We start from the raw sequence: 113519 nt of genomic DNA on the forward strand, positions 1-113519 counted from the left end.
TCGATCATGGAGGCCCTTGCCTGTTTCCGCAGCCCCCTCCCCGCATCACTCGTCTAGCGACGGCACCGAGGCCGCGCTGTCCGCCGTGTACGAGTAGTAGGAGCGCGGGTCGGCCACGGTGCCGCCGCTCTCGCAGGTGCCGGAGCGGACGAAGACGTTGCCCCGTTCGGCGAGGCGGCCGGGCCCCGAGTCGGCGTATCCGCTCACCGAGTGGCAGGGGAAGGCGACGTCCTCGAAGTAGTTCGCCTCCACCAGCACGCCCGCGTTCTCGGTGGATGCGACGCCGTACAGGCCGATGCCGCGGTAGTAGTTGTTGTAGACGTGGACCGGCTCGCCGAAGCGCACGCGGGGGTGGCGCTGGTTGGAGCCGTCGAAGTAGTTGTGGTGGTAGGTGACCTTCAGGTAGCCGATGTCGTCCGGGTACGAGTCGGAGTGGCCGACCAGCATGCTCTTGTCGGTGGCGTGGAAGTGGTTCCAGGAGACGGTCACGTAGCTCGACTGCCGCTTGACGTCGACCGAGCCGTCGAAGCCGGGGTAGAACTCGTTGTGGTCGATCCAGACGTGGTGCGATCCATTGTGGACGCTGATCGAGTCGTCCGACGCGTCGCGGAAGGTGATGTTGCGGATGATGACATTGTGGCCGGGGCGCGTGGTCGTACCGAGTTGGAGGCCGCCGCCCACGATCTCGGCGGTCGATCCGACGCCGATGATGCTCTTGTTGGCCACCACCGTGACCATGTCGTCGACCGCGATGCGGCCGGAGACCCGGATGACGTACGGCGTGTTCGCCCCCGCGTACTGGGCCAGCTCCGCCGCCGTGGTCACGGTGACGGTGGGGCCGCCCGCGCCGCCGGTGGTGCCGTTCTGGCCCAGCGCGTTGACGCTGGCGTGGCCGTCGGCCTGGCCCGGCACCGGCTGCGGCGGCGGTGAGGTGGTCACGCCCGGCGTGGGCGAGGTGGTGGTCGGTGTGGGGCCGGCGGAGTCGGTCACCAGGACGTCGTCGAAGGAGGCGCTGGCGTAGTAGGTGGTCAGCCCGACCCGGCCCGACGTGTACGTCCCGTCCGTGGCGGTCGCGACCAACTGCCCGTCGAGGAAGCCGCGCAGCGTGCTGCCGGACGCTTCGAGGCGCAGCTGGTACCACGTGTTGAGCGACACCGCCGCGGACGCCGACGCCAGCGCGGTGTGCCCGCCCGACCCGCGGCGGCCGAGCTGCACCTGGCCGGTGTTGGTGAGCGCGAGGTAGTAGTAGCCGCTGGTGCTCTGCGCGCGGGCGATGATCCCGGCGTGGCGCGCGCTGCCGTTGAAACCGGTCGGCTTCACCCGCGCCTCGACGGCGTAGTTGGTCCACGAGCTGGTGCCGGCGAGCGCGCGGGCGTCGCTGCCGGTGCCCGACTGGCGGTAGACGGCGGTGCCGTCCGTGACCACGGACCAGCTCCCGCCGGAGCGGGTCCAGCCGTTCGCGCCCGCCGAGAAGTCGGTGCTGTAGAGGGTGGCGGCGTGGGCCGAGTGCACGCCGACGAACACGAGCGCGGCGGCTACCGCGCCGGCGAGGGCCGCGGCGAGCAGCGCCCTCCGTCCTGTGTGGGGCATGGGCGCCTCTCCTAACGATCAGCGTTAACCGTTAGGAAACAACGCTAGGAAAGCCCTTTCCTGCGGTCAAGAGGATCGATGTGCAGGAATGTTGCAGAGATCGCCGTACGGCGGGCCACGGTGTTCGACCGGCGAGTGGGCACCGCCCCGGCCGGACGCTGACGCTCGGGGCCAACGCGGACAGTTGGGTCCTCCAGTCGTCGGCGTCGAGCGACTACGGGCAGGACTCGGTGGTGAAGGCCACCACCGGCACGGTGGCCACCACCACGTCCGGCTCCGGATACCGGGAATGGCCGGTGACCGCCCAGATCGGCGGCGCGTACGCCAACGGCAACTTCGGCGGCGCCGCGTCTAGAGATCGGTTGCGGTCGATGCTCGCGCTTCGCGTCGCGGTTCGATTCCGGTTTGGCAGAGGGGAGCTGCCGCGACGCCCGTCGTGCTCCGGGCCGCTGCTCCCGCAGCCGCACCCTCCGCGTCCCCACGATCCCGACCCGACCCAACGCGGGCGGCCCCGGTCCCGGGCACCATCCTGTGAATCTTGAATTCTCACTCACGGCAAGATGTTGTCCGCGACCAGCCCGGGGTTGCCCCGGGCGGCAGGTCGGGTCCGTGTTCAAGAAAGCTGTCGAGCTGGGCGCGCCAACGCGCCCAACTCGCGCCCAATCGCCGGCACACTCCCTCAGTTGCGCGATCGGTCGGGATAGTTCGTTGGACCGGCGGCCTGGTCCGCCCACCGGGCAGGGCAACCCCCTGGATCAAGACGAGTCACGGCTGCTATTGACGCCACAGGTCGTCTAGATCGGGCAGGCTCGCCGTGATCACTGGGGTGTGGGGCGTTGGCTCGCCGCGCCGGCGTGCGGCCTGATGGCCGGACCTCCACAGCGAAAGCCGCTCAGCGCGCTCGCGCGTGCCCACACCGACCGCTGTTGCCACGCCGCCGCCGGGCCTGGTCGCATCGCAAAAGGGGCTATGTCAGAGACGCAGACCCTCGCGGCCGGTTTGAAAGGACTATGTCCCCGACAACGCCCACGCACACCCCGCAGGATCCGGCGCGGCTGGCCCACCGGCATCCACACCACCAGCCCCAGCATCCGGCGCCCGTCCCAGGGTTGGGCGCACCGGCGCGCCCAGCTCGACAGCTCTCCCACACACGACACCAGGTCCGAGTTCCTGGAGATGGATCTCCTGGTCACTTCGACCGAGCACCAACCTCGTCAACGTTTACGTGAGCGCGCTCCGCAAGAAGCTCGGCGAGAACGTGATCGAGACGCTGCGTGGCTTCGGCTACCGCCTCCGTACATGAGAGTCCTCTCATCGTGGCCTCATCGCGTGATCACGCTGGTCCGTCAGGTTGGGGGCATGACCGAGCGCGGCGAGCGAACCATCGGGCACAGCGTGTCTGGAGCCTCATGCCCGCCCGCGGCGAAGCGAGGACGGACATGAGCGCGCAGAAGGTGGCGACGGGGATCGGGCTGACGGCGCTGGCCGCGCTCCTGACCGGCGTGGGCCTGCCGGCGCTGCTCCCACCCGGCCGGGTCCCGGCCATCGAGATCAAGGTGCCGGCCGCCAGCGAGATCGAAAACGGGCAGAATGAGACGGCACCGCCCAGTGCGGGCACCGTACCCAGGCCCGCCAGCGGAGACGACGACGATGACGATGCCGACGACCGGCCCGCCCGGTCATCAGCCCCCGGGGGCGGCAGCCGACCCGACGACGACGATGCCCCTGCCGGTTCCCCCGAAGACGAACCCGACGAGCCCGACGACGACGCCGAGCCCGACGACTCCGCCGACTCCGGCGATGGGGACGACGGCGATGGGGACGACAGCGACGACGACTGAGCGGCGCTGGCGGCCCCCGCTGGGGCTGCGGCTGCGGCTGCTCGGCTGGGCGCTCGCACTGCTCTCGATCGCCAGCCTCGCCTCCGTGGTGGTGATCCGCCAGGTGCTGCTCAACCAGCTGGAAAACCAGATCACGGCGGACATGCGGCAGGAGGTCACCGAGTTCCGTCGCCTGGTCGACGGGCGCAACCCCACCACCGGGCAGCCGTTCGGCACCGACCTGCGGGCCATCGCCGACACCTACCTGCTGCGCAACGAGCCGCAGCAGGGCGAGGCGGTGTTGATCTTCGTGGACGGGGCGTTCTACCGCGGCACCGAAAGCCCGCCGTACGACCTGGCCGCCGACGCCGCGCTGGTCGCCCGCTGGACCGCGCTCCGCGACAGCACGTACGGCGAGGTCGACGGCGGTCCGGCCGGCGCGGGGCGGTGGCTGGCCGTACCGGTGACCATCGACGGCGCCGTACGCGGGCACGTGGTGGTCGCCGAGTTCGGCGCCGAGCGGCGCGCCGAGATCGACCGGGCGGTGCAGACCATGGCCCTCGCCTGCCTGCTCGTGCTCGTGGTGGTGGCCGCCGGCGGCTACCTCGCGATGGGCCGCGCCCTGCGCCCGCTGCGGCAGGTCACCGAGACCGCCCGGGTCATCGAGGAGACCGACCTCTCCCGGCGGATCGCGGTGACCGCCACCGACGAGGTCGCCGACCTGGCCCACACGTTCAACGCGATGCTCGACCGGCTGGAGGGGGCGTTCGCGGCGCAGAAGGCGTTCGTCGCCGACGCGGGGCACGAGCTGCGTACCCCGATCACGATCGTCCGCGGCCACCTCGAGCTGATGGGCGACGACCCGGCCGAGCGGGCGGAGACGGTCGCGCTGGTCACCGACGAGCTCGACCGCATGAACCGGATGGTCGACGACCTGCTCATGCTGGCCCGCGCCGAGCAGCCGGACTTCCTCCAGCTCGACGGCGTGGACGTGGCGCCGATGATGCACGAGGTGTACGCCAAGGCGGTGGCCCTCGGCGACCGCGACTGGCAGCTCGACGAGGTGGCCGAGGTGACCATCTCGGCCGACCGGCAGCGGCTCACGCAGGCGCTGATGCAGCTCGCCCAGAACGCGGTGCAGTTCACCGCCGCCGGCGACCGGATCACGCTCTCCGCGCGGTCGGAGCACGGGCGGGTCCTGCTGGCCGTACAGGACACCGGGCCGGGCGTCGAGCCGGAAGACCGGGAGCGCATCTTCGCCCGCTTCGCCCGAGGGCGGGACGGGCGGGCGCGCGCCGAGGGCACCGGGCTCGGGCTGGCCATCGTCGCCGCCATCGCGCAGGCGCACCGGGGCACGGTCGCGGTCAACAGCATCCCCGGCGCGGGCGCGACGTTCACGCTGGTGCTGCCCTGGTCGCCGGAGGTGGCCCGGGCGGTGGTCCCGCGGCCCACGCTGCGCGAGCCGGGAGCGCCCCGATGAACCGCATCCTGATCGCGGAGGACGAGCCGCGGATCGCCTCGTTCCTCACCAAAGGGCTGCGCGCGGCCGGATACGTGACGACGGTGGTGGAGACCGGCGTCGACGCGGCCGCGTACGCCCGGAGTGCCGACTTCGACGCGCTCATCCTCGACCTGGGGCTGCCCGGGCAGGACGGGCTGTCGGTACTGGCCCAGATCCGGTCGCGGGGCGAGCGGCTCCCGGTGATCGTGCTGACCGCGCGGGACGCCGTACCTGACCGGGTGACCGGGCTCGACCAGGGCGCCGACGACTACATGACCAAGCCGTTCAGCTTCGAGGAGCTGCTCGCCCGGCTCCGGGCCAGGCTCCGCGACCGTGGCCGGGACACGCCTACCACGCTGCGGGCGGGCGCGGTGGTGATGGACCTCGTGCGGCGTACGGTCGCGGTCGAGGGGCGGCCGGTCGAGCTGACCGCACGGGAGTTTCTGCTCGCCGAGACGCTGATGCGCCATCCGGGGCAGGTGCTCAGCCGCGAGCAGCTGCTCGACCGCGTGTGGGGGCTGGCGCACGACCCCAGCTCCAACGTGGTCGACGTCTACATCGGATACCTGCGGCGCAAGCTCGGCCAGGAGCTGATCCACACCGTGCGGGGCGTGGGCTACCGGCTGCGCGAGCCCTAAGAGGACTCTCACGGTCGGCTCACCGTCCACTCACGACCATGGTGGAACGTGTACGTATGACACGGCTTCTCACCGGTCCGGACGCGGGCGACCTGCTCGGCGTGGCCGTACGCCCCGCCCGGCTCCTCTCCTGGCGGGCCCGCCAGGTGGACAACCAGCCGGGCAAGGGGTGCACGGCCGCGTACGAGGTGCGCGTCCGGTGGCCCGACGGGCGCGACACGCACGAGCGGATGGCGGCCTGCACGGGAGCCATCCCGGCGGGCGTCCCCGTGCTCGACGACGGCACCGAGCAGGTGGGCGTGTGGCGCTTCCCGTACGACCCCGAGCTGCCCGCGCTCGCCGCCGCGGCCGACGAGCACGCGGTCGCCGAGCTGCTCGACGGCTTCGGTTTCGGCGGCGGGCCGGTGCGGCTCACCGTGCGCGCCTACCGTCCCCGCCGGCGCGCGGTCATCGAGGCGGTGGGGGAGCGCGGTCGCCTCTTCCTCAAGGTGGTCCGCCCGGGCCGGGTACGCCGGCTGCACGAGCGGCACCGCATGCTTGTCGCCGCCGGCGTGCCCGCGCCGCCCAGCCTCGGCCACACGCCCGACGGGCTGCTGGTGCTCCAGGCGCTTCCCGGCCGTACCCTCCGGCAGGTCCTGCGCGCCGGCGACCCCGGCCTACCGTCGGGTCAGTCCATACCGGACCTGCTGGACCGGCTCCCCGCGGAGCTGGCGGTGGGCCGGCGACGGCGCACCTGGGCGGAGAAGGCGCCGCATTACGCGGCCGTCGTGGGCGGTGCGCTGCCCGAGGTGGCCGAGCGGGCGGCGGGCCTGGCGGGCGCGATCGCCGCGGCGAGCGGGCGGGGCGAGGTCGCGCCGGTGCACGGCGACCTCTACGAGGCGCAGCTACTCGTGGCCGGCGACCGGATCGCGGGGTTGCTCGACATCGACACGGCCGGGCCGGGCGAACGCCTGGACGACCTCGCCTGCGTGCTCGGCCACCTCTCCGTGCTCGCCGAGCTGTACCGTCCACAAGCGACAGCCATCAACCGGCTCGGCGCGCGGTACCTCGGCGTGTTCGAGCGCGCGGTCGACCCGGCCGCCCTGCGCTACCGCGTGGCCGCCGTGGTGCTGTCGCTGGCCACCGGCCCGCACCGCGTGCAGGAGCCCGGCTGGCCGGCCGCGACCCGCCGCCGTCTCGACCTGGCCGAGCGGTGGGTCGCGAGCGCCCGTACCATGAACGACTCCTCATCTCGCGGCCACGCTCCTCTCACCGGGGTCGCCGAGGCTGGAAGCCACACCGAGAAGGAGGACTGACAGATGCGCGTAAACCGACCGTGGCGGATCGCCGTCGCTGGCGCTGGCGCCGCCGCCATCCTGGCCGGCGTCGCGGGCGCGGCCGCCGCGAGCGACGGCATCCAGCTCAAGGACAAGGTCCAGCCCATCGAGATCGAGAGCAGGACCGACGGGGGTACCGCCGGCGGCGCTGACGACTCGCCGGAGTCGGCCGACAGCCCGGGCGAGTCGCCGTTCGACTCGGCCGGCTCCGCGGGCGACAGCCCCGGCGATCCGAAGTGGACGGACCCCTCGCCCGAATCCGCCGACAGCGCCGCCGAGTCGGCGAACGACTCGCCCGCCCCGGTACGCAAGCCGGCCAAGCCCGCCGCCGACTCGGCCGACTCCCCGGCCGTCCGCCACGGCGGTGGCGGCGACGACTCCGCCGACTCCCCGGCGCCCCGAAAGAAGGGCGGTGGGGGCGGCTCGGCCAACTCCGGTGACTCCGGCAACTCCGGTGACTCCCGCAACTCCGGCGACTCAGGTGGCTCCGCCGACTCCGGCGACTGAGCATTCCCGCCCCTTGCGCCGCGGCCCGACCAACCGGTCGGGCCGCGGCCTTTTGCGGCGCTGGCCTCGCGGAGATGGCTGGGCGGAGACGGATTGCCTGCCCGTTTCGTTGAACACATGCCGCCTGCCCGCCCGTATCAAACGTCAGGGAGTGTGAGCCTGTGACGATGACGAAGACGGTGTCCCCGCCCGTGCCGGCGGCGGCCGAGCCCGAGGTGGGCCGGTCCACGGTGCTGGGGCGGCACCGGCGATGGCTGTACCCGCTGGTCGTGGCGGCGATCCTCGGGCAGATGGCGGTCGCCATGGTCACCGCGGCGGTGCAGCAGACCCCCACGATCGACGAGCCGGTGTACGCCGGCGCGGCCGTGTGGCAGACGCAGGAGCACGACCTGCGGTACAACCCCGAGCACCCCCCGCTCGGCAAGCTGCTCATCGGCGCCGGGCTGGCCTTCTCGGGTGCGGAGGTTGACCCCGGCTTTCAGGGCGACCAGGGCGCGCTCGGCCGCCACCTGCTGTACGAGTCAGGTCACGACGCGTGGCGGCTGATGTTCCTCGCCCGGCTGCCGGTGATCGTGCTGACGCTGCTCTTCGGGCTGGTGGTGCTCGGCTTCGCGCGGGACGTGGCCGGACCGGCAGGCGGGCTCGCCGCCCTCGCCCTGTACGCCTTCTCGCCCGACGTCATCGCGCACGGTTCGCTGGCGACGCTCGACGTGCCGGTGGTCGGCTTCCTGCTCACCGGCGCGTGGATGGCGTGGCGGGCGCGGCAGCGCCCCCGGCTCTACGCGCCCCTCGCCGGGCTCGCCCTCGGTGCGGGACTGGCTACCAAAATGAGCGCCCTCCCGGCCGTACCAGTGCTGCTTCTGCTGGTCGTGCTCTCGGTGTGGGCGGCCGGCGGGCGGACCTGGCGCGCGGCGGCGTGGGGCCTGGGGGCAGCGGGCGGCGCGGCGGTGATCGCGGTGGCCGTGGTGTGGGCGAGCTACCTGGCGGTCGACCCCCGGCTGGCCTGGGTACCGCCGCCGGACGTGCCGGCCAGCGGGGGGCTGCGCGGGCTCGCCGCCGACCTGCTGCCGTTCCCGGAGGCGTACCGGGACGGGCTGCGCATCCAGTTCCGGTTCGAGGACTCGCGGTGGAGCGGCTTCCTCTTCGGCGAGCTGTACAGCGGCGGCCGGTGGTACTACCTGCCCGCCGCGCTGCTGGTGAAGTCGCCGCTCGGCGCGATCGCGCTGTGGCTGGCCGGCGCGGTGACGATGCTGGCGGCGCCGCGGCTGCGGGCGGCGGCGCCGTACGTGCTTGTGCCCGCCGCCGTGCTGCTCGGCGTCGCGATGACCGGCTCGCGCGACTTCGGCACGCGGTACGCGCTGGTGGTGCCGATCTTCCTCGCCGTGGCGGCCGCCGTGGTGTTGACGGTGCGCTGGCGGTGGGCCCGGATCGGCGCGGTGGTGCTGGTGCTGCTGGTGGCGGCCAGCTCGCTGCGCACGTTCCCGTACTACCTGCCCTACTCGAACGAGGCGTTCGGCGGGGCGGCGAGGACCCACGAAAATCTGCACGACTCCAATGTGGACTGGGGGCAGGACCTGGGGCGGCTGACCGACCGGCTGCGCGAGCGGTACGCGGGGGAGCGGGTCTGGCTGGTCTACAAGGGGAGCGGCGTGCCTTCGTGGTACGGCATCGAGGCGTCCGACCCGCTCGCCGTGCCCGCCGGCGAGGTGCGCGGGCTGCTGGTCGTCTCCAACAGCTCGGTCGCCAAGGCCACCGGCCCGCTCGCGGAGCTGATCCGCACGAGCGAGCCGATCGACTCGGTGGGGCACTCGATCACGCTTTACCGACGGTGAGCACGAACTTGCCCCGCGCGTGGTGCTCCTCGACGAACCGGATAGCGTCGGCCGTCTCGCTCAATGGGCAGGAGCGCTCGATCACCGGGTCGAGCGTGCCCGCCGCGACCATCGCGGCCAGCTCGTCCAGCTCGGCGGCGCGGGACGTGCTCACGAGGGGGCGCAGCCGCTGCGACACGAACGGGGCGGTCACCATCGTGCGCAGCAGCCGGGGCATCGGGCCGAGCGACCTGCCGCCGGTGCCGAAGGAGGGGATGTACGTCCCCTTCCGGATGAGGACCCGGCGCATCGCGGCGAGCGACCTGTCGCCGGCCAGGTCGAACACCACGTCGAAGCGGGCGTCGCCGGCCGTGACGTCGTCGGTGGTGTAGTCGACCACGCGGTCGGCGCCGATCGAGCGCACCAGCTCGGCGTTGCGGCCGCCGCAGGCCGCGGTGACGTCGGCGCCGAACGACTTGGCGAGTTGCACAGCGAACGTGCCGACCCCGCCGGAGGCGCCGTTGACCAGCAGCCGCGTGCCCGGCCCCACCTCGCCGAGGCGCAGCCCCTGAAGGGCCGCGACGCCGGAGATCGGCAGCGTGGCCGCCTGCTCGAAGGTGACCCCCTCGGGCTTGGCCGTGAGGTGCCTGGCCGGCGCCACCGCGTACTCCGCGAAGCCGCGCTGGTTGACCTCGGTGAGCACCGCGTCGCCGGGGCGGAACGCGGTCACGCCCGCCCCGACCGCCTCGACCGTGCCGGCGATGGCCCGGCCGAGGATGGTGGCCCGCGGCCGGCGCAGCCCCATCGCCAGCCGGATGGCGTGCGGCTCGCCGCGCAGGGCGGCCCGGTCGCCGAAGTTGAGCGCGGCGGCGTGCACCTTGACGAGCACCTGGCCGCGGCCGGCGGTGGGGCGCTCCACGTCCGCGTAGCGCAGGACGTCGGGGGAGCCGTACCGCTCGTAGACGATGGCCTTCATGACGTGCGCTCCTCTCAGCGCCGGCGGATCGCGCTGATACCGCCGAAGACGGCGTGCAGCAGCGTGCCGATCGAGATTGCGATGATGATGCCGTTGGTCCACCGGTCCGCCGCCGACCAGCCGGCCGCCTCGACAAACGCGGGGTTGAGCAGGTGGTCGTTGGCCGCGATCCAGATGAGCGTGAGCGCGGTGGCGATGTCGGCGAGCGCCCGCCCGACGACGAGCGGGACGGTCTGCCGCGCGTAGTACTTGGTGAAGGAGAGGCCGAGGCTGGCGATCAGCAGGCCGATGAAGACGTAGACCACGCCGGTGTCCCACAGCCAGGGGTCGAGGAAGCCGATCGGGTCGCCGGCGGCGTCGTGCTCGGTGCTGACCCTCGGGGAGATCAGGATCAGCGTCGAGAAGAGCACGGTCGCGACCGTCTCGATGATCAACTCGGCGTATCGCGTGCGCCGGCTGGGCTGCTCGGGAAGCGCCTCGGGCGTCCACTTCTGCACCGGCAGCGCGCGCGGCGTGGGAAACCGCTCGATCGCCGCGAAGAGCAGCGTGGTCCAGAAGGCGACGTGGAGGCCGGCGGTGAGCGCCGCCCCGATCGCCTCACCGGCCACGGCGGAGGCATCGCCGCCGTCGAGCGCCTGCACCAGCCCCACGATCGCGGCGACCGCGGGCACGACCGTGACCAGCAGGGCGCGGAGCAGCCGCGTGTACTCCAGATAGACCCCCGGGCCGATCAGCTGGAGCGGCCGGTCGGCGTAACCGGCGGCCAGCCGTGCCGGGTCGCCAAGGTCGGTGAGGACCGCCGCCTCGGCCTCCGCCGGGTCGGCGCCGGCTTCGAGCCGGTCGTCCACCGCGTCGGCGATCGAGGTACGCAGCTCGCGCTCGATGTCGGGCCGCTGCCGGCTGGGCACGCGGCTGAGGATGGCCTCGATGTAGCGGTCGGTGAGAGTGGTCGTGGTCGCGGTCATGACTCGCCCTTCAAGGTGTGGAACGCGGCGTGCAGCTCGTCCCAGTCGTGGCTCAGCGTGTCGGCGAGCTCTCCGCCCAGCTCGCTGGTGCGGTAGAACTTGCGCGGCCGGGACTCGTCGGTGTTCCAGTCGCTGGTGAGCAGGCCCTGCTTCTCCAGCCGGCGCAGCAGCGGATAGAGCGTGTTGGCGTCGACGGCGAAGCCGCTCCGCTCGAGCAGGTCGAGCAGCGCGTAGCCGTAGTTGGGCTTGCGCAGGATCAGCAGGCAGGCGAGCACAACGGTGCCGCGCCGCAGCTCCTGGAGGTGCGTGGCGAGCAGTTCATCGTCGAGCATGCATCACACGATACTGTGTGCTGCACACTATCGCAAGACGCACATCATTGGACGTGATCCGGTGTTGTGCGACGGGCGCGCTCTGGCGACGGATTTCGCCCTTGCATCCGGTACCGAGGTACGGGTCTACGGTCGGTGGATGACAGACCCTGCCTGGGCGCCGGCCGCGTGTACGCTCCCGACCGCCGACCGCCCCACGCGACTGGCCGAGTTCGACGCCCTCTTCACGACGGCCGTCCACGCGATGAGCCGCCCGTCCCCGACCCGGCTGAGCTTCACGCTCGACCCCACCACCGCCGGCCGCGCGGCCGACCTGGCGGTGCGGGAGAGCGCGTGCTGCTCGTTCTTCACGTTCACCGTCACGGTGGCCGGTGGCGAGGTGACGCTCGACGCCGCCGTGCCCGCGCGGCACCGGGATGTGCTGGACGCGTTGGCGGCACGCGCGGCAGCCGGCTCGGGCCGCGCTTCCGGCGACGCCGCGTGACGCCGGGCTGGCGCCGCCGCCGTATCCGCCGCGGTCTTGGCGGGTCAGTACGATCTTGTCCGTGAGCCTCGCCCGTTCGATCGGTCTGTTCGTGCTGGCCGCCCTCGCCGAGATCGGTGGTGCCTGGCTGATCTGGCAGGGGTGGCGGGAGCACCGCGGCGTGCTGTGGATCGCGGGCGGGATCATCGCGCTCGGGGCGTACGGTTTTGCCGCCAGCCTCCAGGAGGAGGCGCACTTCGGGCGGGTCCTCGCGGCGTACGGGGGGATCTTCGTCGCCGGCTCGCTGGCGTGGGCGATGGTGGTCGACCGCTTCCGCCCCGATCGGTGGGACTTCGCGGGCGCCGCGATCTGCCTGCTCGGCGTCGCCGTCATCATGTACGCCCCGCGCGGCTGAAGGCGTGCCTGCGGCTGAAGGCGTGCCTGCGGGGGAGAGCGCGCGGCTGAGAGACGCGTGCTCAGACGCGGAGGCGGGCCAGTTCGGTGCGCGCGTACTGGACGCGTGGGGTCTCCTGGCCGCCCGATTTCGCCAGCTCGTCGGCGAGGTCGTGGGCGGCCTCCAGCAGGTGTCCGCGGCGGCGGCGCTCGGTGTGGCCGTGCCCCGACCTGCGGTAGGCCTTGCGGGCCTTGCGGTCGCCGGCGAGCGTGTCCAGCTCCTCCCGCGTGATCGTGCCGTCGGCGACCTCGGGCGCCATGACCTCCCGCATGAACGCCCGCTCGCGCGGCACGCTCCACTTGAAGGCCCGGATCACCAGGAAGAACGCCAGCCCGGCCAGCAGGAGCCAGAACACGGGTACGAGCAGCCCGTACGGGCCCACGATGCCGCCGACGTTGTCCCACAGCCCGTGCAGCACCATCGCGCTCGCCATCAGCAGCAGGCCACGCCCGCGCTGGCGGGGCTCGGCGGGGCGGCCGAGGAAGTACACGAGACCGGTGCAGAAGACCGCGCTGTAGAGGATGTGCGCGGCGACCCCCAGCGTCATCCGCGCCACGATCGTGGTGATCGCGTTGCCGAGAGGGTTGGCGCCGAACTGGTCGCCGGCGCTGCTCAGCGCGTACTGGACGTCCTCCAGCAGCTGGAAGCCCAGCCCGATGAACGCGCCCAGCACGAACCCGTCGAAGGCCGTCGCCACCAGCCGAGGCGCCATCGCGATGAGCAGCAGGATGCCGAAGCCCTTGGACAGCTCCTCGGTGAACGGCGCGGTGAGCCCGGCGCCCCAGTCGATCGCCCAGGCCTGGCCGAACGCCTTGCCCCACAACGAGATGACGGACGCGTTGGCGTTGCCCGCCAGCGCCCACGGCGCCGCGAACGCGCCCCACAGAAACGCCACCACGATGAGCTTGCGGGACTGGTGCGCGTACCGGTCGATCCGCTGGGTGAACCACCAGAAGAGCGCGCCGTACAGTCCGAAGAGGACGGTGGCGACGATCAGCACCTCGCCGTACGCGTTGGCCTGGCCGGCGGCGTACCGGAACCAGATCACCGCGCCGGCCCCGACCAGCAGCAGGTAGACCCACATGGCGAGGTTGCGCGGCTGGAAGAAGACGAACCGCGTGCCCCAGCCCGACTCGCGCAGCGCCGCCTGGCGGGCGTCCAGCAGCCCACTCTCCGTGGTCATCGCGGCCCCTCCCGGTCGGCGCCGACGCTCGTGATCATGCTGGCGACGTCCTGCGTGGGCGCGGCGGGCGTCCCGGGCGGCCCGGTGGCCACGACCTCGACGCCGGTGCCGCCGATGACGAACGCGGCGAGGACCCCGGCCGCCGAGCTGCCCCGGTAGCGCGCGATCACGCCCTGGTCGCCGCCGCGCGTCTGGATCGCCGCCACGCCCCCGGTCACGTGCAGCCCGCGCTTGCCGTGCAGCTCGTCGGTGGTCTGCTTGATCTGGTCGAGCAGCGCGAGCGGCGTGCCGGTGAAGCTCCCGGTGCGTACCGACAGCGACATCGGCCCCCGTACCACGGCGGCGGTGGAGGGGGCGCCCGAGCGGGGCTCCTCGCCGCGCAGGATCCCGTCGGTCAGCTCCCAGCCCGTCGCCGGTATGAACTCGATGTCTCCCTGGAGCACCACGACGTCGCCGGGGCGCACCCGCTCGCCGGCGGAGATCGCGTGGTCGACCGTGGGTATCACCAGCGCCAGCACCACCGCCAGCGCGAGCACGACCAGCGCGGGGGCGATCGTGGTGCGGTCGAAGCCGAACCAGCGCCGCTCCACGGGTACCCACGTGTGCGGCGCCCCCGCGTCGAACATCGACCCTCCCATACGCTCGGCGAGCGTGCGAACACACTCCGTAATGGGATAATCCCACCGCTACCGCCTGGGCCACCGAGGAATGACGCGATGAGTACGCCCGGAGGGCCACCGCCGAGGCGCGGTGGCCCTCCTGTCCAGCCCCACGTCAGGCGGGCGCGTTCCACTTCTGGTTGGCCCGCCCGTTGATCACGCGGGAGACCGTGGCGATGGAGAGCCCGGTCTCGGCCGCGACGGCGCGCACGGTGACGCGGGCGCTTTTTGTTACACCGCCTTGTTTCATACTGGCGCAGCACACCGGTCATGTGCGTCGATGTACCCGGCTCACCGGCGGCGGGCTGTCCCGATCGGTACGACCGCGGTCCGCGCCGGCATCGGCACCGGGCGGAGCGTGCCCAGATCGACGCTCCGTTCCCGCCACCACACCGCCGACTCCAGCCGGCGCAGCAGTATCCCCTCGCGCAGCGCCCACGGGCAGACCATGACCCGCCGCAGGTCGAAGAGGTCCATCGCGGTGTGCGCCACCAGCGCGCCGGCCAGCGTCTGGCCCGCGCGCGCCGCCGAGATGCCGGGCAGCCGGGCCCGGTCGGCGGTGGGGAGCCGGGCCAGGTTGGGCAGTTGCCGGCCCAGTGCCTTGCGGTGGAGCAGCCGCTGCACGAACGGTCCGCGCCGCGGCGGCGGGGCGCCGCAGAGCCGGGCCAGCTGGTGGAACGTGCGGGAGGTGGCCACCGCCGTACGTGGCCGGGCCCACCGCAGCCGCTGCGCGAGCCCGCCGAACTCCTCCCGCAGGTACTCGCGGAGCGCCTTGACCTGTCCGGTGCTCGGCGGGTCGCCGGGCAGCCGCTCGCGGGTGAGCCGGCCGGCGCCGAGGGGGAGCGAGACCGCCAGCTCGGCGGTGACGTCCCGTCCGTACGCGACCTCCACCGAGCCGCCGCCGATGTCGAGTACCAGCAGCGGACCGGCCCGCCAGCCCATCCACCGCCGGGCGGCCAGGTAGGTCAGCTCCGCCTCCTCGATCCCGGAGAGCACACCGAGCGTCACGCCCGCGCGGTGGCGTACCGCGGAAAGGGCCTCCTGGCTGTTGGGGGCGTCGCGGATGGTGGCGGTGGCGTACCCGAAAAGCTCCTCGACCCCCATCTCTCGGGCCTGCGCGACGGCGAGTGACACGGCGTCCGACAGCCGCCCGATCGCGGCCTCGTCGAGCATCCCGTCGGGGCCGACCCGCTCGGCGAGGCGGAGCCGGGTCTTCGCCGTGCGTACGGGCAGCGGCATCCCGCCGCTCGTGTCGGCCACCAGCAGGTGGGCCGTGTTCGATCCGACGTCCAGTACCCCGATGCGCATGCGCGTGGTTACCCCTGGCGGAGGCGGCTTAACGCCGGCCCCGGACCTCCGCTGCGACCTGCGCAGACGCGGGGTACCGTGACGTGGCAGGCCGGCGACACCAGGGGGAAGGAGCGGCGCTCATGGGGCATCCCTTCGCCGCGGTGGCCGGGCTCCTCGTGCTGGAGGGCAGCCGGTGACCGCCTTCGACCACCTCGCCCTGCTCTACCGCGACGCCGGCGAGCTGCTGGCCGGCACGCTTTCGTTCGTCCGGGCCGGGCTGGCCGCCAGCGAGCCGGTCGCGGTGGCGGTGCCGGGGGCCAACCTCGACCGCATCCGCGACGGGTTGGGTGCCGACGCCGGGCGGGTGACCTTCCACGACATGACGCGGGCCGGTGGCAACCCCGGCCGCATCCTGCCCGCCGTGCTGCTCGCCTTCGCCAACGCACATCCCGACCGGCCGGTGCGGATTGTCGAGGAGCAGGTCTGGCCCGGCCGCACCCCGCTGGAGTACCCAGCCTGCGTGCAGCACGAGGCGCTGATCAACGCGGTCTTCGCCGGGCGGGCGGCGCGCATCCTGTGCCCGTACGACGTGGCCGGGCTCGCCCCGGAGGCGATCGACGACGCCCACCGCACGCACCCGGCGGTCATCACGCCGGAGGGTCGCGTGGCGAGCCCGCGATACGCCGACCCGGTCGCGCTGGCGGAGAGCTTCAACCTGCCGCTGCCCGACCCGCCGGCCGACGCCACCATGATCGCGGTCGATCTCACCGGGCTGGCGAAGGTGCGCGCCTTCGTGATCGACCTGGCCGAGGCGGCCGGGCTCGGGGCAGACCGCGCCGACGACCTCATGATCGCGGTCAACGAGCTGGCCACCAACACCGTCGCGCACACGCCCGGCCAGGGCACGCTCTCCGCCTGGACCGAGGGCGGCGACCTGGTGTGCCAGGTGCGCGACGGGGGACACATCGCCGACCCACTGGCCGGCCGGGTGCCGCCGCCGCTGACCAGCTCCACCGGCGGGCGCGGGCTGATCCTGGTCAACCAGCTCTGCGACCTGGTGCGCGTGCACAGCCGGCCGGGCGCGACCACGATCCGGCTGCACATGCGCCTCAGCGCACGGTGAGCACCGTCGCCTTCGCGTACACGCCGGTCGTCACGTCGAAGCGCGACTTGAGCATCCGCGCGGCGGCGGGGCTCACCTGACCGCGTCCCGCCAGCGCGTACCACACTCATCGAAATATTTGGTTAAGCCTATTTACTGTTAGGTTTGTTTACCTTATGTTGATGGCCATCAAACCGAGCGGATCCCCCCGAAACCGCCAGATGGGGAAGGACCGCCCACATGAAGTGAGGAGGACTTCATGCGAAGACGCATCACCCTCCCCCTGCTGACGGTCGCCGCCGTCCTGGCCTCGCTCTTCGTGGCCATCACGCCGGCGCAGGCCCACGGGTACATCTCCTCGCCCGCCAGCCGGCAGGCGATGTGTGCCCAGGGCCGGGTCGCCAACTGCGGCGACATCATCTACGAGCCGCAGAGCGTCGAGGCGCCGAAGGGCTCGATGCAGTGCAACGGCGGCGGAAGCCGGTTCGCGGTGCTCAACGACAACAGCCGCAACTGGCCGACGACGTCCGTCGGGCAGAACGTGACGTTCAACTGGGTGCTCACCGCCCGGCACGCCACCAGCACCTGGGAGTACTTCGTCGGTGGGACACGGATCGCCGTGTTCGACGACGGGGGACGCCAGCCGGCGGCGACCGTCTCGCACAACGTCAGCCTCGGCGGGCGCAGCGGCCGGCTGACCGTGCTGGCCCGGTGGAACGTCGCCGACACCGCGATGGCGTTCTACGCCTGCGTCGACCTCCAGGTCGGCGGGGGCGGCGGCAACCCGCCGCCGACGACCCAGCCGCCCGGCCCGGCGTGCGGCACGGCGTGGAGCGCTTCGGCCGTGTACAACGGCGGCGCGATCGTCTCGCACAACGGCCGCCGCTGGCAGGCGCAGTGGTGGACGCAGGGCGAGACGCCCGGCACGACCGGCGAGTGGGGCGTCTGGCGCGACCAGGGCGCCTGCGGCTGACCCGACCCGACCGATCCGGAGCCCGCGCCGCCCCGGGCGTGGCGCGGGCTCCGCACCGGACCACAGCACAAGGAGGTACGCGAGCATGCGACGCACCCTGGTCCTGGCGACCGCCGCGCTCCTCGCCGTGGCGGCGTGCGGCGGCCCGTCCGGCGACCCGCCCCGGAGTGCCGAGCCGACCGGTGCGGCACCCGCCGCGACCAGCGCCGCGGCACCGCTTCCGGACACAGTGGACAGTGAGCGCAACGCGACGGACGTGATGTACCTCCAGATGACGCTGGCGCACCACGAACCCACCGCCGCGCTGCTGGACCTGGGGCGCACCAAGGCGACCCGGGACGACGTACGGGGGCTGGCCGGCGACCTGGCCACCGCGATCGCCGCCGAGACCCGCACCATCACCGGATGGCTGGAGGGCTGGGGCGAGCCGCTCGTCTCCGACGCGCACCCCGACGCGCACGCGGCGCACGGCGGCCTGCCCGTGCTCGGTGACAAGGAGATCGCCGAGCTGGGGCGGATGGGCGCCGAGGGGTTCGACACCGCGTTCCTGAACATGCTGATCGGCCACCAGCACGGCGCCGCCGAACTCGCCCGCATGGAGGCGGCGAGCGGGCAGAACCCCCAGGTGAAGGCGCTGGCCGCCCGCACCGACGAGGCGGTGCGGGCGCAGATCCAGCAGTTGCTCAGGATGGTGGCCGGCTGAGGGTCACCACGTCGAGTTCGTCGCCCCGACGCCGAGGACGATCTGGTCGAACTGGTTGCCGTCGTTGTCGTCGGTGTACGCCACGCTCACCTCGGACCACGGCGAGACCGCGATCGCGATCTGTTCCTGGCGTCCCGCGGTGTCCCGGCTGAACACCTGCGCGTCGAGCCGCCCGGTGCCGGTGCCGTCCGGGTTGCGGCCGGCGATCCACACCTGCGGGTCGGCGCCGGTCACGCTCCAGGCCAGCGCCGTGTTGCCCTGGTCGTCGATGCCGATCCCGGGCGCCACCGCGCCCACGCCGGACGACACCTCCACCTCCTCGTGGCGAGGGCTGCCGGTCGCGGTGAACGAACGGGTCCACACGCCGCGCGTACCGGTGTGGTCGGACTCCCACGCCACGGCGAAGTCACCGCCGAAGTTCGCCGCCACCGCGGGCCGCTGCTGCTGCCCGTCACCGATGCCGTTGGCGAGGCGGCGGGAGAGCGTGACCGCCCCGTTCGCGCGGGCCAGCCGGGTGAGGCCGATGTTGTCGAAGCCGTTGCCGTCGGCGTCCTCCTCCCACACCACCAGCGCCTCGCCGGAGGGGAGCACCGCCACGTCCGGCCGGCGGTGGTCACCGGCGGTCTGGCTGGCCACCACCTCGTACGCCTTGGTGGTGTTGCCGGTGTAGCCGGCCGCCCGTACCGTCGCGGGGTCGGTCCCCTGGATGTCCTCCCACACGACGGTGAACGCGACCGCGGTGGTGCTGCCCGGCACGCCGTCCGGGTCGACCGAGACCTTCGGGAAGACCTGCTGCCCGGTGGCGCTGGCGTTGGCGCGGCCGGAGGCGAGCACCGAGCCGGTGGGGGAGACCACGCGGTACGGGATGTTGTAGTAGCCGTTGCCGTCCGGGTCGTCGGCCCACACCACCACGGCGTTGCCCCGGTCGTCGAGGCCCACGTCGGGAGTGATGTGCTTCCACGCCGTGCCGCTGGTGCCGCCGCCGGAGAGTTTGATCTCGTACACCGGCGTGCCGTTGCGGAACAGCCGCAGGAATATCTCCGAGCGCGTGTCGTCGGCGGGGTTGGTGGCGTCGCGGTCGTCCTCCCAGACGACGGCGACGTGGCCGCTGCGGTTGGCCGCGATGGCCGGCACGTCCTGGTCGCCGGTGGCGACGCTGTTGGCGGTCGACCAGGTCACGGCCTCCACGCCCAGCAGCACGAGAGAAAGCGCAGCCGAAACGATCGACATGTCACACCGCCTGCAATCCGGGCTGGCCGTCGAGGATCACGAACGAACGGAGCGTGGTGACCGGCGCGCCGTGCTCGGTCACGCTCGCCACAGTGCGGAAGTCGGCCCGCACCTGGGTACGGGAGATGGTCGTGCGCGTGTACCCCCGGCGGTCCGAGTAGAAGCGCAGGTGCGGGTTGTTGGCGACGTCCGGGATGGTGGTGCTGCCGGAGCCGTTGCCGCCCGAGCTGATCGACGTGCAGACGAGTTCGGTGCCGACCGTCGCCGAGTTGGGGTTGGCGTAGTCGGCCTTGAGGTCGTTGGCCCAGGCGCGGTGCACGTCGCCGGTGAGCACCAGCGGGTTGCGCACGCCGCGCTGTACCCAGCCCTGCTGGATCCGGTTGCGGGAGGCCCGGTAGCCGTCCCACGCGTCCATGCTGGCCGCTCCGGAGGCGTCGTACCGGCGGGCGAAGAAGACCTGCTGGCCGAGGACGTCCCAGGTGCCGGAGTGCTGCGCGAGCCCGTCCAGCAGCCAGGTCTCCTGCGCGCCGCCGGTGAGCGAGCGGGAGGCCAGGTCGGCGTCGGCGCACACCTTCCAGCCGTCGCCGCACGCCTGGTCCGAGCGGAACTGCCGCGTGTCGAGCATGTGGAAGGTCGCCAACTGTCCCCAGTGGACACGCCGGTAGAGCGGGATGCTGTTGCCGCTCGGAGCGGAGGAGGGGCGCAGCGGCATGTTCTCGTAGTATGCGCGGTACGCCGCCGTGCGCCGGGCCGTCCACTGTGCCGCGGTCAGCGCCGGGCTGTTGTCGGCGCGCGTGTTGGCGGCGTAGTTGTTCTCCACCTCGTGGTCGTCCGGCACCACCAGCCACGGCGCGGCCGCGTGTGCCGCCTGGAGGTCGGGGTCGGACTTGTACTGCGCGTACCGGCGGCGGTAGTCGGCCAGCGACACGATCTCGGCGCCCGCGTGCTCGCGCACCGAGCCGGCCGTGGCGGCGTCCTCGTAGAGGTAGTCGCCCAGGTGCAGCACCAGGCCGGGGGCGTCCTCGGCCAGCCGCCGGTACGCCGTGTAGTAGCCGGACTCGTAGTGCGCGCAGGAGGCGAACGCCATGACCAGGTCACGCCCGAACGTGCCGGCCGCCGGCGCGGTCCGCGTACGCCCGATCGGCGAGATGTGCCCCTGCGCGCGGAAGCGGTAGAAGTAGTCGGCGTCCGGGGCGAGCCCGCCGGCGACGACGTGCACCGAGTGCGCGTCGGCGTACCGCGCGGTCACCGAGCCGGACGCGACCAGCGACGTGAACCGGTCGGAGGTCGACACCTGCCATTCGACGACCACGTCGGCGTTGGCCATCCCGCCCTGCCCGTCGGCGTTGAGCGGGGAGGGGGCCAGCCGGGTCCACAGGACCACGCTGTCGGACGCCGGCTCACCGGAGGCCACGCCCAGCTTGAACGGGTACGGCACCGCGGCGGTCGCCGACCGTGAGGGGATGGCCGCGGCCCCGGCGACCGCGAGTCCACCGAGGACGAAGGTACGACGTGAGAGGTTACTCATGGCCAACAACTGTGAATGTCATGGATGAACGAAGCAAGGCCCGTCGATGAAAATTTTTGCCGGGATCGATGACTGGACGGCTTTGGGGACCGGCAGCCCGGCCGCAGCCCGGCGACCTGACCGGCTCCGGCCTACCGCTCGGGAAGCATCGGCCTCATGAAGGTGCGGTCGTAGCGCACCACGCAGCCGCTGCTGTCACGGATCTGGTCCGCGGCGACGAAGTCGGGATCCACGCCGAACAGCGAGCGGTAGCGCTCGTAGTCGGCCAGCGACGGAAACGAGAACAGCGCCAACGCCTGGTCGCTCGCGCCTTCCGCCGGCAGGAAGTAGCCGTGGTGGTTACCGCCGTTGCGGTCCACCAGCTTCATCCATGCCCGCCCGAACTCCTCGAACTCGGCGATCCTGCTGGGGTCGATGGTGTAGTGCACAACGCAGGTGATCACTCTTCGCAGGGTAGAACAGTCACGGCCCCCGGGAGGGTGCGGATGTACCCGGCCGCGGTCGGCGAGCCACCGGGCGGTGTCGCGTCGACCGAACGATCAGGTCAGCCCGTCCGACCGCCCGGCGACCGCCTGGGCCGTCCCACCAATTGACCAAGTCCTATCGGTTTACCTAGCATCGAGATCGAACTAAGTGATGAAGGAAGTGTTTGTGCTGCGGGGCGGCGCCGGAGTCCGCGACCTCGCCGCCGTGGGAGGCGAGGCGCCCGGCGTCATCCCCGGCCGACCTCGGCGTGCGGTGTCGGGCGCACCCCGGCCGCGAAGGCGAGCAGGTCGGCCTCGCTCAGCCCGACCGCCGGCGCCGCCTGGACCACCAGCGTGCGCCCGTCGCCGAGGTCGACGGAGAGCACCGACGCCGCCGCGCCGTCGGCGAGTCGTCCCGGGCGGCCGCCCACCGCCACCGGCCGTCCGGCGGGGGAGACCTCGTCGGTGTACGACAGCAGCACGGTGAGCTTGCCGGCGAAGTCGTGGCTCGGCCGGCTCCGCTCCGGGCGAAACGACACCGCCGTCGCGCCCACGATGTCCGGTACGGTGCCCGGCGGCAGGACGGCGAAGTCGAACGGGCGGCGCACCGGCACCGCGCCCGGCGCGAGCCCCTCCGCGTACCGGACGAGCGACTCGTGTGCCAGGTGGCGGTCGGCCTCCACGCGCAGCCACCGGCCGTCCGGCTCCTGCCAGGTGAGCGCGGTGCCGGTCCGGCCCGCCTCCAGCCGCGCCGTGCGTTCGTGGACCACCACGCTGTACGCCTTTACCGCCGGCGCCCACTCCAGGCGGGGCGGGGCGAGCGCGTTCACCGTGACCGTGAGCGTCCGCTCCCCGGCTCCCGCGTGCCGCAGCCACGGCAGGCCGGCGGAGATCTCCGCGACCGGCTCGCCGTATCCGGGCAGGCTCACGGTCGGCACGAAGGGGAACGGCGTCAGCGACAGCGGGCCGGTGTCCGCGGCCTCCACGGTGGAGGGTTGCCCCGGTGTCCACACGCGGCTCGTCACCGGCACCGCCATCAGCACCGCCGCGGCCGCCACCGCCACGCCCACCGCCCGCGCGCGGCGCCGTTCCCGCCGGGCCCGGCCGTGCGCGCGCCGTACCAGGTCGGTGGTGGGCCCGACGCCGGCGGCGCGGTCGGTGAGCGTCACCCGGACGAGGTGTTCGATGTCATCCACTGCGGGCCTCCGACGTGACGGTGGAGAGCGTGGCGCGGAGCGTGCCGAGTGCGCGGAAGGCGTGCACGCGTACGGTCGCCGGGGCGCAGCCGACCAGGTCGGCGATCTCCGCGTCCGGCAGGTCGAGGTAGTAGCGGAGCACGAGCACCGCCCGCTGCACGCGGGGGAGCGTGGCGAGCAGTGCCCACATCTCGTCGCGCGCCGCCACCTGCTCGGCCAGCACAGCGAGGTCGGCGCTCTCCGGTACGGCCGGCACGACCGCCTCGGTGCTCGACCGGCGGCGCCGCCAGGAGAGGTACTGGTGCAGGAGCGCCCGCCGCACGTACGCCTCCGGCGGCTCGGCGCGCGCGATCCGGCCCCACCTGCGGTACACCTTGGCCAGCACCTCCTGGAGGATGTCCTCGGCCAGGTGCCGGTCGCCGCACATGAGGTAGCCGAACCGCAGCAGCGCCGGGCCGCGTGCGGTCACGAACTCCTCGAACGAGATCATCGCCCTCCCCACCGGTACACGCGATGGGGCGCCCGATCCGTTTCGTTAGCCAGGTCACGGCCCCTCCGGGACCGGGTCGTCGTACGAGCCGGCGGGCCCCCGGTACTGGCGGCCGTCGCGCAGCGGCCAGCCGTACGCGACGCAGCCGTGCAGGCCCAGCGTCTGCTGCTGCATCACGGGCGCGGGGCGACCGGGGCCGGGGCACTTCTCGTGGCCACGGCCGAGCCGGTGCCCCACCTCGTGGTTGACCAGGTACTGGCGGTACTGCTCGAGCGGGGCGCCGTACCGGGGCACGCCGTGCGCCCACCGCGCCACGTTGAGCACGACCCGCTCCCCGTTGCGGCACGAGGTGTACCCGTCGTCGCCGGGGCAGAGGTCGTCGCGCGTACCGGGAGTGGTGAGGTAGACGGTCAGGTCGTACGGGGAGCCGTAGCCGACCCGCTGGAGCCGCCACCGCCCGTCGCCGGTCCAGCTCCGCGGGTCGGCGAGCGTGCGGGTCACCTCGGCGGCGAACGCGTCCGGCTCGATGCCGCCAATGCCCCGCTCCACCGCCACGCGGTACCGCATGAGCTGCCCGGACCGCCCGGCGACCGGACCGCCGCCGGCGGCGAACAGCCACGTCCCCGCGCCGCGCGCGGGATAGGTGATCCGGGGCGGAGGCGGTGACGTCGTCGGCGGGGGCGGCGCGGTGGTGGGGGAGGGCGGTGGCGGGGTGACCGGCGCGGCGGAGGGGACCGGCCGGTCCGCCAGCCCGGCGCGCGCGGCCACCAACCCCGCGAGCACCGCCCCGCACGCCACCGCCACCGCAACGATCCGCCGTCCCCGCATGCCATGATCACGCCGCGGGGGCGGCGTCGCGTTTCAGGTGGCCGCGCTGCTGTCCGTTCCGGCCAGGAAGCCCGTGACGGCATCGAGGAAGCGATCCGGATCGGTGCCGTGCACGTTGTGGCCGGCCGGGATCGTGACCATGCGGCCGCCGACGAGGCGCGCGGCGAACTCGGACAGCGTGCGGTTGGGCAGGTGGCTCGCCGGCCCGCCGGAGATGACCAGCGTGGGGATGGTGAACTCGTCGGCGCTCGTCCACCACCGGGGGTCGGGCTGGTTGAGCTGCTCGATGATCGCCGGCCGCACGTCCCAGTCGTAGGGCACCGGCCCCTGCGGTGGCGGCGGGACCGGCAGCCCGAGCGGCACCGGCGGCGGCATCTCCTCCAGCACCAGGCGGCTCACCCACTCGGGGTGATCGAGGGCGACCAGGTAGGCCACCACGGCGCCCATCGAATGACCGACCATCGACGCCCGCAGCACATGGAGCTCGTCCATCAGCGCGAGCACGTCTTCGCGCATCAGCTCCAGCGAGTATCGCCCGGGGCGCTCGCTGCTGCCGTGGCCGCGCAGGTCAGGCGCGTACACCGGCCAGCGCTTGGCCAGGACCGGCGCCACCTCGTCCCAGGTCGAGCTGTCGGTGGCGCCACCGTGCAGGAGGATCAGCGGCTCTTCGCTCTCCTCGACGTCGCTCGAAATCCAGGACCGGTAGTGCAACCGCACTGGCATCACGCTGCCCAACGTAGCCCAGACCGGCCCCCCGCCGGGGCCGCTCGCTGGCCGCCGGCTCCGCACGCCGTGGACCGCGTCCGCCCGGCGCATCCACGTCCAGGCGGCCGCCGAGGTCAGAACATCACGCACCACTCGCCGTCGCGGACGTCGAAGGGGTGCGGGATGAGCCGGCCGGCGCCCTCGAAGCCGATCTCGACGGTCGCCGGCCACTCGAACCGGGGACCGTTTATCTCGGCCGCCCCGGTCACGAGGACGTACTCGCTGCCGCCCGGAGTGCTGTTCTCCTCGCCGAACTCCTCCCAGAGCAGCCCGCCGCCGGAACGCTCGCAGGTGAGCGCGATGGCCGTCGCCTCCTCGCCGCTGTTGACCGCGTCCGCGTAGCGCTTGGCGGCCGCGAGCAGGTCCGCCTCGCTCGGCAGCGCGACATCCGTGGCGGGCTCGGTCGGTGCCGTCTCCTGCCTGGTCAGGACGTACGCGGCGACGCCGGCCGCGCCGAGTCCGAGGACCACGACCGCGACCACGGCGGCGACGATGCCGATGACCAGCCCGGTACGGCAACGCGGCCGTGGCTGTCGTGGTGGTGGCGGTACGGGGTGGTAGCGGGTCGGCTGCGGCGGCCCGTACGACATGCTGATGCTCCCGGTGACGACAGTGGACGCGGCCGAGTCAACCAGGTGGCGACTTCAACCCGGCTTCACCCGTTCTGCCGCCGTTCGTCGTGACCGGCGCGGCAACCTGGTAGTGGACCCCGCCCACCTAAGGAGACGAGATGCGAAGAAGCCTCATCGGGTCGGCGGCCGCGCTCTTCGCGACCCTCGCCTGCACCACTCCCGCGCCGCCGGTGACCGGCACGGCCGATCCCGGGTACCACGTGCTGGTCTTCTCCAAGACCGCCGGCTTCCGGCACGACTCGATCCCGGATGGGATCCAGGCCATCCGCGACCTCGGCGCGGCCGACGACTTCGGCGTGACCGCGACCGAGGACGCCGCCGCGTTCACCACGGACAACCTCGCGCGGTACGAGGCGGTCGTGTTCCTCTCCACCACCGGCGACGTGCTCGACGCCGCGCAGCAGACCGCCTTCGAGCGGTACATCGCGACCGGCAAGGGGTACGTCGGCGTGCACGCGGCCGCCGACACCGAGTACGACTGGCCGTTCTACGGCGACCTGATGGGCGCCTACTTCGCAGCCCATCCGGCGATCCAGCGGGCCGACATCCGCGTGGAGCACCACGATCACGCGGCGACCGGGCACCTGCCGCGGACCTGGACCCGCACCGACGAGTGGTACGACTTCCGCGCCAACCCCCGCTCGTCCGCGCGCGTGCTGGCCAGCCTCGACGAGTCCTCGTACTCCGGCGGGGGCATGGGCGCCGACCATCCGATCAGCTGGTGCAAGACCTTCGGCGGCGGGCGGTCGTTCTACACCGGGCTCGGGCACACGCGGGACACGTACGCGGAGGCCGACTTCCGGGCGCACCTGCTCGGCGGCATCCGGTACGCGGCCGGCCACGCACCGGCCGACTGCCAGCCGGAGACCGGCTAGACCACTCTCCTCGATGGATCGAGGGCGGCGGTTGGCCGTGCGTTCGCGTTCCGACGAGGCTTGCCCGCGCCTTTTAGGGTGTGGACCTATGCGGCGAGGCTTTCGGGCGGGTACGGCCGTGTTTCTGGCCGCGTCCCTGTTGAGTGGCTGTTCGTCGGCCCTGCCCGACCGGCCGCCCCCGAGCGCGCGGGCCGAGGCGCCGCTCCCGCAGGGGGTCGCCGACCCGGCCGTGCCGCCGAGCGCGGTGCCGCCCGAGCCCGCCTGCGACCCGCGGGCCAGCCTGCGCCCCGCCGGCGCGCTGCCGCCGCCCGGCCGGATGCCGTCGGGGTCCACAATGGACAAGATCCGGGCGCGGGGCATGCTGGTCGCCGGCGTCGACCAGAACAACTACCTCTTCGGCTTCCGTGACCCGTTCACCGGGCGGCTGGCGGGCTTCGACATCGACCTCGTACGCGAGGTGGCCCGGGCCATCTTCGGCGACCCGGAGCGGGTGAGGTACGTGGTGGTGACCCAGGCGCAGCGGCTCACCGCGGTCAACGGGCAGGTCGACCTGGTGGCCAACTCGATGACGATCACCTGCGCGCGGCGCGAGCTGGTCGAGTTCTCCACCAACTACCTCGACTCGGGGCAGCGCGTGCTCGTGCCGGAGACCTCCACCGTCACCGGCATCCACGATCTCGGTGGCAAGCGGGTCTGCGCGGCGGCCAACACCACGTCGATCCAGGCCATCATCGACGCGCCGGCCCGCCCGGTGCCGGTCTCGGTGGTCGACTGGACGGACTGCCTGGTGCTGCTCCAGCAGGGTCAGGTGGACGCCATCTCAACCACCGACAACGTGCTCGCCGGTCTCGCCGCGCAGGACCCGACCACGAAGATCGTCGGGCCGCGCTTCAGCGACGAGCCGCACGGGCTGGCGTTCGCCCGCGGCGCCACCGATTTCGTCCGCTTCGTCAACGCGGTCTTCGACCGGCTCCGCGCCGACGGCGGCTGGATGCGCATCTACAACCGCTGGCTGCGCCCCACGCTCGGCCCGGTCGCCGCGCCGCCCCCGGCCCGCTATCGGGGCTGACCGGGCACCTCTTCCCGATGGTTCCGCTCGCCCTCGCACTCCGGCAGGCATCCGGCCGAGCTGGTGGCGGAGCTGACCGCCTGAGACCCAAGGCCGGCGTTCGTCACCGGGCGACGCCGCCCGTAGGGGGAGCGAGTCGGGGCGAACACGGATGCTAGGGCATAGATCACCTTCATAGGCTGCACATAAGACATGTGGAGCGGATGGAGGAGATAGGTATGCGAGCTCTGGTGGGAGCGGTGCTCAGCGCCGTGCTTGTCGTGACACCGGCGAGCGGTGCCGCCGCGGGGGCGGCGTCGGGAGCCGGCGATCGGCGGGCGCTGCAGGATGCCGCCGACGACCTGCGTGACCTGGGCGTCACGGGCGTGCAGGCGCTGTCCAGCGAAGGGCGCCACCCCAGTGCCGCGCGCTCCGGTGTGGCCGACATCCGCACCGGCGCGCCCGTGCCGGACGACGGCTACTTCCGGATGGGCAGCAACACGAAGACCTTCGCCGCCGTGGTCGTACTCCAACTTGTGGCGGAGCGGCGGCTGTCGCTCGAGGACACCGTCGACCGCTGGCTGCCGGGAGTCGTCTCGGGCAACGGTCACGACGGGCGGCGGATCACCGTACGGCAGCTGTTGCAGCACACCAGCGGGATCTTCAACTACACCAACGACCTGCCGGGGCTGAACTCGGCGGAGGAGTACGAGCGGCTTCGCTTCGTGCACCGGGACCCGGCGGCGCTCGTGGCCATCGCCATGCGGCACGGGCCGGCCTTCGCGCCGGGTACGAGCTGGGACTACTCCAACACCAACTACATCCTCGCCGGCATGATCATCGAGCGGATCACCGGCAAGCGCTGGGCGACCGTGGTGCGGGAGCGGATCACGGGGCCGCTCGGCATGACGCGAACGTACTCGCCGGGCGACGTGCCCACGCTGCCCCGCCCGCACGCCAAGGGATACCAGCAGTTTGAGCCGGGCGGCCCGCTCGTGGACACGACGCTGCTCAACATGAGCATGGGCTGGGCCGCCGGTGACCTGGTCACCACCCCGACCGACCTGGCCCGCTTCTGGCGGGCGCTCCAGAGTGGACGCCTGCTGGCGCCGGCCCAGATGGCGCAGATGCACCGGACGGTGCCGGCGGTGACCTTCCAGGACCTGTGGCCGGGCGCCCGGTACGGCCTCGGGATCATGTGGACGCCGTCGAGCTGCGGCGGCTACTGGAGCCACGGCGGCGACGTGCCCGGCACGAGCACGGTCAACGGCGCGACCGGCGACGGCAGCCACGCGGTGGTCCTGGCGCTCACGACCCGGCTGGCCGGGGAGGAGGAAGCCCTCGCGGTGTACCGGCGCGCGGACCGGGCGGTGGCCGAGGTGCTCTGCTGAAGGGGGACAGCCCGGCCGTGACGACGAGCGATTCGTCCGAACGGTCGGGCTGTGTTACCTGAACGTGACTTGCCATCGATGGGTCCCATTGGGCTTAATTCGTTAAGCCAGATTACAAATTGCGGCGGTGGCCTCGGCGGGCCAGCTCCGCACCACGCCCGCACCGGTCTTCGGCGAGCCGATGCGAGGTCCCCGCTGTCCCATCCAGCGAAGGAGTTCCTTCGTGCCAGCAGTTCGCCGAAGCCGCGGGATGCGCGGCTCTGCCAGACGCACCCTCCTCCTCGCCGCCACCACCGTCCTCGCCGCGGCCTCGGCGCTGGTCGCGGGGGCGCCGCCGGCACAGGCCGCGCCGTTACCCCAGGCGCCCGCGGCGGCGGCCGAGCCGTACTCCGTCCTGGTGTTCTCCAAGACCGCGGGCTTCCGCCACGACTCGATCCCGGCCGGCATCGCGGCGATCGAGCGGCTCGGTGCCGACAACGGCTTCACGGTCGACGCGACCGAGGACGCCGGCGCGTTCACCGACGCCAACCTGGAGAAGTACGCGGCGGTGGTCTGGCTCTCCACGACCGGCGACGTGCTCGACGCCGACCAGCAGGCCGCCTTCGAGCGGTACATCCGGGCCGGCGGCGGCTACGCGGGCATCCACGCCGCGTCGGACACCGAGTACAGCTGGGCCTGGTACGGCGACCTGGTCGGCGCGTACTTCGCGTCGCATCCGGCCAACCAGACGGCCACCATCAAGGTCGAGGATCCGGCGCATCCCTCCACCGCGCCGCTGCCGGCCAAGTGGTCCCGCTTCGACGAGTGGTACAACTTCCAGACCAACCCGCGGGCCGACGTGCACGTGCTGGCCAGCCTGGACGAGCGCACGTACACGCCGGGCGCCGGTGCCATGGGCGCCGACCACCCCACCGCCTGGTGCCACGACTACGACGGCGGGCGCTCCTGGTACACGGGCAGCGGCCACACCATCGAGTCGTACTCGGAGCCGAACTTCCTGGCCCACCTGCTCGGCGGCATCCAGACCGCGGCCGGGGCTGTCGACGCCGACTGCGCCGCCTCGCAGACCGGCAGCTTCGAGAAGGTGACGCTGGACAGCAACACGCAGAACCCGATGGAGCTGGACGTCGCGCCGGACGGCCGGGTCTTCTACATCGAGCGGGACGGCCGCGTGCAGATCGTGAAGCCGGACACCGGCACCACGGTCACCGCGATCGACCTCGACGTCTTCACCGGCAACGAGGACGGCCTGATCGGCATCCGGCTCGACCCGGACTTCGCCACCAACGGCTGGGTCTACCTCTACTACGCGCCGAACGACGGCGTGGCCCGCAACCGGCTCGCCCGCTTCACCGTGCAGGGCGACTCGATCGCGCTGAGCAGCGAGGTGCCGGTCATCGAGGTGACCACGCAGCGCAACACCTGCTGCCACGCGGGCGGCAGCATGGTCTTCGACGGCGACGGCAACCTCTACCTGGCGACGGGCGACAACACCAACCCGTTCGAGTCGAACTCGTTCACACCGATCGACGAGCGGTCCGGCCGCCAGGACTTCGACGCGCAGCGTACCTCGGGCAACACCAACGACCTGCGCGGCAAGGTGCTCCGGATCCATCCCGAGGAGGACGGCTCGTACACGATCCCGGCCGGCAACCTCTTCCCGCAGGGCACCGCGCAGACCCGTCCCGAGATCTACGCGATGGGCTTCCGCAACCCGTTCCGGATCGGCATCGACAAGCAGACCGACACGCTGTACGTCGCGGACTACGGCCCCGACGCCGGCGCGGCCAACCCCGACCGCGGCCCGGAGGGCACCGTCGAGTGGAACGTGGTCACGCCCGGCAACTACGGCTGGCCGTACTGCCACGGCGCGAACTACGCGTACAACGACTACACGTTCCCGTCCGGCCCGAGCGGTCCCAAGTTCGACTGCGCGGCGCCGGTCAACAACTCGCCGAACAACACCGGTCTGACCAACCTGCCACCGGCGATCTCCGCCACCGTCGACTACGACTACAGCGGAAACCCGCTCTTCCCCGAGATCGGGGGCGGCGGCGCGCCGATGGGCGGCCCGGTCTACCGGTACGACGCGGCACTCGGCTCCGACCGCAAGTGGCCGGCGTACTTCGACGGCAAGGCGCTGTTCGGCGAGTGGAACCAGAACAAGATGTACACGTTCCAGCTCGACGACGACGCCAAGTCCCTTGTGGACATCAACCAGCTGCTGACCGGCATGACGTTCCTGCGCCCGATGGACTTCGAGTTCGGGCCGGACGGGGCGCTCTACATGATCGAGTGGGGCACCGGCTTCGGCGGCAACAACGACAACTCGGGCGTCTACCGGATCGACTACATCGCGGCCGACCGGGCCCCGATCGCCGTCGCCTCCGCGGTGCCGACCAGCGGCCAGCCGCCGCTCACCGTCCAGTTCTCCAGCGAGGGCTCGCGCGACCCGGACGGCGGCGCGCTCACGTACGCCTGGACGTTCGGCGACGGCGGCACCTCGGACCAGCCGAACCCCTCGCACCAGTACACCGGGGCCGGCAACTACACCGCGCAGCTGACCGTCACCAACCCCAAGGGCCGTACCGCCGTGGCGAACGTGCCGGTCACCGTCGGCAACACCGCGCCGGTCGTGACCATCGAGTTCCCGCCGCAGGGCGGCTTCTTCGACTGGGGCGACCAGGTCAACTACACCGTCAGCGTGACCGACCCCGAGGACGGCGAGATCGACTGCGACAAGGTGACGTTGCAGTACTACCTCGGGCACGACGAGCACGCCCATCCGTTGCAGTCGTACACCGGCTGTGAGGGCACCGTGCAGACCTCGCTCGCCGCCGGCCACGGCGCCGACGCCAACGTGTTCGCGGTCTTCGAGGCCTCGTACACCGACGGCGGCGGCTCCGGTGGGGCCAACCCGCTGACCGGCCGCTCGATCGAGCAGCTCCAGCCGAAGCGCAAGCAGGCCGAGTACTTCGCGCAGACCGGCAAGGCGCCGGACGGCCTGGGCACCGGCGACCCCGGCGTGGTGCGGGAGACCACCGGCGACACCGCGGGCGGCTTCCAGAACATCGGGTTCATCGAGGACGGCGACTGGTGGACGTTCGACCCGGCCAACCTCTCCGGCATCGACACGCTGCGCTTCCGGGTTGCCTCCGGCGGCAACGGCGGCACGATCCAGGTGCGTACCGGCGCGGTCGACGGCCCGCTGCTGCTCACCGCGACGGTGCCGGCGACCGGGGCGTGGCAGACGTACACCGACGTCTCCGTCGACCTGCCCGCGCCGAGCACGACAAGTGGAGCGCTGTACTTCGTCGCCCGCAACAACCCCGGTGACACCGGAGGGGGCGGCCTGTTCAACGTCAACTGGGTCGACTTCCTCGGCCGGGGCGTGACCGACAACGCGCCGCCGGTGGTGAGCGTGTCGGCGACCCCGACCACGGGCACCGCGCCGCTCACCGTCGAGTTCACCGGTACGGCCACCGACCCCGAGGGCGACACGCCGCTCACGTACGCGTGGGACTTCGGCGACGGCGGCACGGCGAACACGGCCAGCGCCACGCACACCTACACCGCACCGGGTACGTTCACCGCCACGCTGACGGTGACCGACGCCCGCGGCGCCAACGCGTACGCGACGGCCCAGATCCGGGTCGAGGCGCCGAACACGTCCTGCTTCGGGGCGCGCTCGGACGACTTCCTCGGCACGACGCTCGACAAGACCCGATGGTCCACAGTGGTCCGGGAAAACCAGCTCTACTCGGTCCAAGGCGGCTCGCTGGTGCTTCCGACCGCGGTCGGTGACCTCTACGGCTCGCGCAACGACGCCACCAACATCGTGCTCCAGCCGGCGCCGAGCGGTGCCTGGCAGGCCACGACGAAGTTGACGCTCGCGACGGCGGCCGACTACCAGCAGGCCGGCCTCATCGTGTACGGCGACGACGAGAACTACGCCAAGCTCGACGTGCTCCACTCGGGCAGCCGGCGGGTCGAGTTCATCCGGGAGACGGCCGGCACCCCGCGCAACGAGGGCGCCGACAGTGCCGCCGCACCGACCGGCTCGGACACCATCTACCTGAGGTTGACAAGTGACGGCACCAACCTGACCGCGGCCTTCTCCGCCGACGGCCAGACCTTCACGCCGGTGGGCCGGGCGGCCGCGCTGGCCGGCATCACCGAGCCGAAGGTGGGCGTCTTCGCGCTCAACGGCGGCACGGCCGCCCCGGTGGTCGACGCGGCGTTCGACTGGTTCCAGATCTCGCCGGACGAGCCGGGCGCCCCGGTGACCCCGTCCGACGAGTTCGACGGCACCAGCCTGGACAAGTGCCGGTGGGACGCGATTGTCCGCGAGGAGCCGACCGCGTACCGCGTGCAGGGCGGCTCGCTCCACGTCGACGTGCCCAACGGCGACATCTACACGACCAACAACACCGGTCCGACGAACTTCGTCCTCCAGCAGGCGCCCGCCGGCGACTGGACGCTGGAGACGAAGGTCGACGGAAGCCTGCTGAACGAGCAGTACCAGCAGGCCGGCCTGCTCGTGTACGCAGACGACGACAACTACCTTAAGCTCGACTACATCGTGGACAACACGGCCGGCCAGCCGGTGACGCGGCGGATCGAGTTCCGCAGTGAGATCGCCGGCGTGGTGCAGGACCCGCAGCCCCAGGTCACCAACCTCACCAACGCGGTGTGGTACCTGCGGCTGGCCAAGGTCGGCAACGCCTACACCGGGTCGTACTCGGCGGACGGGCAGACCTGGACCGCGTTCGAGCCGCTGACCAACGCGGCGGTGGGCGCGGAGCCCAAGGTGGGTCTCTTCTCGCTCGGCGCGGCGCAGACCGCCCGCAAGACGGTCTCGTTCGACTACTTCCGGCTCAGCACGGAGCAGGAGGACGACACCGCGCCGGTGACGGTGGCCACAGTGGACGGTACGGCGGTCGAGGGCTGGTACACCGGCCCCGCGACGGTCACGCTGGCCGCCACGGACGACGAGGGCGGCAGTGGGGTCGAGCGCACCGAGTACCAGCTCGACGGCGCCACGACCTGGACCGCCTACACCGAGCCGATCCTGGTGGCCGGCGACGGGACGCACGAGGTGCGCTTCCGTTCGGCGGACGAGGCCGGCAACGTGGAGGCGACCAAGTCCGTAGCCGTGCGGATCGACGCGACCGCGCCGGTGACCACGGCGACGTTCGCGCCGCCGTCGGACGGTGGTTGGCACGCCGGGGCGATCCCGGTGACGCTCTCCGCGACCGACGCCGGCTCGGGCGTGTCCACGGTGGAGTGGTCGCTCGACGGTGGCCCGTGGACGCCGTACACGCAGCCGGTCGACGTGACCGGCAACGGCGAGCACGAGCTGCTCTACCGCGCCACGGACAAGGCCGGCAACGCCGAGACGCTCAAGTCGGCGGTGCTGCGGATCGACGGTGACAAGCCGACGGTCCTCGTCTCCGGCCTCGCCGACGGCCAGCTCTACGGCGACAGCCAGGACGTGCGGGTCACGTTCCAGGCGGTCGACCCGACCTCCGGCATCCAGTCGCTGGTCGGCGAGCTGGACGGCAGGCCGTACCAGTCCGGCACGCTCCAGGTCATGTACGACCTCACGCTCGGCATGCACGAGCTGGTCGTGACGGCCACCGACAAGGCCGGCAACGAGACGACGGCGAACGTGCGGTTCTTCGTCACCACCTCGTTCCGGGACATGCAGAACCTGATCGACCGCTTCAAGGCGACCGGGCAGCTCTCCAACAAGGCGCACCGCCAGCTCAGCAACAAGCTGGAGGCGGCGCGGATCTCCGAGGCCACCGGCAACGACAAGCGGGCCGTCCAGCAGCTGCGGGCGTTCGTCGGACTGGCGTCGGACCCGGCGCTGGTCACCGACGCCGACGTGCGGAGCGTGCTGGCCCGCGACGCGGAAGCCATGATCGTCCGGTTGGGCGGCGAGGCGACGGCGGCCGGCAAGAAGGCCAACGGAAACAAGTCGCTGGCCGGCACCGGACGCGTCGACGGTGACGCGACCCGCGTGCCGGAGGGCGGCAAGCTCTGACCGCACGGTCGTGGGGCCGGCCGCCGCGCTGGCCGGCCCCACGGCCATCTCCTGGGGAGGCTTCCGGATGAGCAACAAGACGCGGGTACGGCCGGCGGCGCGCGGTGTCCAGCCGGCCCCGTCGCCCGCTCGCCGGATCGCCCCGCTGCTCATCGCGTTCGCGGTCGGGGCGCTGCTCGCCGGTCCGATCGGTGCGCTGGCGGCCGACTCCGGCGGTTCGTCCTCGTCCTCTTCGGACGATCGGGTCGCCGCGCTCCAGGCGGAGGAGGCGAAGCGGGACGCGGCGCAGATCGTGGAGCTGACCGGCAAGGCGCGGCAGATCCAGGGCAGCCTGGTGCCGGTGCTCGACGCGCTGGCGACCGCGGTGCCGGTGGGGAAGCCACCAGGTCCCGCAGCCAGCCCTTCCGACGTGGCCGGCTGGCAGTCGGTCACCGGCAAGGCGGTGGCGGACTTCGCCGACCCGCCCTCCGGTGGCACCGGCACCAACATCGCCCGGTCCGGGCTCGCCGCGGCCGTACGCACGCTGGACGCGGCCGTCGACACGTACGCGGCGGCACTGGCCCAACCGGAGGCGTCCCGCGCGGCGCTTCTCGAACTCGCCGGCCGCCAGCGGGACATCGCGGTCGCCACCTGGTCGACCGCCGCGACCCAGCTCGACGTGCTCAACGTCGACTCCGGCAACGGCCACGCCCACGTCTTCCTGCCGGCCGCGCCGGGGCAGGGGGCGCTGACCGCAGACGGCGTACCGGAAGGGAAGTGACATGCTCCGTAGGCTCCTGGCCGCGCTCGCGGCCGTACCTCTGCTGGCGCTCGTGCCGGCGGCGCCCGCCGCGGCGCACGGCGGGCCGGTGGCGCTGGAGGTGGCCGGCGACGGCGCGACCGGCGTGACCGTGCGGGCGACGTACGAACAGGACGGTCATCCGGTGGAGGACCGCGTGCTGCGGCTCGTGCTCACCGCCTCGGCCGAGGGCGGCCGGCAGGTCGGGCCGGTGCAGCTCGACCCGTCGAACGAGGGGCAGGGCTTCTACACCAGTGGCGCGGTGCTCACGCCGGGCCGATGGACGGTCGTGGTGACCGCCCCGGACCCGAACGGCGCCAGGGTCGAGACCACCGTGGAGGCGAAGGTCGCCCAGACCGCCCCGCCGCCGGTGGACGCCACCGCGGAGTCCGATGGCGAGGGCGGCGGCACGTGGCGCTGGTGGGTCGCGGGCGCCGCGCTCCTGGTGGCCGTGGTGCTGGGGCTCGCGCTCGCGACCCGCCGCCGTACCTCCGTCTCCTGACCGGACCCGGCGACCCCGACGGTGGAAAGCGCCCTGACCGGCGGCGCGTGGCTGCCATAGTGTGAGGATGTCCCGATCGCACCAGGCGGCGGTGCTGTACGCGGCGCTCGGCGCGGTCCACGTCGCCGGCGCGGTGGCGCACGGCGACCTGGTCGACGATCTCACCAAGCCGCTGCTGATGCCGTTGCTCGCGCTGTACGCGGTGGCCGCCCACCGGGAGCGCGGTGCGCGGGTCAGCCGGCGGCTGCTGCTCTCACTCGCCTTCGCCTGGGCCGGCGACGTCACGCTCCAGATCGGCGGCACGGTCGCGCTGATCGCCGGGATGCTGCTCTTCGCGGTGGCGTACGGCATCTACGCCGTCGAGTTCATCCGCACCGGCGCCTTCCGGCTCCGTCGCCGGTGGCTCCACCTGACCGGGTACGCGGCCGTGGCCGCCGGCGCGCTCGCCTGGCTGTGGCCCGGTCTGAGCGAGCGCGGGGTCGCCTGGCCGATGGCCGGGTACGCCGGGCTGATGGCGGTGATGGCGGCGAGCGCCACCTCGTGGGGCTGGCGGGTCGGCGCCGGCGGTGGCCTGCTCCTCGCCTCCGACGCGCTCATCGGTGTCGGCCTCGCCGAGACCGTCGACCTGCCGGGCCGGGCCGCGCTGGTGATGGCCACGTACCTCCTCGGCCAGGCCCTCGTCGTCGCCGGCTGGGCCGCCCGCGCCCCGCGCCGCGAGCCGGCCCGACCGGCGTCTCGCCCCGCCGACCTGGCGTCCGCGTAACGTAGGCGCGTGTTCGAGGGGTTGGTGGCACGCGCGGCGGCCTTGGCGGGCGACGAGCGCGCGGTTCTCGGGATCGCCGGCTGCCCGGCCGCCGGCAAGTCGACGCTGGCCGAGCTGCTGGTCAGTGGGCTCAACGCGGCGGGCACGCCGGCCGCGCTCGTGCCGATGGACGGCTTCCACCTGGCCGACGTGGCGCTCGAACGGCTCGGCCGCCGCGGTCGCAAGGGCGCGATCGACACGTTCGACGCCGACGGCTACCTCGCGCTGCTCCGCCGCCTCCGCACCGAGCGCCGCCGGACGGTGTGGGCGCCCGGCTTCGCCCGCGACCTGGAGCAGCCGATCGCCGGCAGCATCGGCGTCGACCCCGAGGTGTGCCTCGTGGTGACCGAGGGCAACTACCTGCTCGCCGACGCCGAGCCGTGGCCCGAGGTGCGCGCCGAGCTGACCGAGACCTGGTACGTCGACCTCGACGAGCCGGTCCGCCACGCCCGCCTGGTCGCCCGCCACGTGCTCTTCGGCAAGTCCGACGCGGAGGCCCGCCGCTGGATCTCCATAGTGGACGATCCCAACGCCGGGCTGATCGCGGCGACCCGCCACCGCGCCGACCTGGTGGTGGACATGTCGCTGATCGACGCCCGCCCCTCCTGAGCCCGGTTTGACGCCGGCGCCCCGCGGGGCGTTGTTTTGACGGCGGCAGGGGCGGTATGACGGTGGCGTGCCGTGGGGGCGTTGTTTGACGGTGGCCCGGCGCGTTGTTTGACGGTGGCCGCAGGTGCGGGGGCGCCGGCGGTGGGCGGCGCCCCCGCGTCTCGTTCAGGCGACCGCGACCGGGGCGTCGAAGTGCTCCGTGAACGTGTCGACCAGCAGCGTGCGTCCCTTGAGGTCGGCGACCGTCTCCGGCCCTATGACCCCCTCGACGCTGGGGTGCTGCCCGGCGCCGCCCTCCGGGCCGAGCGGCACCGCGATCATCGGGGGCGCGACCTGGTAAGTGCCCAGCTCGCCCTCGCCGGTGAGGAGCGCGGTGAGGTTGGCGGCGAGGAAGTCGGCCTGGAGGCCGGCCATGGCCGCCATGTCCCGCTCGGCGTCGGAGATGTCGCCGATGGCGAAGACGCGATCCTGGCCGTGTACCCGAAGCTGGTCGTCGACCCGCAGGTAGCCAGCCTCGTCGCGGGCCTCGGCGAGCGCGCCGCGCAGGTAGCCGGTCGCCGGCGTGACGCCGAAGCAGCGGAACCAGATGTCGGCCGCCAGCTCGTCGCCGGCCTCGGTGCTGACCGAGAAGGGGGAGGCGTGCCCGGCGCGACCTCGGGGAGGCCGCGCAGCGCGCTGCCGAGCACCAGCTCGACGTCGAGCTTTTCGAGCTGGCGCCGCAGTTCCTCGCGCAGGTCCTGGCCGAAGGGGCCGGCCAGCAGGTCCGGCGCGCGGTCGGCGACGGTCACCTTCTTCTCCGGAAACGCCGTCTTGATCTCGCCGGCCAGCTCCAGCCCGGCCGCCCCGGCGCCGACGACCAGCACGCGCGGGGCAGCGCGCAGCGCCTCGTGAGTGGCGCGCATGCCGGCGCGGACGGTCGCCGAGTCGGCTTCGCCCCACTTGGCCGGCGTGGGGTAGTACGAGCCGGTGGCCAGGACCAGGTAGTCGGGCTCCAGCGTGGTGCCGGACGCGAGCGTGACCCGGCGCCCGTCCACCTCGACCGCGCGGTCGCGCAGGAAGCGGCCGTGGTGCAGGAGGCGCTCGTATGGGAAGAAGATCCGGTCCAGCCACTCCGGCTCGACCAGCGCGCGCCAGGAGGCGACGTTGTGCAGGAACGCGTCGGACGGGTCGACGAGCGTCACGTCCGCGACGCCGTCGAGCGCCTTGGCGACCTTGAAGCCGCCGTAGCCGCCGCCGAGGACCACCACGCTGGGGCGGGAAGCCGTCTGCTGGGTCATGGGGGTTGCTCCCACTCGTTGTATCGATGCCACGCCTGCTGGCATAGCGACTTCGAAAAGACTAGCGCCAACGGCGAGGCTAGTATGGAGGAATGGCGGTGAGATCCCCGCAACACGTCGACCACGGCGCCTGCGCCCGTGGCGACGCGGCGCTGGGGCGCGCCTTCGAGCTGCTCGGCAAGCGCTGGACCGGCGTGGTGCTGGGCGGCCTCCGCGCCGGCCCGGCCGGCTTCCGCGAGCTGGCCCGCGCGACCGGCGGCGTGAGCGACTCCGTCCTCTCCGACCGGCTGGCCGAGCTCACCGAGTGCGGCCTGGTCTCCCGCACCGTCGACCCCGGGCCGCCGGTCACGGTCTCCTACGCGCTGACCGAGCGGGGCGAGGCGTTGATGCCCGCGCTCCAGGAGCTCGCCCGCTGGGCCGAGGAGCACCTCCCCGAAGCCGACTGACCCGGTCGGGGCCGGCTCCCGCCCCTCCAGATCAAGGGGCCGGGTCCGTGCGTGGCGAGAAGTTGACCCAATGGAGCCTGTCGCAAAATTGCTCGATCACAGTGAGTGTCGAGAAGAACACGGCTGTATCGGTCGCTGGCCGTCGAACGGCGGCCAGCGAGGGTTAGCGCGACCCTCGGTTCGCGCGAATCTGACGATTTTGCAACAGGCTCTTTGGGGTCAAGAAATCGCCACGGACGCACGGCGGCCGGAGCCGCGAGCGCGTCGCGGTCGGGCTTGACCGCTTCCGCATGGGAACGGCCCGGCGTCTGGACAGCGGACGCCCGAAGCAGGGCGAAGGCGACCGGACCACGGCGAGCATCGCGGCTGGCCACATATGTCCCCTTGGGACAGATCGTCTAGGTCGGGGGCGGGTCGGCGGCCGCGGCGGAACCTCCGGTTCCTCGATGCCGGAGGAAGTTTAGGCTGTTGCGGTGACTGTCGACCTCGACCGACATGTGTACGGCCCCGTTGACGCGCCCCTGACCGTGATCGAGTACGGCGACTTCGAGTGCCCGTACTGCGGCGCGGCGGCTCCCGTGCTGCGCAAGCTGATCGACGGGGCGGACGGTGCGGCGCGGATGATCTTCCGGCACTTCCCGGTCTTCTCGAAGCATCCGTTCGCGCTGACCGCCGCGCTCGCCGCCGAGGCGTCCGGCGAACGGTTCTGGGCGATGCACGACCTGCTCTTCACGAACCAGGACCGGCTCACCGACGCCGACCTGGCGGTGTACGCGGAGACCGCCGGCGTCGAAGGCGCGGTCACCGGCGACGCGGTGCAGGTGCACCGCGAGGCGGTCGAGGCCGACTACGACCAGGCCGTGATCGACGGGGTGCGCGGCACGCCGACGATCTTCGTCAACGGGCGGCTCTACCAGGGCCGCCTCGAACTCGGCACGCTGCGCGCCGCGCTCGGCCTCCGCCACTAGGTCTGCCTCGAGGGCATGGCCGGCCTGCGGCGGGCCCAGACGACGAGCCGCAGCACCGGACGAAAGGCCACTTTTTAGGCTGCCGCGATGCCCGTCGCGGTAGCCCGGATCCGCCCTGACCTGGATCCTCGCGCCCGCCCCCGGCGTGTGCGGCGGCGGGCCGCAGGCCCGTGAGCCTCCTACCGCAGCGTCGGGTCGCGCCACGGGCCGGTCGGGAGTGACGGCACGCCGCGCGCGTCGTCGAAGCTGCACAGCGGCAGCCGCTCGCCAAGGTAGCGCAGCAGCACCGAGCCGATGACGGCGGCCAGCAGCGAGCCGAAGAGCACGCCGATCTTCGCCTCGTCGCGCAGGACCGGGTCGTCGAACGCCAGGTCGGTGATGAAGAGCGAGATCGTGAAGCCGATGCCGGCGAGCATCCCGCCGCCGATTAGGTGGCCGTACCGCACGCGGCCGGGCAGGTCGCCGATGCGCATGCGGAGCGCGATCGCGCTGCCGGCCGCCACGCCGACCGTCTTGCCGATCAGCAGCGCCACGATGATGCCGATCGTGACCGGTGAGGTGGCCGCGCCGCGGAGCGTCTCCGTGTCGAGGCGTACGCCGGCGTTGGCGAGCCCGAAGATCGGCACGACCAGAAACGCGCTGATCGGGTGGAGGGCGTCCTGGAGCCGGTCGTTGGTGGGCACGGTCGCCCGGGTCGCGAGCACCGCCAGCCGGGCGCGCGTGGCGTCGGCCGCCTCGATCACCGCCCGGCCGTAGAAGCGGAGCCGCTCCTGCTGCGCCGGCTCGACCGGGGTGGCCGGCACGATCAGCCCGAGGATCACGCCGGCGAGTGTGGCGTGCACCCCGGACGCGAACACGGCGAGCCACAGGCCGAGCCCGGCCACGACGTACAGGCGGAGCTGCCAGACGCCGACCCAGCGCAGCGCGATGAGCACCGCGACGAAGAGGCCGGCCAGCACGAGCGCGGAGACCGAGACGTCGTCGGTGTAGAAGACCGCCATGATGGTGATCGCCCCGATGTCGTCGGCGATCGCCAGCGTGAGCAGGAAGAGGCGGAGCTGGTCGGGGCAGCGCGGGCCGAAGAGGGCCAGGATGCCGACCACGAACGCGGTGTCGGTGGAGACCGGGATGCCCCAGCCGGCGGCCGCCGGCCCGGACGGGTTGAAGGCGAAGTAGATCAGGGCGGGAAGCGCCAGGCCGCCGATCGCGCCCAGCACCGGTACGAAGACCGCGCGGGGGTTGCGCAGCTCGCCGACCGTGATCTCGCGGCTGATCTCCAGGCCGACCGCGAGGAAGAAGAGCGCCATGGCCGCGTCGTTGACCCAGTGCCGCAGGTCGAGGCTGATCGAGGCGTCGCCGACCTGCACCGAAGCCGAGGTGTGCCAGAACGACTCGTAGCTGTCACCGGGAAGGTTGGCCCAGACCAGCGCGGCGACCGCGGCGACGAGCAGCAGCATCGCGCCGCCCGCCTCGGTGGCGAGGAAGCGCTGAAGCGGCCGCGAGACGTGCGGTACGGGGATCGTGAGCCGCGGCCGGGGTCCGGGCCGCGGCGGCAGGGATGCGGTCGTCACCTCAGCGGAGCGGGCCGTCGCCTGGGCCGGGCACCGGCGTCCTCGATCTCGTCACCTGCCGGAGGTCACCCCGCGAGTCGTCCTGCGTCATGCCTCTCACCCTAAAGCGGGGAGGAGGTGTGAGCTGGCGCACCTCCCCACCGGGCGGGAATGCGTGGCCGCCCCGGCGGTTGGTCGCAGGTGTGATTCCCGGTGAAGTGATGACCCGGCGCGACCGGCTGCGGCTGGTGCTCGTGCTCGGCTCTCTGATCGCGATCGGCCCGCTGACCATCGACATGTACCTGCCCGCCCTCCCCGCCATCACGGGCGGACTGGAGACCACTGACACGGCGGTGCAGCTCACGCTCACCGGCACACTCATCGGGCTGGCGCTCGGCCAACTCGTGATCGGGCCGCTCTCCGACGCGTACGGCCGCCGCGTCCCGCTCATCGCCGGCCTCGCGCTGCACGTGGTCGCCTCGGTGCTCTGCGTCGTCGCGCCCAACATCGGCACGCTCGGCACGCTCCGCGTGCTCCAGGGCCTCGGCGTGGCGGCCTCCTCGGTGGTGGCGCTCGCCGTCGTGCGCGACCTCTTCACCGGTACGGCCTTCGCCAGCCTCCTGTCCCGCCTGATGCTCGTCATGGGCGCGGCGCCGATCCTCGCGCCCACACTCGGGGGAGCGGTGCTGCGGTGGACGGACTGGCGGGGCATCTTCGTGGCGCTCGCCGTCTTCGGCCTGCTGCTGATGGTGGTCGCCGCGCTGCGGCTGCCGGAGACGCTCCCGCGCGAGCGGCGCCGCCCCGCCGGCGTACGCGCCACGCTCCGCGACTACGGCACGCTCGTCCGGGACCGCCGCTTCGTCGGTCTGGTGTTCGTCGCCGGGCTGGCCATGGCCGCGCTCTTCGCGTACGTGGCCGGCTCGTCCTTCGTCTTCCAGGACGAGTACGGGCTGAGCGAGCAGGAGTTCGCGGTCGCGTTCGGCGCGGGGGCGGTCGGCCTGATCGCGGCAACCCAGCTCAACGTGCGGCTGCTGCGCCGGTACGCCCCGCAGCGGATCCTCGCCGCCGCGCTCACCACCGGTACGGCCGCGGGCCTGCTGCTGCTCGCGTTCGCGGCGACCGGCATCGGCGGGCTGGCCACGCTGATGGTCGCGCTGTGGCTGGTGCTCGCCTCGGCGGGCCTCGCGCTGCCCAACGCCCCAGCTTTGGCGATGAGCCGGCACGGCGAGGCGGCGGGTACGGCCGCGGCGCTGCTCGGCGCCATCCAGTTCGGCGTGTGCGCGGTGGCCGCGCCGATGGTCGGCGTACTCGGCAACGGCAGCGTGGGGATGGCGGTGGTGGTCCTCGCCGGCATGGTGGCGGCGCTCGCGGTGCTGTTCGTGGTGGTCCGCCCGGCCCGCGTCGAGGCGTCCGACGAGGTTGACGCGGTAGAGGCGGCGGCTGTGCCCGTAGCGGCCCACTGACCGTGTGCGCGCCGGTATGGTGCGCCCATGGGGGGGCCACGATGGGAGATCGCCGGCGAGGGGCCGGCGGCGGCGTACGAGCGAAACCTGGTGCCCGCGTTCTTCGCCGGCTGCGCTGAGCGGCTGCTGGATTTCGCCGAGGTGCGGCCGGGCGAGCGGATACTCGACGTGGCGTGCGGCACCGGCATCGTCGCCCGGCTGGCGGCCGGGCGGGTCGGCGCCGAGGGCACGGTCACCGGCACCGACGTCGACGAGGGCATGCTCGCGGTGGCGGCGGCCGCCGAGGCGCCCGGGCCGGTCGAGTGGCGGCGGGCCGACCTGACCGCGCTCCCGTTCGAGGACGGGAGCTACGACCTGGTCACCTGCCAGCAGGGCCTCCAGTTCGTCGCCGACCGTCCGGGCGCGCTCCGCGAGATGCGCCGCGTGCTCGTGCCGGACGGGCGGCTGGCGGTCGCGGTCTGGCGGGCGATCGACGTCAACCCGGCGTTCGTGGCCGTGGCCGACGTGCTCGACCGCTACGCGGGCACCGGCGCCGGCATGCGGATGCGCGAGCCCTTCGCCGGTCCCGACCGCGACGACCTGCACCGGCTCCTGACCGCGGCCGGCTGCGGCGGCGTGCGCGTGCGGATCGGCATTATCGAGGTGCGCTTCCCGTCGGCCCGGGAGTTTCTGCGCCGCGCGGTGGTGAGCACGCCGCTGGTCGAGCTGGTGGGCGCGCTCGACGAGGCCCGGCGCGAGGAGATGGAGACCGAGCTGGAGCGGACGCTCACGCCGTACACCGACGACGACGGGATCGTCTTCCCGTTTCAGACCTGGCTCGCCACCGCCCACCGAGCCTAGGGCCGGTCTGGTGGATCTTGTGGGTACGAGGCGAGGTCCAGGCGGTGGCCGATCCAATCCCGTGCGGCCGGAGGCGATGATGGGCTTGCGGCGGTTGACCATGGTGTCTGCCGCAGCTTTCGCCCGGAATGTCGCTGCCCATCCCATGGTCATCGGCTGAGCAGTGCACGTCCGCTCCCGCCCAAGCGCTGAGGCCGGAGCGGGTTGGTTGGGACCGGGGCGCTCGGTAGGAAACGGGGCAACTTTCGGATCGAGACGAGTCATGGCTGCTATTGGCGCCACAAGTCGTCTTGATTCCGAATCGTCCACGGACGCCAGACCGCGGAGGGCACGTCTCCCCGGGGCCCGCGCGGCGGTCTGGAGCGTGGCGGACATCGCGGTAGCCCAGATCTCTCATCCGGCGGTGCGCCTGCGGCTGGCCTGGCCACGGGCCGGCGCGGATTGGCCGGACCGTGGCCGGGTCGGGATCGGGGTCAGGGGTGGAGCGTCGCCAGGTGGTCGGCGCACCACTGGAGCAGGATCCGGCTGCCCTCCTCGGACTGGTCGCGCTCCTCGGCGGTGGCGCAGGTCTGGGTGAAGGTGATCTCGGTCCGCCCACCGAGGTCCTTCAGGTCCATGGCCATCGGCGATGCCTCGTGGCCGTCCATCGTGGTCACCAGGCGCCGATGGGGTACGACCTCCACGTAGGAGCCGCTCATCCGCTCCTCGCCCGCCTCGGGGACAGAGATCGTCACGCGCCAGGAGCCGCCGGGGCGTACGTCCAGCTTGGCCGAGCCGGGCACGCCGTGGAACACGCCCGTGTAGTGCTCCGCCTCGGTCCACACCTGCCACACCCGCTCGACCGGTGCGTCCATCACGCCGGTCACCGTGTAGTCGTAGCCGCTCATTTCCGTCTCCCTCGGTCGTGTCGCGTTCGTTCGGACACGGGTAGGACGGATCGGGGCGGCGCGACTCATCGGTCGCGGGTCAACAGGTGCGGTAGACGTAGTCGGCCATGTCCCGGTACGGCGCCACGTCCGGGATCGTGCGCCGGCCCGTGCTCGCGGTGAAGAGCGGCGTGTCGGTCGAGCCGGTCTCGTTGATGAACGTGACCGAGCCGGTCGACATCCGGTAGTGCACCGACGCCGTGCGGTTGCGCCAGCCCCACGCGCCCAGGTCCTGCGCGCCGCAGTCGCTGAGCTTGCCGCGGGGGTACGTGTAGTTGGTGCCGTCGTAGAAGCAGAACCAGTTCGCGGGGCAGTCGGGCGCCGCGGCCGCCGCGAGGTCGGTGCGGGTGACGGTGACGATGAACCGGCCGCCCCCGTACGCGATGTCGGCGCCGCCGATCCGGACCCCACCGGGGTGGGCGGCGAGGTAGGCGTCGACCCGGTCCTTGACGTCGGCCGCGCGGGCGGGCGCGGCGGTGGCGGTGATCGCCACGGTGGTGGTGGCCGCGGCCAGCAGTGCGACTACCAACCGTGCTCGCGCAAATGCAAAGCGCAACATGTGGCTCACGGTAAGGGTGCGATTACCGCCAGGCCAGGCGGTTGTCGCCAAATGGGCAAAGGCACACGCGATCCGGGTCAGCCGGCTCGGGGAATTTCCGGGATGGTGGGTCACGGCCACTCGCCTGGCGACATGTACCTAGCGGGTGATCGACAGCGGGGGGTTTTGCGCGGGGTCAGCGATCGATGCGGCTCGGGGCTGCTGTCCATCCTCGGGGCTGCTCTCCATCAAGGAGTCCACTGTGGGCACCGACGGGGTGCGGGACGAAGCATGGCACGACGACCTGTGCCGGCGTTACCGGCAACGGGTGATGGCCGTGGCAGCGACGTTGTTGGGATACCACTACTGGCACGAGGCGGAGGAGGTGGCGCAGGAGACGCTCATGACGGCCTGGGAGAAGCGGCAGGCGCTCGGTGACGACCCGTGGCCCTGGCTGTACGTGACGACGCGCAACCACGTCCACAACCGCCAGCGGCTGCACGTCCGGCTGCTGCGCGTGCTGAGCCGGCTGGGGGAGCCGGGCCAGCCGCACGACGGTGGGCTGCGCGCGTGGGAGCGGCGCCACGACTTCGCTCCGGCCTGGCGGGCGATCAGCGCGGACGACCGCGAGCTGTTGCAGCAGCGCTACCTGCACGAGATGAACGACGAGCAGATCGGGGCGGTGCTCGGCATCGCGCCGGCGGCCGCCCGCAAGCGGATCCAGCGGGCGCGTCACCGGCTGCGCAGGGTCATCGAGGCGATGGACGGCAACCGGCCACTGGTGTCCGCCGGCTCCCGGAAGGGAAAGTGATGGGCTACATCGACGAGGAGCACGACGACGACCTGGTGCGCCAGGTGGTGCTCGCGTCCAACCCCGTGCGCGGGCTCCCGGTGCCACCGCCCCAGGCCAGCCCCGCCGAGCTGCGCGCACGCGTGCGGGCCCGGCACGCCGGCCGCGACACGCCCCGGCTGCGCGTCTGGGCCGCCCGCTCCCGGGGGTGGGTCCTGCCCACGGTGGCGGGCACCACCGTCGCGGCGGTCGCCGTGCTCGGGGCCGCCGGCGCTGGCGTCCTCGCCGGGCGCGGTGGCCCCGGCCCGGCGCCCGTGGCCGAGTCGCCCTCCGCGGTGCCAGCCAGCGTTCCCGTCGGTACCCCGAGTGCGCTGGCACTGTCGACGGTGGGCGAGCCGCCGGCGGCGCGGCCCCACCTCGCGGCTCTCGCGCGGTCTGTCCGGGGCGTGCCGGAGGAGCCGGCGGTCGGTGGGTACACCTACGTCCACGTGCAGACCTGGGCGGCCGGGCGGAGCCGGGGGGCCCGCCCGAGCGCGCGCGACGAGCGGCTGTGGTGGGCGGCCGACCGGTCCGGCCGCGCGGTCACCACCGTGCTCGCGCAGCCGCCCCCCGTCCCGGTGCCCGTCGTGCCGGGGCCGTCCACTTCGGACACCTTTATCACCGATTACGAGCCAGGGAAGGTGCCCGTCGTGGTTGACGCGCCGTCCGCACAGGCCCCCATCCTCGCGTTCCAGCTCGCCGACCGGCATCCCCTCAGCGAGGGGCCGCGCGGGGTGCTGCGGGCGGTGGCCGACCTCTACCGCCACCACGACCTGGATCCGGCGCAGCGTGCGGCGGCCCTCCAGGTGCTCGCCGACACCGACGGCGTCGACTACCGGGGGACCGTCGTCGACCGCACCGGGCGCAGGGGCGTGGCGGTCAGCGTCGACAGCGACGGCGGGGCCACGCGCGACGTCGCCGTCTTCGACCCGCGTGCCGGGCATCTGCTGAGCTACGAGCGGGTCGAGCTGGTCGGCGCGGCCACCTCGCCGTCGCGGTCGCCCGCCCTGGTGGCGTACGTGCTGTATCTCAGCTCGGGCCGCACCGACTCCACCTGATCAGAGCGGTTCGATCACCTGGTGGACGGCGCGATGCCCAGCTTGCGGGCCAGCTCGCGGTTGGTCTGCCGGGCGTCCTGCTGCAGGTACGTCACGATCGCGCGATCGTGACCTCGTCCACGGCCGAATCCTATTCGGCGGTAGCCCCTCGTGGGCGACCAGCCTCGTGGCGGGTAGGCCCGCCCCCCAGGTGCGAGGAATACCGGCCCCCGGCATCTAGTTCAAAGTTGAACGAAAGCAGGACTAGAGGCAGGATGGGTGACATGCAGTTCGGGATCTTCTCCGTCGGCGACGTCACGCCGGACCCGACCGACGGCACCGTGCCGACGGAGCACGAGCGGATCAAGGCGATGGTGACGATCGCGCTGAAGGCCGAGGAGGTGGGCCTGGATGTCTTCGCGAGCGGTGAGCACCACAACCCGCCCTTCGTGCCCTCCTCGCCCACCACGATGCTCGGCTACATCGCCGCGCGCACCAAGCGGCTGATCCTCTCCACGTCGACCACGCTCATCACCACCAACGACCCGGTGAAGATCGCCGAGGACTACGCGATGCTCCAGCACCTCGCGGACGGTCGCGTCGATCTCATGATGGGGCGCGGCAACACCGGCCCGGTGTACCCGTGGTTTGGCAAGGACATCCGTGACGGCATCGCGCTCGCGGTCGAAAACTACGCGCTGCTGCACCGGCTGTGGCGCGAGGACGTCGTCGACTGGGAGGGCAAGTTTCGCACGCCGCTCCAGTCGTTCACCGCGGCGCCGCGCCCGCTCGACGGGATCCCGCCGTTCGTGTGGCACGGCTCGATCCGCAGCCCGCAGATCGCGGAGCAGGCGGCCTACTACGGCGACGGCTTCTTCCACAACAACATCTTCTGGCCGGTGGAGCACACCAAGCGCATGATCGAGCTGTACCGCCGGCGCTTCGAGCACTACGGCCACGGCGCCGCCGACCAGGCGATCGTCGGGCTCGGCGGCCAGGTGTTCATGCGGCGCAACTCGCAGGACGCGGTCCGCGAGTTCCGGCCGTACTTCGACAACGCCCCCGTGTACGGGCACGGCCCGTCGCTGGAGGAGTTCACCGAGCAGACGCCGCTGACCGTGGGCAGCCCGCAGCAGGTGATCGACCGGACGATGACGTTCCGCGAGCACTTCGGCGACTACCAGCGGCAGCTCTTCCTGATGGACCACGCGGGCCTGCCGCTCAAGACCGTGCTGGAGCAGATCGACATGCTGGGCGAGGAGGTCGTACCGGTGCTGCGGCGGGAGATGGACGCGCTCCGCCCCGCGCACGTGCCGGAGGCGCCGACCCACGCTTCGCTGCGCGCCGCCGCCGCGGCCGTCATCGAGGCGGTGGACCGGTGAGCCGGCGTTCCCTGGTGGTGGTCTCGGCCGGCCTGAGCCAGCCCTCCTCCACTCGGCTCCTCGCCGACCAGCTGGCGGCGGCGACCCGCCGCCGGCTGGACGCCGGCGCGGAGACGGTCGAGCTGCGCGACCGCGCGCACGACCTGACCAACCAGATGCTGACCGGCTTCCCGTCGCCCGAGCTCGAGCGGGTACACGAGGCGGTCGCCCGCGCCGACGGCCTGATCGCGGTCACGCCCGTCTTCAACGCGTCGTACAGCGGGCTGTTCAAGTCCTTTGTGGACGTACTGCCGGAGGGCGCGCTGGTCGACAAGCCGGTGCTGATCGCCGCGACGGGCGGTACGGCACGGCACTCGCTGGCGCTGGAGTACGCGATGCGCCCGCTCTTTTCCCACCTGCGCGCGGTGGTGGTGCCCACGTCGGTCTTCGCCGCTCCGGAAGACTGGGGCGGCGCCACGGCGCAGGGCCCGCTGGCGGCGCGGATCGAGCGGGCGGCGGCCGAGTTCGCGGTCGAGATCGAGCGCCGGGAGCCGCCGGTCGTCGTCGACCCGTTCGACGAGCCGACCCCGTTTTCGGAGCTGCTCGGCGGGTCACCTTAGAGCCGGTCCCGCCACGCCGCGAGGGCTGCCTCAGGGCTTGGCGGCGAAGGCGGCGTCGGTCTCGGCTCGCAGGGCCGTGACCAGGTCGGCGGCGGGCAGGGCGCGGGCGTGCGCGGCGCCCTGGCCGGCGAGCATGGGCGGCTCCGGGCTCAGCGCGCGCGGCAGCGGATAGTCGGGCGGCGCCACGCCGGCGGCCTCCAGCCGGTCGACGAGCGGCGTGCGGACCGCGCGCGCGTGGCGGCCGGTGAGGACGTCGGTGATCGTGGTCTCGCCGGTCAGCGACCGCCGGTGCGCCTCGGACGCGCCGGACTCGGGGCAGCGCAGGAAGGCCGTGCCGAGCTGCACCGCCTGTGCGCCCAGCGCCAGCGCCGCCGCGACGCCCCGGCCGTCCATGATGCCGCCGGACGCGATGACCGGCACCGATACGGCGTCGACCACCTGCGGCACCAGCGCGAGCGTCCCGACCAGCGAGCGCTCCACCCGCACCAGGAACGTGCCGCGGTGGCCGCCCGCCTCGTAGCCCTGCGCGACGATCGCGCCCACGCCGGCCCGCTCCAGCGCCACCGCCTCGGCGACGGTCGTGGCGGTGCCGATCGTGACGGCGCCGACGCGGTCGAGCTGGGCGCGGTCCGGGATCCCGAAGGTGAAGCTGAACACCGGCACGCCCTCCGCCACCACCACGTCGAGTTGGTCGGCGAAGTCGGGCGCGGGCGGGAAGTGCGCGGGCGGTGCCACTCCGGTCAGCGCCGCCCACTCGGCCACACGGTCGGTGGAGGGGCGGGGGAGCGGCGCGAAGAGGTTGACCGCGAAGGGTGCACGCCGGCCGGCCACCGCGCGGAACTCCGCGATCGCGGCTCGGATCCGGTCTGGCGGGAGCATGGCGCCGGCGATCGAGCCCAATCCGCCCGCGCCGGCGACGGCGGCCGCCAGGCGGGGCGTGGAGATGCCGCCGGCCATGGGCGCCTGGATGATCGGCATTCGCAGCCCGAGCCGCCGGGCCAGGGGCGTGTCCAGCCATGACATCGCATCCGCCTCCTTCGCGTGCCGCCGCCAAGCGTCCCACGATTCGTGAACGTGAAATCGCGGCCCGCGTTACCGCTGCCGCTACCGCGCCCGGTCGGCCGACGGCGCGCAGGCCGGCTACTCGACCGGCTCGCCGTCGACGTACACGGTGACGCCGGGCTTGCCGGTCCAGAAGGAGAGCAGGCCGGCGATCTTGGCGCTCTCCGGCAGCGGCGTCCGGTAGGTCCACACCACGTCGTCGCGGATCGTGTCGCCGGCGCTGACCGACCAGTACTCGGCCTTGCCCTTGTACGGGCAGTGCGAGACCGTGCTGGTGCGCCGCAGCAGGTCGAGGCGCACGTCGGTCATCGGCAGGTAGTAGCGGGGCGGCAGCCCGGTCTCGAAGAGCACGTGCGGCCTGGTCGACTCGGCGACCGTCACACCGTCGACCTCGACGCGCACGTGGCGGGAGCTGGCGAGCACGTCGACGCGTGTGTACGGGCTGCGGACGTGCACGTACACCGGCTCGTCCTCCTCCAGCCACTCGTCCATCGCGTCCCACTCGAAGCGCACCAGCCCGCGCAGCTCCTCGATCGGCGACTCGGCGTGGCGGAGCGCGGCGTCGATGGCCTCGCGGTCGCCCACGCGCACGGTGTACAGCCCGCCGTCGCCCCGGCTCGGCGAGTGCCTGGCGCGGCCGGTCGGCTCGAGCACGCCCGGCGCCACGTCTTCCAGCGGCAGGTAGTAGGTGGGGTAGTGGGGACTCTCCCAGACGTACATCGGCTTGGTCGTATCGGCGATCACCTGGCCGTTGAAGACCACGCGGACCCGCTTGGCGCCCCGCTCCAGCCGTATCCGCCCGCGCGCGGCGGCGGAGGCCGTAGAAGTCGTCATGCAGACAACCAACTCACCCGACCGAGATCCAATTCCGGATATGGTGCACGCCGTGAGCAACCTCCTGAAGAGCGTCGCCGCCAAGCTGCGGCGGCGCCCGCGGCGACCGCCCGCCGTCTCCTCACCCTCGGCCCGCACGCTGGTGTACGCGCCGCAGCTCGACGGCGACGCCGACCCGGGCGAGATCGTGTGGACCTGGGTCGCGTACGAGGACGACCCCAGCCGGGGCAAGGACCGCCCGGTGCTGGTGGTGGGGCGAGACCGGCGCACGCTGCTGGGGCTGATGCTCTCCAGCAACGGCGACCGCCACGGGCAGCGCCACTGGTACGCGCTCGGCCCCGGCGCCTGGGACCGCGAAAACCGCCCCAGCTGGGTGCGGCTCGACCGCGTGCTGGAGGTCGACGAGGACGGCATCCGCCGCGAGGGGGCGGTGCTCGACCGGGTCCGCTTCGAGGCGATCGCCCAGGAGTTGCGTACCGGGTACGGCTGGGCCTGACGCCGCCGGCTCAGGGCGTGTCCCGGCGCCCGCCCGTGGTGTCGGACGGGTCGGCGACGATGCCGGCGAAGAGCGGTACGCCGGTCGGCGGGTGCACGATCGCGAAGGCGAACGGCACGTCGGCGCGGACCACCGTGGTGGGCGGCGGGCGCATCGAGGTGAGCATCATCAGCCCGGTCGCGGCGGCCGCCTCGGTGCCCCACTCGTCGACCGTGACGGTGGCCCGCTGCACCGCGCCGTCGACGTGCAGGCCGGGGTGGATGCCGCCGAAGTCCGCCCCCGGAGCGAAGGATCGGCGCAGGCCGAGTGCCGCCAGTATCCGTACCAGATCGATGTGCGAGCCGTAATCGAAACGGGGCATGGCCAGGTCGACGTAGGCCGACCCGAGTGACCGTGTGACGGCGGCGAGCACGTCGGGCGCGACCAGCGCGTCCGGCGTCTGGTCGCCCGTCGGCACGATCACGCGCATGGCCAGGTCGGCGCCCTTGTAGGGCAGCTCGACCGCCTGCCAGTCGGCGCCGGCGGCGTAGGGGAGGTCGGCGCTGAGGTGCATCATGGGCACGCGCACCGGCCCGCCCGGCCGCGCGAACGGCTCGTCGGTCGTGCCCCGCTCGGCGAAGGGGTGCCGCCACTCCGCCTTGAGGTAGATCGCGTTGGCGAGTACGAGGCGGGTGGCGGGCGAGAGCGCGTCGAACAGTCGCGGGATGCGCTCGGCGGTCTGCTCGCGGACCCACGCGTTGACGATCTCGGCGCCGTCGCGCGCGAAGTCGACCGGGTGCACGCCCGCGCCGTAGTGGCTGGCCAGCACCGCCAGGAACGCCTCGCCCACCGGCAGCCCCTGCTGCGTGAAGAGCCCGTTGGCGATGTGCACGCGGTCGGTGGCGGTGGCGCGGGCGATCGCGTTGAACGCCGCGTGCGGGCCACCCTCCGGGAAGCCGAAGACCCGGTCGATCTCCGCGGCCGTCTCACCGCCCGCGCCCGCCCGGACCATAGCGAATGTGTATGCGACGGAGAGGGGCGAGCAGAGCCAGTTGGTGGTCGTGGCCCGCGCCGCCAGCTCGTGGCCGAGGCGGGCGGTGCCGGTGGCCACGTCGGCGACGGGCGCGTCGCCGGGCGGTGTGGCCCGCTCGACGCCTTCGGCCGTGAGGGTCGGGACGGCTGCCATAGTGAACAGCCTATGCAAAAAGGCCGCGGCTGGGGTTGGTCAACCCCAGCCGCGGCCTCGTCGTGCCTACCTGGAACGTCAGGCGCTGTAGCCGCGCTCGGCGATCCAGTTGGCGAGCGAGATGGTGCTCATCCAGTAGGTGCCACCGTTCGACGGGTCGAACGGGTCCGCGATCCGCACGTAACGGCCCTCGTCGCTGTAGCCCACGACGGTCAGGTAGTGGCCACCCTCGTACGAGTGGGCCTTGCCGTCGACGTCGGTCGTGGTGCCCTTGATGTTCGCCACGACGGGGTAGCCGTGGCTCAGGGCGCGCACGACGTCAGCCTGGAGCTGGTCCATCTCCTTGGGCGTCGCGGCCGAGCCGGGGATCGACTTGGTGGTGTAGAAGTCCTTGCCGTTCACCTGGTTCAGCACACGCGTGGTCTCGTGCGCCGAGTCGGTGCCGTTCTCGGTCGTGCCCAGGCTCTTGGCCAGGTCGGTCTGGCTCGGCGTGTGACCCTGCGCGGAGAGCGCGATGCGGGTCGCGGCCGGGGCGCAGAAGTAGTACGTGCTCTGCTCCTGGTAGCCGAAGTCGACCTGGGCCGCCTTGGGCGCGTCCTTCTTGGCGTCGTCCTTCTTGGCGTCCTTGACGTCATGCTTCTTGACGTCGTCCTTGTTGGTGCTCTGCTTGGTGTCCGCCGGCTTGTCGGCGCCCACGTCCGCGACGACCGTCGCGGTGGGCGCGGGCGGCGCCGGGTCGTTCATCGCCTGGATCGCGTGCGGACCGCCGACCATACCGGCGGTGAGTGCCAACCCAGCGGCGAACATGGCAGGCCGGTGGAGCCGGTTCCTGTCAATGGACGTGAGCCATCGATCGAGGACGTGCTTCATCAGGGGGAACCCTTTCGTTTGCTGGGGGGATGGGCGGCGCCTCGGTAACCCGGGGGGTGAGGGCCGCGCGCGACGCCTCGCAGAGGCTCCGCGCCAGCGGCGCCTCCGGACTGAGGGGCCGCTCCATGCGCACGCGGACCTCGGGGGACGAGGACCCACGCGGACGGCGCGCCAGTGCGCCGTGGTCAGGGTTTCTTCGGTGCTTCCCGCTTACGCGGCGGCACGCGCGGTGGGGTCCGGCGTGCCGGCAGGTTTCAACCGGCGGGCATCCCGATCCATTCCGCCGGGGGGCCGCGCGTGGCGGGGGCCACTCACCGCGTGGTCACCGCCGCCCGCGGGCCGGCCATGTACAGCGCATGGGCCGGCTGATTTGTTCCGCGGGTCAGCGCGCGGGACAATATCCGGTTTGCCCAGATTTGGGGGGTTCACTGGACGGGGCCGTCCGACTTTCCGGCGGTCACGTGCCAGAACGCGGCAACGGCCACCACAGCGCCCAGGATGGCGACGAACGGCGGAAGGATCGCGGCCGTGATGGCCAACGCGAACAATCCGACGATGGTGGCCCAGAGGACCCGTTTGCCCCCACTCACGTACCACTCCCGTTGTCTTGCGGTAGTGGCCGGCGCAGGGGGCACCAGCGCGCGGGCATCCAACCCGCACAGGTAAGAACGAGCGAGTCGCCGCCCGGCATCGGTCAACACGCGCCCGGCCAGCCATGTTCCGGGGCCGTGCTGGTGGCCGGTGAGGTCTGTGTGGCCGGCGGGGTCGATGTGCCTGCCGAGCAGCGGAGCCCCGCCGGATGTGGCCGATGTACGCTACGCGGCGGCGGCCTCGGCGGCGCGGGCGCGGGCGGAGCGGCGCCACTTGGTGACGATGATCGTGGTGGCCACCAGGCCGAGGCCGGCCGGGGCGATGGCGAACCAGTTGATGTCGCCCGGTGAGGCCACGGCCGCGCCCATCGCGGCATAGCCGAACGCGGACGGGACGGAGGCGAGCACACTGCCGATCAGGAACGGGCGGAGCCGCGCGCCCGTGGTGCCGTATCCGTAGCTGATCAGGCCGAAACCGCCCACGGGCAGCAGTCGTACGGTCACCACGCCGAGCACGCTCTGCCGCGCGAACCAGCCGTCCAGGCGGGCGAGGCGGCCGCGGACGCGTTCGGCGACGAAGGCGCGGCCCAGCAGGCGGCCGACCGTGAAGCCGAGCAGGGCGGCGAGCAGCGCGGCGGCCAGGGCGTAGCTGGCGCCGCCGACCGTGCCGAAGAGCGCGCCCCACGCGAAGGAGACCAGCGTGCGGGGGACCAGGACGACCATCATGACCGCGCCGAGGAGCACGGCGGCCGGCGGTGCGAGCGGGCCCAGCCGGTCGACCAGGCGGGGCGCGTCGGCGAGGTCGGGCTGGGGGAGCAGGAGCATGCTGAGGCCGCAGAGCGCCAGGATCGCCAGCAGCAGCGTGAACCGGGCCACCGAGCGCTGCCGCAGCAGGGGGGCGAGCGCCCACACGCGGCCCGCCAGGTGGCGCACCCGCGCGGTCACGAGGCCGCCGTCGCGGCCATGCGCTCCGCGCGGAGGCGGTCGGACCACGTGTCGTCGAGCGGGGGGAGCGAGTCGTAGCCGGTGGCCCACCGCAGCAGCAGGTCGGCGAGGGCGGGGTTGCGGGAGAGGGCGGGGCCGTGAGAGTACGTGCCGAGCAACTTGCCCCGCCACGCGCCCTCGGTGGCGCCGTCGTTGCCCACGCCGGTGGTGACCCGGGCCAGCGGGGCGACGCCGGGGCCGAGGTGGGTGCGGCCGCCGTGGTTTTCGAAGCCGGTGAGCGGGGGGAGCCCGAGGCGCGGGTCGATCGGGCCGCCCAACTCGCCCACCGCACGCGTGGGGCCCCGGTCCGAGCGGAAGTCGAGCAGGTCGAGGCCGGCGTACTGCGTGCCCTTGGCGAAGAACGAGCCGCCGAGCAACTGGTATCCGGCGCACACCGCGAACACCACCGAGCCCTGCGCCACCGCCCGGTGCAGGCCGCCGTCGGCGAGCAGCCGCTGGGCCGCGAGTGCCTGCGGGCCGTCTTCGCCACCGCCGATCAGGTAGATGTCGGCGGCGGTGGGCATCGGCTGGTCGGAGCGGACCTCCATGGTCTGCACGGGCAGCCCGCGCAGCGCGGCCCGGCGGGCGAGGATGAGCAGGTTGCCGCGGTCGCCGTAGGTGGAGAGGAGGTCCGGATATATCCAGACGATGCTGATGGTGCTGTCAGAGGACACGGTCGAGCTCCGCTCGGATGTCTTGGAACGCGGTGTAGTTGGCGATCACTTCGAGCCGGCCCGGCGGCACCGACTGCACCGCCTCGCCGAAGGTACGTACGTGCCGGAAGGGCACGTCGTTCACCTCCAGGCGTACGGCGAGGTCGTACGCCCGGTCGCCCGTGATCAGCACCTGGCGGCCGCGAAGCGGGCTGAAGTCGACGTCGAACAGCCACGACGTGTCGAGGCCGTCGGGGTCGCGGGCGTTGATGGAGAGCAGTGTGGGCGCCTCGTCAGCCATGTCGAACGCCTCCAGCCAGCTCGCCGGGTTTTTCGCGAGCAGCAGTCGGATGTTGCGGCCGTCGCGCGCCACTTGGGCGTAGCGGCCGGCGACCGAGGCGACCGTGGAGAGGCGGGAGACCGCGTCGGTCGGGCGCACCCCGAACTGGGCGGCGACCGCCAGCGCGGTGGCCGCGTTGCCGAGGTTGACCCGGCCGGGGAGCTGGAGCGAGATCTTGTGCCAGGCGCCGCGCGGATCGACCACGCCGTCGTCCTCCACCACCCACTGAGGTACGGGACGGCGCAGCGAGCAGCCGGTGCACCACCACTGGTCGGCCTGGCGCTCGATCGGCGAGCCGCACTCGGGACAAACCCACGAGTCGTCATGCCACCGCTGGCCCGCGCTAAACCAGGTGACGGCCGGCGAACCGGAGGCGGCCCAGACCACCATCGGGTCGTCGGCGTTGGCGACCACGTACACACCGGGGTGCTCGGCGAGCGTGGTGCGCCACATCTGGGCCATCATCGCGACCTCTTTGGCCCGGTCGAGCTGGTCGCGCGAGAGGTTGAGGAGCGCCACCACGCGCGGCTCGGTGGCGACCAGCACCTTCGGCAGGTAGTGCTCGTCGACCTCGAGCACCGCGTACGGCGTCTGGCCGGCCTTGGCGAGCGCCGAGGTGTGGCCGGTCGGCATGTTGGCACCGAAGCCGTTGGTGGCGACCGGACCGAGCACGCCCACCGCCGCGGCGGCGAGGCGGGTCGTGGTGGTCTTGCCGTTGGTGCCAGAGATCAGCGCGATCGCGCGCCCCGCGGCCAGGTGGGCGAGGAGGTCGGGGTCGATCTTCAGGCCGATCCAGCCGCCGATGACCGAGCCGTCGCCGCGCCCAGCCGCCCGTGACAGGGCGGCCGCAGTGCGGGAGACCGAGCTGGCGACCTTGGCCCGGAGGGGCATCTTGCCGTCCGTCACGGAGGCGAGGTTACCAACGCCGACTGGATCTCCACTGACCGAGCGAAGCAGGGGACCGCCGAAATCGCCCTGCTAGCGCCTCGGCCGGCGAGGGGCGTCGCGGCGGCGTCGGTACGGCGCGATGTGTGTGGGGATACTCACGGTGACCGATCCACGCAGCGTGATTCCTGGTACGACGCAGCGTCGCGACAATTGGGACGCTGCCCTTAACGACCACTCATTCGTCGGCGTGCCAAATTCGCTCCGCAAGATCGCGGTAACCCTGCGTCGATCAGGGCATCCGCTACAAAGTTTGAGCCGGGTCATCGCCCGGCCGCACCGCCGGGACACGCCGAGCCCTGCCCACCCGTCCGGTGCGTACCCCTGGAGGAACGCAACGGCACTGCGGGCAGGGACGGGGGACCCAGGATCGTGGTCCCGACCCCGCCGGGGATACCCGGCCGGGTGAGGCCTTGGGGTGAAGCCGCCACGGCGGCCGGGCAATCCTTCCCGCCCGAACCCGACAGCTCACCTCGCAGGCGTGCCGGAGGGACATCGACCGTGCACGAACTCCGTTCGGGTCGGCACAGGCTGCCCGCGAAACGCCGAGCCGGCCGGCTCGCGCTCGCCGTCGGGATCTGCGTGTGCGCCGGCCAGCTCATGGCCGGCCCGGCACACGCCGAAGCCACGCCCGCGCCGACCACCAGCACCGCCACCGCGCCGGCCGCCGCGTCGGTCACGCCGAAGGTGGCGCTCCAGCCAAGCACCACGCGCCTGCCGTGGGGCTCGACGCTCATGATCACCGCCACGATCACCGACCCGAGCACCGGCAAGGGCGTGTGGGGCGGCTCCGTCCAGTTTCAGGTATGGAAGGGGAAGTGGGTCAGCACCGGGACCCGCCCCGTGTACTCCACCGGCAAGTCCATCCTCTCCATCCGCCCGTTCGAGGCGCGGATGTACCGGGCCGTGTACAGCGGGCGCGGGCCGTACAAGGGTCTGACCACCGGGGAGATCCGGGTCGACATCGTCCCCAGCCGGGCGAAGGTGCTCGCCGAGGCGCAGAAGCACGTGGGCAAGCCCTACCGCTTCGGCGCCGCCGGGCCGTCCGCCTTCGACTGCTCCGGCTACACCAAGTACGTGTACCGGGTCGCCACCGGCAAGGTGCTCCCGCACAAGGCGAACGACCAGCAGCGTGTCGGCACCGGCGTGGCCAAGAACAAGGTGCTCCCCGGCGACCTGATCGTGATCCGCTCCGGCTCGTACGGCACGCACGTGGGCATCTACGCCGGCGGCGGCTACATGTACGACTCGCCGCGCCCGGGCGTGCGGGTCGGCAAGCACAAGATCTGGTCCTCCAACTACGTGGTGCGCCGGCTGGCCTGACCCCGCGCCTCTGCCCTCCACTTTCCTCCCCACCCCCCATAGCAACCCCCGTCCCCCCAACGATCCAGGGCAAGCCCGTCCGGGTTTGCCCTGGATCGTTTTTTGGCCCGGTAGGTGGCACCAGCTTGTCGCCATCCAGACCCTCCACCGCGCTCCACCGCATTTGACGTGCGGTTTTGTCAAGGGGGTCACCCCAGTAACGCTGCGATTCCGGTTGCGAGTGGAGGGAAGTGGAGTACAGTGGGGCGCAGTGGCAGGGTTACTCACCGGAGGGACCCGCCGGCCCCGGGGGATAGCGGCTCCGCGAAAGCCGCGAAAGGCGAGGGGGTGGGCCGATGTTTCTCGGCACCCATACCCCCCGCCTGGACGAAAAGGGCCGGTTGATCCTTCCGGCGAAGTTTCGGGACGAGCTGGCGGGAGGTGTCGTGATCACCAAAGGGCAGGAGCGCTGCCTCTACGTCTTCCCGACGCCGGAGTTCCAGCGGATCGCGAGCCAGTTGCGCGAGACGCCGATGACGCACAAGGCGGCTCGGGCCTACAGCCGGGTGTTCTTCGCGAGTGCCCACGACGAGGTGCCCGACAAGCAGGGCCGGGTGACGATCCCGGGCCACCTGCGGGAGTACGCCGGGCTGAGCCGTGAACTCGTCGTGATCGGGGCGAGCACCAGGGTTGAGATCTGGGACAAGCAAGCGTGGGACACCTACCTCGCGGAGAGCGAAGACGACTTCGCCGGCATCGAGGAGGGGGTGCTGCCCGGAGGACTGTAAGGGCTGGCGGACGCCGTACTGCGAGATCTCCAGCCGCTCCTGCTCCTGACATCTCTTCCCCGATGCCAGGCGCGTCCCGGCCTCCCCGCGAAGGAGGCTCACGGAAGGGCGGATGGGGATCTGGCAGTACGGCGCACGGTTCTTCAGGCTCCGGGCGCAGGTGCACACGGGCGGGTCACTGGGGGTCGAGATGGGGGAGCTGCGCGGTACGCACGTACCGGTGCTGCTGGAGCGGTGCCTCGCGCTGCTCGCGCCCGCCCTCGACCAGGGTGACCGCACCACCGTGCACGTCGACGCCACGCTCGGTCTCGGCGGCCACGCCGAGGCAGTCCTCCAGGCGCACCCCCGGACCGTCCTGATCGGACTCGACCGGGACCGGGAGGCCCTGGCGCACGCCCGCGCCCGGCTGGAGCCGTTCGCCGACCGGGTCCACCTGGTGCACGCGGTCTACGACGAGCTGCCCGAGGTGCTCGACCGGCTGGGTCACCCGCTGGTCGACGGGGTGCTCTTCGACCTCGGCGTCTCCTCTCTGCAGCTCGACGCGCCCGACCGCGGGTTCGCCTACGCGCGGGACGCGCCGCTGGACATGCGCATGGACCAGACCCGCGGCCGCACGGCCGAAGAGGTCGTCAACACGTACGAGGCGCCCGAACTGGCCCGGGTGCTGAGGGTGTACGGCGAGGAGAAGTTCGCCGCGCGGATCGCCGCGTCGATCGTGCGGGAGCGGGCGAAGGAGCCCATCACCTCGTCGGCACGGCTGGCCACGCTGGTGCGGGACGCGATACCCGCGCCAGCCAGACGAACTGGCGGAAACCCGGCTAAGAGGACGTTTCAGGCACTGCGTATCGAGGTAAATGGCGAGCTGGCCGCGCTGGAATCGGCGCTGCCGGCCGCGCTCGACGCTCTCGCGCCGGGCGGCCGCATGGTGATCCTCTCCTACCACTCGCTGGAGGACCGGATCACCAAGCGGGCGCTCGCCGCACGGGCACGGAGCACCGGGCCGGTCGACCTGCCGGTCGAACTGCCCGGCACCGGGCCGACGCTGCGGCTGCTCAGCCGCGGCGCCGAGCTCCCGAGCGAGCAGGAGGTCGCGGAAAACCCGCGCGCCGCATCGGTGCGGCTGCGGGCCGCGGCCCGGATCGAAGAGGGGGAGGGGACATGAACGCCAGCAAGCGATACACGCCGCGGTCGGGGGGCCGGACCACGGCGCGTGAGGAGCGGCAGGAGCATCGGACGGTCGGCAACACCGCGCTGAAGGCGGAGCCCGTCAAGGGGGAGGCGCTCAAGGCGGAGCCGGGGGGCTCCACGCGCGAGCGCAAGGTGGGGGTGCCGTGGCTGCGGGTCGCGCCGCCGCTGCCGGTGACCGTGCCGCGGGCGCCGTTCATCGCGCTGATCCTGGTCGTGGTGGTCGGCGGTGTGCTGGGCATCCTCGTGGTCAACACCAAGATCAACGAGAACGCCTTCCGGCTGACCGAGCTGCGCCAGCGGCAGTCCGCGCTGGACGTGCGGGAGCAGCAGCTCAAGCAGCAGATCGCCCGCTCCGAAGACCCGGGCAGCCTGATCGCGGCGGCCCGCAAGCAGGGTCTCGTGCAGGGCAAGCCGGTGCAGATCCGGCTGCCCGACGGCCGGCTGACCGGGATGATGGTGCCCGCCACCGACGCGCCGTCGATCACCAGCCAGCAGGACGCGGGCACCGGCCAGCAGGGCACCGCGGGCGACCAGTCCGGCGACACCGGGCAGGGGACCGGGGGCACCGACCGGCTGACCCCGGGCGACGACACACAGGCGACAGGGTAGGTAACCATGCCGCAGCGGCCGCCCGGGTCCTCCGGGTCCGGTCCTCGCGGAGCGGGCACGCGCCGCGACGACCAGCGTCCCGAGGAGAGCGCGCCGCGCCGGGGGGCGGACGAAGGGCGGGCCGAGCCGAGGCGTGGTTCGGCCCGGCCCGCCGACGCCGCCGAGCCGCGCGCCGCCTCCCGCCGTCCGGCACCGCCACGCGGCGGCAAGCCGGAGGAGGACAGGCCGGCGGAGCGCGGCTTCGGCATCTCCGAGGCACGCGCGTACACCCCGCGTGGCCGTACCGTGCGTGAGCGGACACCGCGCGGCGGGCGGACGGCCGACCCGTTCCGCCCCGCGCTCCAGGTGGTCGAGGGGGGCAAGCCGCGCATCGCCCGGCGCCGCCCCACGGCCGAGCCGGAGCGGGAGGCACGCGGCGGCAGCCGCCAGCGGGCCGAGCCGGCGGCGGGCCGCACCGAGACCCCGACAAGGGTCACGCGGAAGGCCACCACGCCGGGCGTACCAACGCCACGAAAGCGCACGACGGCGGCGAAGGCGGCGAAGGCGGCCGCGGCCGGCGGTGCTCTGGGCGCTGCCCGCCGGGTCGCCGGGCCGCGGCGCGGCGAACAGCGCAGGCAAGGCGGTAAGGCGACGCCGCCGCGCAAGAAGGCGCCCGCGCCGCCGCGACGCCCGCCGCGGCTGATGGACCAGCGGCGGCGGCTGCGCCTGGGCACGGTGCTGGCGCTGACGCTCTTCGCCACGATCGGCATCCGGCTGGTGACGATCCAGTTCACCGACTCGCCGGCCTTCGCCGAGCGGGGGCTGCTCGACCGGCTCGCCACCGAGGAGCTGCCCGCGCCGCGGGGCGCGATCTACGACCGCAACGGGTCGGTGCTCGCGCACAGCGTCGAGGCGCGGTTCGTGGCGGTCGACCCCGAGCTCGTCCGCGACCCGAAAACGACCGCGGCCGCGCTCTCCCCGCTGCTCGGCGTGCCGCAGTCGGAGCTGCTGCCCAAGCTCGCCAAGCGCAAGCAGCCCGGCGGGGGCGCGTCCCGCTTCGAGTACCTGGCCCGCGGCGTGGACATCGCGGTCGCCGACCGGGTCGCCGCGCTCAAGCTGCCCGAGTTGATCGTGCGCCGGGACGAGCGGCGGGAGTGGCCCGGTGCCGACCTGGCCGCGAGCATCATCGGCTTCACCAGCCCCGACCTCAACGGGCTCGAAGGGCTGGAGGCGCGCTACGACGAGCTGCTGCGCGGGGTCAATGGCAAGCGGGTCTTCGAGGTGGGGCAGGGCTCGCTCAACGCCGCCATCCCGGGCGGCTACCACCGGGAGACCGAGGCGCAGCCGGGCAGCTCGCTCCAGCTCACGATCGACCGCGACCTCCAGTTCATGGTGCAGCGGGCACTCGCCGAGCGGATGGCGCAGGCGAAGGCGTACACGGGCGCGGCGGTGGTGATGGACGCGCACACCGGCGAGGTGCTCGCGCAGGCCAGCTACCCGACGTACGACGCGGCCCGACCGCTGAAGGTCAAGCCGGAGCACCGCGAGGACACGGCGACCAGCTTCGTGGTCGACCCCGGCTCGGTGCACAAGGCGATCACCGTGGGCGCGGCGCTCCAGGAGGGCGCGGTCAAGCCCGAGGACACGTTCATGGTGGGGCCGCGCGTGCGCAAGGGCGACCAGTGGTTCAAGGACACGCACACCAACTGGACGCCCCAGCGGATGACCATCCCGGGCATCCTCGCGTACTCCTCCAACGTCGGCACGATCGCGATCGCCGACAAGCTGGGCAAGGAGAAGCTGTACGAGTACCAGAAGAAGTTCGGTCTGGGCACGGCGACCGGCGTGGGCGTACCGGGCGAGGCGGACGGCATGCTGCTCGCGCCGGAGAAGTGGAGCGGCTCGGCGGCCGGCTCGGTGCCGATCGGCCACAGCGTCGCGGTGACGCCGCTCCAGATGGCGGCGGCGTACGCGGCGATCGCCAACGACGGCACCTGGGTCCAGCCGCAACTGGTGCGGGAGACCATCACGCCGGAGGGCGAGCGCACGCGGTCCGCGCCGCCCACGACCCGCCAGGTGCTCAGCCCGGAAAACGCCCGCGCGCTCCGCGAGATGCTGGAGGCCGTGATCGTGGTCGACGACGCCACCGGCCGGCAGGCCGCGGTCGAGGGCTACCGGGTCGCGGGCAAGACCGGCACCGGCTCGCGCGTGGTCGACGGCAAGTACACCTCCGGCGCGGTCGCCTCGTTCGTCGGCATGGCGCCGGCGGAGAACCCGCGCTACGTCATCGCGGTCTTCGCGCACACGCCGGGCGGCGGGGGCGGCGAGGTCACCGCGCCGGCGTTCTCGGCCATGATGTCGTATGCGCTCACCCGGTACGGGGTACCGGTGAGCAGCGGGAAGCCGCCGAAGTTTGTCGTCTACCCCTGAACCGCCGGACGTGCTGTGCGGCCGGCGAGCCGCCAACCGGTAGGGTCTGACGCCGTGCCTGGCAATCTCCGTCCGCAGACGGTGACACCGCGGTCCCTGGCCGGCCTCGCGGCGCTGGTCGGCGCAAAAGTGCTGGTCAGTGGCGGTGAGGCTGATCCGCGAGTCAGCGGTGTGACGCACGCGAGCGGCGACGTGCGCCCCGGCGACCTGTACGCCGCACTGCCCGGCGCCCGGCGTCACGGGAGCGAGTTCGTGGCCGCCGCGGCACGTGCCGGCGCGGTCGCGGTGCTCACCGATCCGGCCGGTGCCGGTGCGGCCGCCGAGGCGGGGCTGCCGGCGATCGTGGTGGAGCAGCCGCGCGAGGCGCTCGGTCCGGTCGCCGCCGCGGTCTACGGCGACCCCACCGCCGCCCTCACCGTCATCGGCGTGACCGGCACGGCCGGCAAGACCTCCACGGCGTACCTGGTGGAGAGCGGGCTGCGCGCGGCCGGCCACGTGACCGGGCTGATCGGCACGGTGGAGACCCGCCTCGGCGACCTGGTGGTGGAGAGCGTCCGCACCACGCCGGAGGCGACCGACCTGCACGCGCTGCTCGCCGCGGCCCGGGAGCGGGGCGTGACCGCCGTGGTGATGGAGGTCTCCAGCCACGCGCTCGCGATGGGGCGGGTCGGCGGGGTCCGCTTCGACGTCGGTGGCTACACCAACTTCGGCCTCGACCACCTCGACTTCCACGCCGACGCCGACGACTACTTCGCGGCCAAGGCGAAGCTCTTCGACGGCCGCTGCCGCGTGGAGATCCTCAACCTCGACGACCCTCCGCTGCGACCGCTGATGAAGCCGGCCACGGTCACCTACTCGGCGGCCGGCGACCCGGCGGCGACCTGGCGGGCCACCTCCGTGACCGGCTCGTCGTACGCCCAGCGCTTCACCGCCTCGGGTCCGGACGGCGACGTCGAGGCGGGCGTCTCGCTGCCTGGCCGGCACAACGTCGCCAACGCGCTGCTCGCCATCGCCGCGCTGGTCGCGACCGGCGTCGACCCGGCCACCGCGGCGCGGGGCGTGGCCGCGTGCCCGGGCGTGCCAGGCCGGCTCGAGCGGGTCCAGGCCGGCGCGGGGGCGACCGGCTTCGAGGAGCGGAGCGCCGCCGCAGTGCTCGGCGTCGTCGACTACGCGCACAAGCCGGACGCGATCGTGGCCGCCCTCGCCGCGCTCCGCGAGCTGACCGACGACCGGGGCGGGCGGCTCTTCTGCCTGATCGGCGCGGGCGGCGACCGCGACCGGGCCAAGCGCCCGCTGATGGGGCGGGCGGCCGCGGAGGGCGCCGACGTCGTGGTGGTGACCGACGACAACCCGCGCACCGAGGACCCCGCGGCGATCCGGCGCGGCGTGCTGGAGGGCACGGCCCTCGCCCCGGGCGGCGCCGAGGTCTTCGAGGTCGCCGGCCGCCGCGCCGCGATCGACTTCGCGGTCGGCAAGGCGGGACCCGGCGACATCGTCGCGGTACTGGGTAAGGGACACGAGCGCGGGCAGGAGGTCGGTGGCGAGGTGCTGCCGTTCGACGACCGGGTGGAGCTGGCCGCGGCGCTCGCGGAGGTCGGGAAGTGATCGTTCTGAGCCTCGCCGAGGTGGCGAGTGCGGTTGGCGGCCGGCTGGTCGACGCCGATCCGGCGGCACAGGTCACCGGCAGCGTGGAGTTCGACTCCCGGAAGGTGACGCCGGGCGGGCTGTTCGTGGCGTTCCCCGGGGAGAAGGTGGACGGGCACGACTACGCCGAGACCGCGGTCGGGGCCGGCGCGGTCGCCGTGCTCGCGTCCCGGCCCGTACCGGTGCCGCACATCCTCGTCGACGACCAGCTCGCCGCGATGGCCGCGCTGGCCCGGTACGTGGTCGACCGGCTGCCGTCGCTCGTGGTGGTCGGGCTCACCGGCTCGTCCGGCAAGACCACCACCAAAGACCTGATCGCCCAGCTGCTCGCCCGCCTCGGCCCGACCGTCGCGCCGGCCGGCTCGTTCAACAACGAGCTGGGGCATCCGTACACGGCGCTGCGCGCGGACGAGCAGACCCGCTTCCTGGTACTCGAGATGGGCGCCCGGGGCGGCGGGCACATCACCCACCTCTGCGCGGTCGCCCCGCCCCGGGTCGGCGTGGTGATCAACGTGGGCGTGGCGCACATCGGCGAGTTCGGCTCGGTCGACGCGATCGCCGCCGCCAAGGGCGAGCTGGTCGAGGCGCTGCCGGCCGACGGCGTGGCGGTGCTCAACGCCGACGACCCCCGGGTACGCGCGATGGCCGCCCGCACGGCCGCGCGCGTGGTGCTCGCCGGCGAGGCGCCCGACGCGACGGTCCGCGCCACCGACGTGCGGCTCGCCACCGGGCGGGCCGAGTACACGCTCGTCACGCCGGACGGGCGGGCGCCGGTGCGGCTGGGCATCGCCGGCCGCCACCAGGTGGGCAACACGCTGCTGGCCGCGGCGGTGGCACACGCGCTCGGCTTCCCGGTGGGCGAGCTGGGCGCGGCCCTGTCGGAGCTGCGCGTGGTCTCCGCCCGCCGGATGGACGTCTTCGACCGTGCCGACGGCGTCACGGTCATCGACGACTCGTACAACGCCAACCCCGCCTCGATGGCCGCCGCGCTGCACGCGCTGGCCGGCACCGGAGCGGGCCGCCGTACGTGGGCGGTGCTCGGCTACATGGCCGAGCTGGGCGAGTACGAGCGGGAGGGCCACGAGGAGGTCGGGCGGCTCGCCGCCACGCTCGGCGTCGACCGGCTGATCGTGGTGGGCGAGACCGCGGCGCCGATACAGGCGGGCGCGGCGTCGGTGGCGACGTGGGGAGGAGAGTCGGTGCTGGCAACCGATCAGGGCGCGGCCGTGGCGACGCTGCGGCGCGAGCTGCGGCCGGGCGACGTCGTGCTCGTGAAGGGCTCGCGCTACCGCACCTGGGACGTGGTGGACGCGCTGCGCGCCGAGGCCGACTCGTGAGGGCCGTCATCGTCGCGGCCGCGGTCGCGTTCCTGGTGTCGCTCTTCGGCACCCCCATCGGCATCCGGGTCTTCACCGCGCTCAAGGCGGGGCAGCCGATCCGCTCCGTCGGTCCCGCGACCCACCAGGGCAAGAAGGGCACGCCGACGATGGGCGGGGTGGTGTTCATCATCGCCACCGTCATCGCGTACGTCGCCGGCCACGCCGCCCTCACCACGCTCCCCGAGCAGCAGATCGCCCAGGTCGGCCCGACCATCACCGCGCTGGTGCTGCTCGGGCTCTTCGTCTTTTGCGGCGCGGTCGGCTTCATCGACGACTACCTGAAGGTGCGGCGGCGCAACAGCGGTGGCCTCAGCGGCCGGTACAAACTGATCGGCCAAGCCCTGGTCGGCGGCGTCTTCGGCGTGGTGGCGCTCTACTTCCCGAGCACGATGGTCGACCTGGAGGGGCGACCCACCAACTCCGAGACGGTCGGCAGCACCACGATCTCGTTCATCCGGGACATCGAGTGGCTCGACGTCGGCAAGGTCGTCTCCGTCCTGATCTTCATCTTCGTGGTGATGGCGGCCAGCAACGGCGTCAACCTCACCGACGGTCTCGACGGCCTCGCCACCGGCGCCTCGGTGATGGTGCTCGCCGCGTACGGGCTCATCGCCTTCTGGCAGTACCGGCACTGGTGCGCCGACCCCAACTACACGGTGGACTACTGCTACGCGGTACGAGATCCGCTGGAGATAGCCCTGATCGCCGGCGCGGCGGCCGGCGCGTGTGTCGGCTTCCTGTGGTGGAACACGTCACCGGCCCGCATCTTCATGGGCGACACCGGCGCGCTCGGGCTGGGCGGGCTGATCGGCGGCCTGGCGATGGCGAGCCGCACCATGCTGCTGCTGCTCATCATCGGCGGGCTCTTCGTCATCATCACGATGTCGGTGGTGATCCAGGTGATCTCGTTCCGCACCACGGGCCGGCGGGTCTTCCGCATGTCGCCGCTCCAGCACCACTTCGAGCTGGCGGGGTGGAGCGAGGTCAACATCGTGGTCCGCTTCTGGATCATCGCGGGCATCGGTGTGGCGATCGGTCTCGGCCTCTTCTACAGCGAGTTCCTCACCGCGGTGGGGTGAGGCTCATACGCCCGACCCGCGACACGCCCGGACAATAGCCGGGCTGCGCGTGTCGGAGCGCCGATGATAAGGGCGTGGGGGAGGACGACAAGGCCGGGAGCGGCCCGCTCGCCGTGCTGCGCGGGCTCCTCCAGCGACCCCTCGCCTCGTACTACCTGCTGATCTCCAGCTCGGCGCTGCTGCTGATCATCGGCCTCACGATGGTCTTCTCGGCGACCAGCGTGAAGGCGTACGCCACCAACGGCAACGCGTTCACGATGATCACCAAGCAGGCGGTCTTCGCAGCGATCGGGCTGGTCGCGTTCTGGGCCTGCCAGCGGCTGCCGGCCCGCACCTTCCGGGCGCTCGGCAAGCCCGTGCTCGGCGTCGCCATCGTGCTGCTGGTCGTGCTCGACCTGCTCGTCGTGTACGGCCGGATGGCCGACATCGACAATCCGCGGTTCGGCCCCATCCACGCCGACCTGCTGTGGCTCTGGCTCGGCCCGATCCAGGTGCAGCCCTCCGAGCTGGCCAAGTTCGGGCTGGTCATGTGGGGCGCCGACCTGCTGGTCCGCAAGGGGGAGGCGCTCGGCTGGTGGCGCGAGCTGGCCACGCCTCTCTTCCCCGTGGTGGCGCTGCTGTTCGTGCTGGTCGGCTACAACGACCTCGGCACGATGCTCTGCCTGCTCGCGGTCGTGGTCGGCCTGCTCTGGGCCGTCGGCGTACGGCTGCGCGTCTTCGCCACGCTCACCGTGCTCGGTCTCGCCGGCATCGGGCTGCTCATCGCGGCGGCCTCGGTCGGTGGCGGGTCGAGCGGGGAGGACAGCAGCAACTACCGGTTCGAGCGGATCACCTCGTGGGTGAGCCCGCCCGAGGACTGCCAGCAGGGCCCCTGCTACCAGGCGGTCCAGGCCCGGTACGCGATCGACCACGGCGGCTGGTTCGGCGTCGGGCTGGGCAAGAGCAGCCTCAAGTGGGGCTACCTGCCGGCCGAGCACAACGACTTCATCTTCGCCGTACTCGCCGAGGAGTTGGGCGTCGTCGGCAGCGTGGTGGTGCTCGCGCTCTTCGCCGTGCTGGCGTACACCGGCCTGCGCATCGCCCGCCGGGTCGAGGACCCGTTCCGCCGGCTCGCCGCCGCGGCCGTGACGACCTGGCTGGTCAGCCAGGCGATCATCAACATCGGCGGCGTGGTGGGGCTGCTGCCCATCACGGGCCTGCCGCTCCCGTTCATCTCCGACGGCGGCAGTGCCCTCGTGGTCACCCTCGCCGCCGTCGGCATGCTCGCCTCCTTCGCCCGCGCCGAACCGGACGCGGCCCGAGCCCTGCACGCCCGTCCGCCCGCCAAATGGGTACGGCTACTCTGGGCCCCGTTGCCACCGCTGCCGCCGGCTGCCAAGCCGGCAGCGAAGCCCGCGGCCGCCAAGCCGGCCACGAAGGCGGCAGCGGCACGGACCGGCGCGGAGAGCGAGAGGAGACGGTGATGGGTGTGCTGCGGTCGGTCGTCCTGGCGGGAGGAGGGACGGGTGGCCACATCTACCCGTTGCTCGCCTTCGCCGACTGCCTGCGCCGCCACGACCCGCATGTGCGCATCACCTGCGTCGGCACGCCGAAGGGTCTGGAAAACGAGCTGATCCCACCGCATGGGTACGACCTGCGCCAGATCCCGGCCTACCAGCTCCCGCGGTCGATCAACATGAACCTGCTCCGCACGCCCGACCGGATGTGGCGTTCGGCCCGCGCGGCGGGCAGCGTGATCGACGAGGTGCGGGCCGACGCGGTCGTCGGCTTCGGGGGGTACGTCTCGGTGCCCGCCTACCTCGCCGCGTGGCGCCGCGAGATGCCGATCGTGATCCACGAGGTAAACGTGCCGCCGGGCGTTGCCAACCGGATGGGCATGAAGTTCACCAAGCATGTCGCGGTGGGCTTCCCGCACCAGCCGGTGCAGGCCGAGGCGCTGCGCAAGGCGCGCGTGGTGGGCGTGCCGCTGCGCCGCTCGATCGCCTCGCTCGACCGCGCGGCGATGCGGGAGGCGGCCTGCGCGCACTTCGGGCTCCGCCCCGACCTGCCGGTGCTCTTCGTCTCCGGCGGTTCGCAGGGCGCCCGTTCGATCAACCTGGCGGTCACCGGCGCGGCCAAGGAGCTGGCCCGCGCGGGTGTGCAGGTGCTGCACGTGATCGGCGCGCGCAACGAGCCGGTGTCGCCGCCGAGCGACCTGCCGGTGCCGTACGTGACGCTGCCGTACCTGTCCGAAATGGAGCTGGGCTACGCGGCGGCCGACCTGATGCTGGCCCGCGGCGGGGCGATGACCTGCGCCGAGGTGGCCGCGATCGGCCTCCCCGCGGTGTACGTGCCGTACCCGCACAGCAACCAGGAGCAGAAACGCAACGCGCTGCCGGTCGTGGAGGCCGGTGGCGGGCTGCTCGTCGACGACGCCGAGCTGAGCCCCGACTGGATCGAGAGGACGGTGGTCCCGCTGGCACGCGACCCGCAACGGCTGGCGGCGATGGGCGCCGCCGCGGCCGCGTACGGCCGGCGCGACGGCGACGAGGCGCTGCTCGACTTCGTGTACGAGGCGGTGGCGGCCCAGTGAGCGAGCGAGTTGGCGCGGCGGCGTCTGGACTGAGCGGTCCCGCCGACGGAGTCGGGGTCCGGGGTCCCCGCGTAAACGTGGAGCGCAGCGGAGCGTTTTCGTGGGGTGGTCTTTCGGGGCCGGGAGGGAAGACGTCGCCTTTGGCGCCGCACGAGCGAGCGAACCAGGAGGCCCAGTGAGCGCCCCGGTGGATGAACTGACGGCGGAGGATCTCGGGGCCGTCCACCTGATCGGTGTGGGCGGCGTGGGGATGAGCGGCCTGGCCCGGCTGCTGCTCACGCGTGGCGTCCCGGTCTCCGGCAGCGAGCTGCGCGAGTGGCCGTCGCTGGCCGGGCTGCGCGCGCTCGGCGGCACCGTCCACATGGCGCACGAGGCGTCCAACCTGGACGGTGTGGACACGGTCGTCTACTCCACCGCGATCCCGCAGGACCACCTGGAGCTGGTCGAGGCGCGGCGGCGCGGGCTGCGCGTGCTGCACCGGGCCGAGGCCCTGGCCGCGGCGATGACCGGGCGGCGGGCGATCGCCGTGGCGGGCACGCACGGCAAGACGACCACGACCTCGATGGCGACGCTCATCCTCCAGCAGGCGGGCGAGGACCCGTCGTTCGTCATCGGCGGCGAGATCTCCGAGGCGGGCTCCAACGGGCACCACGGCACCGGCGCGTACTTCGTGGTCGAGGCGGACGAGAGCGACCGTTCGTTCCTGCTCTACCGGCCGTACGTCGCGATCATCACCAACATCGACGCCGACCACCTCAACACGTACGGCGACCTGGCCGGCCTCTCCGCCGCGTTCGCCGACTTCGCGCGGCTGGTGCAGCCGGGCGGCTTCGTGGTCACCTGCGCCGACAACCCCGGCACACGCGAGCTGGCCGAACTGTTGCGCGGCGAGGGGCGCACCGTCTACACGTACGGCGAGGCGGAGGATGCCGACCTGCGCCTGACCGACATCGTCTCCTCTGTGGACGGTGTGCGCTACCAGGCCACCTTGGACGGTAAGCCGCTCGGCACGGTCACGCTGCCGGTGCCCGGCCGCCATCTCGGCCTCAACAGCGCGGCCGCCGTGCTCGCCGCGATCCGGCTCGACCTGCCGCTGGAGTCGGCGGTGCAGGCGCTCGGGTCGTTCCCCGGCGTGCGGCGGCGCTTCGAGCGCAAGGGCGTCGCGGGCGGCGTGGCGGTGTACGACGAGTACGCCTACCACCCCACGTCGATGACCGCGGCGCTGCACACGCTCCGCGAGGTGGCCGACGGTGGGCGCCTCCTGGTGGTCTTCCAGCCGTACCGGGTCTACCGCACCCGCGACCTCCAGGCCGAGCTGGCCGCCGCACTGGGCATCGCCGACGAGGTGGTGATCCTGGAGGTGTTCGGGCCGGGGGAGGTGCGCCAGCCGGGCGAGGGGGGCATCTCGCTGACCGCCGCCGTCGACCTGCCGGAGGAGCACAAGGTCTTCGTACCCTCCTGGGAGGATGTGCCCGCCGAGGTCGTCCGCCGTGCCCGTCCGGGCGACGTGGTGGTCACGATGGGCGCCCCGCCGATCTCGCTGATGGGCGACGAGCTGCTGGCCGCCCTGGAGGCGTCCGACCGATGACCGCGCCGGGCAGCCGCGGCGCCGGGCCCGTTCGGGCGCGGCGCTGGCGGCTGGTCCGCGCGCACAGCGACGCCGTACCCGCCTCGGTCCGCCGCTTCATGGCACGGGCCCGGCGGCGGCGGTTGCGGGCGGCGCTGCCGTGGGCGACGCTCGCCGGCCTCCTGGCGTTGGCCGGGCTGGTCACCTGGGTCGTCTACGGCACGGGCGTCTTCGGCGTCCGCGAGGTGCGCGTCTCCGGCACCGGGATCCTCTCCGAGGACGAGGTGCGGGCGGCCGCCGCCGTGCCCGACGGGGTCGCGCTGGCCCGTGTCGACCTCGGCGGTATCGAGGGGCGGCTGGCCACGCTCGCCCCGGTCGACCGGGTGATCGCCTCCCGCGACTGGCCCGGCACGATCGCGATCGAGGTCGTGGAGCGCGAGCCGGTGGCCGTGGTGCCGCAGGGCAAGAGGTTCGTGCTGGTCGACCAGCACGGGGTGGGGTTCCACACGGTCGCCTCGCGGCCGGGCGGGCTGCCTCTGGTCCGCGTACCCGATCCGGGTCCGGACGACGCCGCCACGCGGTCGGCGCTGGAGGTGCTGGCGGCGCTCAGCCCGCAGCTGCGTGAGCAGCTCTCCGCCGTGGTCGTGAAGGGGCCGGCCGAGATCCAGCTTGAGCTGCGCGAGGGCCGGCTGGTGGTGTGGGGCGACTCCAGCCAGAGCGACACCAAGTCTCAGGTGGCGACCGCGTTGCTGAAGGAGAAGGGCGACGAGATCGACGTCAGCGCGCCGGAAGTCGTCACCATTCGGTAAAGCGCTCGGCGTGTCGGTCCTTGGATCGCGCCGTACCTCCGCATACGTTGCCGGAGAGGATCAGTAGTTGACATAACTCTAAGCCTCTAGTAGAGGGTGAGGGTTACGCCTTCGCTCGTCGTTCCTGGCCAGACCCGGAGGGAAGGCACCTGATGACACCACCGCACAACTACCTCGCGGTCATCAAGGTCGTCGGCATCGGTGGCGGCGGCGTCAACGCCGTCAATCGGATGATCGAGGTGGGCCTGAAGGGCGTCGAGTTCATCGCGATCAACACCGACGCCCAAGCGCTGCTCATGAGCGACGCCGACGTCAAGCTCGACGTCGGCCGCGAGCTGACCCGAGGGCTCGGCGCCGGCGCCAACCCCGATGTCGGCAAGAACGCCGCCGAAGACCACCGCGACGAGATCGAAGAGGTGCTCAAGGGCGCCGACATGGTCTTCGTGACCTGCGGCGAGGGCGGCGGCACCGGCACCGGCGGCGCGCCGGTGGTGGCCCAGATCGCACGAAAGCTCGGCGCGCTGACGATCGGCGTGGTCACCCGGCCGTTCTCGTTCGAGGGCAAGCGCCGGCAGGTGCAGGCCGAGTCGGGCATAGACGAGCTGCGCAACCAGTGCGACACGCTCATCGTGATCCCCAACGACCGGCTGCTCGCGCTCGGCGACCGCGGGATCTCGATGATGGACGCGTTCCGGCAGGCCGACCAGGTGCTGCTCTCCGGTGTGCAGGGCATTACCGACCTGATCACCACGCCCGGCCTGATCAACCTGGACTTCGCCGATGTCAAGAGCGTGATGAGTGGCGCGGGCAGCGCGCTCATGGGCATCGGCAGCGCCCGGGGCGACAGCCGGGCGGTCGAGGCGGCCGAGAAGGCGATCTCCAGCCCGCTGCTCGAGCAGAGCATGGATGGTGCCCGCGGCGTGCTGCTCTCCATCGCCGGCGGCTCCGACCTGGGCCTCTTCGAGATCAACGACGCGGCCCAGCTGGTCACCGACGCGGCCCACCCGGACGCCAACATCATCTTCGGCGCGGTGATCGACGACGCGCTCGGCGACGAGGTGCGGGTGACCGTGATCGCGGCTGGCTTCGACGGCGGCGCGCCCGCGTACAAGCCGGCCGAGGCGCCCCGCAAGGTGGTGCCCCGCATCGAGACGCCGGTGCCGACCAGCGCCCCGCCGGTCTCGCCGGCTCCGCCGCCCCCCGCCCGCCGCGTGCTCTTCGACGATGTGGACGTACCAGATTTCCTGAAGAACGGCTCCTGACGGCAACAACTCCTGACGGCAACAACTCCTGACGGCAACAACGCCTGACGGCAACAACTCCTGACGGCAACAACGGTTTTCTGACGGCTGCTCCGTGACAAGAGCGTCCCGCATGCTGCTCCGCCGGCGGCATGCGGGACGCTGACTGCAGAGAGGCAAAGCGGTGCGCGAGGAAGAAATCGCGGCCGGACTCGCGGCGGTACAGGACCGCATCGGTGCGGCGTGCGCGGCGGCGGGTCGGGATCCGGCCGAGGTGACGCTGGTGGTGGTCACGAAGACCTATCCGGCAAGCGATGTTCAGGTGCTCGCCAAGCTCGGCGTCACCGATGTGGGGGAGAACCGCGACCAGGAAGCGGCTCCCAAGGCGGTCGCCGTGGAGGCGACCGGGGCGCAGGTGCGGTGGCACTTCGTGGGGCAGCTCCAGCGCAACAAGTGCCGATCGGTTGTGGAGTACGCCGACGTGGTGCACTCCGTCGACAGCGTGCGGCTGGCCCGGGCGCTCGGCGGGGCGGCGGACCGGCACCGGGAGCGGCCGCTGGACGTGCTCGTACAGGTGAGCCTCGACCGCGACCCGTCCCGTGGCGGCGCGGTGGTCGGCTCGACAGTGGAGCCGGACCGCGACTTCGACCGGGTGGCGGTGACGGTGGCCGAGGCGGCCTCGCTGCGGCTGTCCGGGATCATGGGGGTCGCGCCGATGAGCTGGCCGCCGGAGGCGGCGTTCGAGCGGCTGGCCGAGGTGGCCGTCCGGCTGAGGGCCGCGTACCCCAACGCGGTCGCCGTCTCGGCGGGCATGAGCGCCGATCTGGAACAGGCAATCGCGCACGGCGCGACACACGTGAGGATCGGCAGCGCGGTGCTCGGAACCCGTCCCAAGCTGCGGTAGCCTGGCGGCCGGGCACCGAACTACACCAGTGTTATTCGTGGTTCCTCAGTGGGGCCTCAGGCCGGTGTGCGGGAACGCGACGTGGCACGCCAGGGGGCGCGTGCCGCCCGGCGGAGGGAGGTGGGCGCGTGAGCGCTCTGCGCAAGGCGGGGGTCTGGCTCGGTCTCGTCGAGGAAGAGGACGACGACCGCTCCTACGACGACGGCTACGAGAGCAAGAGCCGGTACCGCGAGAGCGGCTACCGCGACCGAGACCGGGATCGCGACCGCGACCGAGACCCGCGGGACGGCTGGGAGAGCCGCACGAGCCGGTACGCGGAGGAGTTCGCCGACGAGGACGAGGAGCTCGACGAGCCGGTGGCGCCGCGTACGCGGTCCCGGCTGGGCGAGCGCGTCCCGCTGGAGCGTTCGTCCTCCCGCGGGGAGCTGTCCTCGCGGGAGCCGTCCGGCCGGGGAGACCTGGAGCGGATCGACGGCGAGCGGGCCAGCGTGCGCTCGATCACCCGACCGAGCGCACCGGAGCCGGTCGCGTATCCGACTCGGGAGAACCTCGCGCTCGCGCCACAGGTCCAGCTGCGCGAGCGGGCGGTGGTGGCCGACGAGGACCAGCGCTACCAGATCACCACGCTCCACCCGACCACGTACCGCGAGGCGCGGACCATCGGCGAGCACTTCCGCGACGGTGTCCCTGTGATCATTAACCTCACCGAGATGGATGAGGCGGACGCCCGCCGACTGGTCGATTTCGCCGCCGGTTTGGCGTTCGGGCTGCGCGGTACGATCGAGCGCGTGACCAATCGGGTGTTCCTGCTCTCACCGGCCAACGTCCAGGTCACCGCGGAGGACAAGGCCAAGATCGCCGAGGGCGGGTTTTTCAACCTGAGCTAAATTACCCGACCGAGGGACCCTGCCTGCCGTGCTGTCGATCACCCTGCAAGTCGTGTACCTGGTGCTTTACGGCTTTTTCTTGACCCTACTTGCCCGGTTTGTCCTGGGTGCGGTCCTTCAGTACGGTCGCCGCTGGCAGCCCAGCCGGGGCGCCGCGGCGGCACTGGAGTCCGTGTGGACCGTCACCGATCCACCCCTGCGGGCGTTGAGGCGTGTGATCCCACCACTGCGAATTGGTACTGTCAGCTTCGACCTAGCCTCCCTTGTGTTGCTGGTTATTCTGTTCGTGCTGATGTACGTGGTAGGGCGGTTGATCACCAGCTGAACAGCTGGTGACCAGCCGCTACGCGGCCTCAACTGACCCGAGGAGTTTCGATGCCGCTCACCCCGGCCGACGTTCACAACGTCGCCTTCAAGAAGCCTCCGATCGGCAAGCGGGGGTACGACGAGGAGGAGGTCGACGCCTTCCTTGACGAGGTTGAGCGCGAACTCGCTCGTCTGATCGAAGAGAACAACGAGCTTCGTGCCCAGGTCGAGCGTGGGGGCGGCGGGCGGGGTGGCGCGCCAGCCGGCCCGGGTGCCGACCCGAGGCTTGCCGCCGAGCTCAACGACATGAAGGCCCAGCTTGACCGCGTCCAGCGGGACAAGGCGGCCGCCGAGCAGGCGGCCCGGGCCATGCAGGCCGAGCTCGAGCAGGTGCGCTCACAGGGCGGCCCGGTCGTGGGGGGCGACGGAGAGCAGCAGGCCCTCCGGGTCCTGATGATGGCCCAGCGCACGGCCGACGACCACGTCGCCGACGCCCGGCGCGAGTCCGACAAGCTGCTGTCCGACGCCCGGTCCAAGGCGGAGGAGGTCACCCGCGAGGCGCGGGCCAAGGCCGACGCCCTGGAGCGCGACGCACGCCAGCGGCACCAGGAGGCGATGGGCGGGCTCGACGCCAAGCGCACCGCCCTCCAGAAGCACATCGAGGAGCTCAAGCAGTTCGAGCGCGAGTACCGCACCCGGCTCAAGGCCTACCTGGAGAGCCAGCTGCGCGACCTCGACGGTCGGGGGCAGGGCCTCGAGGCGGAGATGAACCGGGCCGACAGCAACCGGGTCCAGAGCGGCAGCGGTGGCTTGGCGACCGCGGGTCTGGCCGGGTCGTACGGCGGGGGCCGTTCGGGCGCGCTCGAATCCGGCCGCTAAACCGAAAGTCCAAACGAGAAAAGCCGTTTATGCGGCGGGGGTGAGCCGTGATCGTCGGAAGTCTGCTGCTCATCCTCGTCGCCGTCACGCTGCTCGTGCTCGGCCTGGCCTACGGGTCGAGCGCGCTGCTGATCAGCTCCATCGCGGCGAGCCTGGTGGCCGCCGTCGCATTGGTCGTCGGCGCCCGACAGGCAGCCGCCGCCCGTGCGGACGCCGGCTTCGCCGACGACGACGAGCGGGAGCGTGCCGGCGACGAGGCCGAGGAGGGCGAGTGGGAGCGCCGGGCGCTGACCGCGGCCCGCGCCTCCGAGCCTCTCGCCCGCCGCGCCGGCCCGGTCTACGCCGCCGCCGGACGGCAGTCCGACAGCACCATGCTCTTCGAGTCGCCGGTCGCGGTGGCCGAGCCGGAGTTCACCCCGCAAAACCGCTCCGCCGCGCTCCACGTTTCCGCGGGGGCCCCGGAGGTCGAATACCCGAGCCGCCCGGCGCTCGACTACCCGCCGGCCGACCTCGCCAGCACCGACGAGACCACGGCCGACATCCTCGACGACGAAGACCCGCCGGACGAGCCGGCCGCGCAGTACATCTCGCCGGCCGACGCCGCCCGGGTCGCCCGGATGACGGCCGAGGTGCTCGTGATCGACGGCCGCCCGCGCTACCACCTCTCCGGCTGCGTGCACCTGCTCGGCCGGGAGAAGGAGCCGATCCCGGTGGGCGAGGCGGTCGAGCTGGGCTTCAGCCCGTGCAGCCGCTGCGAGCCCGACAGCGCGCTGCTCGCCGACGCCCGCCGCGTCTAGACCTGCCCGACTATCCTGCGGTGACCCTCCTCCCGGCACAATGAGGCATGGTCACGTCCGCCTCGCTCTCGGTGCCCGTCCGGGTCAAGCCGGGCGCGGCGCGGGCTCGGGTCGGCGGGCGGCACGACGGGCCGTACGGTCCGGCGCTCGTCGTCGCGGTGCACGCGCCACCGGTCGACGGGCGGGCCACCGAGGCGGCGCGGCGCGCACTGGCTGACGCGCTGGGGGTGCGCCCGGCGCAGGTCACGCTCCGCTCCGGCGCCGCCAGCCGAGACAAGCTCTTCGAGGTCAGCGACGCGGCGCATCTGGCCGACCGCCTCGCCGCGCTGCGCGAGACGTCCTAGTGGCCGACCGGCTGGACATCGTCCTGCTCGTGGGGGCGGTCGTCGTGCTCGTCGCCGTCGGTGCCGTGCGCCTCTCCACCCGCCTGGGCCTGCCGAGCCTCCTGGTCTACCTGGCGATCGGCGTCGCGCTCGGCGAGTCGGGCCTGGGCATCGACTTCGAGAACGCCGAGCTCACGCGCGTGCTCGGCTTCTGCGCGCTGATCGTGATCATCGCCGAGGGCGGGCTCACCGCGCGGTGGGGCATGCTCCGGCCGGTGCTCGGCGTGTCGGCCACGCTCGCGACCCTCGGCGTGCTCGCCAGCTCGGCGGTCGTCGGCCTCGCCGTGTACCTGGTGCTCGACCTCGACTGGCGGCTGGCGCTCCTCTACGGTGCGGTGCTCTCCTCCACCGACGCGGCGGCGGTCTTCGCCACGCTCCGCCGGCTGCGGCTGCCGCCCCGGCTCGTGGCCACGCTCGAGGCCGAGTCCGGCATGAACGACGCCCCGGCCGTACTCCTCGTCATCCTGCTCTCCGCCCGGACGCTCGACGGTGCCCACCCCTGGTGGTACGAGGCGCTCGTCGTCATCTACGAACTCGCGGCCGGCGCGGCGATCGGCTACCTGGTCGGTGTGGGCGGGCGGTGGGCGCTGCGGCGGGCCGCGCTGCCGTCGGCCGGGCTCTACCCGATCGCCGCGGTGGGGCTGACCGTGCTCGCGTACGCTGCCGGCGCGGTCGCGCACGCCTCCGGCTTCCTCGCCGTGTACGTGGCCGGCGTGGTGCTCGGCAACGCACGGCTCCCGCACCGCCAGGCCATCCTCGGCTTCGCCGACGGGCTGGCGTGGCTGGCCCAGATCGGCCTCTTCGTGCTGCTCGGGCTGCTCGCCTCGCCGGCGCGGCTGGGCGACGCGCTGCTACCGGCGATCGTGACCGGGCTCGCGCTGGTGCTGCTCGCCCGGCCGCTGGCGGTGGTGCTCTCCGCGACGCCGTTCCGGGTCGGCATGCGCGACCAGGCGTTCCTCTCGTGGGCGGGGCTGCGCGGGGCGGTGCCGATCGTGTTCGCCACCGTGCCGCTCTCGGCCGGGCTCGCGGGCGCGACGCAGCTCTTCGACGTGGTGTTCGTGCTGGTGGTCATCTTCACGCTGGTGCAGGGCGCCACGCTCGCGCCGGTCGCCCGCCTGCTCCGGGTCAACGCGCCGGCCGAGGCCACCGAGATCCGCGTGGACAGCGCGCCGCTCGAGCACATGCGGGCCGACCTGTTGCAGCTCGAGATACCGGAGGGGTCGCGGCTGGCCGGCGTACACGTGGACGAGTTGCGCCTGCCGGTCGGCGCGGCGGTCACGCTCGTGCTGCGCGACGGCGTGGGCTTCGTACCCGACCCCGGTACCCGCCTCAAGGTGGGGGACAACATGCTCATCGTCGCCACCACCGAGGCACGCGACGCGGCAGAGCGGAGGCTGCGCGCGGTGAGCCGCCGGGGCAGGTTGGCGAGGTGGTTCTCCGAGTATGGCGACGACCGGGACAAATGATCGACTAGAGTGTCTTTTGCCCGGTTTGTGGGTTTAGCGGCCTCTGAATTGGGTACGAGCGGTGCGGCATGTTGTCGGACGTCTTCACGTTCCGTATTCTTGCCAGCCACCGGAGTGCGCGGCGATCCCGTCGCGCGCCCGTTTTGCAAGTGGGGGACGCGATGGCCGAGCGGGCGAATGCCGCGCGCAAGGCGGCATCGAAGGGCGGTGCGGGCACACGCACCGGGGGCACTCGGGCCGCGGCGCAGCGCACCGCGAGTGTGTCCGCGACCAAGGCCAAGGCGGCCTCCGGACCGGCCCGGAGCGGGTCCGGGAGCGCGGCGAAGAAGGCGGCGACCGGGGCCCGCAAGGCATCGCCGGGCCCGGTGCGGGCCGGCACCTCCACGAGCAAGAAGGCCGCGAAGAAGGCAGCCGGGGCCAAGGCGCCCGCGAAGGCCGCGCCCGCGAAGGCCGCGCCCGCGAAGGCCGCACCTGCGAAGACGAGGTCCGCGAAGGCCGAGCCTGCGAAGGCGGCGGTCGCGAAGGCTGCACCTGCGAAGGCGGCGTCCGCGAAGGCGGCGTCCGCGAAGGCGGCGTCCGCGAAGGCGACGTCGGCGAAGGGCGTGCCTGCCAAGGCGGCGCCCGCGAGGTCGGCGACCGGAAAAGCCGCGCCGGGGAAAGGCGCGACCGCGAAGGCCGTTGGCGTGAAGAAAGAGGCCAAGGGCGCGCAAGGTGTCAAGACGACAGAAGGCGCCAGCACCACCAAAGCCACCAAAGGTAAGAAGGCGACCCCCGCCACCGCCGCGACCGGACCGACCACGGTGACCGGCGCGGGCGCACCACCACAGACACCGGCGCCGGACGTGGCGCCGGTGGAGGCCGTGGCTCCGGCCCACCAGGCCGGCAGCGCTGCGAACACCACCACACCGACCGCGGCCACCCAGGCCCCGCCTATCGCCGCGGACACCGCGGCCAAGGGAGCGACGATGGCGAAGCCAGCTGACACCAAGACCGCCACCAGCCGCAAGCCGGCGAAGGGGACCCGCAGCGCGGCGGAGACAGAGAAGATCAGGGCCGCCCTGGCTGGGCGCCGGGACGAGTTGCAGTCGGAGTACGATCAGACGCTGAGCGAGATCACCGAGCTTCAGCGCGAGCGGCTGACCGACTCGGCCGGCGACGACCAGGCCGACACGGGCACGAAGACGTTCGAGCGGGAGCAGGAGATCTCTCTGGCGAACGGCATCCTCGACCGGATCAGTCAGGTGGAGCGGGCGCTGGAGCGGCTCGACGAGGGCAACTACGGCTGGTGCGAGCGGTGCGGCAACCCGATCCCGGTGGAGCGGCTCGCCGCGTTCCCCTCGGCGACGCTGTGCGTGACATGCAAGCAGTTGGAGGAGCGCCGGTGAGCGCGAGGAGTGAGCTTCGACGGCCTGTGGTCGTCGGCGCACGCTGCGGTCGCGAGCCCCGCAGTCGCGAACGAAGGTAGGCTCGGTGAGCGCGAGGAGTGAGCTTCGACGGCCTGTGGTCGTCGGTGCACGCTGTGGTCGCGAGCCCCGCAGTCGCGAACGAAGGTAGGCTCGGTGAGCGCGAGGAGTGAGCTTCGACGGCCTGTGGTCGTCGGCGCACGCTGTGGTCGCGAGCCCCGCAGTCGCGAACGAAGGTAGGCTCGGTGAGCGCGAGGAGTGAGCTTCGACGGCCTGTGGTCGTCGGTGCACGCTGTGGTCGCGAGCCCCGCAGTCGCGAACGAAGGTAGGCTCGGTGAGCGTACGGAGTGCGCGCCGACGGTCCACGGCCGTCGGCGCGCGTCCGTCCGCTGGCTCCGCGGTCGCGAACGAAAGGTGTCACAGCTGAGCACGGAGACGGAAGAAGCGGTTGGCGAGCGCCGGCCACTGCCGGCCAGGCGGCTGGCGGTGTGGCTCCTGGTCGCCACCGCCGCCGTCGTGGTGCTCATCGACCAGGTCACCAAGCAGCTCGCACTCTCCTATGTGGATGATGACGAGTCGGTGCGCCTGCTCGGCGGCGCCGTCTACCTCAGCCTGACCCGCAACAGCGGGGCGGCCTGGAGCCTGGGCCGCGACTACACGTTCATCTTCCCGCTGATCACCTGCGGCGTCGTCGTGTGGATCGTGTGGATGGCGCTGCGGCTGCGTTCCGTGCCGTGGGGGCTGGCGCTCGGGCTGGTGCTCGGCGGCGCGCTCGGCAACGCCACCGACCGGATCTTCCGGGCGCCCGGCCCGTTCATGGGGCACGTGGTCGACATGGTGAGCGTCTTCGGCCCCAACGGGCAGTACTTTCCGATCTTCAACGCGGCTGACTCATCGCTCACCTGTGGGGTGATCCTGGCGATCGCACTGGAGTTCACCGGACGCCAGCGCGACGGCACCCGCATCCGCGCGAAGGAGCGCAAGGAGACCACGTGACCACCCGTTCCGTCCCCGTGCCGGACGGGCTCGACGGCCTGCGCCTCGACCAGGCCGTCTCGCGCCTGTTCGGACTCTCCCGCAGCGCCGCCGCCGCCCTCGTGGAGGCGGGTGACGCGCTGGTCGACGGCGTACCGCGCCCCAAGGCCGACAAGGTGACCGCCGGCTCCTGGCTGGAGGTCACGCTGCCCGCGCCGCCGTCGCCGGTGGAGGTCGTGCCCCAGGCCGTACCCGGATTGCGGGTCATCTACGCGGACGACGACATCGTCGTGGTGGACAAGCCGGTCGGCGTGGCCGCGCACCCGAGTCCAGGGTGGACCGGCCCGACGGTGATCGGTGGTCTCGCGGCGGTCGGCCACCGCATCTCCACCAGCGGCGCGGCCGAGCGGCAGGGCGTCGTGCACCGCCTCGACGTCGGTACGACCGGGGTGATGGCGGTGGCGAAGAGCGAGCACGCGTACACGGTGCTGAAGCGCGCATTCAAGGAGCGCGAGGTGGAGAAGCGCTACCACGCGGTGGTGCAGGGGCACCTCGACCCGCTGCGCGGCACGATCGACGCGCCGATCGACCGCCACCCCACACACGACTACAGGTGGGCGGTGGTGTCGGGCGGCAAACCGAGCATCACGCACTATGACACATTGGAGGCATTTCCCACCGCCAGCCTCGCCGACGTACGACTGGAAACCGGCCGTACGCACCAGATCCGGGTCCACTTCTCGGCCATGCGGCACCCGTGCGTAGGTGACCTGACGTACGGTGCGGACCCGACACTCGCTGCCCGTTTAGGGCTGTCCAGACAGTGGTTGCACGCCCGTGCGCTCAGCTTCCTGCACCCCCGTACGGGGGAAGAAGTTCGCTTCGTCAGCGACTACCCTGATGACCTGGCGCACGCGTTGTACACGCTCCGTGACGCCGCCTGACCGGCCCGGTCGAGGCACTACGTCGAGGGTCACCACAGAGGGAGAGCTACACCGTGCGCACTGGCGACCTGCTGCGCCGGTTGGACAGCCGGTTGTTGCCGCCCCTGGCACGGGCCATGTCGCGGCTGGCACAGGGGCGCCTCCGGATGCGGGTGCTGTCGGGCGCGGCTCTCCTCTCGGCGACGGCGGTGTTGCTGACCGCGGTGTGGGCCGCCGACCGGCGGGTGCCGGCCGGTGACCCCACGGTCGGCGAGGTGGTGCGGGTCGGCGTGATCGACGGGCAGTCCATCCCCGGGTACGTCGCGTCCAGCCGCCAGGAGCTGGCCCAGATGCTCGCCACCCCACCGTCCACCGGAGACACCTACGCGCTGGTGACGCTCACCGGCTACCTGGCGCCCGACCGGCTCACCGCGGTACTGCGGGGCGTCTCGGTCGCCCAGGTCCTCGGGCGGGTCCCGCTGCCCGAGACGCAGACGCAGATCGTGCACATCCCGGCGGCGCGCATCCCCGGCGACGTGGTGGCCGGCATGGCGGAGGTGGCCGAGCGGAAAGAGGCCGAGGCCGCGGAGTACCGGACGCTGAGCAACACCCTCACCGGCGACAGCGACCGGGAGCGGCAGCTGCGCCAGGTCTACGACAGCGGTGCCGAGGTCGCCACGGCGGAGGCGACTGCCTACCGATCGTCATGCTCGTGCGTCTACGCCGCGGTGATTCGCGCCACACCATCCGCCCTGGAGCAGCTCTCCGCGCGGGCCGAGGTGCGCGCCGTCGACCCCGCCCCCGAGGTGCGCCGCCTCGACCGGGCCGTGTTCCTGCCGCCGCTGCCCGAGCAGGACGACATCGTGCGCCCGCCGGCCGACACCGCCCTCCCGTCGCCCGCACCGTCCGCCGCGCCGACGAAGACCGTCGAGCCCACCCCGACCAGCGCCACCGTGGCCCCCACGCCGGTCGTGACCAGCGAAGCGCCGCCCTCCCCGGCGCCGACCACCCCCTCGCCGGCCCCGACCTCGCCGCCCGTGTCGCTGCCGCCCACCGAGCCAGCGAGTTCGCCCTCGGCGGCTCAGTGACGCGGCGTGCCGCGACGGTCACCGCTCGCGGCAGCATCCGGGATCACCACCACGCGTTGAACCGTTGGCCGGTGAGGTTCGTGTCCACAGCGGAGTGGCCGGCGAAGGGAGCTCGGTGACGCACCGTGTGTGCTTCGGTCGTTGGACCGATGGTGTGGTCTGAATAAGGATTTGTTCGTAGCCTGTCAGGGCGGGACCGATATGGCGCTGGGAGGGGCGAGCCGTGGAGGGCACCGAGACCGGCTGGGGCCGGCCTGCGGAACCAGCGCCGCGTTGGCGGGCGCTGCTCGACCGTGCTCGTGGCGGCCGCACCGGTGAGCAGCCTGAGGTGGGCCTCGACCCGAGAGGGCGGCGGGCCCCGAGCCCGCTCGACGGCCGCGACGACGGCCCGGCGTTCGACCTGCCACCGCCACGACCGCTCGACGGCGGCTTCGACGACCGGTGGGACGACGTCCGTGAGGAGCGCGGTGGCTACGACGGCGGTCGCGGCTACGACGGGCCGCCGCCACGCCCGCGCGGGGCGAACGGCGCGGCAAACGGCGCCAACGGGCGTTCGCGCGCCAGCGGCGGCTACGCGCCGCCCGGGGCGTACGGGAGCCCGGTCGACTACTCCACCGACGACGGCTATCCGTCCACCGACGACGGCTATCCGCCCGACGCGCGCTACGGCGACCAGGGCTACGGCGATTCGCGCTACCCCGACCAGCGATACGGCGACGGCCGCCGCGGCGAGCCGCGCTACCCCGACTCCGGCTACCCGACCCAGGACACGCGGATGACCGGCGACCCGCGGATGGCGGCGCGCCCCGGCCCGGCCGTCGTGCGCGACCCGGTCCCGCCGCGCGAGCCAGCTCCCCGCGAGCCGGCCACGCGGGGCGAGGCGGCGGCGCGCGGCGGATACAGCCGGTGGGCCGAGCTGGAGGAGGGCGGCTGGCAGCCGCCGGCGCCACCCCGACCCGCGGCTCCGCCGCCGCAGCAGCAGGACAACGGATACGCGCCGCAGGTGGAGTTCCGGCAGACCCGCCCCGACGCGGAGGTGGAACGGGCGGTCAGCGTGCTCCGGCGCGACCTGGGCATGCCCAAGGTGCTCGCGTTCGCCAACCCCAAGGGCGGCGTGCACAAGACCACCGCGACCGTGCTGGCCGCGGCGACGGTCGGCAGCGTGCGCGGCCGAGGCGTGCTGGCCTGGGACGACAACGAGCTGCGCGGCACGCTCGGCCTGCGGGCCGGCAGCGCGCGGCACGCCCGCACGATCCGGCACCTGATCGCCGATCTGGCCGACGTCGAGGCGCACCACGGGCTCGAACTCAAGGAGGAGCTCGACGACTACCTGCGGCACGCCTCCGACGGGTCGTACGACGTGCTGGCCGGCGAGGAGAGCCCGCGGTTCGCCCAGCGCCTCGACCAGTACACGGTGCGTCGGGTCCTCGAGCTGCTGCGCCGCACCCACGACGTGATCTGCGTCGACACCGGCAACAACGTGGAGAGCGCCAACTGGCAGACCGTGCTCCAGGCGGCCGACCAGCTCGTGATCACGACGGTGCCGCGCGAGGACGCCGCGTTCACCGCCGACTGGATGCTCGACCTGCTCGACGAGGTGGGCATGGGCGAGCTGGCGGCCAACGCGGTGACGCTGCTGTCCTGCCCGACGCCGGGGCACTCGCCGCTGCTCGACGACCTGGCCCGGCACTTCGCGACGCGTACCCGGGCGGTGGCCGTGGTGCCGTACGACCCGGCGCTCGAGACCGGCTCCTCGATCGAGTACAACCAGTTGCAGCCGGAGACCCGCGCGGCATGGCTCAAGGCCGCCTCTGTGATGTTGGAGCCTTTCGTGCGCTGAGCCGGTGCGCCATCTTCGGCGTGTCGGACCTGCGGGCTAGGCTCAGCCTCACCGCTGACCGCTAGTGCGAACGAGGGGGGCCGTAGGGTGTCTGACGACTCGTTCGTGCACCTGCACGTGCACACCGAGTATTCGATGCTCGACGGCGCTGCCCGCCTGAAAGACCTCTTCAGCGAGACCAAGCGGCTGGAGATGCCGGCGCTCGCGATGACCGACCATGGCAACCTCTTCGGGGCCTACGACTTCTTCAAGCAGGCCACTGGCGCCGGGGTCAAGCCGATCATCGGTTGCCTCGTCGCTGGCCAGGAGATCATCACCGCGGATGGGGTCAAGCAGGTCGAGGACGTGCGTGTGGGCGATCGTGTGCTCACGCACAAGGGTCGGTTCCGGCGCGTGACGGCGACCATGCGCCGGCCGTACGAGGGGAAGGCATACCGCATCGCCCTGGCCGGGCGCTACGGGCGCACCTTGACCCTCACGGAGGAGCATCCGGTGCTCGTGCGCGACTCGGAGGGCATCGTCGACTGGCGCAAGCCAGGTGACATCGACGCCGGGCGCCCCTCGACGACCGCGAAGCTCGGGGCTCGCAGGTGGAATTCCTGGGTGTGCCTGCCGAAGCTCTCGGAGCAGAGCGGCACCGTCGAGATCCTGCCGCTGCTTCCCGAGGGTTTTCGCGAGGTCGGCGGCACAATCGTCCGCTCGTACCCTTCGCGTTTCCGCGCGGATGAGACGTGGCCGATGGTTCCGGCCGTCCTGGAGCTGGACGCCGACTTCGGATACCTGCTCGGTCTGTACGCGGCGGAGGGAAGCCTCCAGGTCCGCGAGGGCATGCTGACCGGTGGCATCACCTTCAGCCTGAACATCTCCGAGCGTCACCTGGCCGGCCGGGTCGCGACCATCCTCTCCCGCTACGGCACCCCGACTCAGGTGTACGAGCGGCCAGAGCGCGGCCTGCTGGAGGTCCGGTGCCGCAACGTGCCGTTGGCGCACGTGTGCGCGGCTCTCGTCGGCAAGGGAGCGCACCACAAGAGGGTTCCTGAGGAGATTCTCTGCGGCCCCCGCGAAGCGCGGGAGGGCTTCCTGGAAGGGCTGCTCGACGGCGACGGGCGAAACCCGTCGAGTCCTTCCAACCCGGCGGGCTTCCGCAATCTGAAGACTGCCTCCCGCTCGCTCGCCTGGGGAACGCGTGCTCTTCTCGCCGACCTCGGGCATTTCGTCACCGTCACCGAGGGCGCTGTCGGTGGTGGCCTCTCGCCGGACCAGGAGGACACGCCCCGGCGCTGGTACGTCGTCAGCTACGCACCGCGCCGTGCGTACGCGCGCACTCTCGAAGACGAGCGGTACGTCTACCGTCCCATCGCGGAGGTGGAGGCGTTCCATCTCCGGACGGAGGTCTTCAACTTCGAGGTCGAGGAAGACAACTCCTACGTCTCCGACTTCATCCTCCACAACTGCGAGATGTACCTGACGCCCAACAGCGACCGGCGGGATCGGACCCGTGTGCGGTGGGCCGACGGTGGGGAGAACGACGTCTCCGGCGGCGGCGCCTACACGCACATGACCATGCTCGCGGCCGACGCCGAAGGGCTGCAAAATCTCTTCCGCCTCGGCTCGTTCGCCAGCCTGGAGGGCTACTTCTACAAGCCGCGCGCCGACCGCGAGCTGCTCAACCGATACGCCAAGGGCCTCATCGCCACCACCGGCTGTCCCTCCGGCGAGATCCAGACCTGGCTGCGCATCGGCGACTTCGAGAAGGCGTGCGCGTCGGCGGCGGAGTTTCGCGACATCTTCGGCCCGGACAACTTCTACCTCGAGGTGATGGACCACGGGCTCGACATCGAGACCCGCATCCGCGCCGACCTGATCCGCCTCGGCAAGCGGCTCAACCTCAAGCCGGTGGCCACCAACGACCTGCACTACACGTTCGACCGCGACGCCGACGCGCACGAGGTGCTGCTCTGCGTGCAGTCCGGCTCGACGCTCGCCGACCCCAAGCGGTTCAAGTTCGACGCCCGCGACTTCTACCTCAAGTCGCCGGCCGAGATGCGCAAGCTGTGGGACTCCGAGGTGCCCGGCGCCTGCGACCACACGCTGGAGATCGCGGAGAAGGTCGGCGACTACTCGGCGCTGTTCGCCTCGCGCAACCTCATGCCGCAGTTCCCGGTGCCGGCGGGGGAGAGCGAGGAGTCGTTCCTGCGCAAGGAGGTCATGCGCGGGCTGGAGCGGCGCTTCCCGCAGGGCGTACCGGACGACCGGCGGGCCCAGGCGGAGTACGAGCTCGACGTCATCATCAAGATGGGCTTCCCGGGCTACTTCCTGGTGACCGCCGACCTCGTGGCGTACGCGAAGCGGGAGGGCATCCGGGTCGGTCCGGGGCGTGGCTCCGCGGCGGGCGCGCTGATCGCGTACGCGCTGGGCATCACCGAGCTCGACCCGATGCAGCACGGCCTGCTGTTCGAGCGGTTCCTCAACCCCGACCGCATCTCGATGCCCGACATCGACATGGACTTCGACGAGCGCCGGCGTGGCGACATGATCCGGTACGCGACGGAAAAGTACGGCGAGGAGCGGGTCGCTCAGATCATCACGTACGGCACGATCAAGGCGAAGGCTGCGATCAAAGACGCGGCCCGCGTGCTCGGCTACCCGTTCGCGATGGGCGACAAGATCACCAAGGCGATGCCCCCGGCCGTGATGGGCAAGGACATCCCGCTCGGCGGCATCTTCGACTCCAGCCATCCGCGCTACCCCGAGGCCGTCGAGTTCCGCCAGCTGTACGACAGCGACGGCGAGGTGCAGAAGATCGTCGACACCGCCAAAGGGCTCGAAGGGCTCAAGCGGCAGTGGGGCGTGCACGCGGCCGGCGTGATCCTCTCCCGCGACCCGCTGGTCGACGTGCTGCCGATCCACAAGCGCGAGCAGGACGGCGCGATCATCACGCAGTGGGACATGGGCGCCTGCGAGTCCATCGGCCTGCTGAAGATGGACTTCCTCGGCCTGCGCAACCTCACGATCCTCGACGACTGCCTGGACGCGATCCGCGACAACCGGGGCATCGACGTCGTGCTCGAAGATCTGCCGCTCGACGACAAGCCGACCTACGAGCTGCTCGCCCGGGGTGACACGCTCGGCGTCTTCCAGTTCGACGGCGGTCCGATGCGGGCGCTGCTGCGTTCGATGGTCCCTGACAACTTCGAGGACATCTCCGCGGTCGGCGCGCTCTACCGCCCCGGCCCGATGGGCGCCAACGCCCACAACGAGTACGCCGACCGCAAGAACAACCGCAAGCCGGTCGTGCCGATCCATCCCGAGCTGGCCGACGCGCTCGCGGACATCCTGGGCGACACCTACGGGCTGATCGTCTACCAGGAGCAGGTCATGGCGATCGCGCAGAAGGTGGCCGGCTACACGCTCGGCGCCGCCGACCTGCTGCGCCGGGCGATGGGCAAGAAGAAGAAGGAGATCCTCGACAAGGAGTTCCAGCCGTTCTCGGCCGGCATGAAGGCCAACGGCTACTCCGATGCGGCGATCAAGACGCTGTGGGACATCCTGGTCCCGTTCTCCGACTACGCGTTCAACAAGGCCCACTCCGCGGCGTACGGCGTGGTGTCGTACTGGACCGCCTACCTCAAGGCCAACTACCCCGCCGAGTACATGAGCGGTCTGCTCACCTCGGTCGGCGACGACAAGGACAAGTCGGCGGTCTACCTGGCCGAGTGCCGGCGGATGGGCATCAAGGTGCTGCCGCCGGACGTCAACGAGTCGATGGCCCGGTTCGCGGCCGTGGGACAGGACATCCGCTTCGGCCTCGCCGCGGTGCGCAACGTCGGCACCAACGTGGTCGAGGCGATCATGCGGTGCCGCAAGGAGAAGGGCGCCTACACCGACTTCTACGACTTCCTGCGCAAGGTCGACGCGGTCGCCTGCAACAAGAAGACGGTCGACGCGCTGATCAAGGCGGGCGCGTTCGACTCGATGGGGCACACGCGCAAGGGACTGCTCGCGGTGCACGCCGACGCGATCGACTCGTTCATGGACACCAAGCGCAACGAGGCGGTGGGCCAGTTCGACCTCTTCGGCGGCGGTGACGCCGGCGGCGCGCCGATCGAGGTGACGCCGCAGATCCCGACCGGCGAGTGGGACAAGGGCGACCTGCTCACGTTCGAGCGGGAGATGCTCGGCCTGTACGTCTCCGACCATCCGCTCTTCGGCGTCGAGCACGTGCTGCGCGACGCCGCCGACATGTCGATCTCCGCGCTCGCCGAGGAGGGCAATGTCTCGGATGGCGCGGTGATCACGCTCGCCGGCATCCTCTCCGGCGTGCAGCGGCGGATCACCAAGCAGGGGCGGGCCTGGGCCTCGGCCACGCTGGAAGACCTCGGTGGCGCGGTCGAGGTGCTGTTCTTCCCCAACACGTACGAGATCGTCGGCCAGTACATCGCCGAGGACGCCATCGTGGTGGTCAAGGGGCGGGTCGACCGGCGCGACGACCAGCCGAGGCTGATGGCGATGGACATGTCGCTGCCCGACATCACCGCCGCCGACGAGGTCAAGCCGGTCGTGCTGGCGCTGCCGCCGTCCCGGTGCACGCCGCCGCTGGTCGAGCGGTTGCGCGAGGTGCTGAGCAGCCATCCCGGCTCGGCCGAGGTGCACGTCAAGCTTGTCAACGGCTCGCGGGCCACCGTGCTGCGGCTCGGCCCGACCCGGGTCGCGCCGAGCACCGCGCTGATGGCCGACCTCAAGGCGCTCCTCGGCCCCGCCGCGGTCGCCGGCTGAGCCTGGCGATGGCAGGCCGCCGCTCCACCGGGGCAGGTCGCGTGGCGGTGGTGGACCTGTCGCGCCGGGCGCCCCGCGGGCCTGAGAAGATCGGGCGGTGAGCGCGACCATGGACGGCGGTGAGCCGGGCGCCCCGCGTCCGGGGGAGGCCGGCGCGGAGGCGCGGCGCAAGCTCTGGTCCCCGCTGGCTGCCGCGCTGGTCGTGGCGCTCGGCCTGACCATCCTCGGCGGGCCGCTCGGCTGGCTGTGGTCGGCGCTGGCGCCGGACGTACCGCTGATCAAGACGGAGGGCGGGGCGCGGCTGACCGACCCGCAGCCGGAGGAGTTCGTGGCGGCGGATGGCTGGTTCACGCTGCTCGGGCTGGGGTTCGGCATCGTCGCCGCGATCATGGTGTGGCTGCTGTTGCGCCGCCAGCGTGGCCCGCTCGTGCTGCTCGGCCTCACCGTGGGCACGGTGGGCGCGGCGGTGGTCGCATGGTGGCTGGGGAGCGTCGTCGGGCATGACGAGTTCGACAGGCTGGCCGCCAGCGCGCCGGTTGGCACGCCGCTCAGCCAGCCCGCCGAGTTGCGGGCCGGTGGCTTCGAGTGGCTGTGGGGCGTGATCCCCACGCTCCAGGGCGACCTGCTGCTCCCCGCGTTCGGGGCGGTGGTCACCTACACGCTGCTCGCCGGCTGGTCGCGCTACCCCTCGCTCGTCCCCGAGACGGAGCCCGAGCCGATGCTCGCGCCGGGTCCGCTGCTCGCCCTGGAGCCGGGCTCGCGGCCGCCGCTGGCGCTGGAGGCCGCGCCGGGCAGCGGTGCGGTGCCGCCGGCCGGCGCGTGGCAGCCGCCGCCGATACCGCCGGCTCCTGGGCCTGACTGGCGCCCGCAGCAGGTCAACGGCATGGGGATCGACGGCGGTCCGGCGAAGGACACCATGCCCGGCGCCGGCCCGTGGGCCTCGCCGCCACCGGGCCCGGACCGCTCCTGACGATTCTTTCGGGCTGCCGCGATGTCCGTCGCGGTCCATGCCGCTGCGCGGGGTCCCCGGGGAGACGTGGAGCGCAGCGGAGCGTCTTCTTGGGGTGCTTTCCCGCGGCCGCATCCTCCGCGGTCCACAAACCCCGGCCCGGCCGCTCACCGGTGGACCATGACCGGACGACGGCCTCCAGCGCCGGCGGGCCGCCGCTCAGTTGGCGCTGATCGGGACGGCCAGCTCGGCCAGGGGGACCGGCACTGCGCGTACCCGGCCCAGCAGCGCCGCCTCGCGGTTGAGCAGGCGCAGCTCGGCGCGGAGCCGGGTCGCGGTGTCGTCGGCCGCGAGCAGGCGCTGGCGGTCTTCCACGGTCAGCGCGGCCGTGGCGGCGACCAGATGGGAGAGCACGGTGGGGTCCTCCGGGAGCTGCTCGCTCACCTCGGCCAGGTCGAGCGTGTCGTCGCTGGCCCCGTCGGCCCGCATCAGCCGCAGATACCGCCGGAACACCGACAGCACCCGTGGCGCCAGCAGGTCGGCGAGGTCTTCCTGGCCGTCTGGCTCGGGGAGCCACTCGACCTCACCGGTGAGGTACGGCTGGGAGTCGGTGTCGACGTCGTTGAGGCGGAAGCGGCGGCGGCCGACGGTGACGATGTCGTAGCGCCCGTCGGGCAGCTCGGTGACCTGGCGCAGCTCGGCGGTGCACCCCACCTCGTGGAGGCTCACGTCGGCGGCGGGCGCGCTGGCACCGGGGGCGGTCGAGAGGGGCGCCTCCCAGCCGCGCCGGATCGCCACCACACCGAACTCGCGGGGCGTGTCGTCGGGCAGCGCGACGAGGTGGCGCACCAGCTCGCGGTAGCGCTCCTCGAAAATGTGCAGGGGGAGCACGAGCCCGGGGAAGAGCACCGTTCCCAACGGAAAGACCGGTAGCCGCGGACTCATCCAAGAAGCCTAACGGAGGAGTCTCAGTGCCTGGACCGGCCGGACGGGCGTGGATGGGTCGGGAGAGATGCCGCATAAACTCGGTACGTGCTTAACCGGATCGACCTGCGCGGCAGTGCCACCGACCCACGTGGCCTGCTGCCCCGTGCCCAGCTCGACGTCTCCGCAGCGGTCGACACGATCCGTCCGCTCGTGGAGGCGGTGCGGGAGCATGGGTTCGCCGCGATCCGGGAGGCGACCGAGCGCTTCGACGGGGTGCGGCTGGAGGGGCTGCGAGTGCCGGCCGAGGCGATCGCGGCCGCGGAGGGGGCGCTCGACCCCGACGTGCGGGCGGCGCTGACCGAGGCGATCAGCCGGGCCCGCAAGGTCCACTCCGACCAGCGGCGCACCGACGTGACCACGCGGGTGGTGGCGGGCGGCACGGTCACCGAGCGGTGGGTGCCGGTCTCCCGCGTGGGGCTCTACGTGCCGGGCGGCCTGGCCATGTACCCGTCGACCGTGGTCATGAACGTCGTGCCCGCCCAGGTCGCCGGCGTCGAAGGGCTGGTGATCACGAGCCCGCCCCAGGTGGAAAACGGCGGCCTGCCCGACGCCCGCGTGCTCGCCGCGTGCGCGCTGCTCGGCGTCGACGAGGTGTACGCGGTGGGCGGCGCCCAGGCGATCGCGATGCTGGCGTACGGGTCCGACGACCCGGCCGGCGAGCGGGTCGCGCCGGTCGACATGATCACCGGGCCGGGCAACGTCTGGGTCACCGCTGCCAAGCGGCTGCTGCGCGGGGTCGTGGGCATCGACGCCGAGGCGGGGCCCACCGAGATCGCGATCCTCGCCGACGACACGGCCGACCCGGTGCACGTCGCGGCCGACCTGATCAGCCAGGCCGAGCACGACCCGCTCGCGGCGAGCGTGTTGGTCACGCCCTCGGCGGCGCTGGTCGAGGCGGTCGAGGTCGAGCTGGCCCGCCAGGTGGCCGCCACCAAGCACACCGGGCGGATCACCGAGGCGCTGACCGGCCCGCAGTCGGGCGCCGTGCTGGTCGACGACCTGGAGCAGGGCCTGCGGGTCGTCGACGCGTACGCGGCGGAGCATCTTGAGATCCAGACCGTCGACGCGCGGGTCTGGGCGCTGCGCGTCCGCAACGCCGGCGCGGTCTTCGTGGGCGCGTGGTCGCCGGTCTCGCTCGGTGACTACCTCGCCGGCTCCAACCACGTGCTCCCCACCGGCGGCTGCGCGCGCCACTCCTCGGGGCTGTCGGTGCAGTCGTTCCTGCGCGGCATCCACGTGATCGAGTACGACGAGGCGGCCCTCCGCGACGTGGCCGGCCACGTGGTCACGCTCGCCACGGTCGAGGACCTGCCGGCGCACGGCCAGGCAGTGGAGGCGCGGTTTTCCGCGAGCGCGAGGAGTGAAGGAGCGCGGCGACTGAGCCCCGCAGTCGCGAGCGAAAGGCAGGCCCAGTGAGCGCGAGGAGTGAAGGAGCGCAGCGACTGAGCCCCGCAGTCGCGAGTGAAGGGCGGGCCCAGTGAGCGCGAGGAGTGAAGGAGCGCGGCGACTGAGCCCTGCGGTCGCGAGCGAAAGGCAGGCCCAGTGAGTCTCCCGATCCGTGACGATCTGCGAGGGCTGACACCGTACGGCGCGCCCCAGCTCGACGTGCCGGTGCTCCTCAACACCAACGAAAATTCGTACCCGGTGCCCGACGCGGTCGTCGAGGCGATCGCCAAGGCGCTCCAGGCCGAGCTGCGCGACCTCAACCGCTACCCCGACCGCGACGCGGTGGCGCTCCGCGCCGACCTGGCCGGCTACCTCGGGCACGGGCTCACCGCCGAGCAGGTGTGGGCGGCCAACGGCTCCAACGAGGTGCAGCAGCAGCTGCTCCAGGCCTTCGCCGGGCCGGGGCGCACCGCGCTGGGCTTCACGCCGGCCTACTCGATGCATCCGCTCCTGGCCAAGGGCACCGGCACCGCGTGGGTCGACGGCTACCGGGCCGAAGACTTCGGGCTGAGCGCCGCACACGCGGTCGAGCAGGTCGAGCGGCACCGCCCCGACATCGTCTTCCTCTGCTCGCCCAACAACCCCACCGGCACCGCGCTCGACCCGGCCGTGGTGGCCGCCGTGCTCGACGCGGCGCCGGGCATGGTGGTGGTCGACGAGGCATACGCGGAGTTCGCCCGGCCGGGCACGCCGAGCGCGCTGAGCGTGCTGCCGGGGCACGAGCGGCTGGTGGTGAGCCGCACGATGAGCAAGGCGTTCGGGTTCGCCGGCGGCCGGCTGGGCTACCTCGCGGCCGACCCGGGGGTGGTCGACGCGGTGCAGCTCGTCCGCCTGCCGTACCACCTCTCCTCGCTCACCCAGGCCGCGGCCCGCGCGGCGCTCGCCCACCGCGGGGCGCTGCTGGCCACCGTCGAGGCGATCAAAGAGCAGCGCGACCGCATCGTGCGCGCACTGCGCGACCGCGGCTTCCGGGTCGCCGACAGTGACGCCAATTTCGTCTTGTACGAAACCGGTGGCGACCAGAAAAAGGTATGGCGGGACCTGCTCGACCGTGGTGTGCTCGTGCGCGACGTCGGGCTGGCCGGCTGGCTGCGCGTGACCGCCGGCACCCCCGCTGAGACCGACGCGTTCCTTTCGGCTATGGAGGTCCTCCCTTGAGTCGCACCGCCCGGATCGAACGGGTCACCAAGGAGACCAAGGTGCTGGTCGAGCTCGACCTCGACGGCACCGGCAAGGGCGAGATCAGCACCGGGGTCGGCTTCTACGACCACATGCTCAACCAGATCGCCCGGCACGGCGGCTTCGACCTGACCGTCCACACGGTCGGCGACCTGGAGATCGACGCGCATCACACGATGGAGGACACCGCGCTGGCGCTGGGGGCGGCCTTCGCCGACGCGCTGGGCGACAAGGCGGGCATCCGGCGCTACGGCTCGGCGGTCGTGCCGATGGACGAGGTGCTGGTGCAGGCCGCGGTCGACCTCTCCGGCCGGCCGTACGTGGTGCACGACGAGCCCGCCCTCGCGCCCTACATCGGCCCGGTCTACCCGACGAGCATGACCCGCCACGTGTGGGAGTCGTTCGGGCAGGCGGCGAAGATCACGTTGCACGTGACGGTGCTGCGGGCGGCCCGCCCCGGTGGTCACCCCGACGCGCACCACGTGGTGGAGGGGCAGTTCAAGGCGGTGGCGCGCGCCCTGCGCGAGGCGACCTCGATCGACCCCCGCGCGGCGGGCGCGGTGCCGAGCACGAAGGGCACGCTGTGAGCGAGCTTCGCCGGCCCGGCGTTCTCGGCGGCGGCCGCCTGTGGCGGCTGGCCCCTTCTGGCGGCGGCGAGTTTCGGCGGCCCGCCCTTTCCGGCGGTGGCCCGCTGGCGAGCGAATTTCGGCGGCCCGGCGTTCTCAGCGGTGGCCGGCTTCGGCGGCTGGCCCCTTCCGGTGGCGGCGAGGTTCGGTGGCCTGCCGTTGCTGGCGGTCGCCCGCGGTTGACCCTGACGGTCGGGCGCGAAAGGCGGGCGGCGTGAATTCTGTACTGCCAGTCGCCCTTTTCGCCCTCGCCGGCGTGCTGGCCGGCGGCGCCTGGTCGCTGCACAAGCAGGGCGCCGGGCGTGGCGCGATCGGGCTGGTCGCGGTCCTCGCCGCCCTCGCGGCCGGCGGCGGCGTGCTGTGGCTGATCCCCGGGGAGGGCTGATGCCATCCGACGAGATCGCGCCGCCGCGCTCCACGGTTCCGCGGTCGGCCGCGCGCGTGGTGATCCTCGACTACGGCTCGGGCAACCTCCGCTCGGCCGAGCGTGCCCTCGCGCGGGCCGGCGGCGACGTGACCGTCACCTCCGACCTGGCGGTGGCGGCCGCGGCCGACGGCCTGGTGGTGCCCGGTGTCGGCGCGTTCGCGGCGTGCATGGCCGGCGTCGAGCGGCTCGGTGCCGCCCCGCTCATCGCCGAGCGGGTCGCCGCCGGGCGGCCGGTGCTCGGCATCTGCGTGGGCGCGCAGATCCTCTTCGAGTACGGCGACGAGCACGGCACCATCACCAAGGGCGTCGGCCTCATCCCCGGCGGTGTGACCCGGCTGCCCGCCGCCCGCGTGCCGCACATGGGCTGGAACACCGTCGACCCGCCCGCCGACTCGGTGCTCTTCGCCGGGATGGCGCCGGGCACGCGCTTCTACTTCGTCCACTCGTACGCGGCGTTCGGCACCGGCCCCGGCGTGGCCACCTGCACGCACGACGTGCCGTTCGTCGCGGCGGTGGAGCGGGGGCCGCTGTCGGCGACCCAGTTCCACCCCGAGAAGTCCGGTGACGCGGGGGCGGCCCTGCTGCGCAACTGGGTCGCGACCCTGCCCGGCGCATCCTCGCCCGACGCCAGCCTCGGCGCCGCGTCGGGCGGTGCGGCTCCCGGCGGCGCGGCTCCCGGCGGTGCGGCTCCCGGCGGCGCGGCTCCCGGCGGTGCGGCTCCCGGCGGTGCGGCTTCGCGCGGGTCCGGCGGCGTGGGTCCGGGCGGGGCCGCCGGTGTCTAAGGAGCGGGCCAGACGGCGGGCGGAGCGGGAGGCTGTCGCCGCGCGCGAGAAGGCCGCCGCCGCCCGGCGTCGCCAGCGGCGGGAGGCGTTGCGCCGCCTCAAGCCGACCCTTCCGCGTCGCCGCCGCACCGGCACGCTGCTGGCCCGCCGCAGCCGGATCGAGCGGGCCGGCATCGCCGCGGTCACGACCGTGGCGGTCGCCGCGGCCTGGTTCCTCGTCGATCCGCTCGGGTTGCGCCTGGTGCTGATCGTCCTGCTCGTGCTCGTCCTCCCGGCCGTCGTGGTGATCGCGCTCGGCCGCCGCACCTAGGGCGTGTCTGGTGGATCTTCACGGGGCTGCGATGGGCCCGGACGACGACCGGCGGCGCCGGTCGCAAGGCCGCACACAACGGCAGTCCGATGGTCGCGGCTCGCGTCGTGCGCCATCACCGAGCCGGACAGCTCGCCCACGCCGGTGTGCGGCGTTCCGCCCGGCACCACCGGACCGCCGCCTGGACCTCGCCTCGCAAACCACAAGATCCACCAGATACGCCCTGGTTCGTCCTTCTCGCTTGGAGTCTCCGTGAGCCTTGTCCTCCTTCCCGCCGTCGACGTCGCCGGCGGCCAGGCCGTCCGCCTCGTACAGGGCGCCGCCGGCAGCGAGACCGTCTACGGTGACCCGCTCGACGCCGCCCTCGCCTGGCAGCGCGACGGCGCGTCGTGGGTACACCTGGTCGACCTCGACGCCGCCTTCGGCCGGGGCTCCAACGCCGACCAGCTCGCCGAGGTCGTGGGCCGGCTCGACGTGGCGGTCGAGCTCTCCGGCGGCATCCGCGACGACGAGTCGCTGCGCCGCGCGCTCGACACCGGCGCGGCCCGCGTCAACATCGGCACGGCCGCGCTCGAAGACCCGCGGTGGTGCGACCGGGTCGTCAGCGAGTACGGCGACCGCGTCGCCATCGGCCTCGACGTGCGCGGCCACACGCTCTCCGCCCGGGGGTGGACCAAGGACGGTGGCGACCTCTTCGAGGTGCTGGAGCGGCTGGAGAAGGCGGGCTGCCAGCGCTACGTGGTCACCGACGTGCACCGCGACGGCACGCTCACCGGCCCCAACCTCACGCTGCTCCGCGAGGTCTGCGCCCGCACCGACAAGCCGGTCATCGCCAGCGGTGGTGTCTCCACTCTGGACGACCTGCGGGCGCTCTCCACTCTGGAGCCGGAGGGCGTGGAGGGTGTGATCGTGGGCAAGGCGCTGTACGCGGGGGCGTTCACCGTACCCGAGGCATTGGCGGCCCTGTCGTGACCGTGGCCGTGCGCGTGATCCCCTGCCTCGACGTCGACGCGGGCCGGGTGGTCAAGGGCGTCAACTTCGTCGACCTGCGCGACGCTGGCGACCCGGTCGAGCTGGCCGCCGCCTACGACGCGGCCGGTGCCGACGAGCTCACCTTCCTCGACGTGACCGCCTCCTCGGACGACCGGGGCACGATGCTCGACGTCGTACGCCGCACGGCCGAGTCGGTCTTCATCCCGCTCACCGTCGGCGGGGGCGTGCGCTCGGTGGACAACGTGGACACACTGCTGCGCGCCGGCGCCGACAAGGTGGGCGTCAACACGGCCGCGATCGCCCGCCCGGAGCTGATCGCGGAGATCGCCGACCGGTTCGGCAACCAGGTGCTGGTGCTCTCGCTCGACGTACGGGCGGCGGGCGGCACGCCCAGCGGCTACGAGGTCACGACGCACGGCGGCCGCCGCGGCACCGGCCTCGACGCGGTCGAGTGGGCCCGCCGCGGTGCCGAGCTGGGCGCCGGCGAGATCCTGCTCAACTCGATGGACGCCGACGGTACCAAGGCCGGCTTCGACCTCCCGCTCATCCGCGCGGTCCGGGAGGTGGTCGACATCCCGGTGATCGCGAGCGGCGGCGCGGGCTCCCGCGACCACTTCCCGCCCGCGATCGGGGCGGGCGCCGACGCGGTGCTCGCGGCGAGCGTCTTCCACTTCGGCGAGCTGACGATCGGCGAGGTCAAGCAGACACTGCGCGCCGCCGGCAGCCCGGTCCGCTGAGGGCCGCGCACACGGGGACCGCGAGGCGATGAGCGGCCCCCGGCCGGAGCCCACAGGGGAGCGCGGCGCGGAGGGGCGGCGGGCGCCGGGAAGGGCGCCCGCGGCTCAGGGAGCGAAAGCGGAGCGGACCGCGGCCGCGTAGTCCGTCTCGGCCAGCGTCCAGGCGGAGTGGCCGGGCGGGCGGCTGCGGGTCAGGATGGCGTGCATGGTGTCGACGGTGCTGGAGAGGCCGGAGCGCGGCCTGGTGCGCCACAGCGTCTCGCCCGCCGGGGTGAGGCGGAAGAAGCCCTCCTGCACCGTGACCAGATCGGCGCCGTGCAGCCGCCGGACGGCGTTTTCCACCTCCTCGCGTGCCGGGATGGCGTCCTGGAGGCGCTCAGCGGTGGCGAGCAGCCCGGCGAGGGGCACGCCCTCGGGACGGCGGGTATTTGGTGACCTCAGGTGTCGGCCGGCACCGCCGCCGATGACCACCGAGACGAAGATCCAAGCGTCGCTCCTATCCCAACCCGCCTCCGCCATGGCGACATGATGCCTTGGTCGGCCCGCTTCCCTCTAGTCCATGTGATTTGCTGATCAGTATGCTGCTTCCTCGATCCGCGGCCGCCACCGTCCATGATGGACACTTCGAGCTCGTCGAGGGAGCCGGCGTGACCGGCCCGCCGGCGATCACCGCCCTGGTGCGTGAGCTGCTGCCGTTCCCGCTCGCCGAGGGCGGAAGCATCACCTTTCAGATCAAACCCGACCCGACCCTGGGCGCGGAGGGGTATCACCTCGCCATCACCCCGGACGGGGTAACCGCCACCGCCGCCACCGAAGACGGGCTGCGCTGGGCGGTGCAGTCGCTGCTCCAGCTCGTGCCGGACGAGGCGCCGAGGCGGCTGCCCTGCGTCGAGGTCACCGACCGCCCCGCGTACCCCTGGCGCGGCTCCCTCCTCGACGTGGCCCGCTGGTGCCACCCCATGCCGTTCCTCTACCGGTACGTCGACCTGCTCGCCCGGCACAAGCTCAACACCCTCCACCTGCACCTCACCGACGACCAGGGGTGGCGCTTCGAGGTGCGCGAGTACCCGAGGCTCACCGAGGTGGGCGGCTTCCGCCGCGAGTCGCCGGCCGGCCACGCGCGGGAGGAGCGCGCGGACGGCGTACCCCATGGGGGTTTCTACACGCAGCGCGAGCTGAGCGACCTCGTCGCGTACGCCGCCCGCCGCGGCGTCCGGATCATGCCGGAGATCGACCTGCCCGGCCACACGCAGGCGGCCATCGCCGCGTACCCCGCGCTGGGCAACAATCCGTCGCGGCAGTTGGAGGTGCGCACCAGCTGGGGCATCTCGACCCACATCCTCAACCTCTCCGACGCCACCCTCTCGTTCGTGCTCGACGTGCTCGACGAGGTGGTGGAGGTCTTCCCGTTCGAGTACGTGCACATCGGCGGCGACGAGGTCCCCACCGCCGAGTGGCGAGCCAGCCCCGAGGCGCTCGCCCGCGTGGCCGACCTGGGGCTGGCCGAGGTGGGCGACGTGCAGGGGTGGTGGACCGGGCGGCTCGCCGAGCACCTGGCCGCGCGGGGGCGCAAGGTGGCCGTCTGGGACGAGCTCGTCGACCGCCAGGCGCCGCCCGGCGCGACGGTCTTCGCGTGGCAGGCGGAGCATCGGGTACGCGCCGCGCTCGACGCCGGCCATCCGGTGGTCGCCGCACCGCAGAGCCACACGTACCTCGACTGGGCCGAGACGGTCGACGACCCGAGCGAGCCGCTGGCGATCAACGGGCCGCTCCCGCTGGAGAAGGTGTACGGCTACCGCCCCGACGACGGTGTGATCGGCGTGCAGGGGCAGGTGTGGAGCGAGTACCTGCCGACGACCGACCTGGTCGAGTGGCGGGCCTTCCCGAGGCTGGCGGCGCTGGCCGAGCTGGGGTGGAGCGGGCCGGGCGGCGACTTCGGCGAGTTCCGGCAGCGGCTAGCGGGTCACCTCGGCCGACTGGACCGGCTGGGGGTCCGCTACCGCCCGTTGTCCTGAGCGCGGCACGGGTAGCCCGTCCGCCGCCGCCGGCTCGGCTCGCGCCGGCGGCGGGGCTCCGCGTGTCGGGCTTGCTGGTGGGGCCGGCTCGGGCCGCGACGGCTCGCGCGGCGGCACGGTGAAGAGCGGGATGAACACGTGGGCGAGCGGGCCGATCGCGACCGCGTACAGCACCGTGCCCACGCCCACCGTGCCGCCGAGCAGCCAGCCCACCGCCAGCACCGTCACCTCGATCACCGTGCGGACCAGCCGGACGGAGCGGCCGGGGCGGCGGGCCACGTAACCGGTCATCAGGCCGTCGCGCGGGCCGGGGCCGAGGCGGGCGCCGATGTAGAGGCCGGTGGCGACGCCGTTGAGCACGACGCCGGAGACCAGGAACGCGATCCGCAGCGCCATCGGCTCGGCCGTGGGAAGCAGCGCGAGCGTGGCATCGGCGGCGAGGCCGACCACGACCACATTGGCCACCGTGCCGAGGCCGGGGCGCTGGCGGAGCGGGATCCACAGCAGGAGTACGGCCGCGCCCACGAGGATCACGATCCAGCCGAAGCGCACGCCGGTGACGTCGGACAGCCCTTGGTGGAACACGTCCCACGGGTCGAGGCCGAGCCGCGACTCGATCATCAGGGCCATGCTGGCGCCGTAGAGCACGAGCCCGCCGGAGAGCTGAGTCAGCCGGCGAGTGGCCCGCTCGATCACCAACATGGTGTCCACTCTCGGGCTCGATTGGTACTCTCACCAAGGGCCAATCATGGGAGGGTGGCATGACCAGCACCGTCAGGGGGAGCCAGCTCGCGCGCCTGCTCGGCCACTGGCACGCGTTGCCGGGTCGCCGCCGCAATCCCGACTACGCCGCCCTCGCCGGCGCGATCCGGGGGCTGCTCGCCGACGGGCGGCTGCCGCTGGGAGTGCGCCTCGCCGCCGAGCGCGAGCTGGCCGAGGCGCTCAAGGTGAGCCGCACGACGGTGACGGCGGCCTACCGGGAGCTGCGCGAGTCGGGCCACCTCACCAGCCGGCGCGGCGCGGGCAGCTGGACCACGCTCCCCGGCGGCCACAAGGTGGCCAGCTCCGGGCTGTGGACCCCGCAGGACGACCTCGACATGATCGACCTGGGCTGTGCCGCGCTCGCCGCCCCGCCCGACCTGATGCCCGCCGCCGCGGCCGCCGCGCAGCGGCTGCACCGCTACCTCTCCGGCGCCGGTTACCACCCCACGGGCATCATCGAGCTGCGCGAGGCGGTGGCGCAGGGCTACACCGACCGGGGGCTCACCACCAGCCCCGACCAGATCATGGTCACCAGCGGCACGCAGCACGCCCTCGACCTGGTGCTCCGGCTGATGGCCCCGCCCGGCGCGCCCGTTCTCCTGGAGTCACCCACCTATCCCAACGCGCTGGCCGCGCTCTCCGCACGGCGCGCGCGGATCGCCACGCACGGCCTCGACAACGACGAGGGCTGGGACGCCGACCTGCTGCTCGACGGGCTGCGGCAGACGCGGCCGAGGCTGGCCTACCTGATCCCCGAGTTCCAGAATCCCACCGGTCACCTGATGCCGGCCGCGCTCCGCGAGCGGGTCGTGGCCGCGGCGCACGCCGCCGGCACCGACCTGGTCGTCGACGAGTCCTTTGTGGACCTCCCGCTCGACGGCACCGAGGTCCCACCGCCGCTGGCCTGCTTCGACCGCCACTCGCGCGTGGTCTCGATCGGCGGCATGAGCAAGCCATACTGGGGCGGCCTGCGGATCGGCTGGGTGCGCGCCTCGGCCCCGCTGGTGCAGCGCCTCGCCGCGCTCCGGGTCGGCGTCGACATGGCCAGCCCGGTGCTCGACCAGCTCGTGGCGGTGCAGTTGCTCGACCGTGCCGGCACGATCGTGCCGGCGCGCCGCCGCCAGCTCGCCGAGCAGCGCGACGCGCTCGTGGCGGCGGTGCGGCGGGAGTTGCCGGAGTGGCGCGTGCGCGTCCCGCGCGGCGGCCTGACCCTCTGGGCCGAGCTGGACGGGCCGGTGTCGAGCGCCCTCTCCCGTGCCGCCGAGGAGATGGGCGTGCGGCTCGCGCCGGGCCCGAGGTTTGGCGTCGACGGGACGCTGGAGCGCTTCGTGCGGCTGCCGTTCACGCTGCCGGCGTCCGATCTCGAAGACGCGGTGAAGCGACTCGCGGCCGTCCGCTACGACCTCGAGCGCCCGCGCCGCCCGCGGTGGCGCGAGCCCGCCATCCTCACCTGACCGCCCCACACGCCACAGCCCGCGAGTCGCCCACCCCGCCGGCGCCCCGCCGGCCACCGCGCACATCCAGGAGTGGCCATTGTGGACAGACCGCGATCCCTCGAAGCCCGGCTCGACAGCCTCTCCCACAGGTGACTCGACCACTGCTGAGCGCGATCACCTCGACTGAAGAGTCTCCAGCGAGGGCTTGCTCTGCTCCCCTCGAAGAAGCATCCGGACGTGAGGGGAGCAGAGCAAAAGCCACACCGCGCCACCTCGGGCGCCCGCACCCAGCCCGAAGGTTCGGCCAGCGCCCCGAGGTGGCGTCAGATCTCGGCCAGTGTGCCCTCGTACATCTTGTCGATCTCGCCGGAGAAGTTGGTCTCCACGACCCGGCGCTTGATCTTCATGGACGGGGTCATCTCGCCGTCTTCGATGGTCAGATCGCGGTGCAGGATCGTGAACTTCTTGACCGTCTCCCACCGGTTGAGCTTCGTGTTCAGCTCGTCGACGTAGCCCCTGACCATCGCCTCCGCCTCGGGCGACGCGGAGATCTCCGCGTACGACTTGCCGGCCAGCGGCGTGCCCGCCGCCCACCCCACGATCGCGTCGGGGTCGAGCGTGACCAGCATCGTGCAGTAGTTGCGGCCCTGGGAGATCACGACCACCTGCGACGTGTACGGACACAGCGACTTGAACAGGCCCTCGATGTGCGACGGCGCGATGTACTTGCCGCCGGACGTCTTGACCAGGTCCTTCTTGCGGTCGGTGATGCGCAGGAAGCCGTCCGCGTCGAGTTCGCCGATGTCGCCGGTGCGGAAGAAGCCGTCTTCGGTGAACGCGGCGGCCGTCTCCTCGGGCAGGTTGTGGTAGCCGCGCATGACCGGCTTGCCGCGCAGCAGCACCTCACCGTCTTCCGCGATCTTCGCTTCGAGGTCGCCGAGGGCCGGGCCGCATGTGCCGATCTTGACTCGGTCGCGCCGGTTGACGAAGTTGCCCGCGCTGGTCTCGGTGAGCCCGTACCCCTCGCCGATCGGCAGGCCCGCCGCCGCGAAGAACTCCGCGATCGGCACCGACAGCGGCGCGGCGCCGGAGACCAGCTTCTGGATGCGGCCGCCCAGCCGGGCCTGGAGCTTGCTGAAGACGAGGCGGTTGGCGAGGCCGTACCTGATCGCGAGCCCGCGCGGCACCGGCTGGCCGGCCTGCTCCAGCGCCACCTTCCGCTTGCCGGTGGCCACGGCCCACGCGAAGATCTTCGCCTTGGCGCCGCCCGCGTCCTGGGCCGACGAGACCGCGCGGTTGTACACCTTCTCGAAGATCCGCGGCGCGCCGCACATCAGCGTCGGCTTGACCACCGCGAGGTTGTCGACCAGCTTGTCGAGGCGACCGTCGACGTACGTGGGCATGCCGACGTGGATGATGCCCGAGATCAGCGTCTTGCCGAACGAGTGGGAGAGGGGCAGCCACAGGTACTGAAGGTCGTGCGGCTCCATCAGCCCGGGGCCGGCCTGCGCCACCGCCTCCCAGCACCAGCCGCCGTGGAGCAGCTCGACGCCCTTCGGCCGGCCGGTGGTGCCCGACGTGTAGATCAGCGTCGCCAGGTGGTCGTGGGTGAGCCCTTCGACGATCTTCTCGATCAGGTCGGGCTCGGCGGCCAGCCGCTCCGCGCCCGCGGCCTCCAGCTCGGCGAGCGTGGTCTGCGGGGGCGACGCCTCCGGGTCGGCGGCGCCATCGATGAGCACGACGTGCTTGACCGAGGGGAGCACGGCGCCGCCGAGCTTGGCCGCCTGGCCGGGGTTTTCCGCGATCACGACGGTCGAGCCTGAGTCGCCGATGATGTACGCGACGTCCTCCGGCTCGGTCGTCGGATAGACCGTGGTGGTCGCGCCGCCCGCGCACATGATGCCGAGGTCGGCGAGGATCCACTCGATCCGCGTGTTGCAGATGATGGCGACCCGGTCTTCGGTGCCGACACCGAGCCCGACCAGCCCGGCGGCGATCGCCTTCGAGCGCCGGCCGATCTCGGACCACTTGAGCCACACCGGCCCGGAGTCGTCGGGCGCGGGGTGGGCAAGCGCGTCGCGATCGGGGGTGCTCGCGATGCGTTTCAGGAACATGTCCGGTATGGACCGGTAAGGAATCTCAAGAGACATAGCGGGGGCCGCCTCACAGGTCTACGACGTGACCGCCGTCACGTTAAGGTAGTGTTACTGAAGGGTATTGACGCGACGGCCTCTCGCCAAGTCCCGGCGCCTTCACATCGCATCGTGTCCCGCCTGCCCGCGAGCGCCGGAGGCCGCGAGCAGACCCCGCGACACACGGCGAAAAGGCCGCGCCCCGCCGATGGCGGCGAGGCGCGGCACGTTCACCAGGGCTCAGTCGTCGTGACCGCCCCGGCCCTTGCCGCCACGGTCGTCGTCCCGGTCGTCGTCGCCCCGGCCGCTGCCGCCGCGGTCGTCGTCGTGGTCCTGGTCGTACTTGACGATGTCGCCGGTCTCCCGGTCGACGTAGACCTCGTGCTCCACGCCGCCCTTGACGATCTCGACCTTCCAGGCCGGGCGGCCGTGCTCCCACTCGCGCTCGGTCTCGACCACGGTGCCGCCACCGCTCCGGCCCAGCGCGATCTCGATCGCCTGGTCCAGGCTGACCGCGTCGGCCGGCCCCGTCGAGGTCGGGTCGCCCGACGGGGTCGAGTTGTCGTCCGAGGGGGTCGAGTTGTCGTCCGACGGCGTGCTGCCGTCGGAGGGGGTCGTGACGTCGTCGGACGGGGTCGACGAGACCGCGACGCCGAAGCTCTCGGTCGGCCCACCGCCCGTGAGCGCCGCCCCCGCGGCCGCCCCGGTCGCCACGATCCCCGCGGCCGCCGCGCCGACGACCAGTACCAGCAATGACTTGCGTGCCATGACGCACCTCCTTGACATGGAGGTTCGCGCGGCGCTGGCTAGGGGCGCGCTGTGGCAACGCTAAGGGCGCGCTAAGAGCCGTGCGGCGGGCGGGGGAGCAGTTCGAGCGTGACCACCGCACCGCCGGACGGGCCCGTGGACAGGTGCAGCGCGCGGCCGGCACGGCGGGCGATGTCCAGGCCGAGCCCGGTCGAGCCGGCGCCGCTCTCGCCCCGCTCGCCCGCGCCCGCCGGCAGCCCTGGCCCCTCGTCGGCCACGGTCAGCACGCCGTCCGGCGTGAGCGTCACCGCGAACGGCGTCCCGTCCGGCGTGTGGGCGAACACGTTGCCCAGCAGCGCGTCCATCGCCGCCGCCAGGTCTTCGGCCGCCACCGGCACCGGGAGGGCCCGCGGCACCAGGTCGAGGTGTACCTCGCGGCCGGTGTCCTCGGCCAGCACCGACCAGAACGCCACGCGGTCGCGGACCACCGCCGCGGCATCGCACCCGCCCGGCGCGGGAGTGGCGCGGCGGGCGGCGTGGATGAGGCCGGTCACCGCGCGTTCGACCGCGTCGACGCTGGCCGTCACGCGGGCCGCCTCGGCGGGGTCGGCGAGGGCCTCGGCTTCGAGGCGGAGCGCGGTCAGCGGGGTACGCAGCCGGTGCGAGAGGTCGGCCACCTGCTCGCGTTCCTCGCGCAGCAGGTCCTGGATGCGGCCGGCCAGGTGGTTGAGCGCGCCGGCCACGTCGCGGAGCTCGGCCGGACCGGAGGGGGTGGCCCGGGCGGAGAGTTCGGCGCCGGCGAGGCGATGGGACACTGTGGACAGTTCGGTGATGGAGGCGACCAGCGTGCGGGCGAGCCGGTCCGCCACGAAGAGGCCGACCAGCACCAGCGCCACGCCCAGCGCGGCCAGCAGCAGCCAGGCGCGGGTCACGCCGCGGGACAGCTCCTCCGCCGGCACGAACGTCCGCAGCACCACCGTGCCGTCCGGGCGTCCCTGCACGCCCACCACGATCTCCCGGCCGCCATCGGCCTCCGCGGTCAGGCTCGTGCCGCGCGCCGCCAGCTCCACCGCGGGGGTACGGGTCGCGGGCGCGCCCACCACCGAGCCGTCCGGCAGGTACACCGTGACCGGACGGCCGGCGCCCGACGCGAGCGAGGCCAGGTTGGCGGTGTCGGTGGTGGCGGCCAGCGGCACCAGGCCCTGCACCTCGGCGGTGGCGGCGACGACCGCGCGGTCCTGCGCCACGGCGCGGATCAGCACCGCGAGCGGTACGAGGAACGCGACCAGCACCAGCAGCGCCGTCGCGGTGACGAGCAGCGCCAGCCGCCGTCTCACGGAGCGTCCGGAGCCGGGGACGCCGAATCCGCCGGCGACGCCGAATCCGCCGGCGACGCCGAATCCGCCGGCGACATGGAATCCGCCGGGGCGGCCGAGGGAGCGGAGAGGCGTACCCCCACGCCGCGAACCGTGTGCAGGTAGCGCGGCGCCTGCGCGGTCTCACCGAGCTTGCGGCGCAGCCAGGACAGGTGCACGTCGACGGTCTTGTCGGCGCCGCCGTAGGGCACCTGCCACACCTCGGTCAGCAGCTCGCGCTTGGTCACCACCTGCCCCGGGCGGGCGGCCAGGTGGTGCAGCAGGTCGAACTCCCGCGGCGTCAGGTCGAGCGCCACCCCGGCCAGCGTCGCCTCCCGGGAGCGCGGATCGACCCGCAGCTCGCCGACCACCACCGCCGACTCGCCGGGATCGCCGGCGCCGCGCCGCAGCACCGCGCGTACGCGGGCGTCGAGCTGGGCCGCCGTGAACGGCTTCACCACGTAGTCGTCGGCGCCCGCGTCGAGGCCGCGCACGATCTCCGCCTCGTCGTCGCGCGCGGTCGCGATGATCACGGGTACGGAGCTGACGCCGCGGAGCATGCGCAGCAGCTCAAGCCCGTCGAGGTCGGGCAGGCCGAGGTCGAGCACCACGAGGTCGGGGCGCTCCTGGAGGGCGGTCTGGAGCCCATCCATGGCGGTGTGCGCGGCGGCCACCGCGTGCCCCCGCTCGCGCAGCGCCCGGATCAGCGGGGTGCGGATCGCGAGGTCGTCTTCGATGAGCAGCAGGCGGGCCACACCACGCAACCTATCCCGCGCCCGCACGCCACGGGACCTGCGTTAACCCTCCCTTAGCGCGGCCCGGCGCCCGCCTTAACCCGCGGCACGGCATAGTCGGTGGCATGGGTAGCCGTACCGCGTTCGCGATGGTGGGCTGGCTCGCCGCGGCGGCCGCCGCGACGGTCGTCGGCCTCGGTGCGGTGCGCGTGATCGGCGCGGGCATCACCGGCACGGCGGCGGCCACGCTCACGCAGGAGGAGGTCGCCGAGGCGCTGGCCTCGCCGGTGCCGACGAGCGCTCCGGGGCCGGCCGCGAGCCCGAGCCCCCGGCCCGAGCCGAGCGCGACGATCCCGGCGGGCACGCTCCTCACGCCGACCGGCGGCCAGGTCAAGGCGTACTGCGCGGACGGCCTGGTCACGCTGGAGTGGTGGGCGCCGGCGTCGGGCTACCGGGTCACCGACTACGACCGCGGGCCGACCGACGAGGCCGAGATCACGTTCGAGCGGGGCGGCAAGGGGCACGGCAACGGCGAGGTGGAGGTGCACATCGCCTGCGCCGGCGACACGCCGCAGATCGTCCGCGTGGACGACGACTGAGCGGCGGCTCAGAAGCCGAGCTTGGCGGTACGCAGGAACTGGGCCAGCTCCGGCGCCGCGTCCACCTGCACGCGCGCCGCACGCTGCCGCCCGCTGAGGAAGAGCAGCAGCTCGCCGGGGGCGCCGACCAGCCGCGCCGGGTCGCCGCCCGCGCCGGCCGCCGTCTCGCCGTACCCGGGGGCCTGGACGCGCACGGTGGCGCGCACGCGGCGCAGCGCGAGCCTGCCCGCTCCCCTGGCCCGCCGCCACAGGACCTCCTGCTGCTCCCGGGGAAGCTCGCGCGGCCGGCATCCCGGCTGGCACCGGCGGACGTCCTCGTGGTGGATGAAGTACTCCATCGTGTTGAGCGGCCCGTCCGTGAACCGGTTGCTCACCGGGCTCCACCAGGGCGCCGAGCGGACCATGTCGACCAGCTCCGGGTACGGGCGGGCGGCCAGCGACCGGCGTACCCGCTCGGCGTAGGGGCGCAGCGGGCCGATGAGGATGCCGCCCGCGGCGTCCGGGCGGCGCTCCCGCAGGACAAGGTGGGCGGCGAGGTCGCGCGCCGTCCAGCCCTCGCACAGGGTGGGCGCGTCGGGGCCGACCGCGAGCAGGAGGTCGGCGAGGAGTCGCCGTTCACTTTGGGCATAGCGGGCCATGCGGCACACGCTAGCGCTGTGATGGCGGACACAGCGCATAAGCGGTCGCCACGGCTGCTTCCTCCGGTAAGGATGGGTGAGGATCACGAGGGCTTACGGGGGAGTGGTGGCGGAGAGTACCAGCCGGGATGTGTTGGTCCGTGGCCTTCGCATCCTCGGGCGAGCGATCCGCGAGGAGCCCCGCATCTTCACCGTCTCGGTGATCGGCAGCAGCGCGTTCGGCCTGCTCACGATCGGTGGGGCGTACATCGTCGGGGCGATCGTCGGTGACGTCGTCGTGCCCTCGCTGGAAGACGGGCGGGCGGAGGTGGGCGTCCTCGCGCTGGTCGCGGCCGCGCTGCTCGGGCTCAGCCTGCTCAAGGTCGGCGCGATCTTCGGGCGGCGGCTGGGCGCGGGGTTCATGCAGTTCCGGCTCCAGGCCGCGTACCGCCGCCGGGTCACCCGCCGCTACCTCGAACTGCCGGTCGCCTGGCACCAGCGCAACGCCACCGGCACGCTGCTCTCCAACGCCAACTCCGACGTCGAGGCGACCTGGTTTCCGATCGCGCCGATGCCGTTCGCGGTGGGCACGGTCATCATGCTGGCCGGCGCGTTCGTCTCGCTCTTCGCCACCGACTGGGTCCTCGCGCTCGTCGGCGCGGCCATCTTCCCGGCGCTCTTCGCGCTCAACGTCGTGTACTCCCGCCGCATGGCCCCCCGCCAGACCCGCGCCCAGGCACTTCGCGGCGAGGTGAGCGCGATCGCGCACGAGAGCTTCGACGGGGCGCTCGTGGTCAAGACGATGGGGCGCGAGGCCGAGGAGACCGCGCGGTTCGCCACGCGCGCGGCCGACCTGCGCGACGCGCTGATCTCGGTGGGGCGGCTGCGCGGCGTCTTCGACCCGATGCTGGAGACGCTGCCCAGCCTCGGCACGCTCGCCGTGCTGCTGGTCGGCGCCTGGCGGCTCCAGCAGGGCGCGGTCACGGTCACCGAGCTGGTCAGCGTCGCGTTCCTCTTCACGGTGCTGGCCTTCCCCGTGCGCGCGATCGGCTGGGTCCTGGCCGAGCTGCCGCGCAGCGTCGCCGGCTGGGAGCGGGTCAGCCGCGTCCTTTCGGCTGAGGGCGAGATGCCCTACGGCGCCACCACCCGTGGCGCCCAGGGCACGCCCGCGACGTTGCGCTTCGACTCCGTTCGATTCGGGTACGGCGGCACACCGGTCATCGAAGACGTCTCCTTCACCGTGGAGGCGGGCAAGACGGTGGCTCTCGTCGGGCACACCGGCTCCGGCAAGTCGACCATCGCCTCGCTCGCGGTGCGGCTGGTCGACCCGTCGCACGGCACCGTCCTCCTCGACGGCACGCCCCTGCCCGAGCTGACCGCCGAGTCACTGGCCGCCACGACCGCGCTGGTGCCGCAGGTGCCGTTCGTCTTCGACGACAGCGTGCGGGCGAACGTGACGCTCGACCGGGCCGGCGTCGCCGACGAGGACGTGTGGGCGGCGCTGCGGATGGCGCAGGCGGACGGGTTCGCGGCGCGGCTGCCCGAAGGGCTCGACACGCACGTGGGCGAGCGGGGCGCCACGCTCTCCGGCGGGCAGCGGCAGCGGCTGACCCTCTCCCGCGCGCTCGCCGGGCGGCCCGGCCTGCTCGTACTCGACGACGCCACCAGCGCCGTCGACCCGCGCGTGGAGGCGGCGATCCTCAGCTCGCTGCGTTCCGCCGACCCGCCCGCCACGATCCTGGTGGTCGCCTACCGCCGGGCCACGATCGCGCTCGCCGACGAGGTGGTGTACGTCGAGCACGGGCGCGTGGTGGCGACCGGCACGCACACCGAGCTGCTGGCGACCGTGGCGGGATACGCCGACCTGGTGACCGCGTACGAGAAGGCCGAGGCGGAGCGGGAGCGCGAGCGGGCGTACGAGGAGGTCGTGCCGTGAGCGAAGGCGGCGACTCGACCTGGGCCACGCTGCGCCGGGGACTGGCCCTCTCACCGGAGCTGCGCACCGGGCTGGCCGGCACGCTCGCGCTCGCGGTCGTGTCGATGGTGGGGCGCGCGGCCGTACCCGTGGCGATCCAGCAGGGCATCGACCGCGGCCTGCGCGCGCCCGGCGGCCCCGACCTCGGCGTGGTCGGCGTGGTCGTGGGCCTCACCGCCGCGGTGCTCGTGGTGACCACGCTCTGCGGCTACCTGATGATGCGGCGGCTCTTCACGGTCAGCGAGACCGCGCTGGCCAACGTGCGGGTGCGCACCTTCCGCCACGTACACGACCTGTCGATGCTGCACCAGCAGTCCGAGCGGCGGGGGTCGCTGGTCTCCCGGGTCACCAGCGACGTCGACCAGATCACCCAGTTCCTCCAGTGGGGCGGCGTGATCCTGCTGGTGAGCACCGGCCAGGTGGTGGTCACGACCGTCGTCATGGCCGTGTACTCGTGGCAGCTCACGCTCGTCGTCTTCCTCGCGTTCCTGCCCGCGATGCTGGTGATCCGGGGCTTCCAGAAGCGCCTCGCCGCGGCGTACGGCGTGGTCCGCCAGCGCATGGGCGCGATGCTCGCGGCGGTCTCGGAGAGCGTGGTGGGCGCGGCGGTCATCCGGGCGTACGGCATATCCGGCCGCACCGCCGCCAAGCTCGACCAGACCATCGACGCCCAGCGGCGGGCGCAGAGCCGCGCGATCACGCTGAGCGTGACCAGCTTCTCGACCGGCGAACTCGCCTCCGGCCTGGCACTCGGCTCGGTGGTGATCGTCGGCGTGCTGCTCGGCGTCGACGGCGCGCTCTCGGTGGGGCAGCTGACCGCGTTCCTCTTCCTGGTCGCGCTCTTCGTGCAGCCGGTGCAGATCGCGACCGAGGTGCTCAACGAGGCGCAGAACGCGATCGCCGGCTGGCGCCGCGTACTCGACGTGCTGGACCTCGAGCCCGACGTGGCCGACCCGGCGAAGGAGGGCGTCGACCTGCCGGCCGGGCCGCTCGAAATCCGCTTCACCAACGTGTCGTACGCCTACCCCGGCGGCCCCACCGTACTCTCCGATGTGGACATCGAGATCCCGGCCAAGTCGCGGGTCGCGGTGGTGGGCGAGACGGGGAGCGGCAAGACCACGTTCGCCAAGCTGCTCACCCGGCTCATGGACCCGTCCACCGGCTCGGTCCTGCTCTCCGGTGTCCCGCTGGACAAGGTGCGCTTCGAGTCGCTGCGCCGGCGTGTGGTGATGGTGCCGCAGGACGGCTTCCTCTTCGACGCCACGGTCGCCGACAACGTCCGCTTCGGCCGCCCCGGGCTCGGCTCTGACGGGCTGGCGCTGGCCTTCGCCGAGCTGGGCCTCGCCGACTGGGTCGAGGGCCTGCCGATGGGCCTGGCCACGCCCGTGGGCGAGCGGGGCGAGGCGCTGAGCGTGGGGGAGCGGCAGCTCGTGGCGCTGGCCCGCGCGTACGTCGCCGACCCCGACCTGCTCGTCCTCGACGAGGCCACCAGCGCCGTCGATCCCGCGACCGAGGTACGCCTCCAGCGCACCCTCGACGCCGTCACCCGCGGTCGCACCACGGTCGCCATCGCCCACCGCCTCTCCACGGCACAGGCGGCCGACGAGGTCATCGTCGTCGACAAGGGCCGCATCGTGCAGCGCGGCCCGCACGCCAAGCTGGTCCAGAGCCCCGATTCGGTGTACGGCCGCCTGTACGCCTCCTGGCTCGAACAGACCCGCTGACCCGCGCCGGCGGGCCAGGCCGCGGGCGAGGCTGCGGGAATCAACCTCCCGGCTCGTGGGCGTGATCAGGGCGTCCCGCGACGGCCCTCCCAAGCTTCGCGGGACGCCCTGGTCACGGCTCGGTGGGCGCGGACCGGGTCACGCGGTCGCGGTGCGGTCGGCGCATCGGCGGCAGAGCACCGGGTGCAGCAGGCGGGCCAGGTCGGCGCGGTCGGCCACCGGGCGGGGGAAGGCGAGCCGGGCGCGGTACTCCCGGCCCGGGGCGCCGAGGGCGACCACGAAGCCGTACCGGTCGAGGCGGACCACGCGGGGCGGCGGGCCGGCCGGACCGGTGTGGCCGCTGCTGGCGAGCTGCCGCTGGATGAACTCCGCCATCTCCGGCACGTGGTGGTCCGCCAGGTCGGTGAGCAGGTCCCACTCGACGGACTGGAGGGGGTCGGGCTCCGCGGCGGCGTACTCGTCGGGCTCGATGTCCCTCATGCGGCCGCCCACCTCCAGGCGGACCTCGA

Annotated in this window: 105 protein-coding genes, 5 pseudogenes and 1 riboswitch (1 of these 111 running past the window's edge); of the genes and pseudogenes, 69 read left to right on the forward strand and 41 right to left on the reverse strand. The window is 72.8% G+C overall.

Annotation, left to right across the window (positions count from 1 at the left end; all coding sequences use genetic code 11):
• Window positions 1–45: 45 nt before the first annotated feature.
• A complete protein-coding gene (locus tag ACFFIA_RS13975; protein ID WP_377250772.1) occupies window positions 46–1590 on the reverse strand; it encodes a pectate lyase family protein in 1545 nt (514 codons plus the stop codon).
• A gap of 1180 nt (window positions 1591–2770) precedes the next feature.
• Between ACFFIA_RS13975 and ACFFIA_RS13980 the strand changes: the two genes are divergently transcribed.
• The 7 genes from ACFFIA_RS13980 (at window position 2771) to ACFFIA_RS14010 (ending at window position 9204) form a co-directional block, all read left to right on the forward strand.
• The gene (locus ACFFIA_RS13980) at window positions 2771–2893 is read left to right on the forward strand and encodes a winged helix-turn-helix domain-containing protein (RefSeq protein WP_377251249.1); all 123 of its coding nucleotides are present in this window, start codon (window positions 2771–2773) and stop codon (window positions 2891–2893) included.
• Window positions 2894–3029: 136 nt separating this feature from the next.
• Window positions 3030–3431, forward strand: a complete 402-nt coding sequence (locus tag ACFFIA_RS13985; protein WP_377250774.1) for a hypothetical protein — start codon at window positions 3030–3032, stop codon at window positions 3429–3431.
• On the forward strand, window positions 3406–4890 hold the full coding sequence (locus ACFFIA_RS13990; protein WP_377250777.1) for a sensor histidine kinase: 1485 nt from the start codon (window positions 3406–3408) through the stop codon (window positions 4888–4890). Before ACFFIA_RS13985 ends, ACFFIA_RS13990 begins: the two co-directional genes overlap by 26 nt.
• Window positions 4887–5549, forward strand: coding sequence for a response regulator transcription factor (locus ACFFIA_RS13995; RefSeq protein ID WP_377250780.1), 663 nt, complete (start codon window positions 4887–4889; stop codon window positions 5547–5549). The genes ACFFIA_RS13990 and ACFFIA_RS13995 overlap by 4 nt, the downstream gene beginning before the upstream one ends.
• 56 nt (window positions 5550–5605) lie before the next feature.
• Window positions 5606–6844, forward strand: a complete 1239-nt coding sequence (locus ACFFIA_RS14000; protein WP_377250783.1) for a phosphotransferase — start codon at window positions 5606–5608, stop codon at window positions 6842–6844.
• A gap of 3 nt (window positions 6845–6847) precedes the next feature.
• Window positions 6848–7372, forward strand: coding sequence for a hypothetical protein (locus ACFFIA_RS14005; protein ID WP_377250786.1), 525 nt, complete (start codon window positions 6848–6850; stop codon window positions 7370–7372).
• A gap of 167 nt (window positions 7373–7539) precedes the next feature.
• Window positions 7540–9204 carry an ArnT family glycosyltransferase gene (locus ACFFIA_RS14010; protein ID WP_377250789.1) on the forward strand — a complete coding sequence of 555 codons (1665 nt, stop codon included), beginning with the start codon at window positions 7540–7542 and terminating at the stop codon, window positions 9202–9204.
• Here ACFFIA_RS14010 and ACFFIA_RS14015 read toward each other — a convergent pair.
• The 3 genes from ACFFIA_RS14015 to ACFFIA_RS14025 are packed head-to-tail and all read right to left on the reverse strand — an operon-like array spanning window position 9185 to window position 11456.
• Window positions 9185–10159, reverse strand: coding sequence for an NAD(P)-dependent alcohol dehydrogenase (locus tag ACFFIA_RS14015; protein ID WP_377250792.1), 975 nt, complete (start codon window positions 10157–10159; stop codon window positions 9185–9187). The two genes, ACFFIA_RS14010 and ACFFIA_RS14015, sit on opposite strands and share 20 nt — an antisense overlap.
• A gap of 14 nt (window positions 10160–10173) precedes the next feature.
• Complete coding sequence (locus ACFFIA_RS14020; RefSeq protein ID WP_377250795.1) at window positions 10174–11124, reverse strand: permease prefix domain 1-containing protein; 951 nt, start codon at window positions 11122–11124, stop codon at window positions 10174–10176.
• Window positions 11121–11456, reverse strand: coding sequence for a PadR family transcriptional regulator (locus ACFFIA_RS14025; protein ID WP_377250797.1), 336 nt, complete (start codon window positions 11454–11456; stop codon window positions 11121–11123). Before ACFFIA_RS14025 ends, ACFFIA_RS14020 begins: the two co-directional genes overlap by 4 nt.
• 139 nt (window positions 11457–11595) lie before the next feature.
• Between ACFFIA_RS14025 and ACFFIA_RS14030 the strand changes: the two genes are divergently transcribed.
• Window positions 11596–11940 (forward strand): hypothetical protein, encoded by a 345-nt coding sequence (locus ACFFIA_RS14030; RefSeq protein WP_377250799.1) that lies wholly within the window; start codon window positions 11596–11598, stop codon window positions 11938–11940.
• Window positions 11941–12001: 61 nt separating this feature from the next.
• Window positions 12002–12334 (forward strand): YnfA family protein, encoded by a 333-nt coding sequence (locus ACFFIA_RS14035; RefSeq protein WP_377250801.1) that lies wholly within the window; start codon window positions 12002–12004, stop codon window positions 12332–12334.
• 61 nt (window positions 12335–12395) lie between these two features.
• Here the strand turns inward: ACFFIA_RS14035 and ACFFIA_RS14040 are convergent, their stop codons facing one another.
• From ACFFIA_RS14040 to ACFFIA_RS14055, 4 genes are all read right to left on the reverse strand, one after another.
• Complete coding sequence (locus ACFFIA_RS14040; protein WP_377250803.1) at window positions 12396–13556, reverse strand: PrsW family intramembrane metalloprotease; 1161 nt, start codon at window positions 13554–13556, stop codon at window positions 12396–12398.
• Complete coding sequence (locus ACFFIA_RS14045; protein WP_377250806.1) at window positions 13553–14182, reverse strand: hypothetical protein; 630 nt, start codon at window positions 14180–14182, stop codon at window positions 13553–13555. Before ACFFIA_RS14045 ends, ACFFIA_RS14040 begins: the two co-directional genes overlap by 4 nt.
• A gap of 148 nt (window positions 14183–14330) precedes the next feature.
• Window positions 14331–14465, reverse strand: a complete 135-nt coding sequence (locus ACFFIA_RS14050) for a hypothetical protein (RefSeq protein WP_377250808.1) — start codon at window positions 14463–14465, stop codon at window positions 14331–14333.
• 41 nt (window positions 14466–14506) lie between these two features.
• A complete protein-coding gene (locus tag ACFFIA_RS14055; protein ID WP_377250811.1) occupies window positions 14507–15523 on the reverse strand; it encodes a Ppx/GppA phosphatase family protein in 1017 nt (338 codons plus the stop codon).
• 175 nt (window positions 15524–15698) lie between these two features.
• On the opposite strand from ACFFIA_RS14055, the gene ACFFIA_RS14060 reads away from it, so the two are divergent.
• The 3 genes from ACFFIA_RS14060 (at window position 15699) to ACFFIA_RS14070 (ending at window position 18283) form a co-directional block, all read left to right on the forward strand.
• Window positions 15699–16628 (forward strand): anti-sigma factor RsbA family regulatory protein, encoded by a 930-nt coding sequence (locus ACFFIA_RS14060; RefSeq protein WP_377250814.1) that lies wholly within the window; start codon window positions 15699–15701, stop codon window positions 16626–16628.
• A 238-nt stretch (window positions 16629–16866) separates the two neighbouring features.
• A complete protein-coding gene (locus tag ACFFIA_RS14065) occupies window positions 16867–17580 on the forward strand; it encodes a lytic polysaccharide monooxygenase (protein ID WP_377250817.1) in 714 nt (237 codons plus the stop codon).
• A gap of 85 nt (window positions 17581–17665) precedes the next feature.
• Window positions 17666–18283: a DUF305 domain-containing protein gene (locus ACFFIA_RS14070; RefSeq protein WP_377250820.1), complete on the forward strand. Its 618-nt coding sequence runs from the start codon at window positions 17666–17668 to the stop codon at window positions 18281–18283.
• Between the two features lie 3 nt (window positions 18284–18286).
• On the opposite strand, the gene ACFFIA_RS14075 is transcribed toward ACFFIA_RS14070, so the two are convergent.
• The 8 genes from ACFFIA_RS14075 to ACFFIA_RS14110 all read right to left on the reverse strand — a co-directional run bounded on the left by ACFFIA_RS14075 (window position 18287) and on the right by ACFFIA_RS14110 (window position 25374).
• Window positions 18287–19483 carry a hypothetical protein gene (locus ACFFIA_RS14075; protein ID WP_377250822.1) on the reverse strand — a complete coding sequence of 399 codons (1197 nt, stop codon included), beginning with the start codon at window positions 19481–19483 and terminating at the stop codon, window positions 18287–18289.
• A gap of 31 nt (window positions 19484–19514) precedes the next feature.
• Window positions 19515–21041: an alkaline phosphatase D family protein gene (locus tag ACFFIA_RS14080; RefSeq protein WP_377250825.1), complete on the reverse strand. Its 1527-nt coding sequence runs from the start codon at window positions 21039–21041 to the stop codon at window positions 19515–19517.
• A gap of 131 nt (window positions 21042–21172) precedes the next feature.
• Window positions 21173–21484 (reverse strand): NIPSNAP family protein, encoded by a 312-nt coding sequence (locus tag ACFFIA_RS14085; protein ID WP_377250828.1) that lies wholly within the window; start codon window positions 21482–21484, stop codon window positions 21173–21175.
• A 269-nt stretch (window positions 21485–21753) separates the two neighbouring features.
• Entirely contained in the window at window positions 21754–22701 is a 948-nt protein-coding gene (locus tag ACFFIA_RS14090; RefSeq protein ID WP_377250831.1) for a hypothetical protein, read from the reverse strand.
• Window positions 22694–23191 carry a SigE family RNA polymerase sigma factor gene (locus tag ACFFIA_RS14095; RefSeq protein ID WP_377250834.1) on the reverse strand — a complete coding sequence of 166 codons (498 nt, stop codon included), beginning with the start codon at window positions 23189–23191 and terminating at the stop codon, window positions 22694–22696. Before ACFFIA_RS14095 ends, ACFFIA_RS14090 begins: the two co-directional genes overlap by 8 nt.
• Window positions 23192–23245: 54 nt before the next feature.
• On the reverse strand, window positions 23246–24019 hold the full coding sequence (locus tag ACFFIA_RS14100; RefSeq protein ID WP_377250836.1) for a DUF3152 domain-containing protein: 774 nt from the start codon (window positions 24017–24019) through the stop codon (window positions 23246–23248).
• A 33-nt stretch (window positions 24020–24052) separates the two neighbouring features.
• Complete coding sequence (locus ACFFIA_RS14105) at window positions 24053–24742, reverse strand: alpha/beta fold hydrolase (protein WP_377251251.1); 690 nt, start codon at window positions 24740–24742, stop codon at window positions 24053–24055.
• Window positions 24743–24858: 116 nt separating this feature from the next.
• Complete coding sequence (locus ACFFIA_RS14110) at window positions 24859–25374, reverse strand: hypothetical protein (RefSeq protein ID WP_377250839.1); 516 nt, start codon at window positions 25372–25374, stop codon at window positions 24859–24861.
• 140 nt (window positions 25375–25514) lie between these two features.
• Here ACFFIA_RS14110 and ACFFIA_RS14115 point away from each other — a divergent pair.
• The 8 genes and pseudogenes from ACFFIA_RS14115 to ACFFIA_RS14150 form a co-directional block, all read left to right on the forward strand.
• Window positions 25515–26288: pseudogene (locus ACFFIA_RS14115) on the forward strand (ThuA domain-containing protein); the annotation flags it as partial.
• A gap of 91 nt (window positions 26289–26379) precedes the next feature.
• Window positions 26380–27360, forward strand: coding sequence for a glutamate ABC transporter substrate-binding protein (locus tag ACFFIA_RS14120; RefSeq protein WP_377250842.1), 981 nt, complete (start codon window positions 26380–26382; stop codon window positions 27358–27360).
• A gap of 218 nt (window positions 27361–27578) precedes the next feature.
• Window positions 27579–28730: a serine hydrolase domain-containing protein gene (locus ACFFIA_RS14125; protein WP_377250844.1), complete on the forward strand. Its 1152-nt coding sequence runs from the start codon at window positions 27579–27581 to the stop codon at window positions 28728–28730.
• A 223-nt stretch (window positions 28731–28953) separates the two neighbouring features.
• The gene (locus ACFFIA_RS14130; RefSeq protein WP_377250846.1) at window positions 28954–34779 is read left to right on the forward strand and encodes a ThuA domain-containing protein; all 5826 of its coding nucleotides are present in this window, start codon (window positions 28954–28956) and stop codon (window positions 34777–34779) included.
• A gap of 67 nt (window positions 34780–34846) precedes the next feature.
• Window positions 34847–35539 carry a hypothetical protein gene (locus ACFFIA_RS14135; RefSeq protein WP_377250849.1) on the forward strand — a complete coding sequence of 231 codons (693 nt, stop codon included), beginning with the start codon at window positions 34847–34849 and terminating at the stop codon, window positions 35537–35539.
• 1 nt (window position 35540) lies between these two features.
• Window positions 35541–36059, forward strand: a complete 519-nt coding sequence (locus tag ACFFIA_RS14140) for a hypothetical protein (protein ID WP_377250851.1) — start codon at window positions 35541–35543, stop codon at window positions 36057–36059.
• A gap of 67 nt (window positions 36060–36126) precedes the next feature.
• Window positions 36127–36822 carry a lysoplasmalogenase family protein gene (locus tag ACFFIA_RS14145; protein WP_377250854.1) on the forward strand — a complete coding sequence of 232 codons (696 nt, stop codon included), beginning with the start codon at window positions 36127–36129 and terminating at the stop codon, window positions 36820–36822.
• 9 nt (window positions 36823–36831) lie between these two features.
• Window positions 36832–37470, forward strand: coding sequence for a nucleoside/nucleotide kinase family protein (locus tag ACFFIA_RS14150; RefSeq protein ID WP_377250857.1), 639 nt, complete (start codon window positions 36832–36834; stop codon window positions 37468–37470).
• A 165-nt stretch (window positions 37471–37635) separates the two neighbouring features.
• On the opposite strand, the gene ACFFIA_RS14155 is transcribed toward ACFFIA_RS14150, so the two are convergent.
• The 3 genes and pseudogenes from ACFFIA_RS14155 to ACFFIA_RS14165 form a co-directional block, all read right to left on the reverse strand.
• Window positions 37636–37791 carry a hypothetical protein gene (locus ACFFIA_RS14155; protein ID WP_377251281.1) on the reverse strand — a complete coding sequence of 52 codons (156 nt, stop codon included), beginning with the start codon at window positions 37789–37791 and terminating at the stop codon, window positions 37636–37638.
• Between the two features lie 159 nt (window positions 37792–37950).
• A pseudogene (locus tag ACFFIA_RS14160) lies at window positions 37951–38070 on the reverse strand (FAD-dependent oxidoreductase); the annotation flags it as partial.
• 80 nt (window positions 38071–38150) lie between these two features.
• A pseudogene (locus tag ACFFIA_RS14165) lies at window positions 38151–38792 on the reverse strand (FAD-dependent oxidoreductase); the annotation flags it as partial.
• Window positions 38793–38839: 47 nt separating this feature from the next.
• On the opposite strand from ACFFIA_RS14165, the gene ACFFIA_RS14170 reads away from it, so the two are divergent.
• A complete protein-coding gene (locus ACFFIA_RS14170; RefSeq protein WP_377250860.1) occupies window positions 38840–39193 on the forward strand; it encodes a winged helix-turn-helix transcriptional regulator in 354 nt (117 codons plus the stop codon).
• A 473-nt stretch (window positions 39194–39666) separates the two neighbouring features.
• On the forward strand, window positions 39667–40161 hold the full coding sequence (locus ACFFIA_RS14175; protein ID WP_377250863.1) for a DsbA family protein: 495 nt from the start codon (window positions 39667–39669) through the stop codon (window positions 40159–40161).
• Window positions 40162–40340: 179 nt separating this feature from the next.
• Here ACFFIA_RS14175 and nhaA read toward each other — a convergent pair whose 3' ends face one another.
• Entirely contained in the window at window positions 40341–41732 is a 1392-nt protein-coding gene (nhaA, locus tag ACFFIA_RS14180) for a Na+/H+ antiporter NhaA (RefSeq protein ID WP_377250865.1), read from the reverse strand.
• A gap of 200 nt (window positions 41733–41932) precedes the next feature.
• Here nhaA and ACFFIA_RS14185 point away from each other — a divergent pair, with 200 nt between their 5' ends.
• The gene (locus tag ACFFIA_RS14185) at window positions 41933–43174 is read left to right on the forward strand and encodes a multidrug effflux MFS transporter (protein ID WP_377250868.1); all 1242 of its coding nucleotides are present in this window, start codon (window positions 41933–41935) and stop codon (window positions 43172–43174) included.
• Window positions 43175–43201: 27 nt separating this feature from the next.
• Window positions 43202–44014 (forward strand): methyltransferase domain-containing protein, encoded by an 813-nt coding sequence (locus tag ACFFIA_RS14190; RefSeq protein WP_377250871.1) that lies wholly within the window; start codon window positions 43202–43204, stop codon window positions 44012–44014.
• Window positions 44015–44487: 473 nt separating this feature from the next.
• Here ACFFIA_RS14190 and ACFFIA_RS14195 read toward each other — a convergent pair whose 3' ends face one another.
• Complete coding sequence (locus ACFFIA_RS14195) at window positions 44488–44901, reverse strand: SRPBCC family protein (RefSeq protein ID WP_377250874.1); 414 nt, start codon at window positions 44899–44901, stop codon at window positions 44488–44490.
• A gap of 79 nt (window positions 44902–44980) precedes the next feature.
• Window positions 44981–45499: a peptidase inhibitor family I36 protein gene (locus tag ACFFIA_RS14200; RefSeq protein ID WP_377250877.1), complete on the reverse strand. Its 519-nt coding sequence runs from the start codon at window positions 45497–45499 to the stop codon at window positions 44981–44983.
• 241 nt (window positions 45500–45740) lie between these two features.
• Between ACFFIA_RS14200 and ACFFIA_RS14205 the strand changes: the two genes are divergently transcribed.
• Both ACFFIA_RS14205 and ACFFIA_RS14210 read left to right on the forward strand, forming a co-directional pair.
• Window positions 45741–46289 (forward strand): RNA polymerase sigma factor, encoded by a 549-nt coding sequence (locus ACFFIA_RS14205; RefSeq protein ID WP_377250880.1) that lies wholly within the window; start codon window positions 45741–45743, stop codon window positions 46287–46289.
• Window positions 46289–47365, forward strand: coding sequence for a hypothetical protein (locus ACFFIA_RS14210; RefSeq protein ID WP_377250882.1), 1077 nt, complete (start codon window positions 46289–46291; stop codon window positions 47363–47365). Before ACFFIA_RS14205 ends, ACFFIA_RS14210 begins: the two co-directional genes overlap by 1 nt.
• A 14-nt stretch (window positions 47366–47379) precedes the next feature.
• Here the strand turns inward: ACFFIA_RS14210 and ACFFIA_RS14215 are convergent, their stop codons facing one another.
• On the reverse strand, window positions 47380–47499 hold the full coding sequence (locus ACFFIA_RS14215; RefSeq protein WP_377251253.1) for a winged helix-turn-helix transcriptional regulator: 120 nt from the start codon (window positions 47497–47499) through the stop codon (window positions 47380–47382).
• Window positions 47500–47628: 129 nt separating this feature from the next.
• Between ACFFIA_RS14215 and ACFFIA_RS14220 the strand changes: the two genes are divergently transcribed.
• Window positions 47629–48726, forward strand: coding sequence for an LLM class flavin-dependent oxidoreductase (locus tag ACFFIA_RS14220; RefSeq protein WP_377250885.1), 1098 nt, complete (start codon window positions 47629–47631; stop codon window positions 48724–48726).
• Window positions 48723–49325: an FMN reductase gene (locus ACFFIA_RS14225; protein ID WP_377250887.1), complete on the forward strand. Its 603-nt coding sequence runs from the start codon at window positions 48723–48725 to the stop codon at window positions 49323–49325. Before ACFFIA_RS14220 ends, ACFFIA_RS14225 begins: the two co-directional genes overlap by 4 nt.
• Window positions 49326–49355: 30 nt before the next feature.
• Here the strand turns inward: ACFFIA_RS14225 and ACFFIA_RS14230 are convergent, their stop codons facing one another.
• Together ACFFIA_RS14230 and ACFFIA_RS14235 are read right to left on the reverse strand one after the other, a co-directional pair.
• Window positions 49356–50348 (reverse strand): NAD(P)H-dependent flavin oxidoreductase, encoded by a 993-nt coding sequence (locus ACFFIA_RS14230; RefSeq protein ID WP_377250890.1) that lies wholly within the window; start codon window positions 50346–50348, stop codon window positions 49356–49358.
• Between the two features lie 117 nt (window positions 50349–50465).
• Window positions 50466–51221, reverse strand: a complete 756-nt coding sequence (locus tag ACFFIA_RS14235; protein ID WP_377250893.1) for a DUF427 domain-containing protein — start codon at window positions 51219–51221, stop codon at window positions 50466–50468.
• Window positions 51222–51273: 52 nt separating this feature from the next.
• On the opposite strand from ACFFIA_RS14235, the gene ACFFIA_RS14240 reads away from it, so the two are divergent.
• The gene (locus ACFFIA_RS14240; RefSeq protein WP_377250896.1) at window positions 51274–51717 is read left to right on the forward strand and encodes a type II toxin-antitoxin system PemK/MazF family toxin; all 444 of its coding nucleotides are present in this window, start codon (window positions 51274–51276) and stop codon (window positions 51715–51717) included.
• 10 nt (window positions 51718–51727) lie between these two features.
• On the opposite strand, the gene ACFFIA_RS14245 is transcribed toward ACFFIA_RS14240, so the two are convergent.
• The 6 genes from ACFFIA_RS14245 to ACFFIA_RS14270 form a co-directional block, all read right to left on the reverse strand.
• A complete protein-coding gene (locus tag ACFFIA_RS14245; RefSeq protein WP_377250899.1) occupies window positions 51728–52882 on the reverse strand; it encodes a serpin family protein in 1155 nt (384 codons plus the stop codon).
• Between the two features lie 78 nt (window positions 52883–52960).
• A complete protein-coding gene (locus tag ACFFIA_RS14250) occupies window positions 52961–53689 on the reverse strand; it encodes a C39 family peptidase (protein WP_377250902.1) in 729 nt (242 codons plus the stop codon).
• Window positions 53690–54177: 488 nt separating this feature from the next.
• Entirely contained in the window at window positions 54178–54342 is a 165-nt protein-coding gene (locus ACFFIA_RS14255) for a hypothetical protein (protein ID WP_377250905.1), read from the reverse strand.
• A 225-nt stretch (window positions 54343–54567) separates the two neighbouring features.
• Complete coding sequence (locus ACFFIA_RS14260; protein ID WP_377251255.1) at window positions 54568–55275, reverse strand: TVP38/TMEM64 family protein; 708 nt, start codon at window positions 55273–55275, stop codon at window positions 54568–54570.
• 8 nt (window positions 55276–55283) lie between these two features.
• On the reverse strand, window positions 55284–56000 hold the full coding sequence (locus ACFFIA_RS14265) for a type 1 glutamine amidotransferase (protein WP_377250908.1): 717 nt from the start codon (window positions 55998–56000) through the stop codon (window positions 55284–55286).
• The gene (locus ACFFIA_RS14270; RefSeq protein WP_377251257.1) at window positions 55990–57210 is read right to left on the reverse strand and encodes a MurT ligase domain-containing protein; all 1221 of its coding nucleotides are present in this window, start codon (window positions 57208–57210) and stop codon (window positions 55990–55992) included. The genes ACFFIA_RS14265 and ACFFIA_RS14270 overlap by 11 nt, the downstream gene beginning before the upstream one ends.
• A 410-nt stretch (window positions 57211–57620) precedes the next feature.
• A riboswitch (cyclic di-AMP (ydaO/yuaA leader) is annotated at window positions 57621–57740 on the forward strand.
• Between the two features lie 25 nt (window positions 57741–57765).
• Between ACFFIA_RS14270 and ACFFIA_RS14275 the strand changes: the two genes are divergently transcribed.
• From ACFFIA_RS14275 to ACFFIA_RS14370, 20 genes and pseudogenes are all read left to right on the forward strand, one after another.
• On the forward strand, window positions 57766–58587 hold the full coding sequence (locus ACFFIA_RS14275; RefSeq protein ID WP_377250910.1) for a C40 family peptidase: 822 nt from the start codon (window positions 57766–57768) through the stop codon (window positions 58585–58587).
• A 335-nt stretch (window positions 58588–58922) separates the two neighbouring features.
• Window positions 58923–59354: a division/cell wall cluster transcriptional repressor MraZ gene (mraZ, locus tag ACFFIA_RS14280; protein ID WP_377250913.1), complete on the forward strand. Its 432-nt coding sequence runs from the start codon at window positions 58923–58925 to the stop codon at window positions 59352–59354.
• Between the two features lie 190 nt (window positions 59355–59544).
• A pseudogene (rsmH, locus tag ACFFIA_RS14285) lies at window positions 59545–60498 on the forward strand (16S rRNA (cytosine(1402)-N(4))-methyltransferase RsmH); the annotation flags it as partial.
• Between the two features lie 14 nt (window positions 60499–60512).
• The gene (gene ftsL / locus ACFFIA_RS14290) at window positions 60513–61151 is read left to right on the forward strand and encodes a cell division protein FtsL (RefSeq protein WP_377250916.1); all 639 of its coding nucleotides are present in this window, start codon (window positions 60513–60515) and stop codon (window positions 61149–61151) included.
• Window positions 61152–61715: 564 nt separating this feature from the next.
• Window positions 61716–63560, forward strand: a complete 1845-nt coding sequence (locus tag ACFFIA_RS14295; RefSeq protein WP_377251259.1) for a peptidoglycan D,D-transpeptidase FtsI family protein — start codon at window positions 61716–61718, stop codon at window positions 63558–63560.
• Between the two features lie 96 nt (window positions 63561–63656).
• Window positions 63657–65165 (forward strand): UDP-N-acetylmuramoyl-L-alanyl-D-glutamate--2,6-diaminopimelate ligase, encoded by a 1509-nt coding sequence (locus ACFFIA_RS14300; RefSeq protein WP_377251261.1) that lies wholly within the window; start codon window positions 63657–63659, stop codon window positions 65163–65165.
• The gene (locus tag ACFFIA_RS14305) at window positions 65162–66541 is read left to right on the forward strand and encodes a UDP-N-acetylmuramoyl-tripeptide--D-alanyl-D-alanine ligase (RefSeq protein WP_377250919.1); all 1380 of its coding nucleotides are present in this window, start codon (window positions 65162–65164) and stop codon (window positions 66539–66541) included. The genes ACFFIA_RS14300 and ACFFIA_RS14305 overlap by 4 nt, the downstream gene beginning before the upstream one ends.
• Window positions 66538–67662 carry a phospho-N-acetylmuramoyl-pentapeptide-transferase gene (mraY, locus tag ACFFIA_RS14310; RefSeq protein ID WP_377250921.1) on the forward strand — a complete coding sequence of 375 codons (1125 nt, stop codon included), beginning with the start codon at window positions 66538–66540 and terminating at the stop codon, window positions 67660–67662. The genes ACFFIA_RS14305 and mraY overlap by 4 nt, the downstream gene beginning before the upstream one ends.
• A gap of 74 nt (window positions 67663–67736) precedes the next feature.
• Window positions 67737–69125 (forward strand): FtsW/RodA/SpoVE family cell cycle protein, encoded by a 1389-nt coding sequence (locus tag ACFFIA_RS14315; RefSeq protein WP_377250924.1) that lies wholly within the window; start codon window positions 67737–67739, stop codon window positions 69123–69125.
• Window positions 69125–70234: an undecaprenyldiphospho-muramoylpentapeptide beta-N-acetylglucosaminyltransferase gene (gene murG / locus ACFFIA_RS14320; protein ID WP_377250927.1), complete on the forward strand. Its 1110-nt coding sequence runs from the start codon at window positions 69125–69127 to the stop codon at window positions 70232–70234. The genes ACFFIA_RS14315 and murG overlap by 1 nt, the downstream gene beginning before the upstream one ends.
• A gap of 175 nt (window positions 70235–70409) precedes the next feature.
• Complete coding sequence (murC, locus tag ACFFIA_RS14325; RefSeq protein ID WP_377250930.1) at window positions 70410–71822, forward strand: UDP-N-acetylmuramate--L-alanine ligase; 1413 nt, start codon at window positions 70410–70412, stop codon at window positions 71820–71822.
• Complete coding sequence (locus tag ACFFIA_RS14330) at window positions 71819–72610, forward strand: cell division protein FtsQ/DivIB (protein WP_377250933.1); 792 nt, start codon at window positions 71819–71821, stop codon at window positions 72608–72610. The genes murC and ACFFIA_RS14330 overlap by 4 nt, the downstream gene beginning before the upstream one ends.
• Before the next feature lie 152 nt (window positions 72611–72762).
• A complete protein-coding gene (gene ftsZ, locus ACFFIA_RS14335; protein WP_377250936.1) occupies window positions 72763–73872 on the forward strand; it encodes a cell division protein FtsZ in 1110 nt (369 codons plus the stop codon).
• A gap of 163 nt (window positions 73873–74035) precedes the next feature.
• Window positions 74036–74755: a YggS family pyridoxal phosphate-dependent enzyme gene (locus ACFFIA_RS14340; protein WP_377250939.1), complete on the forward strand. Its 720-nt coding sequence runs from the start codon at window positions 74036–74038 to the stop codon at window positions 74753–74755.
• Window positions 74756–74883: 128 nt separating this feature from the next.
• Window positions 74884–75642 carry a cell division protein SepF gene (locus tag ACFFIA_RS14345; RefSeq protein ID WP_377250942.1) on the forward strand — a complete coding sequence of 253 codons (759 nt, stop codon included), beginning with the start codon at window positions 74884–74886 and terminating at the stop codon, window positions 75640–75642.
• Between the two features lie 28 nt (window positions 75643–75670).
• Window positions 75671–75967 (forward strand): YggT family protein, encoded by a 297-nt coding sequence (locus ACFFIA_RS14350; RefSeq protein WP_173033127.1) that lies wholly within the window; start codon window positions 75671–75673, stop codon window positions 75965–75967.
• Between the two features lie 50 nt (window positions 75968–76017).
• Window positions 76018–76827 carry a DivIVA domain-containing protein gene (locus tag ACFFIA_RS14355; protein WP_377250945.1) on the forward strand — a complete coding sequence of 270 codons (810 nt, stop codon included), beginning with the start codon at window positions 76018–76020 and terminating at the stop codon, window positions 76825–76827.
• 47 nt (window positions 76828–76874) lie between these two features.
• On the forward strand, window positions 76875–77624 hold the full coding sequence (locus tag ACFFIA_RS14360) for a hypothetical protein (RefSeq protein WP_377250948.1): 750 nt from the start codon (window positions 76875–76877) through the stop codon (window positions 77622–77624).
• Window positions 77625–77671: 47 nt separating this feature from the next.
• Window positions 77672–77968, forward strand: coding sequence for a DUF167 domain-containing protein (locus ACFFIA_RS14365; protein ID WP_377250951.1), 297 nt, complete (start codon window positions 77672–77674; stop codon window positions 77966–77968).
• Entirely contained in the window at window positions 77968–79473 is a 1506-nt protein-coding gene (locus tag ACFFIA_RS14370) for a potassium/proton antiporter (RefSeq protein WP_377250954.1), read from the forward strand. The genes ACFFIA_RS14365 and ACFFIA_RS14370 overlap by 1 nt, the downstream gene beginning before the upstream one ends.
• Before the next feature lie 4 nt (window positions 79474–79477).
• Here ACFFIA_RS14370 and ACFFIA_RS14375 read toward each other — a convergent pair whose 3' ends face one another.
• Window positions 79478–80428, reverse strand: a complete 951-nt coding sequence (locus ACFFIA_RS14375) for a hypothetical protein (protein ID WP_377250957.1) — start codon at window positions 80426–80428, stop codon at window positions 79478–79480.
• Between the two features lie 10 nt (window positions 80429–80438).
• Between ACFFIA_RS14375 and ACFFIA_RS14380 the strand changes: the two genes are divergently transcribed.
• From ACFFIA_RS14380 to ACFFIA_RS14410, 7 genes are all read left to right on the forward strand, one after another.
• The gene (locus tag ACFFIA_RS14380; protein WP_377250960.1) at window positions 80439–80858 is read left to right on the forward strand and encodes a TraR/DksA family transcriptional regulator; all 420 of its coding nucleotides are present in this window, start codon (window positions 80439–80441) and stop codon (window positions 80856–80858) included.
• A gap of 441 nt (window positions 80859–81299) precedes the next feature.
• Window positions 81300–81872 (forward strand): signal peptidase II, encoded by a 573-nt coding sequence (lspA, locus tag ACFFIA_RS14385; RefSeq protein WP_377251263.1) that lies wholly within the window; start codon window positions 81300–81302, stop codon window positions 81870–81872.
• Window positions 81869–82795 carry an RluA family pseudouridine synthase gene (locus ACFFIA_RS14390; protein WP_377250963.1) on the forward strand — a complete coding sequence of 309 codons (927 nt, stop codon included), beginning with the start codon at window positions 81869–81871 and terminating at the stop codon, window positions 82793–82795. Before lspA ends, ACFFIA_RS14390 begins: the two co-directional genes overlap by 4 nt.
• Window positions 82796–82848: 53 nt before the next feature.
• On the forward strand, window positions 82849–83862 hold the full coding sequence (locus ACFFIA_RS14395) for a hypothetical protein (protein ID WP_377250965.1): 1014 nt from the start codon (window positions 82849–82851) through the stop codon (window positions 83860–83862).
• Window positions 83863–84085: 223 nt separating this feature from the next.
• Window positions 84086–85702: a MinD/ParA family ATP-binding protein gene (locus tag ACFFIA_RS14400; protein ID WP_377250968.1), complete on the forward strand. Its 1617-nt coding sequence runs from the start codon at window positions 84086–84088 to the stop codon at window positions 85700–85702.
• 135 nt (window positions 85703–85837) lie between these two features.
• Window positions 85838–90478 carry a DNA polymerase III subunit alpha gene (dnaE, locus tag ACFFIA_RS14405; RefSeq protein WP_377251265.1) on the forward strand — a complete coding sequence of 1547 codons (4641 nt, stop codon included), beginning with the start codon at window positions 85838–85840 and terminating at the stop codon, window positions 90476–90478.
• Window positions 90479–90575: 97 nt separating this feature from the next.
• A complete protein-coding gene (locus tag ACFFIA_RS14410; RefSeq protein ID WP_377250971.1) occupies window positions 90576–91448 on the forward strand; it encodes a DUF2567 domain-containing protein in 873 nt (290 codons plus the stop codon).
• Window positions 91449–91646: 198 nt separating this feature from the next.
• Here the strand turns inward: ACFFIA_RS14410 and ACFFIA_RS14415 are convergent, their stop codons facing one another.
• Entirely contained in the window at window positions 91647–92372 is a 726-nt protein-coding gene (locus ACFFIA_RS14415) for an LON peptidase substrate-binding domain-containing protein (protein WP_377250974.1), read from the reverse strand.
• Between the two features lie 87 nt (window positions 92373–92459).
• Here ACFFIA_RS14415 and hisD point away from each other — a divergent pair, with 87 nt between their 5' ends.
• From hisD to hisF, 8 genes and pseudogenes are all read left to right on the forward strand, one after another.
• Window positions 92460–93830, forward strand: a complete 1371-nt coding sequence (gene hisD, locus ACFFIA_RS14420) for a histidinol dehydrogenase (protein ID WP_377250977.1) — start codon at window positions 92460–92462, stop codon at window positions 93828–93830.
• 126 nt (window positions 93831–93956) lie between these two features.
• On the forward strand, window positions 93957–95018 hold the full coding sequence (locus ACFFIA_RS14425) for a histidinol-phosphate transaminase (RefSeq protein ID WP_377250980.1): 1062 nt from the start codon (window positions 93957–93959) through the stop codon (window positions 95016–95018).
• Window positions 95015–95626 (forward strand): imidazoleglycerol-phosphate dehydratase HisB, encoded by a 612-nt coding sequence (gene hisB, locus ACFFIA_RS14430; protein ID WP_377250983.1) that lies wholly within the window; start codon window positions 95015–95017, stop codon window positions 95624–95626. The genes ACFFIA_RS14425 and hisB overlap by 4 nt, the downstream gene beginning before the upstream one ends.
• 253 nt (window positions 95627–95879) lie before the next feature.
• Window positions 95880–96050 carry a CG2302 family histidine operon protein gene (locus ACFFIA_RS14435; RefSeq protein WP_377250986.1) on the forward strand — a complete coding sequence of 57 codons (171 nt, stop codon included), beginning with the start codon at window positions 95880–95882 and terminating at the stop codon, window positions 96048–96050.
• Window positions 96050–96700 (forward strand): annotated as a pseudogene (gene hisH / locus ACFFIA_RS14440) (imidazole glycerol phosphate synthase subunit HisH); the annotation flags it as partial. The gene ACFFIA_RS14435 and the pseudogene hisH, both read left to right, overlap by 1 nt.
• 166 nt (window positions 96701–96866) lie before the next feature.
• Window positions 96867–97184, forward strand: a complete 318-nt coding sequence (locus tag ACFFIA_RS14445; protein ID WP_377250989.1) for a hypothetical protein — start codon at window positions 96867–96869, stop codon at window positions 97182–97184.
• Window positions 97185–97436: 252 nt separating this feature from the next.
• Window positions 97437–98156: a bifunctional 1-(5-phosphoribosyl)-5-((5-phosphoribosylamino)methylideneamino)imidazole-4-carboxamide isomerase/phosphoribosylanthranilate isomerase PriA gene (priA, locus tag ACFFIA_RS14450; protein ID WP_377250992.1), complete on the forward strand. Its 720-nt coding sequence runs from the start codon at window positions 97437–97439 to the stop codon at window positions 98154–98156.
• Entirely contained in the window at window positions 98153–98914 is a 762-nt protein-coding gene (gene hisF / locus ACFFIA_RS14455; RefSeq protein WP_377250995.1) for an imidazole glycerol phosphate synthase subunit HisF, read from the forward strand. The genes priA and hisF overlap by 4 nt, the downstream gene beginning before the upstream one ends.
• Before the next feature lie 105 nt (window positions 98915–99019).
• Here the strand turns inward: hisF and ACFFIA_RS14460 are convergent, their stop codons facing one another.
• A complete protein-coding gene (locus ACFFIA_RS14460; RefSeq protein WP_377250998.1) occupies window positions 99020–99433 on the reverse strand; it encodes a hypothetical protein in 414 nt (137 codons plus the stop codon).
• Between the two features lie 59 nt (window positions 99434–99492).
• Between ACFFIA_RS14460 and ACFFIA_RS14465 the strand changes: the two genes are divergently transcribed.
• Window positions 99493–100929 (forward strand): beta-N-acetylhexosaminidase, encoded by a 1437-nt coding sequence (locus tag ACFFIA_RS14465; protein ID WP_377251001.1) that lies wholly within the window; start codon window positions 99493–99495, stop codon window positions 100927–100929.
• Here the strand turns inward: ACFFIA_RS14465 and yczE are convergent.
• A complete protein-coding gene (yczE, locus tag ACFFIA_RS14470) occupies window positions 100870–101631 on the reverse strand; it encodes a membrane protein YczE (protein WP_377251004.1) in 762 nt (253 codons plus the stop codon). The two genes, ACFFIA_RS14465 and yczE, sit on opposite strands and share 60 nt — an antisense overlap.
• Window positions 101632–101690: 59 nt before the next feature.
• Here yczE and yczR point away from each other — a divergent pair, with 59 nt between their 5' ends.
• The gene (gene yczR, locus ACFFIA_RS14475; protein ID WP_377251007.1) at window positions 101691–103145 is read left to right on the forward strand and encodes a MocR-like transcription factor YczR; all 1455 of its coding nucleotides are present in this window, start codon (window positions 101691–101693) and stop codon (window positions 103143–103145) included.
• Window positions 103146–103450: 305 nt separating this feature from the next.
• On the opposite strand, the gene ACFFIA_RS14480 is transcribed toward yczR, so the two are convergent.
• The 4 genes from ACFFIA_RS14480 to ACFFIA_RS14495 all read right to left on the reverse strand — a co-directional run bounded on the left by ACFFIA_RS14480 (window position 103451) and on the right by ACFFIA_RS14495 (window position 108116).
• Window positions 103451–105277 carry an AMP-dependent synthetase/ligase gene (locus ACFFIA_RS14480; RefSeq protein WP_377251010.1) on the reverse strand — a complete coding sequence of 609 codons (1827 nt, stop codon included), beginning with the start codon at window positions 105275–105277 and terminating at the stop codon, window positions 103451–103453.
• A 222-nt stretch (window positions 105278–105499) separates the two neighbouring features.
• Window positions 105500–106027, reverse strand: coding sequence for a PepSY domain-containing protein (locus ACFFIA_RS14485; protein ID WP_377251013.1), 528 nt, complete (start codon window positions 106025–106027; stop codon window positions 105500–105502).
• 71 nt (window positions 106028–106098) lie between these two features.
• Window positions 106099–107343, reverse strand: coding sequence for a HAMP domain-containing sensor histidine kinase (locus ACFFIA_RS14490; protein ID WP_377251016.1), 1245 nt, complete (start codon window positions 107341–107343; stop codon window positions 106099–106101).
• The gene (locus ACFFIA_RS14495) at window positions 107340–108116 is read right to left on the reverse strand and encodes a response regulator transcription factor (protein ID WP_377251019.1); all 777 of its coding nucleotides are present in this window, start codon (window positions 108114–108116) and stop codon (window positions 107340–107342) included. The genes ACFFIA_RS14490 and ACFFIA_RS14495 overlap by 4 nt, the downstream gene beginning before the upstream one ends.
• Before the next feature lie 104 nt (window positions 108117–108220).
• Between ACFFIA_RS14495 and ACFFIA_RS14500 the strand changes: the two genes are divergently transcribed.
• On the forward strand, window positions 108221–108694 hold the full coding sequence (locus ACFFIA_RS14500) for a septum formation initiator (RefSeq protein WP_377251022.1): 474 nt from the start codon (window positions 108221–108223) through the stop codon (window positions 108692–108694).
• Window positions 108695–108702: 8 nt separating this feature from the next.
• Here ACFFIA_RS14500 and ACFFIA_RS14505 read toward each other — a convergent pair whose 3' ends face one another.
• On the reverse strand, window positions 108703–109332 hold the full coding sequence (locus ACFFIA_RS14505) for a TIGR03085 family metal-binding protein (protein ID WP_377251025.1): 630 nt from the start codon (window positions 109330–109332) through the stop codon (window positions 108703–108705).
• 106 nt (window positions 109333–109438) lie between these two features.
• Between ACFFIA_RS14505 and ACFFIA_RS14510 the strand changes: the two genes are divergently transcribed.
• Together ACFFIA_RS14510 and ACFFIA_RS14515 are read left to right on the forward strand one after the other, a co-directional pair.
• Window positions 109439–111247 carry an ABC transporter ATP-binding protein gene (locus ACFFIA_RS14510; RefSeq protein WP_377251028.1) on the forward strand — a complete coding sequence of 603 codons (1809 nt, stop codon included), beginning with the start codon at window positions 109439–109441 and terminating at the stop codon, window positions 111245–111247.
• A complete protein-coding gene (locus ACFFIA_RS14515; RefSeq protein WP_377251031.1) occupies window positions 111244–113010 on the forward strand; it encodes an ABC transporter ATP-binding protein in 1767 nt (588 codons plus the stop codon). The genes ACFFIA_RS14510 and ACFFIA_RS14515 overlap by 4 nt, the downstream gene beginning before the upstream one ends.
• Before the next feature lie 138 nt (window positions 113011–113148).
• On the opposite strand, the gene ACFFIA_RS14520 is transcribed toward ACFFIA_RS14515, so the two are convergent.
• Window positions 113149–113519 carry the final stretch of a DUF2470 domain-containing protein gene (locus tag ACFFIA_RS14520; protein ID WP_377251034.1) on the reverse strand. The gene runs 454 nt beyond the window's last position, so 371 of the gene's 825 nt are visible here — the last part of the coding sequence; its start codon lies beyond the right edge, outside the window — the gene reads right to left on this strand; the stop codon is at window positions 113149–113151.

It is taken from the genome of Phytohabitans kaempferiae (assembly GCF_042433955.1).
Lineage (GTDB): Bacteria > Actinomycetota > Actinomycetes > Mycobacteriales > Micromonosporaceae > Phytohabitans > Phytohabitans kaempferiae.

Coding starts and splice junctions, on each gene's coding strand:
- ACFFIA_RS13975 (WP_377250772.1), bottom strand. CDS start 1,590: ATGCCCCACACAGGACGGAGGGCGCTGCTCGCCGCGGCCCTCGCCGGC.
- ACFFIA_RS13985 (WP_377250774.1), top strand. CDS start 3,030: ATGAGCGCGCAGAAGGTGGCGACGGGGATCGGGCTGACGGCGCTGGCC.
- ACFFIA_RS13990 (WP_377250777.1), top strand. CDS start 3,406: ATGGGGACGACAGCGACGACGACTGAGCGGCGCTGGCGGCCCCCGCTG.
- ACFFIA_RS13995 (WP_377250780.1), top strand. CDS start 4,887: ATGAACCGCATCCTGATCGCGGAGGACGAGCCGCGGATCGCCTCGTTC.
- ACFFIA_RS14000 (WP_377250783.1), top strand. CDS start 5,606: ATGACACGGCTTCTCACCGGTCCGGACGCGGGCGACCTGCTCGGCGTG.
- ACFFIA_RS14005 (WP_377250786.1), top strand. CDS start 6,848: ATGCGCGTAAACCGACCGTGGCGGATCGCCGTCGCTGGCGCTGGCGCC.
- ACFFIA_RS14010 (WP_377250789.1), top strand. CDS start 7,540: ATGACGAAGACGGTGTCCCCGCCCGTGCCGGCGGCGGCCGAGCCCGAG.
- ACFFIA_RS14015 (WP_377250792.1), bottom strand. CDS start 10,159: ATGAAGGCCATCGTCTACGAGCGGTACGGCTCCCCCGACGTCCTGCGC.
- ACFFIA_RS14020 (WP_377250795.1), bottom strand. CDS start 11,124: ATGACCGCGACCACGACCACTCTCACCGACCGCTACATCGAGGCCATC.
- ACFFIA_RS14025 (WP_377250797.1), bottom strand. CDS start 11,456: ATGCTCGACGATGAACTGCTCGCCACGCACCTCCAGGAGCTGCGGCGC.
- ACFFIA_RS14030 (WP_377250799.1), top strand. CDS start 11,596: ATGACAGACCCTGCCTGGGCGCCGGCCGCGTGTACGCTCCCGACCGCC.
- ACFFIA_RS14040 (WP_377250803.1), bottom strand. CDS start 13,556: ATGACCACGGAGAGTGGGCTGCTGGACGCCCGCCAGGCGGCGCTGCGC.
- ACFFIA_RS14045 (WP_377250806.1), bottom strand. CDS start 14,182: ATGTTCGACGCGGGGGCGCCGCACACGTGGGTACCCGTGGAGCGGCGC.
- ACFFIA_RS14050 (WP_377250808.1), bottom strand. CDS start 14,465: ATGAAACAAGGCGGTGTAACAAAAAGCGCCCGCGTCACCGTGCGCGCC.
- ACFFIA_RS14055 (WP_377250811.1), bottom strand. CDS start 15,523: ATGCGCATCGGGGTACTGGACGTCGGATCGAACACGGCCCACCTGCTG.
- ACFFIA_RS14065 (WP_377250817.1), top strand. CDS start 16,867: ATGCGAAGACGCATCACCCTCCCCCTGCTGACGGTCGCCGCCGTCCTG.
- ACFFIA_RS14070 (WP_377250820.1), top strand. CDS start 17,666: ATGCGACGCACCCTGGTCCTGGCGACCGCCGCGCTCCTCGCCGTGGCG.
- ACFFIA_RS14080 (WP_377250825.1), bottom strand. CDS start 21,041: ATGAGTAACCTCTCACGTCGTACCTTCGTCCTCGGTGGACTCGCGGTC.
- ACFFIA_RS14095 (WP_377250834.1), bottom strand. CDS start 23,191: ATGATCTCGTTCGAGGAGTTCGTGACCGCACGCGGCCCGGCGCTGCTG.
- ACFFIA_RS14100 (WP_377250836.1), bottom strand. CDS start 24,019: ATGCGGGGACGGCGGATCGTTGCGGTGGCGGTGGCGTGCGGGGCGGTG.
- ACFFIA_RS14105 (WP_377251251.1), bottom strand. CDS start 24,742: ATGCCAGTGCGGTTGCACTACCGGTCCTGGATTTCGAGCGACGTCGAG.
- ACFFIA_RS14110 (WP_377250839.1), bottom strand. CDS start 25,374: ATGTCGTACGGGCCGCCGCAGCCGACCCGCTACCACCCCGTACCGCCA.
- ACFFIA_RS14120 (WP_377250842.1), top strand. CDS start 26,380: ATGCGGCGAGGCTTTCGGGCGGGTACGGCCGTGTTTCTGGCCGCGTCC.
- ACFFIA_RS14125 (WP_377250844.1), top strand. CDS start 27,579: ATGCGAGCTCTGGTGGGAGCGGTGCTCAGCGCCGTGCTTGTCGTGACA.
- ACFFIA_RS14135 (WP_377250849.1), top strand. CDS start 34,847: ATGAGCAACAAGACGCGGGTACGGCCGGCGGCGCGCGGTGTCCAGCCG.
- ACFFIA_RS14140 (WP_377250851.1), top strand. CDS start 35,541: ATGCTCCGTAGGCTCCTGGCCGCGCTCGCGGCCGTACCTCTGCTGGCG.
- ACFFIA_RS14145 (WP_377250854.1), top strand. CDS start 36,127: ATGTCCCGATCGCACCAGGCGGCGGTGCTGTACGCGGCGCTCGGCGCG.
- ACFFIA_RS14155 (WP_377251281.1), bottom strand. CDS start 37,791: ATGATCGCGGTGCCGCTCGGCCCGGAGGGCGGCGCCGGGCAGCACCCC.
- ACFFIA_RS14170 (WP_377250860.1), top strand. CDS start 38,840: ATGGCGGTGAGATCCCCGCAACACGTCGACCACGGCGCCTGCGCCCGT.
- ACFFIA_RS14185 (WP_377250868.1), top strand. CDS start 41,933: ATGACCCGGCGCGACCGGCTGCGGCTGGTGCTCGTGCTCGGCTCTCTG.
- ACFFIA_RS14190 (WP_377250871.1), top strand. CDS start 43,202: ATGGGGGGGCCACGATGGGAGATCGCCGGCGAGGGGCCGGCGGCGGCG.
- ACFFIA_RS14195 (WP_377250874.1), bottom strand. CDS start 44,901: ATGAGCGGCTACGACTACACGGTGACCGGCGTGATGGACGCACCGGTC.
- ACFFIA_RS14200 (WP_377250877.1), bottom strand. CDS start 45,499: ATGTTGCGCTTTGCATTTGCGCGAGCACGGTTGGTAGTCGCACTGCTG.
- ACFFIA_RS14210 (WP_377250882.1), top strand. CDS start 46,289: ATGGGCTACATCGACGAGGAGCACGACGACGACCTGGTGCGCCAGGTG.
- ACFFIA_RS14220 (WP_377250885.1), top strand. CDS start 47,629: ATGCAGTTCGGGATCTTCTCCGTCGGCGACGTCACGCCGGACCCGACC.
- ACFFIA_RS14230 (WP_377250890.1), bottom strand. CDS start 50,348: ATGTCATGGCTGGACACGCCCCTGGCCCGGCGGCTCGGGCTGCGAATG.
- ACFFIA_RS14235 (WP_377250893.1), bottom strand. CDS start 51,221: ATGACGACTTCTACGGCCTCCGCCGCCGCGCGCGGGCGGATACGGCTG.
- ACFFIA_RS14245 (WP_377250899.1), bottom strand. CDS start 52,882: ATGGCAGCCGTCCCGACCCTCACGGCCGAAGGCGTCGAGCGGGCCACA.
- ACFFIA_RS14250 (WP_377250902.1), bottom strand. CDS start 53,689: ATGTTCGCCGCTGGGTTGGCACTCACCGCCGGTATGGTCGGCGGTCCG.
- ACFFIA_RS14270 (WP_377251257.1), bottom strand. CDS start 57,210: ATGCCCCTCCGGGCCAAGGTCGCCAGCTCGGTCTCCCGCACTGCGGCC.
- mraZ (WP_377250913.1), top strand. CDS start 58,923: ATGTTTCTCGGCACCCATACCCCCCGCCTGGACGAAAAGGGCCGGTTG.
- ftsL (WP_377250916.1), top strand. CDS start 60,513: ATGAACGCCAGCAAGCGATACACGCCGCGGTCGGGGGGCCGGACCACG.
- murG (WP_377250927.1), top strand. CDS start 69,125: ATGGGTGTGCTGCGGTCGGTCGTCCTGGCGGGAGGAGGGACGGGTGGC.
- ACFFIA_RS14330 (WP_377250933.1), top strand. CDS start 71,819: ATGACCGCGCCGGGCAGCCGCGGCGCCGGGCCCGTTCGGGCGCGGCGC.
- ftsZ (WP_377250936.1), top strand. CDS start 72,763: ATGACACCACCGCACAACTACCTCGCGGTCATCAAGGTCGTCGGCATC.
- ACFFIA_RS14355 (WP_377250945.1), top strand. CDS start 76,018: ATGCCGCTCACCCCGGCCGACGTTCACAACGTCGCCTTCAAGAAGCCT.
- ACFFIA_RS14365 (WP_377250951.1), top strand. CDS start 77,672: ATGGTCACGTCCGCCTCGCTCTCGGTGCCCGTCCGGGTCAAGCCGGGC.
- ACFFIA_RS14380 (WP_377250960.1), top strand. CDS start 80,439: ATGGCGAAGCCAGCTGACACCAAGACCGCCACCAGCCGCAAGCCGGCG.
- dnaE (WP_377251265.1), top strand. CDS start 85,838: ATGCTCGACGGCGCTGCCCGCCTGAAAGACCTCTTCAGCGAGACCAAG.
- ACFFIA_RS14415 (WP_377250974.1), bottom strand. CDS start 92,372: ATGAGTCCGCGGCTACCGGTCTTTCCGTTGGGAACGGTGCTCTTCCCC.
- ACFFIA_RS14460 (WP_377250998.1), bottom strand. CDS start 99,433: ATGGCGGAGGCGGGTTGGGATAGGAGCGACGCTTGGATCTTCGTCTCG.
- ACFFIA_RS14465 (WP_377251001.1), top strand. CDS start 99,493: ATGCTGCTTCCTCGATCCGCGGCCGCCACCGTCCATGATGGACACTTC.
- yczE (WP_377251004.1), bottom strand. CDS start 101,631: ATGTTGGTGATCGAGCGGGCCACTCGCCGGCTGACTCAGCTCTCCGGC.
- yczR (WP_377251007.1), top strand. CDS start 101,691: ATGACCAGCACCGTCAGGGGGAGCCAGCTCGCGCGCCTGCTCGGCCAC.
- ACFFIA_RS14480 (WP_377251010.1), bottom strand. CDS start 105,277: ATGTCTCTTGAGATTCCTTACCGGTCCATACCGGACATGTTCCTGAAA.
- ACFFIA_RS14485 (WP_377251013.1), bottom strand. CDS start 106,027: ATGGCACGCAAGTCATTGCTGGTACTGGTCGTCGGCGCGGCGGCCGCG.
- ACFFIA_RS14500 (WP_377251022.1), top strand. CDS start 108,221: ATGGGTAGCCGTACCGCGTTCGCGATGGTGGGCTGGCTCGCCGCGGCG.
- ACFFIA_RS14505 (WP_377251025.1), bottom strand. CDS start 109,332: ATGGCCCGCTATGCCCAAAGTGAACGGCGACTCCTCGCCGACCTCCTG.